Annotated in this window: 109 protein-coding genes, 5 tRNA genes and 1 riboswitch (1 of these 115 running past the window's edge); of the genes, 77 read left to right on the top strand and 37 right to left on the bottom strand. The window is 44.2% G+C overall.

From position 1 onward, the window contains the following. The first annotated feature begins 134 nt into the window (after positions 1 to 134). The 10 genes from murB to GSF04_RS06190 all read left to right on the top strand — a co-directional run bounded on the left by murB (position 135) and on the right by GSF04_RS06190 (position 8,466). A complete protein-coding gene (gene murB, locus GSF04_RS06145; RefSeq protein WP_211859046.1) occupies positions 135 to 1,154 on the top strand; it encodes a UDP-N-acetylmuramate dehydrogenase in 1,020 nt (339 codons plus the stop codon). Beyond that, positions 1,141 to 2,133: a bifunctional biotin--[acetyl-CoA-carboxylase] ligase/biotin operon repressor BirA gene (birA, locus tag GSF04_RS06150; protein WP_174170915.1), complete on the top strand. Its 993-nt coding sequence runs from the start codon at positions 1,141 to 1,143 to the stop codon at positions 2,131 to 2,133. The genes murB and birA overlap by 14 nt, the downstream gene beginning before the upstream one ends. Beyond that, entirely contained in the window at positions 2,130 to 2,822 is a 693-nt protein-coding gene (locus GSF04_RS06155) for a type III pantothenate kinase (protein WP_211859047.1), read from the top strand. The genes birA and GSF04_RS06155 overlap by 4 nt, the downstream gene beginning before the upstream one ends. A 124-nt stretch (positions 2,823 to 2,946) precedes the next feature. Next, positions 2,947 to 3,022: transfer RNA gene (locus tag GSF04_RS06160), tRNA-Thr, on the top strand. A gap of 48 nt (positions 3,023 to 3,070) precedes the next feature. Then, positions 3,071 to 3,155: transfer RNA gene (locus GSF04_RS06165), tRNA-Tyr, on the top strand. Between the two features lie 44 nt (positions 3,156 to 3,199). Continuing rightward, positions 3,200 to 3,274 (top strand) — tRNA-Gly (locus tag GSF04_RS06170). A gap of 13 nt (positions 3,275 to 3,287) precedes the next feature. Then, positions 3,288 to 3,363 (top strand) — tRNA-Thr (locus GSF04_RS06175). Positions 3,364 to 3,500: 137 nt separating this feature from the next. Then, on the top strand, positions 3,501 to 4,685 hold the full coding sequence (gene tuf / locus GSF04_RS06180; RefSeq protein WP_119230648.1) for an elongation factor Tu: 1,185 nt from the start codon (positions 3,501 to 3,503) through the stop codon (positions 4,683 to 4,685). A gap of 649 nt (positions 4,686 to 5,334) precedes the next feature. Then, positions 5,335 to 6,351, top strand: coding sequence for a TAXI family TRAP transporter solute-binding subunit (locus GSF04_RS06185; protein WP_211859048.1), 1,017 nt, complete (start codon positions 5,335 to 5,337; stop codon positions 6,349 to 6,351). A gap of 36 nt (positions 6,352 to 6,387) precedes the next feature. Next, positions 6,388 to 8,466, top strand: a complete 2,079-nt coding sequence (locus GSF04_RS06190) for a TRAP transporter fused permease subunit (RefSeq protein WP_211859049.1) — start codon at positions 6,388 to 6,390, stop codon at positions 8,464 to 8,466. 50 nt (positions 8,467 to 8,516) lie between these two features. On the opposite strand, the gene plsB is transcribed toward GSF04_RS06190, so the two are convergent. Continuing rightward, positions 8,517 to 10,943 (bottom strand): glycerol-3-phosphate 1-O-acyltransferase PlsB, encoded by a 2,427-nt coding sequence (gene plsB, locus GSF04_RS06195; protein WP_211859050.1) that lies wholly within the window; start codon positions 10,941 to 10,943, stop codon positions 8,517 to 8,519. Between the two features lie 471 nt (positions 10,944 to 11,414). Here plsB and rpsJ point away from each other — a divergent pair, with 471 nt between their 5' ends. The 16 genes from rpsJ (at position 11,415) to GSF04_RS06275 (ending at position 23,226) form a co-directional block, all read left to right on the top strand. After that, complete coding sequence (gene rpsJ, locus GSF04_RS06200) at positions 11,415 to 11,726, top strand: 30S ribosomal protein S10 (protein WP_010376390.1); 312 nt, start codon at positions 11,415 to 11,417, stop codon at positions 11,724 to 11,726. A 27-nt stretch (positions 11,727 to 11,753) separates the two neighbouring features. Beyond that, a complete protein-coding gene (gene rplC / locus GSF04_RS06205) occupies positions 11,754 to 12,389 on the top strand; it encodes a 50S ribosomal protein L3 (protein ID WP_010376387.1) in 636 nt (211 codons plus the stop codon). Positions 12,390 to 12,406: 17 nt separating this feature from the next. Further along, the gene (rplD, locus tag GSF04_RS06210; protein WP_010376385.1) at positions 12,407 to 13,009 is read left to right on the top strand and encodes a 50S ribosomal protein L4; all 603 of its coding nucleotides are present in this window, start codon (positions 12,407 to 12,409) and stop codon (positions 13,007 to 13,009) included. Continuing rightward, positions 13,006 to 13,308: a 50S ribosomal protein L23 gene (rplW, locus tag GSF04_RS06215; RefSeq protein ID WP_010376382.1), complete on the top strand. Its 303-nt coding sequence runs from the start codon at positions 13,006 to 13,008 to the stop codon at positions 13,306 to 13,308. The genes rplD and rplW overlap by 4 nt, the downstream gene beginning before the upstream one ends. A gap of 17 nt (positions 13,309 to 13,325) precedes the next feature. Then, positions 13,326 to 14,150 (top strand): 50S ribosomal protein L2, encoded by an 825-nt coding sequence (gene rplB / locus GSF04_RS06220; RefSeq protein WP_010607737.1) that lies wholly within the window; start codon positions 13,326 to 13,328, stop codon positions 14,148 to 14,150. Positions 14,151 to 14,166: 16 nt separating this feature from the next. Next, a complete protein-coding gene (gene rpsS / locus GSF04_RS06225; protein ID WP_010376377.1) occupies positions 14,167 to 14,445 on the top strand; it encodes a 30S ribosomal protein S19 in 279 nt (92 codons plus the stop codon). A 12-nt stretch (positions 14,446 to 14,457) separates the two neighbouring features. Further along, entirely contained in the window at positions 14,458 to 14,790 is a 333-nt protein-coding gene (gene rplV, locus GSF04_RS06230; protein ID WP_010376375.1) for a 50S ribosomal protein L22, read from the top strand. A 12-nt stretch (positions 14,791 to 14,802) separates the two neighbouring features. Continuing rightward, complete coding sequence (rpsC, locus tag GSF04_RS06235) at positions 14,803 to 15,504, top strand: 30S ribosomal protein S3 (RefSeq protein ID WP_010376374.1); 702 nt, start codon at positions 14,803 to 14,805, stop codon at positions 15,502 to 15,504. A 13-nt stretch (positions 15,505 to 15,517) separates the two neighbouring features. Further along, entirely contained in the window at positions 15,518 to 15,931 is a 414-nt protein-coding gene (gene rplP / locus GSF04_RS06240; RefSeq protein ID WP_010376373.1) for a 50S ribosomal protein L16, read from the top strand. Beyond that, the gene (rpmC, locus tag GSF04_RS06245) at positions 15,931 to 16,122 is read left to right on the top strand and encodes a 50S ribosomal protein L29 (protein ID WP_010376372.1); all 192 of its coding nucleotides are present in this window, start codon (positions 15,931 to 15,933) and stop codon (positions 16,120 to 16,122) included. The genes rplP and rpmC overlap by 1 nt, the downstream gene beginning before the upstream one ends. Beyond that, complete coding sequence (gene rpsQ, locus GSF04_RS06250; RefSeq protein WP_010607740.1) at positions 16,122 to 16,379, top strand: 30S ribosomal protein S17; 258 nt, start codon at positions 16,122 to 16,124, stop codon at positions 16,377 to 16,379. Before rpmC ends, rpsQ (GSF04_RS06250) begins: the two co-directional genes overlap by 1 nt. Positions 16,380 to 16,483: 104 nt before the next feature. Next, positions 16,484 to 16,708: a 30S ribosomal protein S17 gene (gene rpsQ, locus GSF04_RS06255; protein WP_211859051.1), complete on the top strand. Its 225-nt coding sequence runs from the start codon at positions 16,484 to 16,486 to the stop codon at positions 16,706 to 16,708. Positions 16,709 to 16,794: 86 nt separating this feature from the next. Next, positions 16,795 to 17,037, top strand: coding sequence for a 30S ribosomal protein S17 (locus tag GSF04_RS06260; RefSeq protein WP_260492385.1), 243 nt, complete (start codon positions 16,795 to 16,797; stop codon positions 17,035 to 17,037). Positions 17,038 to 17,141: 104 nt separating this feature from the next. Further along, positions 17,142 to 17,366: a 30S ribosomal protein S17 gene (gene rpsQ, locus GSF04_RS06265; RefSeq protein ID WP_211859053.1), complete on the top strand. Its 225-nt coding sequence runs from the start codon at positions 17,142 to 17,144 to the stop codon at positions 17,364 to 17,366. Positions 17,367 to 17,727: 361 nt separating this feature from the next. After that, a complete protein-coding gene (locus tag GSF04_RS06270; protein ID WP_249122439.1) occupies positions 17,728 to 19,680 on the top strand; it encodes a methyl-accepting chemotaxis protein in 1,953 nt (650 codons plus the stop codon). 87 nt (positions 19,681 to 19,767) lie between these two features. Next, positions 19,768 to 23,226, top strand: coding sequence for a PAS-domain containing protein (locus tag GSF04_RS06275; protein ID WP_211859055.1), 3,459 nt, complete (start codon positions 19,768 to 19,770; stop codon positions 23,224 to 23,226). Positions 23,227 to 23,430: 204 nt separating this feature from the next. On the opposite strand, the gene GSF04_RS06280 is transcribed toward GSF04_RS06275, so the two are convergent. Then, positions 23,431 to 24,096: a response regulator transcription factor gene (locus tag GSF04_RS06280; RefSeq protein ID WP_211859056.1), complete on the bottom strand. Its 666-nt coding sequence runs from the start codon at positions 24,094 to 24,096 to the stop codon at positions 23,431 to 23,433. Between the two features lie 97 nt (positions 24,097 to 24,193). After that, positions 24,194 to 26,476, bottom strand: coding sequence for a TonB-dependent receptor (locus tag GSF04_RS06285; RefSeq protein ID WP_211859057.1), 2,283 nt, complete (start codon positions 26,474 to 26,476; stop codon positions 24,194 to 24,196). Between the two features lie 248 nt (positions 26,477 to 26,724). Between GSF04_RS06285 and GSF04_RS06290 the strand changes: the two genes are divergently transcribed. From GSF04_RS06290 to GSF04_RS06310, 5 genes are read left to right on the top strand one after another with little or no spacing between them, the layout of a single operon-like run. Further along, positions 26,725 to 28,029, top strand: a complete 1,305-nt coding sequence (locus tag GSF04_RS06290) for an SLC13 family permease (protein WP_099031119.1) — start codon at positions 26,725 to 26,727, stop codon at positions 28,027 to 28,029. Between the two features lie 15 nt (positions 28,030 to 28,044). Continuing rightward, the gene (locus GSF04_RS06295; protein ID WP_211859058.1) at positions 28,045 to 29,223 is read left to right on the top strand and encodes a homoserine O-acetyltransferase; all 1,179 of its coding nucleotides are present in this window, start codon (positions 28,045 to 28,047) and stop codon (positions 29,221 to 29,223) included. 13 nt (positions 29,224 to 29,236) lie between these two features. Then, positions 29,237 to 29,992 carry a 3-hydroxybutyrate dehydrogenase gene (locus GSF04_RS06300; RefSeq protein ID WP_010607747.1) on the top strand — a complete coding sequence of 252 codons (756 nt, stop codon included), beginning with the start codon at positions 29,237 to 29,239 and terminating at the stop codon, positions 29,990 to 29,992. 8 nt (positions 29,993 to 30,000) lie between these two features. After that, complete coding sequence (locus GSF04_RS06305) at positions 30,001 to 30,705, top strand: CoA transferase subunit A (protein ID WP_010376359.1); 705 nt, start codon at positions 30,001 to 30,003, stop codon at positions 30,703 to 30,705. Beyond that, positions 30,705 to 31,364: a CoA transferase subunit B gene (locus tag GSF04_RS06310; RefSeq protein WP_211859059.1), complete on the top strand. Its 660-nt coding sequence runs from the start codon at positions 30,705 to 30,707 to the stop codon at positions 31,362 to 31,364. The genes GSF04_RS06305 and GSF04_RS06310 overlap by 1 nt, the downstream gene beginning before the upstream one ends. Positions 31,365 to 31,449: 85 nt before the next feature. Here GSF04_RS06310 and GSF04_RS06315 read toward each other — a convergent pair whose 3' ends face one another. Then, complete coding sequence (locus GSF04_RS06315) at positions 31,450 to 32,067, bottom strand: ricin-type beta-trefoil lectin domain protein (protein WP_211859060.1); 618 nt, start codon at positions 32,065 to 32,067, stop codon at positions 31,450 to 31,452. 83 nt (positions 32,068 to 32,150) lie between these two features. Here GSF04_RS06315 and GSF04_RS06320 point away from each other — a divergent pair, with 83 nt between their 5' ends. Continuing rightward, the gene (locus GSF04_RS06320) at positions 32,151 to 34,142 is read left to right on the top strand and encodes an alkaline phosphatase family protein (RefSeq protein WP_249122440.1); all 1,992 of its coding nucleotides are present in this window, start codon (positions 32,151 to 32,153) and stop codon (positions 34,140 to 34,142) included. Positions 34,143 to 34,310: 168 nt separating this feature from the next. Here the strand turns inward: GSF04_RS06320 and GSF04_RS06325 are convergent, their stop codons facing one another. After that, positions 34,311 to 34,958: a DUF2959 domain-containing protein gene (locus GSF04_RS06325; RefSeq protein ID WP_211859061.1), complete on the bottom strand. Its 648-nt coding sequence runs from the start codon at positions 34,956 to 34,958 to the stop codon at positions 34,311 to 34,313. Between the two features lie 157 nt (positions 34,959 to 35,115). Between GSF04_RS06325 and GSF04_RS06330 the strand changes: the two genes are divergently transcribed. From GSF04_RS06330 to dtd, 3 genes are read left to right on the top strand one after another with little or no spacing between them, the layout of a single operon-like run. After that, complete coding sequence (locus tag GSF04_RS06330; RefSeq protein WP_211859062.1) at positions 35,116 to 35,997, top strand: virulence factor BrkB family protein; 882 nt, start codon at positions 35,116 to 35,118, stop codon at positions 35,995 to 35,997. A 42-nt stretch (positions 35,998 to 36,039) separates the two neighbouring features. Beyond that, positions 36,040 to 36,984, top strand: coding sequence for an alpha/beta fold hydrolase (locus GSF04_RS06335; protein ID WP_211859063.1), 945 nt, complete (start codon positions 36,040 to 36,042; stop codon positions 36,982 to 36,984). A 19-nt stretch (positions 36,985 to 37,003) separates the two neighbouring features. Then, positions 37,004 to 37,444 carry a D-aminoacyl-tRNA deacylase gene (dtd, locus tag GSF04_RS06340; RefSeq protein WP_211859064.1) on the top strand — a complete coding sequence of 147 codons (441 nt, stop codon included), beginning with the start codon at positions 37,004 to 37,006 and terminating at the stop codon, positions 37,442 to 37,444. Between the two features lie 33 nt (positions 37,445 to 37,477). On the opposite strand, the gene GSF04_RS06345 is transcribed toward dtd, so the two are convergent. Next, complete coding sequence (locus GSF04_RS06345; protein WP_211859065.1) at positions 37,478 to 38,167, bottom strand: SAM-dependent methyltransferase; 690 nt, start codon at positions 38,165 to 38,167, stop codon at positions 37,478 to 37,480. 173 nt (positions 38,168 to 38,340) lie between these two features. Here GSF04_RS06345 and GSF04_RS06350 point away from each other — a divergent pair, with 173 nt between their 5' ends. Continuing rightward, complete coding sequence (locus GSF04_RS06350) at positions 38,341 to 39,240, top strand: bifunctional GNAT family N-acetyltransferase/hotdog fold thioesterase (RefSeq protein WP_069018843.1); 900 nt, start codon at positions 38,341 to 38,343, stop codon at positions 39,238 to 39,240. 72 nt (positions 39,241 to 39,312) lie between these two features. Here the strand turns inward: GSF04_RS06350 and GSF04_RS06355 are convergent, their stop codons facing one another. The 5 genes from GSF04_RS06355 to dapA form a co-directional block, all read right to left on the bottom strand. After that, entirely contained in the window at positions 39,313 to 40,335 is a 1,023-nt protein-coding gene (locus tag GSF04_RS06355) for a phospholipase A (RefSeq protein ID WP_211859066.1), read from the bottom strand. A 213-nt stretch (positions 40,336 to 40,548) separates the two neighbouring features. Further along, on the bottom strand, positions 40,549 to 41,661 hold the full coding sequence (locus GSF04_RS06360; protein ID WP_211859067.1) for a M14 family metallopeptidase: 1,113 nt from the start codon (positions 41,659 to 41,661) through the stop codon (positions 40,549 to 40,551). A gap of 2 nt (positions 41,662 to 41,663) precedes the next feature. After that, on the bottom strand, positions 41,664 to 42,869 hold the full coding sequence (locus GSF04_RS06365; protein ID WP_211859068.1) for a PLP-dependent decarboxylase: 1,206 nt from the start codon (positions 42,867 to 42,869) through the stop codon (positions 41,664 to 41,666). Beyond that, on the bottom strand, positions 42,869 to 43,609 hold the full coding sequence (locus GSF04_RS06370; RefSeq protein WP_211859069.1) for a 2,3,4,5-tetrahydropyridine-2,6-dicarboxylate N-succinyltransferase: 741 nt from the start codon (positions 43,607 to 43,609) through the stop codon (positions 42,869 to 42,871). The genes GSF04_RS06365 and GSF04_RS06370 overlap by 1 nt, the downstream gene beginning before the upstream one ends. A gap of 10 nt (positions 43,610 to 43,619) precedes the next feature. Continuing rightward, positions 43,620 to 44,504: a 4-hydroxy-tetrahydrodipicolinate synthase gene (gene dapA, locus GSF04_RS06375; protein ID WP_211859070.1), complete on the bottom strand. Its 885-nt coding sequence runs from the start codon at positions 44,502 to 44,504 to the stop codon at positions 43,620 to 43,622. Between the two features lie 115 nt (positions 44,505 to 44,619). Then, a riboswitch (Lysine riboswitch) is annotated at positions 44,620 to 44,798 on the bottom strand. A gap of 142 nt (positions 44,799 to 44,940) precedes the next feature. On the opposite strand from dapA, the gene GSF04_RS06380 reads away from it, so the two are divergent. Continuing rightward, complete coding sequence (locus tag GSF04_RS06380; RefSeq protein WP_211859071.1) at positions 44,941 to 46,665, top strand: response regulator; 1,725 nt, start codon at positions 44,941 to 44,943, stop codon at positions 46,663 to 46,665. Here GSF04_RS06380 and GSF04_RS06385 read toward each other — a convergent pair. Beyond that, positions 46,651 to 47,268: a hypothetical protein gene (locus GSF04_RS06385; RefSeq protein WP_211859072.1), complete on the bottom strand. Its 618-nt coding sequence runs from the start codon at positions 47,266 to 47,268 to the stop codon at positions 46,651 to 46,653. The two genes, GSF04_RS06380 and GSF04_RS06385, sit on opposite strands and share 15 nt — an antisense overlap. Before the next feature lie 166 nt (positions 47,269 to 47,434). Next, on the bottom strand, positions 47,435 to 48,310 hold the full coding sequence (locus GSF04_RS06390) for a TraB/GumN family protein (RefSeq protein ID WP_211859073.1): 876 nt from the start codon (positions 48,308 to 48,310) through the stop codon (positions 47,435 to 47,437). 528 nt (positions 48,311 to 48,838) lie between these two features. Here GSF04_RS06390 and ilvG point away from each other — a divergent pair. From ilvG to can, 9 genes are all read left to right on the top strand, one after another. Then, positions 48,839 to 50,500 carry an acetolactate synthase 2 catalytic subunit gene (gene ilvG / locus GSF04_RS06395; protein ID WP_211859074.1) on the top strand — a complete coding sequence of 554 codons (1,662 nt, stop codon included), beginning with the start codon at positions 48,839 to 48,841 and terminating at the stop codon, positions 50,498 to 50,500. Continuing rightward, positions 50,497 to 50,739, top strand: coding sequence for an acetolactate synthase 2 small subunit (gene ilvM / locus GSF04_RS06400; RefSeq protein WP_010376329.1), 243 nt, complete (start codon positions 50,497 to 50,499; stop codon positions 50,737 to 50,739). Before ilvG ends, ilvM begins: the two co-directional genes overlap by 4 nt. 20 nt (positions 50,740 to 50,759) lie before the next feature. Then, on the top strand, positions 50,760 to 51,683 hold the full coding sequence (locus tag GSF04_RS06405) for a branched-chain amino acid transaminase (protein ID WP_010607766.1): 924 nt from the start codon (positions 50,760 to 50,762) through the stop codon (positions 51,681 to 51,683). Positions 51,684 to 51,775: 92 nt separating this feature from the next. Then, complete coding sequence (gene ilvD / locus GSF04_RS06410) at positions 51,776 to 53,632, top strand: dihydroxy-acid dehydratase (protein WP_010607767.1); 1,857 nt, start codon at positions 51,776 to 51,778, stop codon at positions 53,630 to 53,632. Between the two features lie 2 nt (positions 53,633 to 53,634). Further along, positions 53,635 to 55,176 carry a threonine ammonia-lyase, biosynthetic gene (gene ilvA / locus GSF04_RS06415; protein WP_211859075.1) on the top strand — a complete coding sequence of 514 codons (1,542 nt, stop codon included), beginning with the start codon at positions 53,635 to 53,637 and terminating at the stop codon, positions 55,174 to 55,176. Positions 55,177 to 55,233: 57 nt separating this feature from the next. Continuing rightward, positions 55,234 to 55,668: a hypothetical protein gene (locus GSF04_RS06420; protein ID WP_211859076.1), complete on the top strand. Its 435-nt coding sequence runs from the start codon at positions 55,234 to 55,236 to the stop codon at positions 55,666 to 55,668. A gap of 122 nt (positions 55,669 to 55,790) precedes the next feature. Beyond that, the gene (locus GSF04_RS06425) at positions 55,791 to 56,843 is read left to right on the top strand and encodes an ABC transporter substrate-binding protein (RefSeq protein WP_211859884.1); all 1,053 of its coding nucleotides are present in this window, start codon (positions 55,791 to 55,793) and stop codon (positions 56,841 to 56,843) included. 27 nt (positions 56,844 to 56,870) lie between these two features. Then, positions 56,871 to 58,067: a methyltransferase gene (locus tag GSF04_RS06430; protein WP_211859077.1), complete on the top strand. Its 1,197-nt coding sequence runs from the start codon at positions 56,871 to 56,873 to the stop codon at positions 58,065 to 58,067. Then, complete coding sequence (gene can, locus GSF04_RS06435) at positions 58,067 to 58,735, top strand: carbonate dehydratase (protein ID WP_010607772.1); 669 nt, start codon at positions 58,067 to 58,069, stop codon at positions 58,733 to 58,735. The genes GSF04_RS06430 and can overlap by 1 nt, the downstream gene beginning before the upstream one ends. Before the next feature lie 66 nt (positions 58,736 to 58,801). On the opposite strand, the gene GSF04_RS06440 is transcribed toward can, so the two are convergent. After that, complete coding sequence (locus GSF04_RS06440; protein ID WP_010376312.1) at positions 58,802 to 59,071, bottom strand: accessory factor UbiK family protein; 270 nt, start codon at positions 59,069 to 59,071, stop codon at positions 58,802 to 58,804. A 194-nt stretch (positions 59,072 to 59,265) separates the two neighbouring features. Here GSF04_RS06440 and rep point away from each other — a divergent pair, with 194 nt between their 5' ends. Beyond that, entirely contained in the window at positions 59,266 to 61,281 is a 2,016-nt protein-coding gene (gene rep / locus GSF04_RS06445; protein WP_010607774.1) for a DNA helicase Rep, read from the top strand. Here rep and GSF04_RS06450 read toward each other — a convergent pair. From GSF04_RS06450 to elbB, 3 genes are all read right to left on the bottom strand, one after another. Further along, positions 61,267 to 63,837 (bottom strand): diguanylate cyclase, encoded by a 2,571-nt coding sequence (locus tag GSF04_RS06450; RefSeq protein ID WP_211859078.1) that lies wholly within the window; start codon positions 63,835 to 63,837, stop codon positions 61,267 to 61,269. The two genes, rep and GSF04_RS06450, sit on opposite strands and share 15 nt — an antisense overlap. A 221-nt stretch (positions 63,838 to 64,058) precedes the next feature. Continuing rightward, positions 64,059 to 64,451 carry a cytochrome c5 family protein gene (locus tag GSF04_RS06455; protein WP_010376308.1) on the bottom strand — a complete coding sequence of 131 codons (393 nt, stop codon included), beginning with the start codon at positions 64,449 to 64,451 and terminating at the stop codon, positions 64,059 to 64,061. Positions 64,452 to 64,696: 245 nt separating this feature from the next. Further along, positions 64,697 to 65,347, bottom strand: a complete 651-nt coding sequence (gene elbB / locus GSF04_RS06460) for an isoprenoid biosynthesis glyoxalase ElbB (protein ID WP_211859079.1) — start codon at positions 65,345 to 65,347, stop codon at positions 64,697 to 64,699. A gap of 432 nt (positions 65,348 to 65,779) precedes the next feature. On the opposite strand from elbB, the gene polA reads away from it, so the two are divergent. From polA to GSF04_RS06475, 3 genes are all read left to right on the top strand, one after another. Beyond that, positions 65,780 to 68,536, top strand: a complete 2,757-nt coding sequence (polA, locus tag GSF04_RS06465) for a DNA polymerase I (protein WP_211859080.1) — start codon at positions 65,780 to 65,782, stop codon at positions 68,534 to 68,536. A 615-nt stretch (positions 68,537 to 69,151) separates the two neighbouring features. Then, on the top strand, positions 69,152 to 69,721 hold the full coding sequence (locus GSF04_RS06470) for a YceI family protein (RefSeq protein ID WP_069018828.1): 570 nt from the start codon (positions 69,152 to 69,154) through the stop codon (positions 69,719 to 69,721). Beyond that, positions 69,708 to 70,238, top strand: a complete 531-nt coding sequence (locus tag GSF04_RS06475; RefSeq protein WP_211859081.1) for a DUF1285 domain-containing protein — start codon at positions 69,708 to 69,710, stop codon at positions 70,236 to 70,238. The genes GSF04_RS06470 and GSF04_RS06475 overlap by 14 nt, the downstream gene beginning before the upstream one ends. 26 nt (positions 70,239 to 70,264) lie before the next feature. On the opposite strand, the gene yihA is transcribed toward GSF04_RS06475, so the two are convergent. Next, the gene (yihA, locus tag GSF04_RS06480; protein WP_017219189.1) at positions 70,265 to 70,903 is read right to left on the bottom strand and encodes a ribosome biogenesis GTP-binding protein YihA/YsxC; all 639 of its coding nucleotides are present in this window, start codon (positions 70,901 to 70,903) and stop codon (positions 70,265 to 70,267) included. A gap of 453 nt (positions 70,904 to 71,356) precedes the next feature. Here yihA and GSF04_RS06485 point away from each other — a divergent pair, with 453 nt between their 5' ends. The 4 genes from GSF04_RS06485 (at position 71,357) to GSF04_RS06500 (ending at position 74,406) form a co-directional block, all read left to right on the top strand. Then, a complete protein-coding gene (locus GSF04_RS06485) occupies positions 71,357 to 71,989 on the top strand; it encodes a c-type cytochrome (protein WP_039494612.1) in 633 nt (210 codons plus the stop codon). Between the two features lie 636 nt (positions 71,990 to 72,625). Beyond that, positions 72,626 to 73,279: a class I SAM-dependent methyltransferase gene (locus GSF04_RS06490; RefSeq protein ID WP_211859082.1), complete on the top strand. Its 654-nt coding sequence runs from the start codon at positions 72,626 to 72,628 to the stop codon at positions 73,277 to 73,279. A gap of 24 nt (positions 73,280 to 73,303) precedes the next feature. After that, positions 73,304 to 73,891: a Der GTPase-activating protein YihI gene (gene yihI, locus GSF04_RS06495; RefSeq protein ID WP_010607784.1), complete on the top strand. Its 588-nt coding sequence runs from the start codon at positions 73,304 to 73,306 to the stop codon at positions 73,889 to 73,891. Then, positions 73,891 to 74,406, top strand: a complete 516-nt coding sequence (locus GSF04_RS06500) for a DUF2489 domain-containing protein (protein WP_010376294.1) — start codon at positions 73,891 to 73,893, stop codon at positions 74,404 to 74,406. The genes yihI and GSF04_RS06500 overlap by 1 nt, the downstream gene beginning before the upstream one ends. A gap of 157 nt (positions 74,407 to 74,563) precedes the next feature. Here the strand turns inward: GSF04_RS06500 and GSF04_RS06505 are convergent, their stop codons facing one another. Both GSF04_RS06505 and GSF04_RS06510 read right to left on the bottom strand, forming a co-directional pair. After that, the gene (locus tag GSF04_RS06505; RefSeq protein ID WP_211859083.1) at positions 74,564 to 75,250 is read right to left on the bottom strand and encodes a 4'-phosphopantetheinyl transferase superfamily protein; all 687 of its coding nucleotides are present in this window, start codon (positions 75,248 to 75,250) and stop codon (positions 74,564 to 74,566) included. Between the two features lie 121 nt (positions 75,251 to 75,371). Then, positions 75,372 to 75,938: an NAD(P)H-dependent oxidoreductase gene (locus tag GSF04_RS06510; RefSeq protein ID WP_010607787.1), complete on the bottom strand. Its 567-nt coding sequence runs from the start codon at positions 75,936 to 75,938 to the stop codon at positions 75,372 to 75,374. A 107-nt stretch (positions 75,939 to 76,045) separates the two neighbouring features. On the opposite strand from GSF04_RS06510, the gene GSF04_RS06515 reads away from it, so the two are divergent. Then, positions 76,046 to 76,933 (top strand): LysR family transcriptional regulator, encoded by an 888-nt coding sequence (locus GSF04_RS06515; protein WP_130125746.1) that lies wholly within the window; start codon positions 76,046 to 76,048, stop codon positions 76,931 to 76,933. A 23-nt stretch (positions 76,934 to 76,956) separates the two neighbouring features. Here the strand turns inward: GSF04_RS06515 and GSF04_RS06520 are convergent, their stop codons facing one another. The 4 genes from GSF04_RS06520 to GSF04_RS06535 form a co-directional block, all read right to left on the bottom strand. Beyond that, a complete protein-coding gene (locus GSF04_RS06520; protein WP_211859084.1) occupies positions 76,957 to 77,343 on the bottom strand; it encodes a hypothetical protein in 387 nt (128 codons plus the stop codon). Continuing rightward, positions 77,343 to 78,935 carry a S41 family peptidase gene (locus GSF04_RS06525; protein ID WP_211859085.1) on the bottom strand — a complete coding sequence of 531 codons (1,593 nt, stop codon included), beginning with the start codon at positions 78,933 to 78,935 and terminating at the stop codon, positions 77,343 to 77,345. Before GSF04_RS06525 ends, GSF04_RS06520 begins: the two co-directional genes overlap by 1 nt. A gap of 63 nt (positions 78,936 to 78,998) precedes the next feature. Further along, positions 78,999 to 79,619, bottom strand: a complete 621-nt coding sequence (locus GSF04_RS06530; RefSeq protein ID WP_211859086.1) for an endonuclease — start codon at positions 79,617 to 79,619, stop codon at positions 78,999 to 79,001. 85 nt (positions 79,620 to 79,704) lie between these two features. Then, positions 79,705 to 80,415, bottom strand: coding sequence for a hypothetical protein (locus tag GSF04_RS06535; RefSeq protein ID WP_211859886.1), 711 nt, complete (start codon positions 80,413 to 80,415; stop codon positions 79,705 to 79,707). Positions 80,416 to 80,570: 155 nt separating this feature from the next. Between GSF04_RS06535 and GSF04_RS06540 the strand changes: the two genes are divergently transcribed. Together GSF04_RS06540 and GSF04_RS06545 are read left to right on the top strand one after the other, a co-directional pair. Continuing rightward, entirely contained in the window at positions 80,571 to 80,951 is a 381-nt protein-coding gene (locus GSF04_RS06540) for a hypothetical protein (RefSeq protein WP_211859087.1), read from the top strand. Positions 80,952 to 81,069: 118 nt separating this feature from the next. Next, entirely contained in the window at positions 81,070 to 82,239 is a 1,170-nt protein-coding gene (locus GSF04_RS06545; protein WP_211859088.1) for a DUF3103 family protein, read from the top strand. Positions 82,240 to 82,297: 58 nt separating this feature from the next. Here GSF04_RS06545 and GSF04_RS06550 read toward each other — a convergent pair whose 3' ends face one another. Further along, positions 82,298 to 83,908, bottom strand: coding sequence for an endonuclease (locus tag GSF04_RS06550; RefSeq protein ID WP_045990439.1), 1,611 nt, complete (start codon positions 83,906 to 83,908; stop codon positions 82,298 to 82,300). Positions 83,909 to 84,208: 300 nt separating this feature from the next. Here GSF04_RS06550 and GSF04_RS06555 point away from each other — a divergent pair, with 300 nt between their 5' ends. From GSF04_RS06555 to GSF04_RS06575, 5 genes are all read left to right on the top strand, one after another. Then, positions 84,209 to 86,026, top strand: coding sequence for an assimilatory sulfite reductase (NADPH) flavoprotein subunit (locus GSF04_RS06555; RefSeq protein WP_211859888.1), 1,818 nt, complete (start codon positions 84,209 to 84,211; stop codon positions 86,024 to 86,026). A 44-nt stretch (positions 86,027 to 86,070) separates the two neighbouring features. Next, entirely contained in the window at positions 86,071 to 87,792 is a 1,722-nt protein-coding gene (cysI, locus tag GSF04_RS06560; protein WP_211859089.1) for an assimilatory sulfite reductase (NADPH) hemoprotein subunit, read from the top strand. Positions 87,793 to 87,830: 38 nt separating this feature from the next. After that, positions 87,831 to 88,571 (top strand): phosphoadenylyl-sulfate reductase, encoded by a 741-nt coding sequence (locus GSF04_RS06565; RefSeq protein WP_039494589.1) that lies wholly within the window; start codon positions 87,831 to 87,833, stop codon positions 88,569 to 88,571. 104 nt (positions 88,572 to 88,675) lie between these two features. Continuing rightward, on the top strand, positions 88,676 to 89,443 hold the full coding sequence (locus tag GSF04_RS06570) for an amino acid ABC transporter substrate-binding protein (RefSeq protein ID WP_249122441.1): 768 nt from the start codon (positions 88,676 to 88,678) through the stop codon (positions 89,441 to 89,443). A gap of 13 nt (positions 89,444 to 89,456) precedes the next feature. After that, the gene (locus GSF04_RS06575; RefSeq protein WP_039494586.1) at positions 89,457 to 89,996 is read left to right on the top strand and encodes a DUF4124 domain-containing protein; all 540 of its coding nucleotides are present in this window, start codon (positions 89,457 to 89,459) and stop codon (positions 89,994 to 89,996) included. On the opposite strand, the gene GSF04_RS06580 is transcribed toward GSF04_RS06575, so the two are convergent. The 3 genes from GSF04_RS06580 to GSF04_RS06585 form a co-directional block, all read right to left on the bottom strand. Then, the gene (locus tag GSF04_RS06580) at positions 89,993 to 91,078 is read right to left on the bottom strand and encodes an NAD(P)/FAD-dependent oxidoreductase (protein ID WP_211859090.1); all 1,086 of its coding nucleotides are present in this window, start codon (positions 91,076 to 91,078) and stop codon (positions 89,993 to 89,995) included. The two genes, GSF04_RS06575 and GSF04_RS06580, sit on opposite strands and share 4 nt — an antisense overlap. A gap of 71 nt (positions 91,079 to 91,149) precedes the next feature. Beyond that, entirely contained in the window at positions 91,150 to 91,368 is a 219-nt protein-coding gene (locus tag GSF04_RS23325; protein ID WP_249122442.1) for a hypothetical protein, read from the bottom strand. Between the two features lie 77 nt (positions 91,369 to 91,445). Beyond that, the gene (locus GSF04_RS06585; RefSeq protein ID WP_010376255.1) at positions 91,446 to 91,883 is read right to left on the bottom strand and encodes a hotdog fold thioesterase; all 438 of its coding nucleotides are present in this window, start codon (positions 91,881 to 91,883) and stop codon (positions 91,446 to 91,448) included. 95 nt (positions 91,884 to 91,978) lie between these two features. On the opposite strand from GSF04_RS06585, the gene GSF04_RS06590 reads away from it, so the two are divergent. Continuing rightward, positions 91,979 to 92,740: a hypothetical protein gene (locus tag GSF04_RS06590; protein ID WP_130125750.1), complete on the top strand. Its 762-nt coding sequence runs from the start codon at positions 91,979 to 91,981 to the stop codon at positions 92,738 to 92,740. A 49-nt stretch (positions 92,741 to 92,789) separates the two neighbouring features. On the opposite strand, the gene acnA is transcribed toward GSF04_RS06590, so the two are convergent. Continuing rightward, the gene (acnA, locus tag GSF04_RS06595; RefSeq protein WP_211859091.1) at positions 92,790 to 95,525 is read right to left on the bottom strand and encodes an aconitate hydratase AcnA; all 2,736 of its coding nucleotides are present in this window, start codon (positions 95,523 to 95,525) and stop codon (positions 92,790 to 92,792) included. Between the two features lie 268 nt (positions 95,526 to 95,793). Then, positions 95,794 to 96,162, bottom strand: a complete 369-nt coding sequence (locus GSF04_RS06600; RefSeq protein ID WP_211859092.1) for an RNA-binding S4 domain-containing protein — start codon at positions 96,160 to 96,162, stop codon at positions 95,794 to 95,796. A 198-nt stretch (positions 96,163 to 96,360) separates the two neighbouring features. On the opposite strand from GSF04_RS06600, the gene GSF04_RS06605 reads away from it, so the two are divergent. Beyond that, complete coding sequence (locus GSF04_RS06605) at positions 96,361 to 96,630, top strand: hypothetical protein (RefSeq protein ID WP_010376248.1); 270 nt, start codon at positions 96,361 to 96,363, stop codon at positions 96,628 to 96,630. An 84-nt stretch (positions 96,631 to 96,714) separates the two neighbouring features. Next, complete coding sequence (locus tag GSF04_RS06610) at positions 96,715 to 97,377, top strand: hypothetical protein (RefSeq protein WP_211859093.1); 663 nt, start codon at positions 96,715 to 96,717, stop codon at positions 97,375 to 97,377. On the opposite strand, the gene GSF04_RS06615 is transcribed toward GSF04_RS06610, so the two are convergent. Continuing rightward, the gene (locus GSF04_RS06615) at positions 97,354 to 98,334 is read right to left on the bottom strand and encodes an extracellular solute-binding protein (protein ID WP_249122443.1); all 981 of its coding nucleotides are present in this window, start codon (positions 98,332 to 98,334) and stop codon (positions 97,354 to 97,356) included. The two genes, GSF04_RS06610 and GSF04_RS06615, sit on opposite strands and share 24 nt — an antisense overlap. Before the next feature lie 156 nt (positions 98,335 to 98,490). On the opposite strand from GSF04_RS06615, the gene GSF04_RS06620 reads away from it, so the two are divergent. Both GSF04_RS06620 and GSF04_RS06625 read left to right on the top strand, forming a co-directional pair. Next, positions 98,491 to 101,148, top strand: coding sequence for an EAL domain-containing protein (locus GSF04_RS06620; protein ID WP_249122444.1), 2,658 nt, complete (start codon positions 98,491 to 98,493; stop codon positions 101,146 to 101,148). Positions 101,149 to 101,281: 133 nt separating this feature from the next. Then, entirely contained in the window at positions 101,282 to 102,112 is an 831-nt protein-coding gene (locus GSF04_RS06625; protein WP_211859095.1) for an arylamine N-acetyltransferase, read from the top strand. Positions 102,113 to 102,146: 34 nt separating this feature from the next. Here the strand turns inward: GSF04_RS06625 and cysQ are convergent, their stop codons facing one another. Genes cysQ through cysG form a run of 6 tightly spaced genes read right to left on the bottom strand, consistent with a single transcriptional unit; the run spans position 102,147 to position 109,065 of the window. Further along, positions 102,147 to 102,917, bottom strand: a complete 771-nt coding sequence (gene cysQ / locus GSF04_RS06630; RefSeq protein WP_039494571.1) for a 3'(2'),5'-bisphosphate nucleotidase CysQ — start codon at positions 102,915 to 102,917, stop codon at positions 102,147 to 102,149. A 3-nt stretch (positions 102,918 to 102,920) separates the two neighbouring features. Then, entirely contained in the window at positions 102,921 to 103,517 is a 597-nt protein-coding gene (cysC, locus tag GSF04_RS06635; protein ID WP_193522334.1) for an adenylyl-sulfate kinase, read from the bottom strand. Positions 103,518 to 103,528: 11 nt separating this feature from the next. Beyond that, entirely contained in the window at positions 103,529 to 105,253 is a 1,725-nt protein-coding gene (locus tag GSF04_RS06640) for an SLC13 family permease (RefSeq protein ID WP_193522348.1), read from the bottom strand. Between the two features lie 33 nt (positions 105,254 to 105,286). Then, on the bottom strand, positions 105,287 to 106,702 hold the full coding sequence (gene cysN / locus GSF04_RS06645) for a sulfate adenylyltransferase subunit CysN (RefSeq protein WP_211859096.1): 1,416 nt from the start codon (positions 106,700 to 106,702) through the stop codon (positions 105,287 to 105,289). After that, complete coding sequence (cysD, locus tag GSF04_RS06650; protein WP_010376235.1) at positions 106,702 to 107,601, bottom strand: sulfate adenylyltransferase subunit CysD; 900 nt, start codon at positions 107,599 to 107,601, stop codon at positions 106,702 to 106,704. Before cysD ends, cysN begins: the two co-directional genes overlap by 1 nt. Before the next feature lie 42 nt (positions 107,602 to 107,643). Next, positions 107,644 to 109,065, bottom strand: coding sequence for a siroheme synthase CysG (gene cysG, locus GSF04_RS06655; protein ID WP_193522332.1), 1,422 nt, complete (start codon positions 109,063 to 109,065; stop codon positions 107,644 to 107,646). Positions 109,066 to 109,466: 401 nt separating this feature from the next. Here cysG and deoC point away from each other — a divergent pair, with 401 nt between their 5' ends. From deoC to rpoB, 10 genes are all read left to right on the top strand, one after another. After that, a complete protein-coding gene (deoC, locus tag GSF04_RS06660; RefSeq protein ID WP_211859097.1) occupies positions 109,467 to 110,216 on the top strand; it encodes a deoxyribose-phosphate aldolase in 750 nt (249 codons plus the stop codon). Further along, a complete protein-coding gene (locus GSF04_RS06665) occupies positions 110,200 to 110,700 on the top strand; it encodes a hypothetical protein (protein WP_017219218.1) in 501 nt (166 codons plus the stop codon). Before deoC ends, GSF04_RS06665 begins: the two co-directional genes overlap by 17 nt. Positions 110,701 to 110,796: 96 nt before the next feature. Next, positions 110,797 to 110,873 (top strand) — tRNA-Trp (locus tag GSF04_RS06670). A gap of 133 nt (positions 110,874 to 111,006) precedes the next feature. Next, positions 111,007 to 111,384 (top strand): preprotein translocase subunit SecE, encoded by a 378-nt coding sequence (gene secE, locus GSF04_RS06675; RefSeq protein ID WP_211859098.1) that lies wholly within the window; start codon positions 111,007 to 111,009, stop codon positions 111,382 to 111,384. Between the two features lie 4 nt (positions 111,385 to 111,388). After that, the gene (gene nusG, locus GSF04_RS06680) at positions 111,389 to 111,946 is read left to right on the top strand and encodes a transcription termination/antitermination protein NusG (protein WP_010376230.1); all 558 of its coding nucleotides are present in this window, start codon (positions 111,389 to 111,391) and stop codon (positions 111,944 to 111,946) included. A 167-nt stretch (positions 111,947 to 112,113) separates the two neighbouring features. Further along, complete coding sequence (gene rplK, locus GSF04_RS06685) at positions 112,114 to 112,542, top strand: 50S ribosomal protein L11 (protein WP_010376229.1); 429 nt, start codon at positions 112,114 to 112,116, stop codon at positions 112,540 to 112,542. A 6-nt stretch (positions 112,543 to 112,548) separates the two neighbouring features. Further along, entirely contained in the window at positions 112,549 to 113,253 is a 705-nt protein-coding gene (gene rplA / locus GSF04_RS06690) for a 50S ribosomal protein L1 (protein WP_010376228.1), read from the top strand. 337 nt (positions 113,254 to 113,590) lie between these two features. After that, positions 113,591 to 114,085: a 50S ribosomal protein L10 gene (rplJ, locus tag GSF04_RS06695; protein ID WP_010376227.1), complete on the top strand. Its 495-nt coding sequence runs from the start codon at positions 113,591 to 113,593 to the stop codon at positions 114,083 to 114,085. Positions 114,086 to 114,156: 71 nt separating this feature from the next. Further along, positions 114,157 to 114,519 (top strand): 50S ribosomal protein L7/L12, encoded by a 363-nt coding sequence (gene rplL / locus GSF04_RS06700; protein ID WP_070982798.1) that lies wholly within the window; start codon positions 114,157 to 114,159, stop codon positions 114,517 to 114,519. Positions 114,520 to 114,869: 350 nt separating this feature from the next. Next, positions 114,870 to 115,343, top strand: partial view of a DNA-directed RNA polymerase subunit beta gene (gene rpoB / locus GSF04_RS06705; protein WP_010607819.1) — the 5' end (the start) only. Its footprint extends 3,552 nt past the window's final position; only the first 474 of its 4,026 coding nucleotides appear in the window; the start codon lies at positions 114,870 to 114,872; the stop codon falls past the right edge of the window.

Consider the following 115,343-nt stretch of genomic DNA (forward strand, 5'->3'; position numbering starts at 1 on the left):
TAACTAATTTCTAACCATTTAAACAGTATAAGCCGATGGGTTACATAAAATGATGGGTAAGATGACGTTAATGCGTAAGTCAGGGCAATGCGCTACACTAGCGCCAGTTTAGTTAATATTGGCAAGGTGCTGCAGTGACAAGTTTGCAGTCTTATCACACTTTTTCGCTGCCATCGGGTTGCGAGTCCCTTATCGTTATCACAGATCCACATGCGCTGGTTGAGCTCGATTTCAGTCGTCCTTTCTTTTTAATTGGGGAAGGGAGTAATACCATTTTTCTGGAAGACTATGCTGGAACCGTTATTAAGCTTGCGACCTTAGGTGTCGATATCGAGCAACAAGATGATGATTATATCGTTACAGTTGCAGCTGGAGAAAACTGGCACCAGCTCGTTACAAAGCTGCTTGATAACGGAATTGACGGGTTAGAAAATCTCGCGCTGATCCCTGGTACTGTTGGTGCGGCGCCGGTACAAAATATCGGCGCCTACGGCGTTGAAGTATCACAATTTATCACCGCCGTTAGAGGATTTGATATCGCTGAGCGGCGTTTCACGACATTAACCAATGCAGAGTGTGAATTTGGTTATCGAGATTCAGTCTTTAAACACCGCCTAAAAGATAAGTTCGTTATTACTGAAGTGACATTGACATTGCCTAAACGTTGGCAGCCAACGTTAAGTTATGGCCCTCTACAAAGCTTGAGTGATACAGCAACCGCGCAAGAGATTTGTGAAGCGGTGATAGTTACTCGAAACAGTAAATTGCCCAATCCTGCGATGCTTGCAAATGCCGGGAGCTTTTTTAAAAACCCAGTAGTTGATAGGGCGTTTGCAGCTCAGTTGCAAAGTAAATTTCCAGAGATGCCAGCGTTTGATGTGGACAATGACCATGTAAAACTTGCGGCTGGCTGGTTAATTGACAAAGCGGGTCTAAAAGGCTGCCACCGTGGAGCCATTCGTGTGTATGAGAAACAAGCACTGGTACTTGTTCATAGTGGTGGCAGTACCGGTGAAGATTTAACACAGTTAGTGAGTCATATTCAGCAAACCGTTTGGCAAAAATTTGCTGTGTTACTTGAGCATGAAGTGCGCCTTATAACAAAGCATGGTGAATGTCAGTTGCAAAGTGTGGAACGCCATGAAAACGCCTGATCATAAAAAGCAAACGATTTTAGCGGCCTTGAATAAAGGAGAATTTATCTCAGGGCAAGAACTTGGCGAGCAACTAGGTATTAGTCGCGCGGCTATTGCGAAGCATATAGCGGCGTTGCAAGAGATGGGCGTGGATATTTTTCGAGTCAATGGCCGCGGTTATAAACTCAATTATAGCTTACCGCTGATTCATCAAAGTAAGTTGAATACTCTATGGCAACAGCAATTTCAAAGTGAATGTCCAATCGAATATCACGCAATTATAGACTCCACGAATAGCGAGCTAATGCGTCGTTTGCAGGACAAACAGAATATAGGCTCAGGCCATGTCTTGGTGGCTGAAATGCAGCAAGCTGGCAGAGGGCGCAGAGGTCGGGTATGGCAATCGCCCTTTGGTGCTAACCTTTATTACAGTTATTACTGGCAGTTTGACGCTGGCATGCAAGCCGCGATGGGCTTATCTATTGCTGTAGGACTTGCAGTATATGATGCGTTAAAGGTTCTTTATGGTATTTCCGTTGAACTAAAATGGCCAAACGATATATATCTCAACCAGCAAAAACTGGCGGGGATCTTGGTTGAACTAGAGGGGCAGGTAGAAGGGCCTTGCCATCTTGTAATTGGGATTGGGCTAAATATATGCATGCCAGAATCAGCCTCTAAACACATCGACCAAGCTTGGACAGATCTGCAAACGCACTTAGGCCAAATTGATAAAAATCAGTTAGTGGTGCAGCTCACTCACTCTTTGTCTGAGCGTCTTGCCCAGTATAAAGAGTCTGGACTGAGCGAAATGGTGACCGAATGGAATAGTCTAAATGCCTTTAAAGGTGACGCGGTAACCTTGAGTACAGGACAAAGAGAATGGCGTGGGATCTGTGAAGGCATCGATATGCAAGGCGGCTTATTGCTTAGGCAAGATGGTGAGCTGAAAGCTTTTTATGGCGGTGAAATTTCGTTAAGAAAGGTGATATCGTGAAACTGCTAATTGACGTAGGTAATACTGCAGTTAAATATGCGCTTGAGCATGAAGGCCGTATTAGTCCTGTAAAAGAAAGTGATATTGAATGGCAAAAGCTAACTGCAATTGTCTGCTCTCAGGTTGGTAAGGGAGCAGGATTACAGTGGGTGGAAAGTCGCGCCTCTGAGTTTGGTCTTGTGTTAGAGCAAGCACACGTATCGCCAAGGCGAGCTGGGGTAACTTGCGCCTATCCTAATTTTAAAAATTTGGGAATTGATAGGTGGCTTGCGGTACTTGCCGCGCATGCTCTATATCCAACACAAGATATTATCGTAATTGATTCTGGCACTGCGACCACGGTTGATGTAGTGACTGCACAAGGGATACACATGGGAGGGTGGATTTTACCAGGCATCGATCTCATGATTTCCAGTATTACCGCGCGTGCAGAGCGGGTATTTTGTGATGACAACACGCCGTTTGCCGCAGAATTTGCTAAAAATACACCAGAAGCGGTGAAAAATGGTGCGTTAGCCGCAACACTTGGGCTCGTACATAGTGCAAAACAGCAACTTAATAATGAGTCTGCGTTGGTATTGTGCGCAGGTGGATATGGCGAGTTAATAAAAAACCATATTGTGTCAGCGGTTTTTGATGACCTTTTGGTATTCAAAGGGCTGTCAGTTTGGTGGAAAAACCCGCAATAACTGTAAAAATGTCATGGGATTGGCTTAAAACTGAGCGTTTGAACAATAAATTTAAGATTTTTTGCATATTCCTGTTGCATCGAGTCAATGGTTGCTCTAATATCTCGCCCCGTACTAAAGCAGTGCCGACTTAGCTCAGTTGGTAGAGCAACTGACTTGTAATCAGTAGGTCATCCGTTCGACTCGGATAGTCGGCACCATCTTTTTACCCTATCTTGTATAGGATGCTTTAGGAAAGAATTTTACGTGGAGGGGTTCCCGAGCGGCCAAAGGGATCAGACTGTAAATCTGACGGCTCAGCCTTCGCTGGTTCGAATCCAGCTCCCTCCACCACTTTATTCTTGACGGTTAGAGGTAGTTAAGAACAGGTTCCTAAAGCGGGCATCGTATAATGGCTATTACCTCAGCCTTCCAAGCTGATGATGCGGGTTCGATTCCCGCTGCCCGCTCCAGTTCGTCTGGCGTGCTGATATAGCTCAGTTGGTAGAGCGCACCCTTGGTAAGGGTGAGGTCGGCAGTTCAAATCTGCCTATCAGCACCAGTCTCCGAAGAATCTTCTCAAATACTTCCTTTGAATTGTCGAAAAAATATTTATAATAGACTGAATAATTCTAATCCACACTCGTCGTGGATTATTTTTATATGTAATCTAGATACACAAAACTTATAGGTTTCGTCATGGCAAAAGAAAAGTTTGAACGCGTAAAACCGCACGTAAACGTAGGTACAATCGGCCACGTTGACCACGGTAAAACAACTCTAACTGCAGCAATCACTAACGTACTTGCAAAAGTATACGGTGGTGAAGCAAAAGACTTCGCATCAATCGATAACGCTCCAGAAGAGCGTGAGCGTGGTATCACAATCTCAACTTCACACGTTGAGTATGACACACCAACTCGTCACTATGCACACGTAGACTGTCCAGGACACGCTGACTATGTTAAAAACATGATCACAGGTGCTGCACAGATGGACGGCGCGATCCTAGTAGTTGCTGCTACTGACGGTCCTATGCCTCAAACACGTGAGCACATCCTACTTTCTCGTCAGGTTGGTGTACCTTACATCATCGTATTCATGAACAAATGTGACATGGTTGACGACGAAGAGCTACTAGAGCTAGTAGAGATGGAAGTTCGTGAACTACTTTCTGAGTACGACTTCCCAGGTGATGACCTACCACTAATCCAAGGTTCAGCGCTTAAAGCACTAGAAGGCGAAGAGCAGTGGGAAGCGAAAATCGTTGAGCTTGCAGAAGCACTAGATTCTTACATCCCAGAGCCAGAGCGTGACATCGATAAGCCATTCATCATGCCTATCGAAGACGTATTCTCAATCCAGGGTCGTGGTACAGTAGTAACAGGCCGTGTAGAAGCTGGTATCATCAACGTGAACGACGAAGTAGAAATCGTAGGTATTAAAGAAACTACGAAGACAACTTGTACGGGTGTTGAGATGTTCCGTAAGCTTCTAGACGAAGGTCGTGCGGGTGAGAACATCGGTGCACTACTACGTGGTACTAAGCGTGATGAAGTTGAACGTGGTCAAGTACTATGTAAGCCTGGTTCAATCAAGCCACACACAAAATTCACTTCAGAAGTATACGTACTTTCGAAAGATGAAGGTGGTCGTCACACTCCTTTCTTCAAAGGTTACCGTCCACAGTTCTACTTCCGTACAACAGACGTAACTGGTGACATCCAGCTACCAGACGGCGTAGAAATGGTAATGCCTGGCGACAACATCAAGATGACTGTTGAGCTAATCGTACCAATCGCGATGGACGAAGGTCTACGTTTCGCTATCCGTGAAGGTGGCCGTACAGTAGGTGCTGGTGTTGTTGCAACAATCGAAGAGTAATCTTTAGATTGTCGTAACACACATAAAAAAGGTCGCTTTGGCGGCCTTTTTTAATGCCTTGTCGCTGTGATTTTATATCGCGACAAATGAAAAGGGTCGTTCTCTAATAGGAGTTCGACCTTTTTTAATACCTCGTAGCAGCGATTTTATATCGCGACCAGCGAAAAGGGTCGTTCTCCAATAAAGACGTACAGGCTTTTATAATACCTTGTAGCTGCGATTTTATATCGCGACCAGTGAAAAGGGTCATTCTCCGATAAGGAGTACAGACTTTTTATTATTACGCTCTAAAAGATGAACTCTTTGTCGAAGCAGTGACTTTACATCGCGATTTTAAAGATAGAATTTTTGTGGTGGGAGCGAGTTTACCTCGCGATAAACTCTTTGTCGTAGCAGCGATTTTATATCGCGACAAAGGAAAAGGGTTATTCTCCTATTAAAGCCTCATTTTTGTCATTGTGATGGTTATAACGAACAATCCGATAATGTTCTTATATTAGCTTTCGACAGCTTAAAATCCATATTTTCACCATTTAATCTCCCTATTCTATACGCAGATACCCTGCCACCAGTCACGTAAAAATTTGGTTAATTGCGTAAAGGTGTGCACAATAAGCCCATATAAAACCTAAAATTAGGGAGTGTAAAGATGTTAGGTCTTTCGGCTCGAACAATTTTTACTGTGCTCAGTATCACAATGTCACTATGTACTTTTGCAAGCTTTGCTAATGTAGATAAAGACAGATCTTATATTTTGGCGACAGCCTCATCTGGTGGCACTTTTTACCCAGTAGGCGTCGCGATTGCGACACTAACTAAGCTAAAAGTCACGCCGCAGCACGGTATGAGCGTGTCGGCAATTACCTCTGCTGGTTCTGGTGATAACCTCAAACTCATGCGTAATAAAGAAGCTGAACTGGCTATTCTACAGGGTCTTTACGGTGCGTGGGCGACGCAGGGGACGGGGGCAATGGCACCCGTTGGCAAACAAGGTTATTTGCGTTCTGTGACTATGCTGTGGCAAAACGTAGAGCACTTTGTCATTGCTAAGAAGTATGCCAAAACGGGCAACGTCTCAGATTTGAAAAACCTATATTCACAAGGGTTTGGCATTGGTAAGCGTAACTCTGGAACGGAAGGTTCTGGGAAGCACATCATGGCTGCACTGGGCGTTGATAGTGACAAATTCACTTTGGTGCATAAAGGTTACGCGGGCTCTTCTAGCGCCCTACAAAATGGTCAGATTGCGGGAATGAATATTCCAGCAGGAGTACCTGTCAGCGCTATTACAAGTGCTTATGCAGCCGATGCCAATGGTATCACTGTGCTGGATTTTACTGATGAGCAGCTAAATAAAGTCAACGCTGAGGTAGAGCTATGGTCACGCTTCGAGATCCCAGCTAACACTTACCCCGGTCAAACTAACGCAATTAAAACGATTGCGCAGCCAAACTTTCTTGCAGCACATAAAGACATGAGTGAGGAAGATGTATATCTACTCACCAAGGCAATTTATGAAAATTTAGTCTTTCTTCAAACCATCCATAAAGCGACTAAAGCCATGGCGATAGAAAAGGCACTCATGGGACTGCCTGCTAAGCTACATCCCGGTGCGCTGAAGTATTATAAAGAAATAGGTATTGCCGTACCTGCTCATCTGCAATAACGCCGTCAACTAAGTAAAATGGGATAGTATCTATCAATGAGTAATAGTAGCAATGAGCAAAGCGCAGTAGCAGCACCAACTCGTGATCGGATCGCTTTTTATTTAGCGATACTCACGAGTCTGTTGCACCTCTATTTTAACTTGGTCGCCACTTGGCCGGATAATTATATTTCAGCCATCCATTTCATGTTATTTGGTAGCATTATCTTACTCACCTTGCCACTTAGAATTGGCAAATTAGCAGTGCTTTCTAGCGTTATTGATATCGGGCTATTTATCGGTTTAATCGTGAGCTGCGGCTATCTTGTTCTGTACAGTGATGCGCTGGCTGCGCGTAATTATGAATTTGCTACGGCTGACTGGATAGCATCTTCCACCGCTGTACTCCTAGCGCTTGAGTTGGTCCGACGCTGTATGGGCTGGTTTATCCCGATGATGATCCTACTGGCGATGAGTTATGTACTGTTTTTGGGACAGTATATTGATGGCGTGTTTCATTTTGCTGGTTTAAGCGCAGAAACTATTTTGTTTCGCAATTACTTTGATGACGGCTTGTTTGGACCTATTGCTAAAATTTCTTGGACGTTTGTCTTTATGTTTATCCTGTTTGGTGCATTTCTAGTCCAAGCAGGAACAGGAGATTTTATCATTCGCTTTGCCAATGCGCTTGTTGGTCGAATGGTTGGCGGACAAGGCCTTGTTGCTGTCGTCAGCTCGGGCATGATGGGCTCCGTATCGGGCTCAGCTATCGCGAATACAGCGGCAACTGGGGTGATCACCATTCCATTAATGAAGAAAGCTGGCTTTCCTGCAAAGTTTGCGGCAGCAGTTGAAGCGGGAGCATCGACGGGAGGTCAGCTGATCCCGCCGATTATGGGGGCAGGTGTATTTGTGATGGCCTCCTATACTCAAATTCCTTATCTTACGATAATTGCGGCGGCCTTTGTTCCCGCACTGCTTTATTTTGCATCTATTGCCATCTTTGTACGTATTCAAGCTAAACGTTTGAATATCCAGCCAGCATTAGAGTCAGGGCAATTGAGTGCTTGGCAAGAGCTGAAGTCCGGTTGGCATCATTTATTACCTATCGTGTTGCTCGTAACATTGATGATTTATGGCTTTACGCCAACTTATGCAGTCAGCATTGCGACGCTCAGTGTGTGTCTGTTTTCTTTGTTTTCACCTGCGCCGATGAGGTGGTCAAAGATTTTGGCTGCGCTTGCAAATGCAACTGAAAACAGCGCCAAGACAGCAATATTATTGGTTGCCATTGGCATGCTGGTGAATTGTATTTCGATCAGCTCCTTAGGGGTTACTTTTTCTCTAATGATAAATGAATGGGCGGGAGCAAGCTTGATACTGTTGTTGGTATTGATTGCATTGGCCTCGCTAATTATCGGTATGGGGCTGCCTGTGACGGCATCATATATTGTGTTGGCAACGCTTTCTGCACCGGCTTTGTATGGCTTGATCAGCCAGTCAGCACTGGTAGAGGTCATAGTAAATGGTCAACTCAATGATACTGCGACGATGATGATGAGTATGATGGCGCCAGCACTAGGTGAGATATACAACCAGCCAAATATTACAGCGGCTCAAGTGTTTACTATTTTGGCAAGCTTGCCGCCAGAGGCTATTGATATTATTCGCAGTAGCCAATTTGATGCAACGCATTTAGCCATGATGCTACTTTCTGCCCATATGATTATTTTTTGGTTATCGCAAGATAGCAATGTAACACCGCCAGTATGTTTGGTCGCTTTTACCGCTGCGGGAATTGCCAAAACACCGCCGATGGCAACAGGTATAGAAGCATGGAAAACGGCCAAAGCGCTATACATCGTTCCCTTACTGTTTGCTTATACGCCGTTTATCGGGGGGAGTAATTTCGAGATCATGCAGGTTTTTTTCACCGCGCTTGTGGGGATGTACGCTTTGGCAGCAGCGATATATGGCTATGCGGAGGCGAAGCTCAATAAACCTATCAGGATGGTGTTAGCGCTTTTAGGTATCGCTTTAGTTTGGCCGCATCAAATGATCTCTGTAGATATAGCGGCAGCACTATGTGTTATTGCTGTTGTTATAAAGCAAGTAGTAGATAATCGTCTAACTTAAGCTTTGCTATGCACCATAAAGTAGGCCCCCTAAATTGGGGCCTTATGATATTAGACGATATGCTGAATAGACTGATGTATTCGAGCAGGTAGCAGGGCTTTTAAGTACTGCTCTAAGATATGTAGTGATTCTGTGCCACGAATGCCCGCGGCTTCATCTTGTTCTATAAAGCCTTGCTCTTTTAGGCTAGTGACAAACGCACTGAGCACTTTTTTGTCAAAAAACTCTGGGCTTTTGATACCGTGTAAAGTTCCTAGTCGGTCGGCAAGAAGTGCACTTTCTTTTTCAAGCTCGCTACGACTTAATCCTTGATGACGCTTAACCAGGTTAATCGTGATTGCGTAGCGCTCAAGCGTTAAGTGGATCACTTTACCTAACATTTCTAATTGTGCCAATGCGCTACCATCTTTGTTAACTGAGGCTAGGTGACCATCAAAGGTGATTAGACCCTTAGCCGCAAAGTATTCAAAAATAGACTCTATATATCCTGTCTTAAGGTCTGTTAAGAACCACTCTTTTGCAAACAAGGGATACAAAAGCGCTACCTCTTTACGGCACTCATCTACAGTCAAGCTGTAGCGATTGAAGAGCTGCTGAGCGATTAAGCTTGGTACGGCAAACAGGTGCAGAATATTGTTACGGTAATAATTAAGCAGAGCGCGTTCTTTTTCCTTAACACTAATGATGCTGCCAAAACTGTCTTCAATAATATCGAACTTATCAAGCTTAAGTGCATGATCGAGTAAGCCCTCAGAGCTCGAATCTGGCACCGTCGCATTGTCGTGATAAGGTGCATGTCTGTGTAGTCCAAGATACAAATCGAGCTGTTGTAGCAGTTGTGATTTAGGCAATGCAAATTGCTCGTTACTCAGCAAAATAGTCGCAAGCAAATTCACTGAGTTCAGTGCTGCAGAGTTATTTATCTCAGTCATGATAACATCAGCGAGATCGGCAACTTGCTTGTTTAGCCAAGCTGGCTTTTGAGTCTCGGTGGGGTGGATAGAATCACGCCAATCTGGTTGATGCTCATTTAAAAATTGGTTGACTGATATTGGATCGCCAAAATTTAAATACCCTCTACCATAGTTTTTAAGGTTCTTAATCGCCTTAAAAATACCAAAGATAGACTCATTTTTCTTACTGTTGCCAGCTAGCTCTTTGAGGTAGGTGTTGATCTCCATAACATGTTCGTAGCCGAGATACACGGGTACGAGGGAAATAGGTCTATCAATGCCGCGAAGCATAGATTGCAGTGTCATTGCCAGCATCCCCGTTTTTGGTGGAAGTAGACGACCGGTACGACTGCGGCCGCCTTCGGTATAAAACTTAACGGAATACCCTTTGATGAATAACTGACTTAAATATTCCTTGAATACCGCGGAATAGAGTTTGTTACCAGAGAAGGAGCGGCGAATAAAGAAGGCGCCACTACGACGGAAAATCGGGCCCGCAGGGAAAAAGTTGAGATTAACGCCAGCTGCGATATGCGGTGGTACTAAACCCTGATGGTAAATCACATAAGTGAGCAGTAAGTAATCCATATGGCTACGATGACATGGTACGTAAATAATCTCGTGTCCTTTGTCCGCAAGTGCTTGTACTTTGTCTGAGTTATTAACTTCAATACCATTATAAAGCTTGTTCCACAGCCAAGTGAGGGCCCTGTCAGCTACACGTACCATGGCGTCTGAATAGTTTGCGGCTATTTCGTCTAATAACCTCAGTGCTTGTAATCTCGCTTCTTCCTGACTTAGACCTTTTGCCTTTGCTTCGTCTGCAATGGCTTTTTTAATACTTTGCGACGCTAAGATAGAATTAAATAGCTGCTCACGTGATGGCAGTTTGGGGCCGGTAGCGGCCAATTTTTGACGACGGAAATGCACACGTGCAACGCGCAGTAGCTTATGTGGTAGCTCCTCAACGTCTGCTTTATCGTTTAACAATTGGTTGAGTTCAATCGGGCGGGAAAATCGAACAAAGTTATCCCGGCCAGAAAACAAGATCACAAAGCATTTGCGCAGCCAGCTCGGTGTTAATGAGTTGGATAATAAGGTTCCCACACCTGGCTTTTCTTTACCTGGATTACGACCCCACAATATGGTGACCGGAATAACCTGCGCATCGGTATTGTTATCATCTTTTAGCGCTTCAAAAATCGCTTTGCTATGTTCAAGCGCATCACTTGGTTTATGACTATTACCAAAGACACTTGGCGGAGTCTGGATCCCAACAAAGCGATTGAGCTCTTTGTTGCCTATTCGCGCTTTTTGAGACGGTCTTGGTAAACCAAGCTTTTTACACATAACGTCTAGCGCGACCATGTCTGATACCGAGTCGAGTCTCGCTACATAAAATGTGGGAATGCTGGGATCTAGCTCGTAATCCTCGATGGGATGCTCTGGCAATACTTTACTTTTAACAAAAAGCCAGTTGCTACAGCGAGCGATGGTTGTAAGCAAATAAGAAAAAATCTGCATGGGAATACCGAACAATTATCATTAGCCATAGAATACCAAGATTTAACTGGACTGACCATTTACAAAGGCGTCATCCATGTTTTCTTGTCGCAATATTTCACTATGGAAGACTAACAGAAGCGAACGCTTGAGTAGAGTGAATTTTGTTCTATGTGCTTTGTGTGGGAGAAAGATGGTGTATGTTCAAAGCGCTGTATCTGCGCGACAGCGCCTACGGATCCTAGCTATAAAATTACTTTGTATTAGTTGTTGCATTTATCACCAATATCACTATAATATGCAGACTTTCTTGACCATAGTGTCTAGGAAAGTAAATGAAAGGTCTGGATTTCAGGCCCTATGAACAGGAACTCCAATTGTGAGTTCAACGGTAGAAATAAATTAACAACCGACTTCTCAGGAATTATTGAGTTAGTCTCGGTCGTTTTTTTATGCTCTTTTTAAATGCTCTTTTTATTTTGAGGTTTAAGAATGTCAAATCAACGCATTCGTATTCGCCTAAAAGCTTTTGACCACCGTTTGATTGACCAATCAACGGCGGAAATCGTGGAAACAGCGAAGCGCACTGGTGCACAGGTTCGTGGTCCAATCCCACTACCTACGCGCAAAGAACGTTTCACAGTATTGATCTCTCCGCACGTAAACAAAGACGCGCGTGATCAGTATGAAATCCGCACCCACAAACGTCTGATCGACATCGTAGAACCAACTGACAAGACTGTAGACGCTCTAATGCGCCTAGACCTTGCTGCTGGTGTTGATGTTCAAATCAGCCTGGGTTAATCGGAAGATTAGAGAGGTTTTAGGAAAATGGCATTAGGTCTAGTCGGTCGTAAAGTGGGTATGACACGTATCTTCACTGAAGATGGTGTATCTATCCCTGTGACAGTTATCGAAGCGACTCCTAACCGTGTTACGCAGATCAAATCTGACGCAACTGACGGTTATAACGCGCTTCAAGTTACTGCAGGCGAGAAAAAAGCAAGCCGTGTAAACAAACCAGCAGCGGGTCACTTCGCTAAAGCTGGCGTTGAAGCGGGTCGCGGCCTGTGGGAATTCCGTCTTAACGGCGGTGAAGGTGAATTTGAAGTAGGTTCAGAGCTAACTGTTGAACTTTTCACTGAAGTGAAAAAAGTAGACGTTACTGGTACTTCAAAAGGTAAAGGTTTCCAAGGTGGTGTTAAGCGCTGGAACTTCAGCATGCAAGACGCAACTCACGGTAACTCTCTATCTCACCGTGCTCCTGGTTCAATCGGTCAAAACCAGTCTCCTGGTAAAGTTTTCAAAGGTAAGAAAATGGCCGGTCAAATGGGTAATGTTCGTTCAACGACACAGAACCTTGAACTAGTACGTGTTGACGCAGAGCGTAACTTGCTTTTAGTTAAAGGTGCAGTACCTGGCGCTATCGGCGGTGACGTTATCGTTAAACCAGCTGTTAAAGCATAAGTCCTGGAGATTTAGTGATGGAATTAGCAATTAAAGGCGCTGGCGCGCTTGAAGTTTCCGAAGCTACTTTTGGACGTGAGTTTAACGAAGCATTGGTACACCAAGTAGTTGTTGCTTATGCAGCAGGTGCTCGCCAAGGTACTCGTGCTCAATTGACACGTTCTGAAGTACGCGGTGGTGGTAAGAAACCATTCCGCCAAAAAGGTACTGGCCGTGCACGTGCTGGTACAATCCGCAGCCCAATCTGGCGCAGCGGTGGTGTGAGCTTTGCAGCTAAGCCGCAAGATCACAGCCAAAAAGTTAACCGTAAAATGTATCGCGGTGCGATCAAGAGCATTCTTTCTGAGCTTGTTCGTCAAGATCGTCTAGTAGTTGTTGAAAACTTTGGTCTAGAAGCACCAAAGACTAAAGAACTAGTAGCTAAGCTTAAAGAACTTGAGCTTAAAGACGTACTAATCGTGACTGAAGAAGTAGATGAGAATCTATTCCTTTCTGCACGTAACCTGTACAAGGTTGACACGCGTGACGTAGCTGGCATCGACCCAGTAAGCCTAATCGCTTTCGATAAGGTTCTGATTACTGCTGCTGCTGTTAAGCAACTTGAGGAGGCGCTAGCATGATCCGTGAAGAACGTCTTTTAAAAGTAATCCTTGCTCCACACATCTCTGAGAAGAGCACTGTATCTGCTGAAGAAAACAACACTATCGTTTTCAAAGTAGCTAAAGATGCAACTAAAGCTGAAGTTAAAGCAGCTGTAGAAAAGCTTTTCGAAGTAGAAGTAACTGGTGTTCGCACTCTAAATGTTAAGGGTAAGACAAAGCGTACTGGTATGCGTTTTGGCCGTCGTAGCGATTGGAAAAAAGCATACGTTACTCTTAAAGAAGGTAGCGAGCTAGACTTTGTCGGCGGCGCCGAGTAATAAGGGGAGTTAGAATTATGGCACTTCAAAAGTGTAAACCAACTTCTGCGGGTCGTCGTCACGTCGTTAAAGTGGTTAACCCTGATCTACACAAGGGTAAGCCTTACGCTCCGCTATTAGAGAAAAACTCTAAATCAGGTGGTCGTAACAACAACGGTCGTATCACGGTTCGTCACATCGGTGGTGGTCATAAGCAACACTACCGTGTAATCGACTTTACACGCACAAAAGATGGCATTCCAGCTAAAGTTGAGCGTCTAGAGTACGATCCAAACCGTAGCGCAAACATCGCTCTTGTATTATATGCAGACGGTGAGCGTCGTTACATTATTGCACCTAAGGGTCTTAAAGCAGGTGATGCAATCCAATCTGGTGTTGATGCACCAATCAAGGTTGGTAACACACTACCTATGCGTAATATCCCTGTAGGTTCTACTGTACACAACGTTGAACTTAAACCTGGCAAAGGTGCACAAATTGCACGTTCTGCTGGTGCTTACGTACAGATCCTTGCTCGTGAAGGTCAATACGTAACACTACGTCTTCGCTCTGGCGAAGTTCGTAAGGTTGAGTCTGATTGTCGTGCGACTCTTGGCGAAGTAGGTAACGCAGAACACATGCTACGTTCACTAGGTAAAGCTGGTGCAAATCGTTGGCGTGGTATCCGTCCTACAGTTCGTGGTGTTGCCATGAACCCGATTGACCACCCACACGGTGGTGGTGAAGGTCGTACTTCTGGTGGTCGTCACCCTGTATCTCCATGGGGCGTACCTACTAAAGGTTACAAGACTCGTAAGAACAAGCGTACTGATAAGTTTATCGTACGTCGTCGTACTAAATAATAGTTGAGGAATTGCCATGCCACGTTCTCTCAAGAAAGGTCCATTTATTGACCTACACTTGCTGAAGAAGGTAGAGAAAGCGTTGGAAAGCGGTGACAAGAAGCCAATTAAAACTTGGAGCCGTCGTTCAATGATCATACCTAACATGATCGGATTGACCATCGCTGTCCATAATGGTCGTCAGCACGTTCCTGTGTTCATCACAGACGAAATGATCGGTCACAAACTGGGTGAATTTGCACCTACACGTACTTACCGCGGTCACGCTGCGGATAAGAAAGCTAAGAAGCGTTAATCGGAGGGTATGATGGAAGCATTAGCTAAACACAAATTCGCCTCTGGTTCGGCGCAGAAAGCACGTCTAGTGGCAGATCAAATCCGTGGACTTCCGGTTGATCGCGCGCTAGAAATCCTGGCGTACAGCCCAAAGAAAGCGGCTGTATTAGTTAAGAAAGTACTTGAGTCTGCTATCGCGAACGCGGAGCACAACGAAGGTGCTGACATTGATGAGCTTAAAGTGGCTAAAGTATTTGTAGACGAAGGTCCTACAATGAAACGTATTATGCCACGTGCTAAAGGACGCGCAGACCGTATCCTTAAGCGTACAAGCCACATCACTGTTGTGGTATCGGATAGCTAGGAGATATAAGTAATGGGACAAAAAGTTCATCCTACTGGTATTCGCCTAGGTATCTCAAAGCCTTGGGTATCTACTTGGTACGCGAATACAAAAGATTTCTCTGAACAGCTTTTTGGCGATCACAAAGTACGTCAATACCTTACTAAGGAATTGAAAAGTGCTTCTGTAGCTAAGATCGTTATCGAGCGTCCAGCTAAATCAATCCGTGTAACAATTCACACAGCTCGTCCTGGTGTTGTTATCGGTAAAAAAGGTGAAGATGTTGAAAAGCTTCGCCAAGCTGTAACTAAGCTTGCTGGTGTACCTGCGCAAATCAACATCGCAGAAGTACGTAAGCCAGAGCTAGATGCACAGTTAGTTGCTGACGGTATCTCTTCTCAGCTAGAGCGTCGTGTTATGTTCCGTCGTGCTATGAAGCGCGCAGTACAAAACGCAATGCGCCTAGGTGCTAAGGGTATCAAAGTTGAAGTAAGCGGCCGTCTAGGCGGTGCTGAAATCGCACGTTCTGAGTGGTACCGTGAAGGTCGTGTACCTCTACACACTCTACGTGCTGATATCGACTACGCAACTTCAGAAGCTTTGACCACTTACGGTATCATCGGTGTTAAGGTTTGGATCTTCAAAGGCGAAGTAATTGGTGGTCTTCCACTAGTTCAAGAGCAAGAGAAGCCAGCTAAACGTGCGCCGAAGAAAGCTAAAAAAAGTGCTAAGTAAGAGGTAGCGACTAATGTTACAGCCAAAACGTACAAAATTCCGTAAGGTACACAAAGGCCGCAACCGTGGTCTGGCTACCAGCGGTAACAAAGTTAGCTTCGGTTCTTTCGGCTTGAAAGCGACTGGCCGTGGCCGTATGACTGCTCGTCAAATCGAAGCAGCTCGTCGTGCTATGACACGTCACGTCAAGCGTCAAGGTAAAATCTGGATCCGTGTATTCCCAGATAAGCCAATTACAGAGAAACCGCTTGAAGTTCGTATGGGTAAAGGTAAAGGTTCTGTTGAATACTGGGTTGCTGAAATTCAGCCTGGTAAAGTACTTTACGAGATGGAAGGTGTTTCAGAAGAGCTTGCTCGTGAAGCATTCGACCTAGCTGCTCGTAAATTACCTTTCAAAACAACATTTGTAACTCGGACGGTAATGTAATGAAAGCTAGCGAACTTAAAGACAAAAGCGTAGAAGAGCTAAATGCTGAACTTCTAGAGCTTCTTCGTGAGCAGTTCAACCTGCGCATGCAAGCGAGCACTGGTCAGCTAGCTCAAACTCACGAGCTTAAGAAAGTACGTCGCAATATTGCGCGTGTGAAAACGGTTATTAACCAGAAGGCAGGTGCATAATGAGCGATAAGATCCGTACTGTACAAGGTCGTGTAATTAGCGACAAAATGGACAAGTCAATCGTTGTTGCTATCGAGCGTCAGGTTAAACACCCGATCTACGGTAAGTTCATCAAGCGTACAACTAAGTTGCACGCGCACGATGAAAACAACACAGCACTAGCAGGTGACGTCGTAACTATTCGCGAATGTGCACCAATCTCTAAGAAAAAATCTTGGACGCTAGTTGACGTGATTGAACGTCCTAAGAAAGCTTAATTTTAGTTTTTAACTAAATTAGACTTTTATAAAGCCCCGGCATTAGCTGGGGCTTTTGCGTTTCTGGATAGCTTTTATAAGCCGCTATCGTAGTTAGCGACAAAATGGACAAGTCAATCGTTGTTTCTATCGAGCGTCAGGTTAAACACCCGATCTACGGTACTCTTTATAGAAAGAAAGCATCAAGCGTACAATTAAGTTGCACGCACACGATGAAAACAACACAGCTACTCACAGGTGACGTCGTAACTATTCGCGAATGTGCACCAATCTCTAAGAAAAAATCTTGGACGCTAGTTGACGTGATTGAACGTCCTAAGAAAGCTTAATTTTAGTTTTTAACTAAATTAGACTTTTATAAAGCCCCGGCATTAGCTGGGGCTTTTGCATTTCTGGATAGCTTTTATAAGCCGCTATCGTAGTTAGCGACAAAATGGACAAGTCAATCGTTGTTTCTATCGAGCGTCAGGTTAACCACCCGATCTACGGTACTCTTTATAGAAAGAAAGCATCAAGCGTACAACTAAGTTGCACGCACACGATGAAAACAACACAGCTACTCACAGGTGACGTCGTAACTATTCGCGAATGTGCACCAATCTCTAAGAAAAAATCTTGGACGCTAGTTGACGTGATTGAACGTCCTAAGAAAGCTTAATTTTAGTTTTTAACTAAATTAGACTTTTATAAAGCCCCGGCATTAGCTGGGGCTTTTGCGTTTCTGGATAGCTTTTATAAGCCGCTATCGTAGTTAGCGACAAAATGGACAAGTCAATCGTTGTTTCTATCGAGCGTCAGGTTAACCACCCGATCTACGGTACTCTTTATAGAAAGAAAGCATCAAGCGTACAACTAAGTTGCACGCACACGATGAAAACAACACAGCTACTCACAGGTTACGTCGTGACTATTCGCGAATGTGCGCCAATTTCTAAGAAAAAGTCTTGGACGCTAGTTGACGTGATTGAACGTCCTAAGAAAGCTTAATTTTAGTTTTTAACTAAATTAGACTTTTATAAAGCCTCGGCATTAGCTGGGGCTTTTTCGTTTCTGGATGTATGTTTGAGCACAACGAAGATGGTTGGTTATTACCTCTATATACTTATTTGTTCCAGAGTAGATAGCTTTATCGCAGTGCTGGACGTAATACGCCGCTCCTTATTCAACAAGCCAATCATAAATATGGAGCATTAAAGGTCGTTACTTTACTTTGTTCGATTTTTAATCGGTACATTTCTTTACTAAATCAAAAAACACGACAATGATTATTGTATTAAATACAAGCTAATAGTTTTGGCATCTATGAATGCTGATAGGCTTATCTATAAATACAATGTCAGGTGCTTTTATGCTTTCTAAGTTAAGGTTAAGCCAACAATTATCTACTTCATTTGGAGTAATGATTGTACTTATGGTTGTACTCTCTAGCGTCGCTTATGTTGGATTGAATGGCGGTTATAGTAATTTTGTTGAGTATCGCTCTTTGGCAAGGGCTAGCAATCTAGCAAGTACATTAGAAGCGAATTTGCTCTCACTTAGGATCAATGTGCTGAATTATTTGAAGCAGCAATCAAAAGACGATATTGAACAATTTGAACAGAAGGTAAAGCTTTTACATGATGAATTAGCGGAAGCCAAGGAGGCCCTTAGTCAAAAAGAAAGCAAGCAGCTCATTGAAAAAAGTGAAACAGCTTTGGTTATATATGAAACTGCTTTTAGGGAGATTATGGCACTTTATGGTCGTAGAAATACTGTGGTTCATGACGGGCTGGATAAAATAGGCCCTCAAATGCGCAAGAATATTTCGCAATTAATAGAATCTAGCATTGATATGAGTGACTTTGAAGGACTTGCGGCTGCTACACATATGCAGGAAAAGCTGCTGCTAGGAAGACTTTTCGTAACGAAATTCTTAGTGAGTAACCAGTTAAATGACTACAACAGAGCCATGGATGAACTAAAACAAGAGAAGATGTTTCTAACTCAGTCTAAGTCTAGGTTTATGAATGAAAATGCAAAAAATTTACTGCTTGATATAGAACAATCAGGAGAACGCTACTTAGATGGAGTGAGAGAAGTACAAGATATTATCACAGAGAGAAATCGACTGATTACCGAAGTACTAAATATTAATGGTCAAAATATCGCAGAGCATTTGGCACGTGTGAAAGAATCGATCAAGGAAAGGCAGGATGAATTAGGTCCCATAGCTCAAAGTGAGAGTAGGAAGACAGTAACAATTATTATTGCAGTATCTGTTGTGGTAATTTTGTTAGGCTGCTTTTTAAGTTGGTATATCACACGACTAATCAAAGCCCCTATTGGTGGGGAGCCAAAAGAAATCGCGGAAGTGGCATCAAGGATAGCCAGTGGCGACCTCACACTACAGTTTGACAGGGGGGAATCGGTTAGCGGTATTTATTTGGCAATGCGTGATATGGCTGACAAACTAAAAGCCATCATTGCAGAAATCCAAAGCTCCACGCATGCATTATCTTCCTCGTCGGAAACTCTTAGTGCTATCACCTCCCAGTCTAAACAAGGAGCAGACAACCAAATGGAGCAACTCAGTCATAGTGCTGTTTCGATGAATGAAATGGCTGCCACGATTGCTGAGATAACCCAAAGTGCTCAACTCGCAGCGGATGCCGCGACCGATGCCGATTCTCAATCTAATTCAGGTGTTCAAGTTGTTGTTGCAACACAGCAAGCAATGGAAGGTCTAGTTGGTAAAATAGAAAATGTTAGCAAAACCATTGAGAATCTTGAACAAGAAACAGAGTCGGTAGGTTCTATTTTGGATGTTATCAGGGGTATAGCGGAGCAAACTAATTTGTTGGCGCTCAACGCAGCAATTGAAGCCGCAAGAGCTGGCGAACAAGGGCGAGGCTTTGCTGTAGTGGCCGACGAGGTGAGAAGCCTTGCGAGTCGCACCCAAAAGAGCACGGACGAAATTCAAGAGATGATCTCTAAGTTGCAAAATGAAGCGAAGCGCTCCGTTGGTATGATGCGAGAGAACGTGAAAGATGCTAAAGATACAGCGGACAAGTCAGCGAAAACGGATGAAGTGTTACAAGCGATTTCCTCCTCTGTGAGTACGATTAAAGATATGAACCTGCAAATAGCCAGTGCTTCTGAGGAGCAAAATACGGTTACACAGCAACTTTCGCAAAGTGTGACAGAAATCAGCGAAACTGCGCAAGAGACAGCAACCGGAGCCGAGCGAGCGTCAGATGAAGCATTGTCGCTGCTGTCTTTATCCCGTGCACTGGATAAATCGGTCAGCAGTTTTAGGTTATAAGTGGTGATAAGCTGTAGCACTAAAGTGTGCTGTCTTTTTACTGTACAGCCGTTATGCTAGAGCAAATAATAAAAAATCATCACAGTTATGTTTTCTATCGGGCTGATCAGTCTTATTGCGCTGCTGTATTTAGCGCTTTTATTTACCATTGCATGGGGCGCAGATAGGGCGAGTACTAAATTTAGATCTTATCGTGCCAAGCAAGTTACCTACGCCTTGTCACTTGGGGTGTATTGCACCTCTTGGGCGTTTTTTGGTACTACCGCGCAAGCGGCAAATAATGGCTGGTGGCTTGCCCCAACTTATGTTGGCACGATTTTACTGTTTATATTTGGTTGGCAAGTCTACACACGAATTGCTGAAATATGCCGCCAGCAGCAGCTCACCTCTATGGCGGACTTTATTGCCACGCGTTACGGTAATTCCTCTAGTTTGTCTGGACTCATTTCTCTGATCTCTGTTATTGCGGTCGTGCCCTATATTGCCCTTCAGCTTAATGCTACCAGCGCCAGTATCGGTATGCTAACAAGTGACACCCAGCGGGTGAGTGTCGCGTTTTGGCGAGATAGTACTTTTTATATCACCTTGCTGTTAGCCCTGTTTGCTATTTTGTTTGGCACTCGTAGGCTGAGACCGAGTGAGCATAACCCGGGATTGATGACTGCCATCGCCTTTGAGTCATTAGTTAAGTTACTAGCGTTTATTGCTGTCGGTGTTTATGTCTGTTTTGTGCTCTTTGAATCACCTACTCATTTATTTAACCAGGCGGAGCAGCAGGGAATTACCAAGCAAATAGAGGCATCGGCTAGCCCAACCTATGTTTATTTAGTTCATGTTCTTTTAGGGGTATTGGCAACGTTGTGTTTGCCGAGGCAGTTTCATACCTCTTTTATTGAATATGATGAACAAAACCAATTTAAGACCGCACGCTGGTTGTTTCCCGTTTATTTGTTGCTGATTAATTTATTTATTTTGCCGATCGCCTATGCCGGGCTGGTGTATTTTAATGGTCAAGATGTTGGCTACGATACGTTTGTGCTTGCCTTACCACTGGGATCTGATGCACCTTTAGTCGCTTTGATAGCCTTTTTAGGAGGGTTCTCTGCGGCGACGAGCATGGTGATAGTCTCAGCCATCGTGCTATCTATTATGATCACCAATGACTTTATCAATCAATTTTTGTTGCGCCGCTCGCAGTTAAATTCGAGCCATCGGGGTTTATCTAAGTTTAATCTGCTCAATGCTCGACGGGTGGTTATTGTTGGCATTTTATTATTGAGTTACGCCAGTCATCGCGTGCTGGCTGAGGGCAACACGTTGGCGAATATGGGGCTCATGTCATTTGCCTTGGTTGCGCAGTTTGCGCCCGCTATGGTGGTTGGTTTATGGTGGCGTGGGGCTTCATGCTTAGGCGCGCAATTGGGGATTGTGACGGGGTTTGCTATTTGGTTTTACACGCTGTTGTTACCGAGCCTCATTAGTGGCTTTAACTTCGAAAGTCACTGGCTGAGCGCGGGGCCTATGAATATAAGATGGTTAGCACCTTTAGACTTTTTGGGTCTGGGGTTAGACAGTACGAGCCAGTCCGTCTTGATCTCTTTAAGTGCAAATTTGTTGGTTTATTTGCTGGTGCCGTTTATTTCATCCGCACGTCTTGCTGAGCGGCTACAAAGCAATAAGTTTGTCATGCCGTCCAAGTCTGCACAGTCCGCTAACACGGTATTGAGTTACCAGGATTTGGCAACATTACTGCAGCGCTTTAGCGAGCAAGCGCGTGCACAGCAGCTTGTAGAGCTTCATTTTCCTAAAGAGCCTGCTAACTGGAAACTGCCAGCGCCATTGCAAGTGGAAAATATGATCGAGCGGGAGATGTCGACGCTCGTTGGAGGGGCATCTGCGAAACTGATTTTAGATGTTGCCAAAGATGAAAAACGCCAACCTTTAGAGCAAGTTGCAGAATTTGTCGATGAAGCGTCACAGGTGCTACGTTTTAATCGCGACTTACTACAGTCAACGATAGAAAACGTCAGTCAAGGGATAAGTGTAGTAGATAGCCAGCTGCAATTGGTCGCTTGGAACCAGCGCTACGCAGAAATGTTTAATTATCCAGACAATGCGTTGTTTATCGGGCGTCCTGTGGCTGAGCTTATTCGTTACAATGCGCAGCGTGGACTATTTGGTGATGCTGATGTAGAGCAGCAAGTAGAGAAACGTCTATCACATTTACGACGAGGCAATGCGTATCGCTACCGCCGCGAGCATCACGATGGTCGAGTGTTTGAAATGCAAGGCAACCCATTGCCTGGAGGTGGATTTGTAACGACCTATACGGATATCACCGAGTTTGTAAAACAACAATCCTTACTAGAGCAAGTAAATGTAAATCTAGAAGAAACGGTCGCGGCAAGGACCAAAGAGTTGATAGACGCCAACCGTGCTTTATCTTCTGCGAAACGCCAAGCGGAACATGCAACGGAGAGTAAGACCCGCTTTTTCGCCGCAGCAAGTCATGATCTGTTACAGCCATTTAACGCAGCTAGCCTGTTTTGCTCATTGATGAGTGAAAAGGCCCAAGGGACCGACTTAGCTGAGCTTTCGCAAAGCATTAAAAGTTCATTGGCAAGTGCTGAAGAACTGTTGTCGAGCATTCTTGAACTCACAAAGTTAGAGGCTGGGGCGTTTAAGGTTAATCGCTCGCGCTTTGCATTGTCGTCACTGCTGGAACCATTGGAAAATGAATATGGGGCGGTTGCGAAAGACAAAGGATTAGCGTTTGCGGTGCGGGTTTGTGATGTCATGCTCTACACCGATAAAGCACTGCTAAAAAGGGTATTGGGAAACTTACTGAGTAACGCTATCCGTTACACTGAGTCTGGTACGGTAAGACTTATCGCTGAATGTCAGGGGGAGAGTGTTTCTATCATTGTTGAAGACACAGGAGTGGGTATTGCAAAGCAAGATCAGGACGCCATATTTCAAGAGTTCAAACAGCTTCACAGTAAAGAGTTAGCACAGGGGTTAGGACTTGGACTTGCGATCAGCAAACGAATTTGCGAAGTGTTGGAAATTCCCATTACCCTTGGCTCACAACTTAATAAAGGCACACAATTTACCTTAACATTGCCAAGTTTTGGAATGCAGACAGATCAAAAGACCGAAGTAACCGCTGACAAGCCCAGCGGTGATTCGCAATTATCGGGTCTATCTATTTGGTTGCTAGATAATGATGCCAACGCACTTAATGCATTATCTCAAGTATTACTAAGTTGGGGGTGCCAAGTAGCTGTGGCACGAGATGAAGCAGAGCTTAGCGCGCTGCAAGCAACGAGTCGGGCAGATATGCTGATCGCGGATTATCAGCTTGATCATGGTGTCACGGGACTTGAGGTAATAGCAGCGCTTGCGCTTGATGATATGCCAATCATTATTAACACGGCTAACCATGACGAGGCTATACGCGAGCGAGTGAGTGATGCAGGGATCCCATTACTCTATAAACCACTTAAAACGCCGGCCCTAAAGCGCATGATTAAGCGACTAATCTAGTTATTTAACCTGAGGTTTGGATAAGGAATGTTCCAACTCATTGTTTCTAAAGCACAACTTAGTTTTTTCCTTGTCTAGCCAGAGAGTTTTAGGGAAAGCAAGGCGAATTTACGCACCAATAGCTGGCTATTGGAAGTGAATTCAACGCAGTTAGCGCTAAAACTGGCTGCTAGAAAGGCATTAATTATCCGCAGCTCAGGTTATTTAAGCACTCGCTTCATCGTCGAGATGTACATCCGTAGCCAGCTGATTAAATAGGATCCCAGCTTGGGTGCGGTTATACACATTGAGCTTTTTTAAAATAGCTGAAACATGCTGTTTGATGGTGGTCTCTTGAATCGACATCGCATACGCAATCTGCTTATTCAAAAGGCCGTCGGCAATCATGGTTAATACTCGATATTGCTGGGGAGTTAGCTTTTCTAAATTACGTGCAAATTGTGCTTGTTCGCTGTCATTTTCAGGCGCGATATCCACGATTTCGGGTAACCAAGTTTCTCCTTCAATAACCAGCTTGATGGCATCACTGATCACCTCTAGTGAGGAAGACTTGGGAATATAAGCGCTTGCCCCGAGGGCAATGCATTGGCTAATAACGGCTGCCGATTCGTTGGCTGAAACCATGACCACTAATATGTCTGGATACTGATTTCTTAACCGGGCAAGACCTTCGAGACCTTTCGCGCCAGGAATAGATAAGTCTAAAAATACTAGCTCTGTTTCAGGATGCGCGAGCAACATCTCGAATAAGCTGTCTAAGGTACTGGCTTCTTTGATAGGGTCATGACCAATCGCTTGTGCAGCGGCTTGTTTGAGTGCGCTGCGAAATAATGGGTGGTCATCAGCGATGATTGCTTGCACCTGAGACATCCTTAACTAACTCCTAGTATCCGTTGTTATAGGGTATTTCCAAAACTACATCAAGTGATTGAGATAGCGAGGCTCCCTAGCAGCCTCGCTTTCGGTGCTAAAAACGATAACCCACGGTAAGCGAAACGGTTCTTGGGTCGCCAAAGTAGCCTATCAAGGTATTATCACCACCAAGCCCCGGCGTGTACTTACTCACATTACTCGGATCGCTTGGGTCTGGTGTCACGAACTGATAGCCTCCTATCATATATTCTTCATCCGTCAGGTTTTTCCCATGAAGACCAACACGCCAATTGCCATCTGTGCTATACCAATTAATACTCAGATTGACTAAACCATAGCTATCCTGCGTCAGTAGGCTATCTTCCTCAAATAAAACATAATCACCACGATGGTAGTAGCTGGCATTGAACACCCAATCGCCAATATCACTGTAGAGCTTGTATGTCGCCCCAAAGTTAAAAGTTAAATCAGGGGTGTTAGAAATACTAAAGCGGTCTGATTTGTCAAATGTCGCACCGGTGTCTGGATTAGTGTCGAGTACCTCTTCGAAGTCACTGTCTATATATCCTATCGCGGCATCAAAACTCAGCGCCTCTGTAGCGACATAGCTAAGCTCGGCTTCAATACCATTTGCTGTAGACTTACCAATGTTGCCAAGTCGTTGGTTTAGATCGGCTGAGGTTGCACCGGGCAACACGGAAATATATTGGCGGTCTTTGTGATCTAATGTGAATAGCGTGATATTGGCTCTTAGATTATCGTGCCACTCGCTTTTCATACCGATTTCGAATGAATCTACGATTTCAGGGTCTGCAGCAGGCTCTGCGGTGCTAGCTCTGGGGTTGAAGGTGCCGGATTTAAATCCTTGAGCATAGCTGGCAAAGAACATGATATCGCGGTTGTATTGATATTCCACTCCCACTCTTGGTGTAAACCGTGACCAATCTTCTTCATCATCAAGCACTGACGGTACGAGCTCACCTGCAGGGCGTGTATAACCTGGGATCCAATTTGATTCGGGATACACGACATCAAAGACCAAACCATTGCTGACTTGTGCTTCTTTGCTGTCTTTAGTGTAACGAGCGCCCAATGTGAGCGACCACTGCTCTGCTAAATCAATGGTGCCTTGAATATACGCGGCTTTACTATTTGAGTTGTTACAACCACTGACTTCTCGCGTAAGACCGGGAGCGCCCAAGCTTTGTCCTAACACTTCCAAAATTGCTTGGAATTGGCCGCATGACTCGCCATCGTAATAATATAGACCAGAGACAAATTTATAGCCGTTACCTGCATGGCTTAGCTGTATCTCATGCGTGGTTTGCTCGTCATCATAAATGGCGGGTACATCAAAGATCCGTAATGGCGTATTATCAAAGTCGATATTGGTCGGGGAGTAACTATCTCGGCTAGCACCGATGTATTTTATTGTGGTGGCGTCAGAAAGATCCCAGCGAGCGGTCAAACTATATCCCTCAAGCTCGACTTTATTCCAAGTTGGCATACTAGTGTAAGAATCAAATACGCTGTCAGGCACGGGGGCGTCAGTCAGTAAGCTCGGCAACAACCGATAACCCCCTTTAGAGTTGGAGTCATCGTCGGTTTTATCCCATGCTAAACGGAAGAACAAATCATCGCTTGGACGATATTCTAAGGTTAACCGCGCAGCTTGAATTTCTTTATTGTAGTTTTCCTTGTCTTGGCCGGGTAGCGTTGAAACCTTGAACTCACCAAAGCCATCTCGATTCAAAGTGGCAAAGCCATAACCTAGATAGAGCGTGTCTTCCACGAGCGGCAGTTGACCTGTGATCTTAAGATCGCGTTGATTATAACTACCAACAGTCCCTTCCACGTTAAAAGTCGCATCGCCAGACATTTCCTTAGTGACATATTTTATTGCGCCACCAATGGTGTTTTTGCCGTATAGCGTTCCTTGCGGTCCTCGTAGTACTTCAATCTGTTGTACATCAAGGAGGTCAAGTACGGCCCCTTGTGGCCTTGCTAAATAAATGTCATCGATGTAAATGCCTACACCAGGTTCATAACCCCATAATGGGTCTTGTTGCCCCACACCACGAATAAAGGCAGTGAGGGTAGAGTTAGTACCTCGGCTAGCTTGAAGCGTGGTATTGGGTGAAAACTGCTGGACTTCAGAAAGTACTGAAATGCCATTTTCGAGTAGATCGGTTTCACCGATAGAAGTCACTGCAACTGGAACGGTTTGAAGGTTTTCTACCGTCTTACGCGCCGTGACTTCGATGCGTTCTAGCTTGCCTTCTGATTGTGTTGCTTGTTCTGCTGCCGCTGGGCTGACTTGAGTTGCGAGTGTAATAGCCAACGCGATAGCTGAATATCTAGGTTGGTAAATGTTCATCCTGTGATCCCTATTATTGTCATTTTGGGTGCTTGTTGTCACACCAAAGCATAGGGGAGTTGTAAAGTTTTTCTATTAGTACCTTAGTACTAATGCCTTGATACGCTAGGATTAACACGGGGTGTAGGGCTTCTATAACCTTAGTACTATGGTTTTTATTGCGCCTGCACGCCACACTGATATTCATCAACAGCATGCCCAACACATCAACTTATAACGGGCATTAATAACAATAAAAGGAAGCCCTTATGCTCAGTATGCTTGGACTGGCAGGAGGACTTGGCCTGCTTATTTGGCTAACTCTCCGTGGCGTAAACTTGTTTATCGCAGCTCCTCTGTGCGCTTTATTAGTCGCATTGACGAGTGGTGTTGCGCTATTTCCCACAGAAGCTGTAGAAAGCAGCTTTCTTACACTCTATATGGATGGCTTTGCTGGCTTTTTGAGTGCTTGGTTTTTCATGTTCTTGCTTGGCTCTTTGTTCGGTAAGTTCATGGAAGACAGTGGTGCTGCCGACAGCGTGGCACGCTATATTGTCGACAAGTTAGGTATGAAACATGCGGTATTAGCGGTGGTGATTGCCTGTGCGGTACTAACGTATGGCGGCGTCAGTGTTTTTATTGTGGCTTTTTCTGTCTACCCTATGGCGCTTAGCTTATTTAAAGATGCCAATTTACCAAGGCGCTTTATTCCCGCAACTCTGGCTTTCGGCTCAGTCACCTTTACCATGACTTCGGCAGGCTCCCCGGAAATCCAAAACTGGATCCCAATAAAATATTTAGGCACTTCGCCTTATGCGGCTTGGGAAGTCAGTCTAGTGGTTGCCACATTTATGGCTATTACTGGCTATTGGTGGTTGAAAAAGATGATAGCTAAAGCGGTGGCAAATGGTGAGCACTTTGAGGCGAAAGAAGACGACCCTGAAATCCATGAACGTAACTACCCTCATCCAATCACTGGCGTACTGCCTCTAATCGTGGTGTTGATTTTATCTTTTACACTTCATGATGTGTTGCAGCAAAGTGCACTCATTGTAGCTCTACTTGGCGGTGTACTCAGTATTGTCGCGATTAACTTTAAGCATTTTCACAACATGGGGGCCGCAATTAACTTAGGTACAACAGGTGCGCTAGTTGCTATCGGTAATACCAGTGCGGTAGTGGGTTTTGGTGCGGTAGCAAAAAACACCGAGGCATTTCAATTAGCGGTCGAAATGATGACACAGATGCCGGGTAATGAGCTACTTGGCGCCGCTGTGGCGGTAAGTGTAATAGCCGGTTTAACTGGTTCGGCATCCGGTGGGCAAGCCATTGCGTTACCTTTAGTGGCACCGCACTACATCGATGCGGGTGTCAATCCAGAACAATTACATCGTGTTGTCGCTATTAGCTCAGGCGCTTTGGATACCTTACCGCACAACGGTTATGTGGTCACAACCATTCGCGCCATCTGTAAAGAAACACATCAACGAGCATACTGGTCCATGGCTGCGTTGACTGCGGTCGTGCCGCTGGTGGGCGTTGCCCTCGCATTAACCCTATTCATCTTATTTTAACGGAGAGATACAGCAATGAAGCGGATTTTCCTGTTACTCTTGTTCGTTGCCAGCAATATTGTCTATGGCAGTGAGACAAACAAACCTATGCTGGTTGAAAAGCGGGCATTTACACTCGCGCATTTTACTACAGAGTCTGGAGTCAGCATTCCTGACGTTAAGGTAGGCTGGGAAAGCTATGGCAAATTAAATGCCGACAAAAGCAATGCAGTTTTGATCACGCATTTCTTTTCTGGCACATCTCACGCTGCGGGTAAGTATCGGGAGTCTGACGTATTGGCAGGTTACTGGGATGCCATTATCGGCCCGGGCAAAGCGGTAGATACTAACAAGTACTTTGTGATAAGCGCAGATACTTTGGTCAATGCAAACTGGCATAGTAAAGATGTGATCACGACGGGCCCAGCTTCCATTAATCCAAAGACGGGCAAGCCATACGGCTTGGATTTTCCCGTGGTGACCATCGGTGATTTTGTTGAAGTGCAAAAGCAACTACTGGATAGCTTAGGTATCGACAAACTACATGCGGTGATGGGCGCGTCTATGGGGTCTTTCCAAGCGTTAGAATGGTCGGTGCGCTATCCCGAAAAAGTGTCACGTTTAATTCATGTGATTGGCGCGGCAAAGATGGATGCTTGGACCGTTGCTGCGTTAGAGAAATGGGCTTTACCTATCCGACTTGATCCAAATTGGCGGGGCGGGGACTACTACGACGGGGAAAGGCCGCTTGCTGGACTCACGGCCACGATGCTTAATATTACTCAAGACGCGATGCACCCCGCTATTTATAACGCCAGTTTTCCAGACTTTATTGTGCTTGATCCCAAAGCAAAACAAGATATTCGTCAGCTTCCTAAACTCAGCCAAACGCTAGCCACGCGCGCACGAGCGAGGGCTGAAACGCAAGATGCGAATTCAATCTTGTATTTAGTCCGCGCCTCGCAACTATATACCGCAGGCATGCAAGGTAATTTTGATAGCGCTATCGATAAAATCACAGCAAAGGTTTTGTTGATGCCTGCAAGCAATGACTTGTTATTAAAGCCTGAGCCCATTCGTAAGTTAGCAGAAACCCTTAAAGCCAAGAATAAAGACGTGCAGATCACAGAGATAGAAGGCGTTTGGGGGCATTTAGACGGTATTTTTTCAATTCAATCACAGGCTGACACCATTGCTCAGTTCTTAGCAAAATAATCAAGGAGTGACGATGAAGACGGCGTTGATCACAGGGGCTGCAAGTGGCATTGGTCGCTATATCGCGATGGCCCTGAGCAAACAAGGTTACAGCCTATTACTGGTAGATTTGAACTTAGCGCAAGCACAGACGGTGGCCGAGTCTATCGTCAGTGACGGAGGAAATGCTCAAGCGTTTGCGCTCAATATAGCTAATAAGCAAGACATCGCTGACTTTATCCGTCAGCACGATAACATTGATGTGCTTATCAATAACGCAGGTGTGCAACATGTTGAAGCACTAGAGCATTATCCAGAAGATAAGTGGCAATTGCTGCAAGACGTGATGCTAACAGGCCCCGCCATGTTATGTAAGGCGGTATTGCCGCATATGCGCAGAGGAGGCTTTGGCCGCATCGTCAATATTGGTTCTATCCACGCTCTAGTCGCTTCTAAATATAAGTCTGCTTATGTCGCTGCAAAACATGGGTTAATGGGATTTGGCAAAGTATTGGCGCTGGAAACCGCGGACTGCGATATCACCGTGAACACTATTTGCCCCGCTTATGTAAAAACCCCATTGGTAGAACAGCAAATTACCGCGCAAGCGAAACAGCATGGGATCAGCGAAGATGAAGTGATAAACAATATTATGTTGGCGCCAATGCCGAAAAAGGCCTTTATAGGGTTGGATGAGATTGCTCATGCTGTCAATTTTTTACTCGCAAATGAGTCACGCAACATTACTGGCCAAGCCATTGTGCTGGACGGCGGCTGGACAGTGCAATAGGAGGAATGATGGCTGGATTTGATAAGGTAGTCGTAAGCTACGAAGAAGCAATGGCAGGACTTTGCGATGGCATGACCGTGATTGCAGGGGGCTTTGGTTTGTGTGGGATCCCTGAAGGTTTGATAAGCCAAATACGCCACATGGGTACAAAGGACTTAACCGTGGTTTCTAATAACTGCGGAGTAGACGGGTTTGGTTTAGGGATTTTGCTTGAGGATAAGCAGATCCGCAAAATGGTGGCTTCTTATGTGGGAGAAAACGCCTTGTTTGAGCAGCAGTTATTGAGCGGTGTATTGGAAGTTGAATTAACTCCACAAGGGACACTTGCAGAAAAGATGCGCGCAGGTGGAGCTGGGATCCCCGCTTTTTATACCGCAACAGGCGTTGGTACACCCGTCGCTGAGGGCAAAGAGGTAAAAACGTTTGGTGATAGAGAATATATTTTAGAGCCGAGTATTACGGGAGACTTTGCCATTGTAAAAGCGTGGAAAGCAGACCGTTTTGGCAATTGTGTTTATCGCCACACCGCCATGAACTTTAATCCAATGGCTGCAACGGCTGGAAAAATTACCGTCGTTGAAGTGGAAGAAATTGTAGAGCCCGGCGAAATTGAACCGAGCCAAATTCATACCCCTGGAATTTATATCGACAGAGTGATTCTAGGACAGTTCGAAAAACGCATCGAAAAACGTACTGTGAAGGAGCAAGCATAATGGCATTAACCAGAGAGCAAATGGCCATGCGAGTGGCGCAGGAATTAAGAGATGGGTTTTATGTCAACCTTGGCATTGGGATCCCCACGCTGGTGGCTAATTATGTGCCACAGGGCATGGATGTGATGCTGCAATCGGAAAATGGCTTATTAGGCATGGGCGCTTATCCGACCGAGCAGGAAGTGGATGCGGATATGATCAATGCGGGTAAGGAAACCGTTACGGCCCGTACGGGAGCTGCCATTTTTAGTTCGGCAGAAAGCTTTGCAATGATCCGTGGTGGTCATGTGGACCTGACAGTGCTTGGCGCTTTTGAAGTAGATCAGCAAGGTAATCTTGCCAGCTGGATGATCCCAGGTAAGCTTATCAAGGGCATGGGTGGCGCGATGGATCTTGTCGCTGGGGCTAAAAATATAATTTGCACTATGACGCATGCGAATAAGCAAGGCGAGTCAAAACTTCTACAACACTGCAGTTTACCGCTCACCGGCGTAAACTGTATCAATAAGATAGTAACCGATCTAGCGTTGCTTGAAGTCAAAGAGGGGGCGTTTTATTTACTTGAGCGAGCTCCAGGTGTTAGCGCCTCGGAAATTCAAGCCAAAACCGCAGGCATATTGATTTGCCCTGATGACGTACCGGAGATGGTATTTAGCTAGCTTAAAATCAAAGGTTACGTTTTTAGTTGAAGAAAGAGCTGAGGTGACTCATGCTCTTTCATTGAAAGTGGTGTCTAACCGACTCCTATCTATTCCATGGAGTATAGTACCACTCTTGGTCTAGTCCGCCGTCACAATCGTAAAGCATTATATTATTGCGTCTTCCTCCACTGTGACCTGCCACATCGAGGCATTTACCTTGTTTCTTATTTATAATCCGACCTGCACCATCGAACTTCCATAATTGGTCAGCCATTCCTTCACAGTTCCAGAATTGAACATTTCGCTTTGGAGCACCGTCATAACGACTTACATCTAAACATAGGTTCTCATCGTATACAGGCCTAATTTCAAACCATGGATCTCCGTAATATTTACTTTCAATATAATTAGCTAATTTGCCCATATATTGAAGCTTCATTTTTCCATGGGTGGCAAATGGAGAGCTGAATACAGAGTTATCTATAGCAATTTTTACATTATTTTTATAAAATGAGAAATATTGATCTCTACCAAAATCACAATCATAAGTTTGTACAGTTTGTCCTTTGTAGGCTTTATCAATTTCATGTTTACCATCCATACAGATGAAATCAGTTTCTTCAGCGTACTTTTGTTTATTGATAAACATTATACCTGAAGCTGCTTGAGCCATCGTTGAAACTGCTAGAGCTGCTCCTGCTAGCACTAATGTGTATTTCATAGTTATTTCCTTATTTTGTTTGTGTTACTATTAGGGACGGTAACATTAATTTAAATCATTATCAATTTTTATATTATCTTTGTTTGTGGGTTGTTATTTTTTATAGTGAAGGATTATCTGCTTTGTTGCTCAACAATAGTTTATCTTCAAACCGCTGGATAAAATTCATAAGGGAAAGTTGGGTTATTTTCTTGTTATGGGTCAGCGGTGTATTCTTACTTATGTCATTTAGAGTTTTCTATCTCTTTAACTTTAAAGAAAAAGTATCGTATGATCTTACGGTTGGCCAACTGCTTGATGCCTTAGCCACCGGTTTTAAATTTGACTCCTCTGCTGCTGGAGTTTGTCTCGCTATTCCTTTTTTGCTGAATTGTTTCCTACAGCCTTTGCGATTAGATAATTGGGTTAGACGAGCACGCAATATGATAGGGCTAATTTATCTGAGTGTTTTCGTATTATTAGGAATCTGCGGGATAACTTATATCAGTGAGTATGGAACTCAATATAATTATCTCATGCTGGAAGGGTTATATGATGATCAGCAGGCCATACTGAGCACCGTGATTCAGCAGTATAAACCTTGGGGGAGTTTGTTGAGCATAGGTATACTACTATCTTGCGTGGTCGTATGGACTCGTTTTGTGGATAAGAGAAGTTATCGCTTACTAATAAATATTTGTCCGAAGAGCAGAATCAAACAAGCGGTTATTTCGATATTGGTGTTCGTTATGTTCGTTTGCGCTGCTAGAGGTTCATTTGACTCCCGTCCTGCATCGAGAAAGTGGTCAGCCGTCACCACGGATCCATTTGTAAACAACTTAGTTATTAACCCATTTCGCAGTTTCTTCTACGCGATACAAGACTACGGTGAATTAAATCAGCTCACTACATCAAGTACTAACCCTTATTTAGCCGATAAGCATGAGGTTGATGATGCGCTGCTAAATAATGAGACTCGTAGTATGGGGCCCTTAATTCAAAAACCTTCTCGCATTTTTTACATTGTGATGGAAAGCTTTGATTCTTGGCCTCTGCAGGATAAATATAGGGATTTGGCGCTAACAGAAAATTTTCATCGACTAAAAGCAAAGGGTATTTATGTTGAACAAGCATTGCCTGCTGCTTCAAGCACAATGAACTCATTATCCAGTCTAGTTACAGGGATTCCATTTAGTGGTATTAACATGAGCCGCCTCACGAGTAAGGCTCATACTTACTCGCTAATCCATTTGATGGAGGGACAAGGTTATACATCACAATTTTTTTATGGTGGCTTATTGTCTTGGCAAACAGTAGGTGATTTTATGAGTAGACATGGCGTCGATCATATTTATTCGGCGGCAAATGCAGGAGGTAAGGGCAGTGCCGGTGTATGGGGGGTTGATGATGGGCAGCTATTTGATCTCGTTAGCCAGTCAGTGCCAGAAAATAGCTTTAACTTGATTATGACTACTAGCTATCACGGTCCATTTAATTTGGATTTATCAGCTAGTGATTATCCTTGGAAAAATGGAGACTACCCAGCCCAGTTTCAGCTAATGGGTGATGAGGTGCTATCTGCCAACACTCTTGGGCACTTGTGGTATTCAGATCAAATGATGGGACAGTTTGTTGATAATATGCAACGCAAATATCCTGATGCGCTATTTATCATTACTGGAGATCACTACAGCCGCCGCTATTTTCATGCTAAGCCTAACTTGTACGAACTTACCCATGTCCCAATTCTTTTACTGGGGCAAGGGGTTTCACCTAAATTGAGTAACCGAACAATTGCTTCACATATGGATATCACAGCTACAATTATGGACTTGATAGCGAGGCCCAACACATCATTTTCTAGTTTTGGCCATTCACTTGTTGGTTCTGAAGCACCAGAAAATGTTTTTGGATATAAAACAATTCGAGATACGGAGCGAGTTTGGAAACAAGGTGATGGTGAGCAGTTTTATAGCTATCAGGTTAACCTAAAACTGGGTGCTCAAAATGTTGAGCAGCAAGTACCAATCCTTGAATATCAAACTTATATGGCTGCTGCATGGCAATTACTTATGGGGAGTCCTACTCCTCATTAAATTACGACACGGGTCAATATTGCCTGTTTAATTCGAAGGCCATACTAGTCTCCTGATTAGTATGGCCTTTAATCGTATTCGCATAAGTGCAAGTCAATATAGCGGTGAGACATGCCCTTTTGGATTACGCTATTTAGTCTTATTTTTAACCCGTAATGACTAAGATACTCAAGCTCTACGTGCATTCATCTCAGCAATAAACTTGTTCGAATCTTCAATAGAGCGGTTCATATCTGCGATTAGGGCGCTAATATCACGCTTTAACCCCGTAAACTCACTTTTAATAGCGCTTACCGCCTGTGCATTTAGGTTGTGCTTAAGGTACAGCACATTATCTTGTAGTGAGTCGAGCACGGGCTGCATTTTGGCTTCACTGCTGCGCATTGAGCGAAGTAAGCGTTCAAATTGGCGCTGTGTTTGACTTAATTGCTTAGCACTCTCACGTTTTAGGTTTGCACTCGAATATTGCTCAAGTTCATCTTGCCACTCGTCAAATAGTGCGTTTGCCACGTCTTCCACTTTGTCTATATTGCTACTTACTTCAGCTGCAGCGGCAAGGGATGATTGGTAGTCATCGTTAAGCAGGTTATAGGCTTCTTGTAATTCACCACCATTAAAATTAATTAAGGTGGTGAGTCTTTCCAATGCCGATTGAAACTCTTTTTGTGATTCCTCTTGGGACTCCTTTGTTTCTTCGACACGATCCACCAATATCTCGCGTTTATGCACACCAAACTTTTCCATGGTGGCGTAATAGGCACTTTGGCAGCCAGTAACAAGTAAAAGTAACACTGCGCTTAAGGTGAGTTTTTTCATTTGCACTCCCGGGCTCTAGAAGGTCAATAATCAGTAAGTGGCCATGTGACCGTCGTTATATATTACTATTTAACGCTATAAATTATGGCGGGGATTGTTATGATGTGTAAAGTCATCCATGAATATTAACTTGATTATGATGCAAAGAATAACCGAAATGAAGGTCGTAGCACTGCGATTCTTACATTCTCAGCCTAGCTGGTGGCGTCGCTATAGTAAGCGTTGTATTGAGGACCAGATCACGGTCAACGCGGGCTATTTAGCGTATGTCACACTGTTATCGTTGGTCCCCTTAGTTGCGGTGGGTGTAGCAATTTTTTCGGCGTTCCCTGGATTTGAAGATACGCGTTTTGCAATTGAAAACTTTGTGTTCAATAACTTTGTGCCAACATCGACGGACACCATTAAAGAGCACATCAGTGCGTTTACTGGCAATGCGAATAAGATGACAGCTGTGGGGGTGAGTTTTTTGGCCGTCGTGGCTTTGTTACTTATTCGCAATGTTGACACCACACTCAACCGTATTTGGCGAGTTAAGCAAAAACGTCCGTTGATGATTTCGTTTGCGATTTATTGGATGGTACTCACGCTTGGCCCTGTGCTATTGGGCGCGAGTATTGGTATGACATCTTATATCGTTTCTTTAGTGACATTTGCCGATCAAGGGATCCCTGGGTTTAGTGGTGCACTGATTAAGATGTTGCCCTATTTAATTTCTATGGTTGGCTTCATCATGCTCTATACTTTAGTACCAAATACCAGTGTGTCATTTCGAGCCGCGGTTCCAGGTGCTTTGTTTGCAGCTTTGTTATTCGAGCTAACGAAAAAAGGCTTTGCACTATACATTAGCCATTTTCCCTCATACGAAGTTATCTATGGGGCGCTTGCGACAGTACCTATTCTTTTTGTTTGGGTATATTTATCTTGGATAGTGGTGTTGTTAGGTGCGGAGTTTACAGTGTGCTTAACCCAAGATATGGAATCCGCAGGATTAGATACAAGCTCGGAGTTTGACCCACCAGACGCGCAGGGACTTTAGCTTTTACCGATAACGGTTAGCTTAAGCCCCCAAGGGGGAGTTATGAGCTTATTGTATCAACATGGCGATGCATTGCGTCGCTTTCATCTCGCGGTAGGTGAAGGGCATCAATTGGGCATAGAGGAATATGGCTACAGTGATGGCACACCACTTATCATGCTGCATGGTGGTCCAGGTCAGGGCCATTCTCGTAATGTACTTGGCTACTTCAATCCGCAAAAATACCGCATTATCCTGTTTAGTCAGCGAGGCTGTGGCAACTCAACGCCTACTGACTTTGGTGATATAAATACCGCAAACCTGCTGAAAGATATTCACACCATTCGTGCGCATTTAGGGCTGCAAAAGGTTGTACTCGCCGGGGAATCTTTCGGTGCCATGCTGGCACTTCTTTATGCTGAGCAACATCGTGAAGATGTCTTGGGGATAGTGTTGTGGTCGAGTTTTTTGGGTAATGAGGCTGATCTTCATTGGCTTTATGGTAGCCAAGGTGCCCCCGCGCAAATTTATCCAGAGCAGTATCTTGCCTTTGCACAGGGAGCGCAAACCATAGAATCCTTGCTAGACCATTACCATTCGGCACTTTTTGGCGAGGATGAGTTACTCAAAAGAAAAGCAGCACAGCGCTGGTGTGAGTGGGATAACCTGATCACAACAGATAGCGATACGCAAGGTATTAGGCTCTGCAAAGCAGACAAACAGCTCAGTAAAGCACAGCATATGGTGCATTTTTTTAGTCACCAGTGCTTTATCAAAAAACAACAAATTACAGCAGATGCAGATCAGCTCAATCACTTACCTATCTGGTTTATTCACAGTCGGCATGATTTAATGTGTCGATACGCACCGGTTCATCAGTTAGCACAAAGCATTAAGGCGCAGTTGTTGATTTTGAATGGAGTTGGGCATTGTAGTGCTAACCCCGTTTATGCAGAAGCGATAAGGCGAGCGGCTGATCTATTACTGTGCAAAATTCAGCATCATTAGCAGTCACAAGAGGTAGGTAGTGCAAGGACTAATTCAAAGGGTCAGCGAAGCAAAGGTAGAAGTAGAGGGTAAGATTGTAGGTCAAATCGATAAGGGAATATTGTTACTATTAGGCGTTGAAAAGTCGGATACAGAGCAAACGGCGGATAAGTTACTGCACAAGGTTAGTAACTACCGTATTTTTACTGACGACAAGGGAAAAATGAATTTAAGTTTAAAAGACATTGAAGGCGAACTATTAGTTGTATCGCAATTCACCTTGGCGGCAGACACCAAAAAAGGCATGAGGCCAAGTTTTTCGAGCGCAGGAACACCTGAGCAAGCGAATACACTCTACGAATACTTTGTGGCTCAAGCCAAGGCCGCAGGGTTGAAAGTCGCGACAGGACAATTTGCTGCGGATATGAAGGTGAGTTTACTGAATGACGGCCCTGTGACTTTTAACTTTAGTATTGAATAGTGATTTGACGTAAAAATCTAAGATCAACAAATGCTAGCGTTTAACTTCGATAATCATATTGGCGTAGTCCGGCACTTTTTCGATAAAGGGCTTTTTACCAAAGTTGGTAATTAATAAGTGTTGAAGTTGCTTGAGCTGCGACTCATGCTCAGTTAAAAAGTTGATATACAGTCGGCCTCCATCATTAATAGCAGCTCTGAGTAGACGATAAAACTGGTGCTGAAACAAGAAAATGGGAGGCTCAAGTTCGCTAAATAAATCGAGCACAATCCAATCGTAGCGTTTGCCTTGTTGCAACGCTTTAAATACATCGACACAATTAACATCGCACAAAGGGTCGCCACCAAAGTAGCGTTTGTAACAATGGATCACATCTGGGTTGTTATCTATGGTGGTAATGTGACAATCTGGATAAGTGGCATTGAGGTAATCACGGATTGCACCTGCGCCAAGACCCAGCTCTAGTACGCTGGTTGGCGGGGTGACTTGCTGCCAGCGACTCGCGAATGTTTTTAAATGAGGAAATAACAAGTGCTCCGGGTGGTTTAACTCCACAACGGATTGTAATGTGTTGTTTATCAGAAGCCATCTTAACGATTTCTCTTGCCGCACTTGGATGCTATTTCTGCCTTGTTTATGCCAATATAGCAAGTGTCCTAGCTGGTGGCTCCGGTCCACAAAATCGTTGCTGATAGTGCCTGAATGCGTAATAAATTCTCCCATGATAACATCATCATAGACGAGGATTTTGTGAATGCCAGCTTGTCCACCAGTTTTTACACTAAAGGATAAGTGTTTTGGCGCATTTTATTCCCTACACTGGGCTTATCTTGTAGGGTGTATCCGTACTAGATTCAAAGTCGTTTAACAGGCTAATAACAAAACAGGAGTCAGTGATGTTTGAGGTAACTTCACCACAAAGCAGCGAAGATTGGCAAGCCTATTACCAGTTACGCTGGCAGGTGTTAAGAGCGCCATGGGATCAACCTCGTGGCAGCGAACAGGATGATTTAGAACAAGAAGCTGAACATCGCTACATTAAAAATAATGATGGTGAAGTGCTAGGCGTAGCTAGGCTCCATTTTAACAATCATAAGCAAGCACAAGTACGCTATATGGCCGTTGCAGAAGGGCATCGAGGTCATCACTTAGGTAGTCGTTTGCTACACGAGCTTGAGGTTATTGCTTGGACGCAAAAAGCAGAAGAGCTAGTTTTGTATGCTCGTGAGCGCGCGTTATCATTTTATGAGCGTCATGGCTATGAAGTGGTTGAAAAGGCACATTTAGCCTATGACGATGTGCAGCACTGGAAGATGGTAAAACAACGTCCTACGGAGCCAGGCTGGTTTAGACAACCAAATTGGACCCATGTATTACAAAATACTTGGCGCGAGTCTATTCCAATCAGTGATGCGATGGGAATTAAAGTCGAAAGCTATACAGACTGGCAGTTTTCCACTAAGGCTGACTTAAAAGCGAACCTCAACTTACACAACTCGATGTTTGCAGGCTCTATATATAGCATGGCGACGCTAACGGGCTGGGGAGCGACTTATTTGGCACTTAAGGAACTTGGGTTGGAGGGAGATATTGTGTTAGCTGATGCCAATATTAAATATCTAAAACCTTTAACCACAGCACCAGCGGCAACGGTTACCATTGCGGACTGTGAAGGTGAATTACAAGCGCTAGAGACGGCTGGCAAAGCAAAATATGTGGTGCCAGTGAATGTCTATGATGGCGACATGCTAGTTGCTAAATTTGAGGGGCAATTTGTGGTGATAAAACCGCAATAAGTAGAGAATTATTCTCAGCTTTCCAAACGAAAAAGCTCTGAGTGTTCAGAGCTTTTTTGTATTCGAATGCGCTTAAAGAATATCAGTGAGCAACACGCCAATACCAAGCCTTTGGGTATGTGTGTTGTAGTCTATTAAGCTTTCGCCGTAACCATTAAAGTATTGTGCGTAGCCGCGCAGTCTTCCCCAAATCGGGAATGACCAGTCTAGCTGAATTGCACCGCGATTATCACTGTTTAAGTTATTGCGCCACATAAAGCCAAACTCATGCTCCTCGTGACGATACACCCCGCTAAACTCGAAATGACCTAAGTACTCGTCGATGTTTGGATTGTCGTCTCCGCGTGGATCCAAGGCATCTTCTTTGTCGTCTTCAGGTAAGCGATACCAAGGTTTAAAGCTGAATACAAAGCCTCGGTTTTCCCAGATAAAATTCGCATAGATACGATTCCAGGAGCGGGAATTTGGTTGACTGCGACCGTTAGATTGGTGGGAAATCCCAAGTACAAAGGCCATCTCATCGCCCCACAGCACGTTTTCATCATCTAAAAAGTTAATCCAAAAGATTTCTGGTTCATAGTTGGTTTCACGAAATGGCGAAGACACATCTTTGTTATACAGCTGCCAATACGATTGCAGCGTAAAAGCAAAATAGATTGCCTGATCTTTATCCGAAAAGTTTTTATAAATAGGCGCTTTTAACGAGATTTGGTATTTGGCTTCAAAGTTGTCGATTGGCTCGCCGTCTTCATCGTCAATGGCTTTTAGACCGTCGAATGGTCTACTGTTGACGTTGGTCATATAAGAAACTGGCAAAATATAGTTACGCTTATGTGGTGTTAATACATTACGGTTCTTTTCAGTTACACGTTCGCGCGCCATGCGTTTATCTAATTGGCTTAAGGTTTTATCTGCATCAGCCTCGGCACATTCGGTACGGACCTGTTCTATGGTTTTATCTTTTTCTCCAGTTAATACCGCGTTTAGCACGCACTGTTTGACTAAATCTATTTCATCTTCCTGTTGGGCTTCTTGAGCGTAAAGTGGCAAGGTAAGCAAGGCTAAAGCCGGTATTGATAAGTATGTAAGTTTCATCCTGTGTGCGCCGAGAGTAAGTACAATTGATTACATTATTAATCAATGATAATGAAAGGGAAATGAATCTCGAAGGTCAAAAATGTCAGAAAGCGAAATACGGTCGAATAAGAAAAAGGTGGCGGCTATCGCCGCCATACCTTAGTAAGCGTTAAGCTAAACAAGCAGAGCTTATTTGCTTTGACTTACTCTCACGCAATAAAAGTACTCGAGTTAAAGTGTTTCAACTTGAGTAAAGAAATTATAAAGCTCAGTGCCTTGATTCACACTAGCAGAGGCAAAGTGCAAAATGGCGATGGCATCTTCGTCCAACTTGATCTCATTTAAGGACGTTTCTGATAAATAGCGCTCCATTCTGAGAATTTTGGCGATGGTTTGACCTGCCTTGATATGCTCTCCAAGCTTTGCCGTATATTCCACCATGCCACTCATTGGTGCATAAAAGGTGCGATAATTCTCTAGTCGACAGACGTAACGGGTGATGTTTTGTGGCATAAAGTGCGCATCTTGAAAGGCCTGTTTATGGTTCAGGTAGCTCAAAATGCTATTAGCGTCATCCAATGCTTCCGCTAGATCAATTTTTTCTTGAGAGCCAAGTTCAACCGTAAACGCTTCTGTTAATACTGGGATCTCTCGGCCTATAGCTTGATAGGCTTGCTGCAAGTTCCACCATGGACAAAAACTTGCTTCATCCATTGCTCCACCAAAGTCACTTGGAATAAGTAACACATGCGGAATATCAAAATATCGAGCGCTGTCTTTTGCATACTCAGGACAATACAGGTGTTTTGCTGAAATTGGCCCCGTGTGAAGGTCTAAAACAATGTCAGCTTCATGAGCTAGACGTTGTAAATTCAAGGCGATGCGCTTACCCGTTGTCAACCTATCTAAGGGCCCATCAAGTAGCGCTTGGGTGTGCTCAACTAATTGTTGGCGAAATTGCTGAGTGATTTCTGTAATTGAAAGCGTCGGATTTTGCTCCACAAACTCGGCAACCAGCCCGGAATGGTTTATGTACATCCGATTCCAATTCGTGCCTGTAATTGGATCAAAACGTCCTAAGGTAAACTCACCAGATTTCTGATTACAACCAATCGGGTTTGCGTAAGGCACTAAGGTGATGTCCGCTTTTAATGACAATTGCTTCAACTGTTCCAGCAGTTGATAAATCACTGCATTACCTTGCACTTCGGCGCCATGCATATTTGCTTGGATATACACCTTTGGCCCACTGCCATCGCCTTTGATGCGATAGACTGGAATAGTCAAAGGCAAGCCGTTGGCAATTTCACCAACCTGAATATGTTGTTGTGTAATGGTATTCATGTTTACCTCAAATAACTTGAAGCGGGCTCTGCTTCACGGACACAGCTGATTTCTCCAGCTGAGATGATGTACTCAGCTGGGAGCTCATGACATAGAAAGAACGGCATACTTTCGGTGTAGCCGTAAGCGCCACACTGACTGAAAACAAGCCAATCGCCATCGGCACTGTCGCTTGGTAAGGCTAGGGTGCCTAATTTATCCAATGCTGTGCAAAGTGGGCCATGAATATGAAAGTCTGTGGTCTCAGCTTGAGACTGGCGTAACAATTCAGCGGGGAAAGCTTGTCCGGTAACCGCTGGACGCAGCAGGTGATTGACACCGCCTGCGACGATCAGTTGTTGTTCACCATAGTTTTGCTTTTGTTCCACCACAGGGTTGAGATAAAAACCACATTCGCCAACCGCATAGCGGCCTAATTCCATCCATAACTCTTGCACTTGCGTGGCGGATTTTATCAAGGCGAGCGTGTCTAATAATTTCTGCCAATCGAGAGAAGGGCTTCGCCTATCATAGGGAATGCCAAGGCCGCCACCTAAGTCGAGTACCTTTAGAGTAATATCTAAATCAGCAGCGAGCTGAACTAAAGGCGCAACCATAGCCTGCCAAAGTTCAGCGAGTGTATCGCTGCAGAGCATATTGCCCCACTGGAAAATATGCAGTCCGACAAAGTCTAGGTGGGTGTAGTCACTTAAAGTTAGGGCTTGCCACTGCTCTGCACCAAGACCAAAAGGAGTAAGCGTATTGCCACCAAGTGGATTGTGCTCTGCTTTATCAAAGCGTAATTGCACCCGCAGTAAAACTTCAAATTGAAGCTCAAACTCTTCGGCCACTTGATTTAACCAGCGTACTTGATTGTGGCTTTCAGCCACGAAAATACGTACGCCTTGTGTTGCAAAATGGCGGATCTGCTTTAGCGATTTGGCAGGGCCGGTGTTGAGCACGCGTTCAGGAGCGATCCCTTGAGATAACACTTGATCAAGCTCGCCGCTAGATGCCACATCAAAGTTAAACCCAGCGTTATCTAGGGTTTCAATGATATGTGATAACGGATTCGCTTTTACGGCATACCAAAGCTTAACGATTTGCTGATCAACTAAGGGCTTAACATGCGCACTTAGCTTATCTAAATCGTAGCAAAAGAAAGGCGTATCTTGTTGCTGGATCAATGCCTCAGCTGCAGTTCGCTGTGACGTGCTCAACCAAGTCATTAGCGTAGAACCTCTTCCAGCGCCAGTGATGCATCACTTTGTTCATCACGGTATTTTACGATAAGTGCGCATGACATACTTAATCCTTGCGCGCGAGCCCACTCACTTGAAGCTGGACGAGAGCCTGGGATCACTATCGCGTTTTCAGGGATGGCTTCACCTTTGTCAAGCAAGCGCTCGTTCACGCAATCATAGACAGGAATACTTGCTGAAAGGCGCACGCCCGGTGCTAATACGGCACCGCGTTTAACAACAACCCCTTCAACCAATACACAGCCTGCACCAATAAAGGCATCGTCTTCAACAACAACAGGACTTGCTCCAACTGGTTCTAATACACCACCCACTTGCACAGCTGCGCTAAGGTGCACATTTTTACCAATTTGCGCGCAAGAACCAACCAACGCATGACTATCTACCATAGTACCTGAATCAATATAGGCACCAATGTTGACATAAGCCGGTGGCATAATGATTGTGCCGGCTGCAACGTAAGCGCCACGTCTTACACTGCTTCCGCCAGGAACCATACGAACGCCATCTTGGGTAGCAAATCCGCGTGGTGCTAAGTTGTCTTTATCAACAAATCCACCTGGGAACTCCGTATTTACGCCATTTCTAAATGCTTCAAGGATCCCTTGTTTTACTTCTACGTTAGCATGCCAATGGCCTTGCTCATCCTGTGTTGCCGCACGTACTGTGCCATTTTCTAAATCGTTTAGTAGGGTTAACCAGCTCATGTTTACTGCCTTAGTTCCAAGATAAAATCGTTTTGTTCGCGCGAGTGATCGCATCGGTATGGGTGAGTTCCAAATGTGTCAGTGGCGGGCGCAAGTTTGGACTTGTGAGCTTCCCTTGCAAGTGCATTAACACTTTGACTGGAATGGGATTTGCCACTGCAAATAAGCTATTTGCAGCTTCTGACCAGGTGGTAAATAAATTAGGAGAGGTGCCGCTTAACGAGCGCCTTACAAATTCTGCGGTTTGCTGTGGCCATGCGTTTGCCGCAACAGACACCAGACCCGTTGCACCTGCTTGTGCAAAGTAGGGCATTAAGCCATCGTCGCCGCTATAGATGGCGACATCAGGCGCTGCCTGACGAAATGCTTCAAAGGTGGCAATATCACCACTGGCTTCTTTTAGTGCCCACAGATTAGGGTGGCAAGCTAGCTCGCCGAGTAGTTCAGGGGCGATAGCAACGGCACTGCGACCGGGTACATTGTAGAGCATGCAAGGGTTGTGGCTCTCATTAAGTAGTGTACTAAACCAATGTGCCAGACCAACTTTGCCGGGCTTTGCGTAGATTGGTGAGCCAAGTAAGAGCGCATGAATGGGCTGCGTATTACAAAAGCGCACCCATTGTGTTTGCTGCTCAAGATTACTGCCGCCAACGGCAACCATAAGTGGTACGCTTGGGGCTAGCTGGCAAACAAACTCAACGATTTGTTGCTGCTCTTGTTGGGTAAGCGCAAGGCCTTCGCCGGTACTGCCTAGTAAAAGAATACCGTTACGAGCTTGCTCTTGATCGCGTACAAGCGTCGTTAATGCGCTAAAATCAACCTGATTTTCAGCATCAAAAGGCGTTACTAAAGCCGTCCACAACGGATAGTCAGATAAGTTGAATTGTGATTTCATCTCTACCGAACTTAAATCATGTTCGGAGTTAGGAGAGTGTCCAAACTTCGAACCGTTAAAATTCGAAGAGCAATGGACTTAAAAAGGATAAGGCAGCCAATGGCCTTATTTTTCTAAGACCAGAAGCTCTCCACCAAGTATGTTGGTGACAGTCGCTGGGATTCAGCCCAGTCGCCCGAAATGAGTATTAGCAAACAATAACTCAATTTCTCGGCGTATATTCCCCTCACTAAGCTGCAACGGAGTTTGCTCTCCTTCACTTAGTTACCTGAATAACGCACCTCTTCCAGCCCTTAGTTTGACGCCGTGGCATCAAACTATCTAAATAGGGTGAACACGCATTGAAACATTTTGGCCGTCTAGGTGTCAAGCATCGGACTGTAAATAATACGATTGTTAACTACACTTAACATTGCAGCTGAGACAATGCTATGAGATGAAAAACAAAAATATGTCGTTAATAAATAAAGTTAAAAATCGTTATATCGGGGCATTACTTGCTATGGCTATATTGCTGTCGATGGCGATGGGGATTATGCAGTACTTGCTGTATCAGCAGAGCCAAGACGCGCACGTAATTAATATTGCCGGTATGCAGCGGATGTTGTCCCAGCGTATTGCGCTTTATAGTGCACAAGAGGATAAAAAAGACAGTGAGGAGCTACGTCAAACCATTGATAAATTTGAGAGTAATCATGAGTTTTTAACTAAAACAGAGGGGGGGGAGGCTATTTATCTGAATGAGGCGCTTGCCGCGCTTTACTACCAAGAGCCAGTGCAATTGGATTTACAAAGTAATACTTTTGTCACTTTATCAAGGTCTCAGTTACAGCAATCCACTCCTCAATTAGTGGAACAACTCTTTACTGCATCTCAGCATTTACTCCCCAATCTTAATGAGGCCGTTTCACTATTTGAGCAGCATGCACGAAGTAAAACAGAAATGGTGAGGAAAATAGAGTTGTTAATTTGGCTGCTTGGACTGTTGCTGCTGTTTATAGAAGCGAAATTTGTATTTCGCCCAATGGCGCGAGAAATTGCTGAAGCACTAAATAAATTAGAGGTCGCAAGAAAGCTTGCCGACGATGCACTACACTCAAAATCACGATTTTTAGCACGTGTTAGTCACGAGCTAAGAACGCCGTTGCAGGCCATTCAGGGGTATTTAGATGAATATCTGAGAAACAAAGAAATCCAACATTTACAACATGTGAAAAGCGCAGTAAATCAATTGGATGTATTACTTTATTCGGTTCAAGACTTTAATAACCTTTCCGAGCAAGAAGTGGTCATTGAGCGTCATCAAGTCGCGTTGCGAGAAGTAATAAAGTCAGCCTGTATTGCCTTTCAACTAACCGCACACAAGAAATCTCTCGCTTTTAATTTGGCATTGAGTAATGAGTTAGATGTGACTTGTTATTGTGATTGTAAGCGTGTTGGTTGGTTGATCGGTGAATTGGTTAATAATGCAATTAAATTTACTGAGCGTGGCAGCATTCAAGTATTTGCGGATTTGGTTGTAGATGAAGATACGCCATATTTAGAGTTTGTTGTTGAAGATACTGGGCCTGGGTTCGACTATCAGCAGTTGCGAGAAGCTGTGCATAGCGAGCATTTTCAAGGCACGCAGTTAGGGCTGAAGCGTTGCCAATTACTCACCTCAGCGCTTGGAGGACGATTAGGTTTTATTGCGAGGGAGCCAACAGGTACAAGAGCAACCTTGAGAGTCCCGATTGAAATTGACAACCAACAGACGCTGGCTCGTAAAATGGAGCCAGTGTCAGCTCGTATTTTACTGGTGGAAGATAATTTACTAAATGCGCGCGTGATTGAAAAAATGCTTCAGCCCATAGCCAAGTTGGTAACGCATGCCGAACATGGTGAAGGTGCCCTTGAAGTCTATGAGGTGGGTAAGTTTGATATCGTGCTTATGGATTTAAATATGCCAGTGATGGATGGCTTTGAAGCCACTGAGCGTTTGAGAGCACTAGATCCAACCGTGCCTATTTTGGTCGTGACCGCAAATACTAATGCGGAGGATCTGGATAAGGTCTATGCACTTGGCGCAACGGCTCATTTGTATAAGCCGTTGCAACCGGATGTGCTGCATAGCAAAGTGGCGCTATTACTGAATGAGTGTGGAGACTTAGTCTCGTCTTAAACGAATATTTCCAACCCCGACTTCTGCATCGATGGAATATTGACCTTGACCACGATAGTCTGTTGTAGAGCCAACCATACTCTTTTTGGCAGTCTCTACGTTGCCAAACCCTGATATTGCCGTTTTACCAACACCTGAATCTAAAGACACCTTTTTGAAATCGGTGGCGGTAGTCTCAATTTTAATTTTTCCTACGCCTACCTCTAAATCAGCAGAGTTATTAAGATCTTGAATATCAATTTTGCCAACACCAACCTCAACATCTAAGGCCAAATTAACAGGCACCTTAACTTGCCAAGATAGTTCATAATCATCTGAATTGATCTCGAGTGATAATCTATCCCCTGATGTGTTGCTGTTTAGGGTAGCTTCACTTACATCTGGTTTACCAAACCAACTGTCTGACTCTTTCGGTTCAACCAAAATTTCGACCTCTATGGTGTTGCCGTTGTAAGTTTGTAGATCGATTTTACCTACGGCAATATCCACTTCTAACTCGGCTAGACTATTGCTTGGGAATGATGCTGTAATGGTTTTTGAATCTTTTGCTTGTGCAGTCATTGCCGCTGCACTTAATGCTAAAACTAACGCTAACTTTTTCATTATTTTTTACCTTCAACGAGAGTGTTTGAAAGGTAAGTCGCAAATAAAAATGAAAAGGTTTAAAAAGATTTTTATTTTTTTAGGGCGTGTTGATGGAAGTACCTGTTTAACACGCCCACAAAGTAAAAAGTAAACTACTTACCTTTTAGCAAGATAACGCTGAGCGTTATAGCCGGGTGACTGAATAACCATTGTTTTTAAGTTGCTCAACAAGGCCATATTTTTCAACAAGATGTAATGCACCAACGGCAATAAACGTTGATTCATTAGGGAGCTGTTTTTTAAGCATTTGCACCCAGTTATTATTGCGTTCAATGATCATCAGTTGCTCGGCTAATTTGCCGTATTTATCATCCGAAAAACTTACCTGGTAGTAATGCGATAACTTCTCCAAATCGCCGCTTCGCCACGCGGAAACTAAATCCAAGAAATAGGTATTCAAATCAGACATCTGTGCAAATGTTTCCTTGAGCATAGCGTCACTATGAATACTCAGCTGACTGAACATTTCAAGCTGATATTCTAAGGTTTCAAATTCACCAATTGGGATCTTCTTTTCGTTTGCGTAGGCAATTACTTGTTTATCGATGCCATTGGTATCGGTAAATCCAAGCTTTTGATATTCCAGTTGTAGCATAGTTATCATCACGGCCCATGGTGCGTAGCGTTCAAATAAGGCGATATCTATCTGCTTTTTGGAAAAGTAGTCTTGTAGCTTCTGATAGACTTCTGCAGAGAGCTGATCTTTTAGTGTTTGGTTGTTTTTTAACAACATAAATGGCATGGAGCGCTGTTGGATCGCAAACGGAGAAAGCGCCTCTAAGTTCACTTCAACCATGACTTTATCACTGCTCGCAATGGCGCTTTTTACCTTGGCTGGTAAACCTTGCATTTGTTTGTCACCGACGTGGACGGTACCAAATAAGTACGACATTTTGTTGCCCTTTTCTATTTTCCACAGGCCAACTTCTGCGTTGGCGAGATTACTGAAAAGGCTTAAGCAAAGATAAATAAATAACAATGGTGAAAATACTTTAACCATAGTAATGATCCCTGTTGGTTTTAAAGGGTCAGTCTGCGATATCGAAATGTGAATGTCACTAAAAAATGAAGTGCGCTTAGGCGGTAGAAAAAATTTCATATAGGCAAATCGAGAAAGTAAATTTTTCGTTATATCGAAATTGAACCAATAGAAAATTCGCATTTTAAAATGTGTGGTTGTTTTAATTCTTTAGTTTGTGATTTTTTGGTTTTTTTATGCGTTAAAGTCAGTTTTTTAATTTTAAATAGCATAGTTTTTTGTGTTGACTTCAGTGTGCAAGGCGCGGTATTAATAGAAAAAGAGGCAGCACAGTGCTTACACTGAATGATTGCCAAGTTTAAATTTACGGAATTCAAGCAATGTTACTAACAGCAACTCTACTAGTCGTGATTATCAACGTGGTGATTATTATTACCGCGGGGGCTAGTTAGTGCTGTAAGAAAAGTATCAGCATAAACGCCCCCCGCACCAAAAGGTTCGGGGGGCGTTTTCGTTTTAGGGCATAAAAAAGGCAACTGAGAGCAGATCATGAGCAATTCAACAACCGGCGCACAACTTGTTATCAAGGTGCTAGAAGAGCAAGGCGTTAAACACGTATTTGGTTATCCAGGTGGTGCCATCATGCCCATTTATGACGCTTTGTATGGCGCGCCAGTTAAGCACTACTTGACTCGCCATGAGCAAGGTGCTGGTTTTGCTGCTGTTGGGTATGCTCGCAGTACAGGTAAGCTTGGGGTTTGTTTCGCCACTTCTGGACCCGGCGCGACGAACCTTATCACCGCACTTGCTGATGCCATGATGGATTCAGTTCCGCTACTGGCTATCACTGGGCAAGTGCCGACCGCTGCTATCGGTTCGGATGCCTTTCAAGAGGTGGATGTGCTGGGCATGTCTCTGTCATGTACCAAGCACAGCTACATGGTTGAGCGAGCGGAAGACCTGGCTGAGATATTACAAGAAGCCATGTACCTAGCGCAGTCTGGCCGGCCCGGTCCGGTGTTGGTTGATATTCCCAAAGATATCCAGTTAGCTAAAGTACCTTTTCATCCTTTTGCTGCGCCACAAGACGAACAGCCGAGGGTTTCGCAAACTGAAGTAGCAAAAGCCAATCAATTATTATGTGACGCTAAACGACCTGTTGCCTACATTGGCGGCGGTGTACAAAGCGCCGATGCGCAGTCACAGCTGATGCAATTTTTAGAAAAGACCCATATGCCAGCCGTATCGACGCTAAAAGCTTTGGGCAGCGTAACCCCAGATTATGATTATGACTTAGGAATGCTAGGTATGCACGGTACTCAAGCGGCGAATCTGGCGGTTCAGCAATGTGACTTGCTGGTATGTATCGGGGCGCGATTTGATGACCGTGTAACGGGGAATTTGGCAAAGTTTGCTGCAGGGGCAAAGGTGATCCATTTAGATATCGACCCTGCAGAAGTGGGTAAACGAAAACCCGCAGCCGCTTCGCTTATTGCAGATTTAAAACAGTCATTGCCGCAACTTGAATGCGTGGTTACGAACACCGAATGGTTAGAGACCATCGAAGCACTGCAACGTCAACATGCGTGGCGTTATGACTATCCTGGCGAAAAAGTATTTGCACCGTATTTGTTAAATCAACTGAGCCAAAAGCTACCTAATACAGCGGTAGTGTGCTGCGATGTAGGCCAACATCAAATGTGGGTGGCGCAGCACATGAAATTCAGTCATCCAAGCAATCACTTAAGTAGTGGCGGCGCAGGCACGATGGGATTTGGCTTACCAGCTGCAATTGGTGCACAGATAGCACGTCCAGATAACACAGTGATCACGGTATCTGGCGATGGCTCCATCATGATGAATATTCAAGAGTTGGCAACCATCCGCCGTAATAACCTGCCAGTTAAAATATTAATATTAGACAACCAAAGGCTGGGTATGGTGAGACAGTGGCAGCAACTCTTTTTTGACGGTCGTTACAGTGAAACCGACCTGTCAGACAATCCAGATTTTGTCTCATTGGCTGCCGTATTCGGTATTCCTGGGCAGACAATTACTCATGCAAACCAAGTAGATGATGCCGTTGACGCCATAGTGAATGCGCAAGGGCCCTATATTTTACATGCTTGTATCGACGATAAAGAAAACGTATGGCCGCTTGTTCCACCTGGTGCTGCCAATGATGAAATGATGACGGAGAGCCTTTCATGAAACACCATTTAACCGTTGCAGTAAAACAACAGAGCATCGCAGTGGAGCGCTTTTTACGCGTAGCCAGACATCGCGGATTTCGCTTAACGAATTTGGAATTACAAGGTCAAGATGACTTATTCCACGTCAAAATGACCGTAGATAGTGACAAACCTATCTATTTATTAACCTCACAACTGAGTAAGCTAGTAGAAGTGCAAGCGGTTGACTTGCATACACTACAGAAACAGGCAATTTAGAAGAATTAAGGTAGTTAACAATGACACAAACATCAGAAGTAATTTGGCATAACGGTGAAATGGTTCCTTATTTTCAAGCGACCACCCATGTGCTTAGTCATGCTTTACATTATGGCAGCTCAGTTTTTGAAGGGATCCGTGCTTACGATACGCCAAATGGCCCAGCTGTTTTCCGCTTAACCGATCATATTCAGCGTCTCTTTGATTCCGCGAAGATCTACCGTATGGAAATTCCTTTTACCAAAGAGGAAGTAATCGCAGCGTGTAAAGAGACAATCCGCGCAAATGACTTTACCAATGCTTACCTTCGTCCATTTGCATTTTTGGGTCATGTAGGTCTTGGTTTAAACCCGAAATCTCACCGTGCAGACATGACAGTCGCTGCGATGGAATGGGGTGCATACCTTGGTGAAGAAGGCTTAGCGCAAGGTGTTGATGTGTGTGTTTCTTCTTGGAGCCGCCTTGCACCAAATACCATGCCTACCGCGGCTAAAGCGGGTGGGAACTATTTATCTTCACAGCTTATTTCAGGTGAGGCGAAGCGTAATGGTTATGTTGAAGGGATCGCACTTGATGTTAATGGTTACCTAAGCGAAGGTGCTGGTGAGAACTTATTTGTTGTGAAAAAAGGCGTGCTTTATACCCCGCCAACCACAGCTTGTATTCTACCTGGTCTTACGCGCGACACTATCATCCATTTGGCAAAAAAACGCGGTTATGAAGTACGTGAAGAGCCAATCGCTCGTGAAGCGCTTTATCTTGCTGATGAGTTCTTTATGGTTGGTACCGCAGCGGAAGTAGTACCTGTTCGCAGCGTAGACAAGATTACCGTGGGTAATGGTGGTAGAGGTCCAATTACGGAAGAGTTACAGCAGGCATATTTCGCTTTGGTTAAAGGTCAAGCTGATGACGAAAATGGCTGGTTAGAATACGTAAACGAATAATTTTATTGGAATCGGGGCCAAGCGTCCCGAACAAAAGCGCATTGTAAATTGTGGGAATGAGGAACTCGGCAAAGCCGAGGAAAAGGTGAAGCATGGCTAAATTACGGAGCAAGACAACTACTGAGGGCAGACAACGCGCGGGTGCTCGTGCATTGTGGCGAGCAACGGGAATGACGGACAGTGATTTCCATAAACCGATCGTTGCGGTCGTGAATTCATATACCCAATTTGTTCCGGGTCATGTTCACCTCAATCAACTTAGCGCATTGATGGCTGATGCGATAACAGAAGCAGGCGGCGTACCTCGCGAATTTAATACCATTGCTATTGATGATGGTATCGCCATGGGCCACGGCGGCATGCTTTACTCGCTTCCGTCTCGAGACTTAATTGCAGATTCGGTAGAGTACATGGTTAATGCTCATTGTGCTGATGCCATGGTCTGCATTTCTAACTGCGACAAAATCACCCCAGGCATGCTACTTGCTGCATTGCGGTTGAATATTCCGGTGATCTTTGTTTCTGGCGGCCCGATGGAAGCGGGAAAAACTCGTTTAGCGGATATCGATCTAAAATTGGATCTTGTCGACGCTATGGTGAAAGGCGCAGATCCAACCGTGAGTGATGAAGATTCTGAGCAAGTTGAGCGCTCTGCTTGTCCTACTTGTGGTTCGTGTTCAGGCATGTTTACTGCCAACTCCATGAACTGTCTATTAGAAGCGCTGGGCTTAGCGTTGCCTGGTAATGGTACGACACTAGCTACACACAAAGACCGCCAACAGCTTTATTTGGGCGCAGCAAAGCGCATCATGGCTTTATGTGATGAGTACTATGGTAAAGACAATGAGCAAGTGCTGCCACGCAACATTGCTAACCAAGCCGCATTTATGAACGCCATGACATTAGATATCGCGATGGGCGGTTCATCTAATACCGTGCTGCATTTATTGGCGGCAGCGCAAGAAGGCTTTGTCGATTTTGATATGAATGACATAGACCGCTTATCTCGTAGCACACCGTTTTTGTGTAAAGTTGCTCCGGCAACACAGCAATATCACATTGAAGATGTTCACCGTGCTGGCGGCATTATGGCCATTCTCAACGAGCTGGCCAGAGGCGATAAGTTGGACTTGTCGGTGGGACATGTTGCTGGCGGAAATCTAGGTGAAGTTATTGCGCGTTGGAATGCCGCAGACCGTGATAATGAGCGGGCACAAACTTTCTATCGCGCGGGACCAGCTGGGATCCGCACTACCCAAGCTATGAGCCAAGAGTATCGCTGGGATGAGCTTGATTTAGACCGTGAAGGCGGCTGTATTCGCTCCATCGAGCATGCCTTTAGGCAAGATGGCGGCCTTGCTGTATTGAAAGGTAACTTAGCGCCTGATGGTTGTATCGTGAAAAGTGCCGGGGTGGCCGATGAAATGCTGCGCTTTACGGGGCCGGCTGTAGTATTTGAATCTCAAGACGATGCCGTCGAGGGGATACTGGGTGGCCAAGTTAAGAAAGGTGATGTAGTGATCATTCGCTACGAAGGGCCTAAAGGTGGTCCGGGTATGCAAGAAATGCTGTACCCAACTAGCTATCTTAAATCGATGGGGCTAGATAAAGACTGCGCTTTACTTACCGATGGTCGTTTTTCTGGCGGTACTTCTGGACTTTCTATTGGCCATGCGTCTCCAGAGGCTGCCAGTGGTGGCAATCTGGCGCTGGTTGAAAACGGCGATGTTGTCGCTATCGACATCTATAACCGCAGTATTGACGTTAAACTGGACGACACCGAGTTGGCGTTGCGCCATGAAAAGCAACTCGCTCGTGGTAAAGAAGCGTACAAACCAGTTAACAGAGAACGTTATGTGAGTCCCGCGCTAAAAGCCTATGCACTGTTAGCAACGAGTGCAGACAAAGGCGCGGTACGTGACTTACAAAAACTAGAGGAGTTAGGCTAGCGATGGTTTCCCAAGAGCTTGATTACTTTAGAGCCATTATTCAGGCGAATGTGGCACCGCTCGTTGAGGTAACGCAAGTGAATCAACTAGAGCAAATGTCAGCCCAGCTTGGTAACCAAATTTGGCTGAAAAGAGAGGACCAACAGCCGGTCTATTCTTTCAAATTGCGTGGTGCGTATAACAAGCTACGTCAGTTGCCGAAAGGATCGCGGGTGTATACCGCTTCTGCGGGTAATCATGCTCAAGGGGTTGCACTAAGTGCAACGCATCTAGGTCAGCACGCCACGATTGTTATGCCTGTGACTACGCCAGAGATCAAGGTCAACGCGGTTCGTAAGCTCGGTGGTGAAGTGATCTTACACGGCCATCACTTCGATGCGGCAAAGCAGTACGCGCTAGATCTTTGTGCAGCGCAAAATGGTGTTTTTGTCCCGCCATTTGATGATAAAGATGTGATCATCGGCCAAGGTACGGTGGCGCGAGAGTTAATTCAGCAACTTGATGAACTAGACGTCGTATTTATTCCCGTAGGAGGTGGGGGGTTGCTTGCGGGAATGGCAGTGTATTTGAAGTCACTTCGCCCTGATATCCGTATTATTGGGGTAGAAGCTGAGGACAGTGCATGCCTTAAAGCTGCACTTGAAGCGGGAGAACCTGTGGAGCTTGAGCGAGTCGGTGGCTTCGCGGACGGCGTGGCGGTAAAGCTTATTGGTACAGAAACTTTTCGATTAGCACAAAAGTTTTGTGATGAAGTCGTGACGGTTAATGCCGATGAAATTTGTGCGGCGGTTCAAGATATTTTTGTGGAGACGAGAGCAACTGCAGAGCCTTCTGGCGCGTTATCAACCGCGGGTTTGAAGAAGTGGCTCACGCAAACGGGTGAAAAGGGGCTGAGTGTTGCGGCTATCTTGTCAGGCGCTAATTTAAACTTCGATCGGTTGAGATATATCGCCGAAAGAACGGCGCTAGGTGCTAAACATGAAGCATTGCTCGGGGTGACTATTCCAGAGGAAAAAGGCAGCTTTAAGCGTTTTTGTCACTCTCTTGGTGGCCGAGCGATCACCGAGTTTAATTATCGCTATGCTGGCTGTGGCGAAGCGCAAATTTTTGTTGGTGTTGGGCTTAGAAATGGCCAACAAGAGCTAACCGAGTTAACTGCCTCGTTGCATCAAAATGGCTATCTGTTTGATGACTTATCAGATAACGAACTGGCAAAGTTACATGTGCGATATATGGTAGGCGGCAAACCGCCGAGCGTCATGAATGAACGTTTATTGCGGTTTGAATTTCCTGAATATCCAGGCGCATTAGCGCGCTTTTTAGAGATGCTCGGCTGTAATTGGAATATTACTTTATTTCATTATCGCAATCACGGTGCGGCACAGGGGAATGTATTAGCCGCTTTTGAAGTAGAGCCCAGTGATTATGAGCGCTTTGATGAACATCTTGCAAAGTTAGCGTATCAGTTTCAAGAAGAAACAGATAACCCGTGTTTTACACGCTTTTTGCATGGCGAGCAGTTAGCAAAGCAAAAGGCTGGATAATAAGTACTAAATTAGGTACGCTGGTCATGAAAGTATCTAATTTTATCAGTGGATTACATGATTAGAAAAAGAAAAAACAAGGACATCTTCATAACGTTAGTTACAAGGCTTGTATTACTTGCGGGCTTATATTTTGGTGCGAGCGCGCTTTGGCCAGATCTGATCGAGCACACACTTTTCTTGCCAATTGTGTTTGCAATTACAGTGATATCGGTCGTATTCCAAGGTGGTACAGGTACCAACAGACGCCCAGAGCAAATGTTATTAAAAGAGGGCGAGAAGTTAATGCTCATCTACGGGGCAAATAAAATTATGATGCCAATAGCGCAAGTTGAGTCTGTCGCTATTGATGATAATTACCTTGGGATCATCGAGAAGAATAATGGTAATGGCTATGACATTATGTGCAAAGGCAGCCAGGAGCAGATCTATCATCACCTTAAGAACATACTAGGTACACATATAGAGAATTGCAACGTACAGCTGCTTTGAACCCTAGTCAGTTAAAGTAGTACTTAACTCACTTTCATATTCAATACTTACCCAATCTTAATGGCAGCCTGAGCACCTTAAACTATAGTTAGCTATTATCAGTTGAAAAACGCAAGGATATGATGTTTAGGTACTATGTTGCGTTATTACTTTTATTTTTGAGCACTCAAATTGCAGCCCTTGAAAAAGTCACATTACAGTTAAAGTGGACGCATCAATTTCAGTTTGCTGGTTACTATATGGCAAAGGAAAAAGGGTTTTATCATAGGGAAGGGTTAGACGTTCATATTCTTCCTGCCGATCCCAATAATCCTAACGTTGATTTTCGCGTGCTATACGGGCAAGCACAGTTTGGTGTGTTTCACTCTGGTCTTTTAAAACAAAGGCTCAACGGTAAACCTTTTGTGGCGCTTGCTGCGATCCTACAGTCTTCTCCTTATTGTTGGATGGTAAGAGCCAACAGTGATATTTATGTTCCCCGTGATTTTCAGGGGAAACGCCTCAGTCATTTAGGACACACAGAAAACGGTGAGTTACTCATGATGTTGCAACGTGCAGGCGTCAATACACAAAATATGCGCTTGTATTCAGGCAGTGAGCCACTGAAAGACTTTATCGCGGGTAAATTTGATGCGATGCAAGTATATAGCACCAATGAGCCCTATGCAGTACAGCAAAGCGGTCTATCAACCCGTGAAATTTGCCCTAAGCAGTTTGGTTTAAACGTTTATGCTGACGTGCTCTTTACTACGGAAAGCGTACTAGAAAACCGCCCTGAGCTTGTTAAACGCTTTCGTCGCGCGAGCCTTAAAGGTTGGCGATACGCTATGTTACATCTAGAAGAGACTTTAGCGATAACTAAGCAGCAATACGCTACCCAAAAACCCCTAGAACAGCTCGCATTTGAGGCAGAGAAGTTAAGGGAATTCATAAAGGTGGCTAATATTCCAATTGGAACAATGTCAACGGCAAAATGGCAATGGATAGCACAGCTATATCACTTAGATGTGAGTCAGTTTCATGAACACAAAGCGCGCTTTATTTATTCAGAAGTGAAGAATGAACAACCTAAGCTATCTTGGGTGTTGATTATTGCAGCGATTTTGACATTGGTTTGTATCCCAATGTATATCCACTTAATTTTTTCTCGTAAATATCATCAACAATTACGCTAGAATAAGGGTATTGTTTCTCTGACAACCGTGGCCATTGTGGAACCGAGCAAACGCTTTCAACTTCTAGATAAATTATTATTCGATACCCGACAATATTGGCAAGTCATTGCTTTTGAGCATCTCACTATTCCTTGGCCACAACTGCAATCTGAATTACTGCGGTTAAGCGATGATGCAGTATCAACATTAGACAGTGACACTGATGCCCTTTTTGCTTTTTTTAGTCGCTATATTCCCGAACTTGAACAACTTGCGGTCTTAAGTGCTTTACCGCAAAAAGTGGGCCGTAGAGATGAGTTACCGTTTTGGCTGAGCAATGGCATAAAGGGACGTAAATTAGAGCAACTTCAAGACTTTGTTGCCGCAGTAAACGAAACCAAAGCATCGGTACTAGAGTGGTGCGCAGGTAAAGGTCATTTAGGCCGATTGCTTTCTTATCATGGCGCGCCTGAAGTGAACAGTATTGAGCTTCAAGCAGATCTGTGTCGACAAGGAGAGGAAAGTGCGAAGCGGCAAAATCTAAACTTGCATTTTCATTGTGCCGACGTGCTGAAAGATGACATACATCACCACTTCGTTGAAAACCGCCATGGTATTGCCCTGCATGCATGTGGTGAATTACATCGTGTATTTATGCACCAAGCAGTGGCGAATGGCATGAAAAAGCTATCGCTCTCTCCATGCTGCTATCACTTATTTACACCACCTGATTATCAAGCCATGAGTGTTGAAGCACAGCAGAGTCAGCTCAACTTATCTCATCACGATATGAAGTTAGCGCTGCAAGAGACAGTTACAGCACCCGGGAGAGTGGCACAAGTACGTAAAAAAGAGGTGAGTTGGCGCTTAGGGTTTGATGCGCTGCGCAGAGAACTTACCGCAGATAAACATTACGTGAGTGTGCCTTCGGTCAATAAGGCTATTTTTTCGGGGTCGTTTAGTGAATTCTGTTATTGGGCAGCTGAGCAGAAGCAGCTCGTCCTACCTGATGGAATTGATTTTGACCAATATGAACGTATTGGGCGTGAACGAAAGCAAGTAACGGACAGAATTGAGCTAGTACGACACGTGTTTCGTCGTGCGATTGAGATCTGGTTGGTCCTGGATAGGGTTTTATATCTGCAAGCAGCTGGGTATGATGTCACCCTTAGTACTTTTTGCGAAAAGTCGCTCACCCCAAGGAATATTTTGATACAGGCTGAACGTCAGTCGGAGAACCATTAATGTGTAATACGAGCCCAAGTCCACTGAGTCACTTACTCGATAATAATAAACAGTGGGCAGATCGCACCAATGCCAGTGATCCTGAGTTTTTCAAAAAACTGTCGCAACAACAGAATCCAGATTATCTATGGATCGGCTGCTCTGACTCTCGTGTGCCTGCCAACGAGATTGTTGATTTAATGCCTGGAGAATTGTTTGTTCACCGCAATGTTGCCAATGTCGTGGTGCATACTGATCACAACTGTTTGTCGGTCATGCAGTATGCGGTTGAGGTGCTCAAAGTGGATCACATCATGGTGGTCGGTCACTACGGTTGTGGTGGAGTGCAAGCGGTGCTCGATAATGCTAAGTTTGGCCTTATCGATAACTGGCTGCGTCATGTCGCTGATGTGAAAGAGAAACACCAAGCGATTATTGAACAAGTGAGCAAAGAAAAGCAGTGTGCGGCGCTTTGCGAGTTAAATGTGATAGAACAGGTGCGTAACGTGTGTCAGAGCAATATCGTTCAAGATGCTTGGCAGCGAGGTCAAGCTTTGACGGTACACGGGTGGGTTTATGGCCTTGCTGATGGCCTCTTAAATGAGGTGGTGAACGCCGTAGAAAATATGGAGCAACTGTCGCTTTGCTATGAAAAGTCTCTGCTTGGTGTGAACCAGCGCTATTGCTAGGGTCAACAGAGTTTAGAGATTGCGTGCGCCACAAGCGCACGCTTTACTATCCGAAGCTGTGGTTGCTTATTCCTGCGAGTCGGATGCTTGGCTGGCAAGTTGTGCTTCTAACTGCGCCACTTTTTCTTCAAGTTCAACCAATTTTTCACGCGTGCGGATCAGCACTTTGCTTTGAATATCAAACTCTTCTCTGCTAACAAAATCCATTTCTGATAATTTGCTCTGGATCGCCTGTTTCGTTCTTGCTTCAAATGTTTCAGCAAGATTTTTTACGCCCTGTGGCATGTTACTGGAAATTTGCTTAGCAATTTCTTCAATTTTGGCTGGATTAATCATCTTCTTACCTTAGCTTGCGAGTCAGTATACAAAGTCCATCTTACCTTATGCGCCGCAGACGGAAAAGGTTCGCTTCATAGTTTTACATGGATACGGTAAACTAGCATGCTTAGTTTATAAGAATTCCTCAACCCCTCAGCACTGACAGTTGTTGCCAACATTGTGCCAAGCGAGAAGATAACCGGATTAGTTGCATGAAGCTCAACCCAAAACAAGACGAAGCGGTAAAATATATCAGTGGTCCATGCCTTGTATTGGCGGGCGCGGGCTCAGGTAAAACCCGGGTTATTACCAATAAAATTGCCTACCTAGTGCAGCAGTGTGAATACAAAGCCAAGAATATCGCTGCGGTCACCTTTACCAACAAAGCGGCGAAAGAAATGCGTGAACGGGTGGCACAAACTTTGGGCAAGCAAGAAGCTAAGGGTTTGTGGGTGTCGACATTCCATACATTAGGGCTGGAAATCATTAAAAAAGAGGTCAAGACCTTGGGTTATAAACCCGGCTTTTCCTTGTTTGATGATCAAGACACCAATCAGTTGTTAAGTGAACTCACTGAAAAAGAGCTTGAGCGTGATAAAGACTTACTCAACTTGCTGAAAATGCAGATTGGTAATTGGAAGAATGAGCTTATTTTGCCAGAGCGCGCTATTCGAGAAGCGCGAGAGCCACAAAAAGCGCTATTCGCTCAGCTTTATGCGCGTTATCAAACACAGCTGCGTGCTTACAATGCGTTAGACTTTGATGATCTTATTATGATCCCAACTTTGCTTTTAAATCAGTCGGTTGATGTAAGAGAGCGCTGGCAGCAGCGATTCCGCTATTTGCTGGTGGATGAGTATCAAGATACCAATACCAGCCAGTATCAGTTAGTGAAACTGCTCGTTGGTGAGCGCGCACGTTTTACTGTGGTTGGTGACGATGATCAGTCTATCTATTCATGGCGTGGCGCTAAACCGCAAAACTTGGTGCTGTTGAGCAAAGATTTTCCGGGCCTAAGACTTATCAAGTTGGAGCAAAACTACCGTAGTGCTGGGCGGATCCTAAAGGCCGCGAATATTCTTATCGCCAACAATCCCCATGAATTTGATAAACAACTGTTTAGTGAACTGGGGTACGGCGACCCGATCCGTGTGATAGCGACTCGTGACGAAGAACATGAAGCGGAGCGTGTGGTCGCGGAGATCATTTCACACAAATTTATGAAACGTACCAGCTATCGCGACTATGCATTGCTCTATCGCGGTAATCACCAAGCTCGAGTGTTTGAAAAGGCACTCATGACCAACCGTATTCCATACAAAATTAGTGGCGGTATGTCGTTCTTTGCACGCAGTGAAATCAAAGACATCATGGCTTATTTACGGTTCTTAGTGAATCAAGATGATGACAACGCATTTTTACGTATCGTCAATACCCCACGACGCGAGATTGGTCCGGTGACATTAGAAAAGCTAGGTAGCTTTGCCAACGAGCGCCATATTAGTCTATTTGCTGCGTGTTTTGAGTCAGAGCTCGCGGATCGCTTGGCGGGTCGTGGCTTAAATGCATTGATGGGATTTGCGCGCTGGGTGGTTGAGCTTTCCGACCGAGCAACTCGCGGAGATACCTTGGAAGCGGTAAAAGATATGATCCGTGAAATTAATTACGAAGCGTATCTTTACGAGTCATCTCCCAGCGCTAAAGCGGCGGAAATGCGGATGAAAAACGTATCAGAATTATACCGTTGGATAAGTGATATGCTCACGGGGGATGCTGATAACCCCGCCATGACACTGCCAGAAGTGGTAAGCAAATTGACGTTAAGAGATATGCTTGAGCGCAATGAAGAGGAAGATGACTCAGATGCGGTGCAGTTATTAACGCTGCATGCGTCCAAAGGTTTGGAATATCCACACGTATTTATGGTGGGGATGGAAGAAGGCTTACTACCTCACCAAACGAGTATTGATGAAGATAATGTCGAAGAGGAAAGGCGTTTGGCCTACGTAGGTATAACTCGAGCTCAGCAAACCTTAACATTGACTTATACCAAGAGTCGTCGTCAATTTGGCGAGCAGATCACCCCTGAGCTGAGTCGCTTTGTACAAGAATTGCCGCAAGATGATTTACAAATTGAAGGGAAAAAGCCTGTGGCGACACAGGCAGAACGAATGGAAAAAGGTAAGTCTAACGTTGCAAATTTACGGGCAATGCTAAGACGGGACTGATTCGTTATCAAAACTCTGGATAAAGGCTACACGTTCGTTGCCCTTATCCAGCATTTGCTGTTTGCCAAAAAACAGCTGCAAGCCATGCTTTTCCAGCAAGCTTCTAAAGTTTAAAATCGCAGGACCTCGGGCGATAACCTTAATATTCTTCACCTTAGTAACGGCTAAAATACCTTGTAATTGAACCTCATAACTCGTTTGCTGTAAGACGCGTTTACTAAACGTTGAGCTTAATAAGACATAGGTAAAGTCAACTTGGCTAATTAGGGTTAGATCGCAGCGATCTTTACCAAAATTATTCAGCCCAATTGGGATCCCCATATCGGCCAAGGCTCTGAGATTTAATACCTGCTGACTAGAAGCAAAGCGAATTTCGCTTTCTTCGAAGAGCAAACAAAGTGTTTTGTCTTGCCGCTTAAGCTGCTGCTTTAGCGCGTCAAAATGTGCGCTTTCTAGTAACATTGCAGAGCAACCAAATAGCATATCTTCATCGCGGCTAAGGGCAATTTCTTGCGCTTTGTTAAGTAGGTGCAATTCAATTTCAAGCAGTTGAGATTTTTCTGCGGCAAACTTTTTCAGAATATCAAAACTGGTGCTGCCTAACACTGGATGCTCGCCAAAGGCTTCCAAAAAGCCAATTGGTTGGGCGTTATCAGACCAGTTCACGATTTCAGTACAGCGGAAGTGGGTAGGGAGCTTATCTAAGTGATGCTGCTCTTGCTGCTTTTGAGCATTTGAGCTTGCGGTTAGCAATGGATGATAAAATTCATAGCGACCACGGCCAGCATTTTTGGCATAGTACATTGCCGCATCGGCATCTCTGATGATTTCATCGGTGTTACGGTATAGCTTATTACTGTAGGTGATCCCTATGCTGGCACCGCTTTGCATGCATACCCCCTTCAAACAGAAAGGTTGCTGCATGACTTTGATAATACGTTTGGCGACATCTTCCGCTTGCTGACGATCGGTTAGGTGATCAAGTAAGATCACGAATTCATCACCAGCAAGTCGAGCTAATAAATCGTGTTCACGAATACACTCTAAGAATGACTGCGCCACCCACACCAAAAATTGATCACCTGCCTGATGACCTAATTCATCATTAATGTCTTTAAATTTATCTAAATCAATAAAAAGAACAGCAAAGTTATCTTCGGGATAACGATGATGTTTCTTCAGCGTCTTTTCAAGCTGAGTTAAAAACAAACTACGGTTTGGAAGACCCGTGAGTGAATCATGATGAGCATCATGATAAAGCTGTTGCTCAATCTTTTTGCGCTCTTCCATCTGCATTTGCAGGTGTAAATTGGCCTGCTGTAGCTCTTTGGTTTTTTCCGCAACTCGATGTTCTAACTGCTGGTGACTGATCTTAAGCGCTTGGTTCGCTAGATGTGTTTGTAAGACAGAGGCAATCTGATTAGATACAAAAGAGATCAGCTCAACATCATCATAATTAAATTCGTGTTTGTGCTCATAGGCCTGACATGCGATCAGGCCGATGACGCCAGTAGCGGTTTTTAATGGTGCACCAAGCCAACTCGTTGCAGCAAGCTTGTGATTATAGCCTGCGGGGCGCTCTACTGTGCCTTCGAGTGCTAAGGCTTTGGCACGGGTATTGTCTATTAACTGGCTTTGCTCAGTACGAATGACCAGCTCACTATACCCTTTTGCAAATGGGCGAGGGTTATAACTGGTTTTTTCATCAACGCTATACGGGAAGGTAAGCCAATTCGTCTCTTTATCGTAAAGCGCTATGTAGAGGTTGTCGGCAAAAGTAATAGAACGAATAATGTCGTGAACTTGTTGGTAAACATCGTCAATATCGGAGAATTGGGTTGCTAATTCAGAAATCTTGAATAAGATTTGCTGTCTTTCTAGCGCACGCTTGCGGTTTTCTATCTCTTTATTAAGTGCTTCATTACTTTGCATTAGTGCCCGCGTGCGAATTTTCACTTCAGACTCTAGTAACTCACGCTTTTTAACGCGTTCAATCGCTGTGGCCAGATACAGTGACATTACTTCAAGCAATTCAACTTGATGATCGCTGTAGGATTGCTCGGCTTCGTAGCTTTGCGATACCATAACGCCAATAATTGCGCCGTCGCGGTAGATAGGTACGCCCACCCAATGCTCCGCTTGACTGCCCATTATCTTAAACTCGCCAGCATTGGCTCGCGATAGCATGTCATCTTTGGTGAGGTAAACGGTTTCGCCAGTTTTAAATACAAAACCAGTCACACCATCTTTAAAGTGATGTGCTTCATGAAGAGGGACTGAAATACCGTCTTTCTCATCAACAAAATACGATAGCTCAAGCGCTTGAGTAAAGCGATTTTGCAGGACAACGTAAAAGCTTTTGCTAGGTAAATATTGAGATAGGATATTGTGGATTGCGGGATACAACAGGGTAAGCTCAGCAACAGTACTAGCCTGTTCTGATAACTGAATTAATGTGTATTGAAGTTGAGACTTTCTTTTATACTTTTTGAGTAAAGACTCTAATCTGGCGGTTCGCCGAGATAGTCTCCTAACCTGTTGCTGTGGCTCTTCCAATGACGAAACCAGTTCTTATTGTTGTTTAATTATTGAGCTTAATAGTTTCACTTTTAGCCGAGGCGGTCAAGTGTAAATTTCTCATTCCTGCTCGCTTTATAAAGTGATATCAAACCAGCGTTAATCACGGCTTTTATGGCACTATATTGAGACGAAAATGCAGCGATAAACGCTGCACTGTCCAATAAGTCTTTCTACCCTAAATAGAGAAGTTGAAATACTTATTTGCTTGTCATGAAATCGATTGCTGCTGCAATCTCATCATCCGAGCAGTTCATACAAGTACCACGAGGAGGCATTGCATTGAAGCCATTGATCGCATGGTCTAGTAATACGTCTTTACCTTTCGCTAGGCGCGGTGCCCAATCGTCAGCTGTTTTTGGTGCGCCTAATGCGCCAGTGCCGTGACAAGCAAAACATGCTGCTTGATAAACCTGCTCACCTGAACGAGGTCCTGATGGCTCGGCTTCTGCAGCACTTTCAGCACCAGCTAAATATACTGAGCCGATAGGCTGAAGACGTTTCTTAATCGCTTCTTCAGTTAAAGAATTGTCGTATGGTTGCGCAACTGCGGCTGTTGATAGCAATAAAAGTGCTGCTGAAAGTTTTTTCATTTACCTTGCTCACTTCGTTTGAACGTGTTCAATCACGATAATGGATGACGGAATTATTGGGATTATAACGTCACCTGTTCATTTATAAAACGTAAACTTGAGTATAAATGGTTAAAACCATTAATTTATTGCGTTAGGGCAAGCTTTTCTGCCTAAATTTGCAATCGCTCAAGGCCGAAAAGCGAGTTGTTCGGCCTTGGCGTTTTCCTTTACTAATACGAATGGGTGGGGGGAAGCGATCGCCTCTATGCCATTTCGATTAGTCTAGTCACTGCCTTTTCGATGCCTGTCGCGGCTTCAAGGATGGATGACGCCAGCATATATGCCGGTGTACTAATCACTTTTTCATTGTCATCAACGACGATCTCGGTCACTTCACAATCCACGTGCTTTGCACCAAGCGTATTAACTGCCGCTGCGGTATCAACATCATTACCTATGGTCGCGAGTGTACCCGGTGTATGGATATGGGCGATGAGTGCTGGCGCAATGCACAAATAAGCGATAGGCTTTTGCTGGTGATTGAACTCACGACATACGCGCTTTACGCTTTCAAGAATCGTAGAGTCTGCGCCTTTAAAAGCAAAATCAGAAAGATTCTTTGCTACACCAAAACCACCTGGTAATACCAAAGCATCGAATTCGTCAGCACTTAATGTTTCCAGATCTGCAATTTCTCCGCGTGCAATGCGGGCGGCTTCAACAAGAACATTACGATGTTCATCTTGTTCTTCACCGGTGATGTGATTGATCACATGGAATTGATCAATATTAGGTGCAAAGCACTGATAATTTGCCCCTGCTTTTTCAAGATTGAGTAGTGTTAATACTGACTCGTGGATCTCGGCACCGTCGAATACTCCACAGCCACTTAAAATTACCGCTACTTTTTTCATTCATTTCTCCCTTCAATGTCACATCATGCGCGCTATATGCATAAAAAGAATTATGCACGAATTAAAAAATTATAAAGGATCTTCTATGATCTTTGATCAATTGTGTTAGTATACTCCTCCGCTTGAGAAAATCAGGCTATTTTTTACTCACCTAGATTGTTAAGCGTGACTAAAAAAATTCTTTATCCACAAAGCGGTAAAGATAATAACAATAAAAAAGGCACAAAAAACGCAAGTAAATCAAAGTTTTAATTTACACTCTGACTTTTAAAACAAAGTTCCGGAGCGATTTTTCGTGTTTGTCTACAAAGTTATCCACAGGTGCAGCACGATTTATCTAAATGATGAGATAACGCGAAACTCGTTTTATCTTGTGCCTTGTGGCATCCTTACATTCTACTCCACAAAAGACTAATTTAGGATCCAATATTTATGTCTCAGATCCCTCAAAATCCGTTGATCTTGGTTGATGGTTCTTCCTATTTATTTCGTGCTTATCATGCGCCACCACATTTAACAAATTCAAAAGGTGAAGCAACTGGTGCGATCTACGGTGTGATCAATATGCTTAAGAGTTTGCTTAAGCAATATCAACCAAGTCATATGGTAGTAGTCTTTGATGCTAAAGGGCCAACTTTCCGCAACGAAATGTATAGCGAGTATAAAGCGCATCGCCCGCCTATGCCGGATGATCTGAGAACGCAAATTGAGCCGATCCACGAAATAATTAAAGCAATGGGCCTGCCACTGGTAAGTATTAGTGGTGTCGAGGCCGATGACGTGATCGGTACATTCTCTAAAATAGCGTCAGAGCAAAGTCGCCATGTGCTAATCAGCACTGGTGATAAGGATATGGCGCAATTGGTCAATGAACATGTCACGTTGATCAACACAATGACAAATACGATCTTAGACCCTGAAGGGGTAGTGGATAAGTTTGGTATTGGTCCTGACTTGATCATCGACTATCTCGCGTTAATGGGAGATAAGGTCGATAATATTCCGGGCGTACCAGGCGTTGGTGAAAAAACGGCATTGGCGATGCTTCAGGGGTTAGGCTCTATCGATTCGCTCTACGAAAACTTAGACAAAATTGCTGATTTAGGTTTTCGTGGCTCAAAAACCATGGCGAAAAAACTAGAGGAACACCAAGCGCAGCTAAAATTGTCGTATGAATTAGCCACTATTAAGCTGGATTGTGAAGTAGAGCAAGACTTAGAGCAATTTAAGATAGCTGAGATGGATAAAGATCGCTTAATCGAGCTATATGGTCAGTGTGAATTTAAGCGTTGGTTAGCTGAATTGCTGGATGGTCAGTCACAAGCTGATATCGTTGATGTGGAGGCTGAAGGGTCGGCGCCTGCAGCGGCGCAGGTCGACACCCAATACGAGACTATTTTGACAAAAGCACAGCTTGATGACTGGGTAACTAAGTTAAAAGCAGCCCAGCTCATCGCTTTTGATACTGAAACCACCAGTGTTAACTATATGCAGGCGGATCTAGTTGGAATGAGCTTTGCGGTTGCACCGGGCGAAGCTGCTTATTTACCAATCAATCACGATTATGTGGGAGCGCCCGAGCAGCTTTCTCAAGACATAGTGTTCGAGATCATGGCACCACTACTTGCAGATCCTCAGATCAAAAAAGTGGGTCAAAATTTAAAATATGATCAAAGTGTGCTTGCTCGTGCAGGGCTTGAACTGCAGGGGATCGCTTTTGATACCATGTTGGAGTCTTACGTATTTAACAGCGTAGGAACTCGCCATGATATGGACTCCTTGGCGCTAAAATATTTGGGCCATAAAACCATTAGCTTTGAAGACATCGCAGGCAAAGGTAAAAACCAACTGACCTTTAACCAAATTGAGCTAGAAAAGGCGGCACCTTATGCAGCGGAAGACGCTGATATTACGCTGAGATTGCATCAACACCTCTGGCCGCTCATTGAAAAAGAAAATCGCCTTAAGCAGGTATTTACAGAGATTGAATTACCGCTACTGAGCGTACTTTCTCGCATTGAACGTACTGGTGTGCACATCGATGGCGATATGCTAGCGAAGCAAAGTATCGAGATTGAAAAACGCTTAGGTGAGCTTGAACAACAAGCTTTTGAAATTGCAGGTGAGGAGTTCAACCTGAGTTCAACAAAGCAACTACAAGCGATATTGTTCGACAAACTTGCGCTACCAGTGATTAAGAAAACGCCAAAAGGCGCGCCTTCAACGGCCGAAGAAGTACTACAAGAGTTGGCGCATGATTATCCACTGCCAAAACTTATTATTGAGCACCGTGGCTTGGCTAAGCTGAAATCAACCTATACCGACAAATTACCAAAATTGGTTAATGCGGATACCGGTCGCGTGCACACTTCTTATCATCAAGCCGTTACTGCAACGGGCCGTCTAAGCTCAAGCGATCCTAACTTGCAAAATATTCCGATCCGTAATGAAGCGGGACGTCGTATTCGTCAGGCATTTGTTGCCGACAATAATAAACAAATCGTCGCGGCGGATTACAGCCAAATCGAGCTTAGGATCATGGCACATTTGTCACAAGACAAAGGGTTGTTGAGTGCCTTTGCTGAAGGTAAAGATGTACACAGTGCAACAGCGTCTGAAGTGTTTTCCGTGCCGCTTGAGGAAGTGACTTCTGATATGCGCCGAAAAGCCAAAGCAGTTAACTTTGGTCTGATCTATGGCATGAGTGCGTTTGGTCTGTCACGTCAGTTAGATATTCCAAGAAATGAAGCGCAACATTATATGGATATGTACTTTGAACGCTTCCCTGGTGTATTAGAGTATATGGAGCGCACGCGTGAAGAGGCTGCTGATAAAGGGTATGTAGAAACCTTATTCGGTCGCCGCTTGTATCTACCGGATATCAATGCGCGTAATGGCGCTCGCAGAAAAGCAGCAGAACGTGCAGCCATCAACGCACCGATGCAGGGCACTGCGGCGGACATCATCAAAAAAGCGATGATTAAAGTGGATGAATGGCTACAAAGCTGTGATAGCAATGATATCCAGTTGCTCATGCAAGTGCACGATGAATTAGTGTTTGAAGTACACAGTGATAAAGTTGCTGAATACAGTGAAAAGATCTGTGAGTTGATGAGCGCTGCGGCAGCACTTGATGTACCGTTACTAGTTGAAGCCGACAGTGGTGACAACTGGGAACAAGCACACTAGTTGATATTAAAATCTATCCGAGTTGCACTATTCGATTAGACTAGTGCAACTTCATTCATCTTTGTTTGCAAGTATACACTAGCAGCATAGCGTCTTAATTTTGTAGCTTCTGTTAATCCCTAGTAACAAAAAACAAATTAACGTTGAAAGTTTATCAAATTGGCTCAAGTTTTGCTTTTTGGTGTTTATTTCTGGACGTCTATTTGTTAGAGTTCGCGCCGTCCTCATCCTGTAGGACATCCTGTTGATGATGTATCTCTCGAAAGAGGATACAGTGTATTGATAGCTTCTCCCCAGATTGCTATAGCGGCTCGTAACTTTTACGGGCCGTCTTTTTCTTCTCTTTTCAAAGATGATACCAATTGATGTAACTCCCCAATCAATGTGCAGGTGAAACCCCTATTAACTTAGTTAAAAATTTATCGTTTAGGGCAGCTAAATCACAACATTTTTGCTTGGCTACTAAAGCTATTTTCTCGCTATAAAGTGAATACGATGGGCGTAAAAGTATTCCAACATAACGACGAGTTTATGATTAAAGGTTTATTTAATTTGCACTGCGTTTTACACTGAGCGCTCAAATGCAATTCACTCTCATTTCATAAGGAAGTCGTCATGCTAAAGTACCTTCTTTTAGGTAGTGCACTTATTTCTTCTCAGGCGTTCGCAGCTTGGCAATTTAATCAACAACAAAGCGATGTTAGTTTTGTGTCTGTGAAACAGACTAGCGTTGCAGAAGTACATCATTTTAAAACGATAGATGGTACATTATCTGCTAAAGGCGAGCTTGAGGTTAATATTGACCTGGCAAGCGTTGAAACGATGATCCCGATCCGTAATGAACGCATGCAAAAGATGCTGTTCAATGTAGCGCAACACCCAAAGGCGAAAGTTAACGCTGATGTTTCTGAAGTGCTTGCTAAACTTAAAGCTGGTACACAAAAAATCAATGATGTAACAGCAACATTGACACTGCATGGTCAGATCCAAAAGATCAGCCTAGACTTATTGATAACGAAAAGTGCAAATGGCTTGGTGGTTACACCGGTAAATGCATTTATTCTCGATTCTAAGCAGTTTGGGTTAGATAAAGGAATTGAAGCGCTACGAGAAATCGCGGGTCTGAAGACTATCGCGACTAGCGTGCCTGTTAGCTTCAACTTGGTTTTTGATGAACAAAATTGATGCGTTAATCAAACAGTATGTTACGACTCATGCGCCGACCGAAAATTGGTCGGCGCCGTCGTGCGGTTTTTCTGACATCAAAATTGCAGCGGATGGTCGTTGGTTTCATCAAGAGCGTGAAATTAAACGGCAATCGCTAGTTGCCTTGTTTGCTAGTGTTTTAACCTTTGATGGTCAGCAGTATTGGTTAAAAACACCTGCAGAAAGTTGTGAGATAGAGGTGCTTGCTCATCCTTTTATCATCGAGCAATGGTGTTATTGTGATGAAGCATCAGCTTTGGAGTTATCACCGTGTATTATCGCGATAGATAATTTAGGCCGAGAATGGCCCATTTGTGATGTGTTTCCATTAGCGCTTGAGCATGTTAATGGGGGAGATATTCCATTTCTCACACTCAATTATGGTTTAACCGCTAGAATTTCACGAAATGTCTATTATCAGTGGGCTGAATTGCTCGAGGAAGATGAAAAAGGCTTTTATCTGATGTCGGCAAAGACGCGCTTTTATCTTAGCTAAGCGCGCCCTACGTTAGCGAATTGGTATTACTCGCTTGCTTCCTCTTGAGCTTCTTTGACAAACGGACCTAAGTACCAATCATCCAGTTTCCACGCCAATTCGTTCAATCCGATACCTTTCAAAGAAGAAAACGCGTGAACAGTGATATCACCGTCTATTTCAGATAGCGCACGACGTACTTGTAGTACTTCTGCTTTGCGCTTACCTTGTTTTAGCTTATCGGCTTTAGTCAACAACGCCAATACCGGTATATTGCTGCCTGTCGCCCAGTTGATGAGATCCATATCGAGATCTTTAAGAGGGTGACGAATATCCATTAACACCACAATCCCTTTAAGACATTTGCGGCGTTGTAAATATTCACCTAATGCTTTTTGCCATTTCTTTTTCATCTCTAATGGGACTTTTGCAAAGCCATAGCCAGGTAAATCAATCAAACGCTGATCTTCACCTAGAGAAAAAGTATTAATAAGCTGAGTCCGGCCAGGTGTTTTACTGGTGCGTGCCAGCTTTTGGTCTGTAAGCGTATTGAGTGCGCTCGACTTACCAGCGTTAGAGCGACCCGCAAAAGCAACTTCAATTCCAGTGTCTGGTGGCAGTTTACTGATATCTGGGGCACTTGTGATAAATTGTGCCTGATTGTATTTAACGCGAGATTTTAGCACGCTGACTCCTAACTGATTAAACTTTCGCGGATGGAATTGCGTATTTTATAACAGTATGACGGAAACCAAAAGCATTGTGAGGTTTGTTCTAAATGCCGCTTTTGTTGCTAATTGGCCGAAGCGTCGTCCCAATATTAATTAATCTAGGTCAAGTCCCTATAAATTATAAGCTTAATATGGGCAGAAAACGTGCCAGAGAAAGTAATATCGTGTAGAATGTAGAAATTGCAATGTCAATCTAAAGTGTATACCTATCAGTAGTCACTACTGAGCAAGGCGTATTTAGATGGATCGGTGCTGTTTGGCGTTATATTTGCTAAGTTTGCATGTATGATTCATCTGATTAACATAACAACCTAATTAGTACTGATTGGTATTATTTGCCCGAGCAATAAAGAGAGCGACTTTGTTCGCGAGGGTACGAATTACAGGGTCGGAAACAGAGAATTTACCATGAAAAAAATAGCATTAACTTTAACAATGTTGCTTGGTACGTTGTCAGCAAGCAACGCATCGGCATTCGATGGTGACGCGGAAGCAGGTAAAGCAAAGTCTGCAACGTGTGCAGCATGTCACGGTCCAGATGGCAATGCCCCTGTGACTATGTATCCTAAAATCGCAGGTCAGCATGCAGATTATATCTATAAGCAACTACAAGAGTTCAAGCTAGGTATGACGTCTGGTGGTAAAGAAGGGCGTATGGATCCTGTGATGAGTGGTATGGCTATGCCGCTGTCAGATCAAGATATGAAAGATTTAGCCGCCTATTTCTCTTCTTTATCTATGTCTGCGGGTTCAACGCCGGAAGATGTTGTTGCTGTAGGTCAGAAGCTATATAAAGCCGGTGATGCTGAGCGTGGTATTCCAGCTTGCGCTGCGTGTCACGGTCCTCGTGGTAACGGTACTTCTTTAGCTAAGTTCCCTAAAGTGTCATTCCAGCACCCTGAGTACATCAAATCACAGCTTGAGAAGTTCCGTGATGGCACTCGTAACAACGACATGAATGGTATGATGCGTGATATCGCACAGAAGCTTACAGACAAAGACATCGAAGTATTATCTAAGTACTTAGGTGGTCTACACTAAAGTCGTATAGTGAGTTTACCTCTCTCAGTGTAAACTCTTACTATTGAAAAAAGGGCAGCATAGGCTGCCTTTTTTTGTTGTTGAGGTTGTGAGATATATCTCACTTTTAATGTAGGACATTTGCTTGTGCAGCATGTGAGTTTTAGCTTATTTTTAAGCTATTGTTCAGTGTAAGTTTATGTAATTCATATTTTTTCTGTTTAATTAAAAAAATTAAGGTAAGAAATTTGTTATTAAACAGTTGTAACTCAAGCTCAGGAGCGTAGATTATTCGTTGTCGCCAAGCAATACAAAAAAAGGGACAATTCGATACGGAAGCGTAGGTGGCAAAGTTATGTATCTAGTTGGGTACGAAGGACTATCAAGAAAGCGTCAGGAAGACCGAGAATAAGAAAATCACGGAAGTCTCATAATAAAAACAATATGGAAAGTGTCACGGAAGTCTAAAATAAAAACAATACGGACGACAATAAAATAAAAAGAATAATAATAAGACTTAAAAGTCGAAGGGAGAAGTGTCCAGTTGTGACGCTCAGATTAGTAGGCGGTAGAGAGTGATCTCTGCCGCCTTTTTATTTGGTTGCCTCTATTATACCTGATACAATAGCCGCCTTATTAAGCAATCACTGTTGACCATTGCAAGATTCAACTCTATTCAGTTGTGGCCTGTGCCAAGGTAATCAGCTTGAAGCCTACCATCAAGACAAGTATCGACAGTACTGGCAATGTCAAACCTGCCAGTTGGTGATGGTTGATCCCAAGTCGAGATTAACACCAGCTCAAGAAAAGGCCATTTATGATAGCCATGAAAACGATCTGGCCGATGAAGGCTATCGTCGCTTTCTAGCACGAGTGGCGGATCCACTGTTGGCACGTTTGGCGACACCAAGCCAAGGCTTAGATTTTGGCTGTGGGCCTGGCCCACTGCTTGCGAAAATGCTTGAGGAAGCAGGGCATCAGGTGGCTTTGTTTGACCTGTACTATGCTAATGATGCCAGTGTACTGACTCGTCAGTACGACTTTATCGTCAGTACAGAAGTGGTGGAACATTTAGCAGAACCTGCAAAAGTATTAACGCAATTGTTAGCATGCTTAAAAGTGGGAAAGCCGCTGGCATTGATGACCAAGCTCGTCATTGATAAAGCACGCTTTGCGAATTGGCACTATAAAAATGACCTAACCCATATTTCATTTTTTAGCCGGGAAAGCTTTGCGTATTTTGCCGCGCAGCAGGATTGTGAATTAGAATTTATTGGGAATGATGTCATCATTCTCACCAAGCGTAGTTAACGCGAGAATTTTGGATAACCAATTATGACCAGAAAGAAAAAGACACGTAAAGTTGCAGCTAATGGAACACCAAGGCTGAGTAAAGAAAAGCTCCAAGCATTACGTGCACTCAAAGAGCAGCGTAGCAAAAAAACCAAGGGTAAAAAGCCGGGTTCTAGAAATGCACCAGAGATCCTAGTGAAAGAGCAATCAAACACGACGACCAATAAAGATCCGCGTGTTGGTAGCAAAAAGCCCATTTCTTTGGTTGCTGAGCCACAACCGACTAAATCGAATACACAGCCAGAGATGAAGCGCCATCTACAGCCGCAAGTTAAGTTAACTACAGCGGTAGAGACGTTAACTCCAGAGCAAGAGCTAGAGCAGTTAGAAAATGACGAACGCTTGATGGCGCTACTTGAACGCCATGAACGCGGTGAACTGCTAACAGGTAAAGATGCGAAATACTTCAATCGCGGCATTGCACGTCATCAGGAGCTATGTGAGATCTTAGGAATTGATGATGAGTTTGAAGAAGGCGATATGCTAGAAGATGATCCAATGGATCAGTTTATGAGTAATGATCTAGCAAATGAATGGTTAGACGACGACTTTGAGGAAGATGATAAGTAATGAATACTGCATGGATCATCGCAATCATTATTGGTGCCCTGATTATTGCTGGACTGGCGTTTTACGCGGGTAAATTACTATGGCAACTGAAGGTGCAAAAAGAGCAGATTGCCAAACATCGCGAGCAAAAGGCTGCTGAGCTTGAAAAGTCACGGCAGCAGCGCAATGGAAAAATTGCGGATAGCGTTAACTTGATCGCGCGTGCGATGAAGGAAAAACAATGTGAATATTCTGAAGGGTGTTTACGAGTTTGGGTACTCATCTCGCAATATAGCTTTGACGAGGAAGTTGACTTACAACAGAGTTATCCAGGTGTTTATCAGATGTATGATGAAGTCAAAGAAATGCCAACTCATGATGCGCGTAAGAAGTATTCTAAAAAAGAGATTTTCAAAATGGATAGCCAGCGTTGGCGTGCTGAAGAGCGCCTAGAAGCGGAGATCTTACAGGACTGTGAAAAGCTGATAGCGCGCTTTAAAGCGGCTGCTGGCAGTGAAAATGTTGTGTTTCAGTAAGTTGACTTTTGAAAATGGCTAAATGAATTTTTATCCAAACTTCAGATTAAACGCCCCAAGTGGGCGTTTTTTAGTTCTAAATGAGAAGTTTTTAACACAGCTAGTATGGTATTTCACCCTTCAAGTTGAGTAAGTATTAGGTCAAACAGGTATGGTTTTACTGTGCGATGTATTCACACTCGGTCAGCACTAAGGCGTCTTTACATTGGTAATATACTTCCACTTGTTGTCCTTTGCCTAAATCCTTGTGTAGCGTTTCCATCAAAGTGAAAATAAGTTTCTTGTCGTCAAACTGAGTCAGCTTGACGGCATCAAAACCAAAGAACTTTTGCACCGTACTATAAAGTGCCTTAAATATGCTTTCTTTGGCCGAGAAAATAACAGTCAATGGGCAGTGCACTTGCTCACCAAAAAGCGCAAAAATTTCAGCTTCTTCAGGATGTAAGATTTGCCGTTGTAGTTCGACTTCCTGCTTCGGTTTCATATCTCTTTCGATATCAATGCCTAAGCCTTTCACGGCGATATCATCTGTAGCAATCGCAGCCGCGATCCCTCGAGTATGGGTGATACTGGCAACAATATTAGCAGGCCAGATAGGCGCCCGATCGGAGCCGTTAAGTAGCGTAAAGTCACCTTGTCCAAATTGCGCAAGGCAGGTCTTGGCACATATCCGTCCCGCTAAAAACTCGGCTCGCCTTTTCGCCACTGCTTTATCTAGTGAAGCGGGCAGGAGTATATTTTGCTGTTCAAAGGAAAGCGCGTCAAAGCTGTCAGGATCAAACTGAATGCAATGAAAATGGTGTGAGAGGTAGGGGGTAAATAGGTGACTCTGAGTGCTTTGCAAAGCTGACTCCCGTTATTCGTATCCATTATTACAAGGCTGATATAGCGCCTCTAATTCGCTTTGGACGCTTAGTGTGCATGAGCTAAGCGTCCATAGCAAGATATGAACGAGAGATTGAAAGTTATTTTAGCTTACTTGCAACTGACACCAGTTGCAGAGCGAGGCTTGATACTTTTTCAGCAAGTTCTGGGTCTTTAATTTTACCTTGATCATCAAATACATTAAATGCGCTAGGTACAGCCAATTGGTCTGCGAGGACTAAACTGCCAATGCCAGACAACACATCACGAACATGGTTTAGGCCACGTAATCCACCTAAGCCGCCTGGTGAGGCTGCATAGAGTGCCACTACTTTGTTTCTAAATGCTGGCACTGCACCTTGTTCTGTTCTAGAGGCCCAGTCTATTGCGTTCTTGAGCACTGCAGTGAAGGAGCCGTTGTATTCTGGGCTTGCTAATAGAATACCATCGGCATCGCGCAGCTTGTCTTTTAAAAGTTGAGCTCCTTTTGGAGTGCCTTGCGCTTCAAGATCTTCATCGAACATTGGAATATCTAAATCTTGTAACTTGATCACTTCTACTTCTGCGCCACTTTCTAGTGCAAAGTTTGCCGCGGCTTGGATGAGTAATTGGTTGTAGCTGTCTTTTCTTAAACTGCCTGCTAGTGCGATAATTTTTGCTGTAGTCATCTTGCTGATACCTTATTTTGTTTCGTTAAAGTGATAGTAGCAAAATTTTACTTGCACAAAACCGAAATAAACGCAAAGCTTGTGTGCATATATGCACAGAGGTGGTTATGGATAAATTCACAGATTGGCAGGATCTTAAGGTCGCTTATACGGTTGCCAAGCTTGGCACCTTATCAGCGGCGGCTGAGCATTTAGAGATCCACCACAGTACGGTACTGAGGCGAATAAATAGCTTAGAAGAAGCCTTGGGAACGCGGTTATTTCACCGTCATGCCCGAGGTTATCAGGTAACACAGGCTGGAGAAAAGCTACTTGCGACGGCGAGTCAAATAGACGAGCGCTTGATGGAGTTGAGTACTTCTATTGTTGCCTCGGACAGCCAGCTTAGAGGTAAGCTTTTGGTGACAACGGTCAGTGGCTTTATGGATATGCTGTCGGAGCCTTGTTTGACTTTTCAGCAATTACATCCACAGGTACAACTTGAAGTTATTCTCGACCAAAAGCGTTTACGCTTAGATCACGGACAGGCGCATGTTGCGGTGAGGGCAGGACCAAAGCCCGATGAGCCCGACTACATAGTGCAGCATCTAAATACTTTAGAAGCAGGCTTGTATGCGTCTTCAAGCTATATCAAGCGTATGGGGATCCCTAAAACACTTGAAGCGTTACAGGCGCATTACTTTGTCTCTGGTGTGGCCGGATTTAATGCAAGAGTGCCATATTTCGCTTGGGTAGATGAACATATCCCTGAGACACAAGTGACGCTTAGGGTATCTGAAACGTCAGATGCGTCGCGTGCCATTGTTAATGGTTTAGGTATTGGTGGGCTACAGCACGATGTAGCAAAGCGTTACCCAGATTTACAGCCAGTGTTGCGTGATGAGTTAAAATGGTTAAGCCAAGTTTGGCTAGTTACCCATGTACTGGTTCACCGAACGGCCAAAGTACAGGCATTATGTGACGTGTTAAAGCGCCATTTTGCTAGCCTGAACTGAGGTTAAGAGAATTACGGCTGGCGTTATTTTTCTAGCTTTTTGCAGCTAACTTTACTGAGCACGACATAAGTATCTTTTTTCGGATAGTAGAGCACACACTGGGTGTCGCGAAGCTGCAAGATGAAACTTTCATAAGCGAGATTATGGGCGCCTAAAATTGGACTGCCATTACCATCAAGGCTTTGCCCATGCTCAAGCAGTAGTGTTGGACTACGTAGAAAAACGGTACTTGCGAGCGTCGGTGGTACACCGCCTTTGAGTTTTACTATAGCTTGCTTGAGTTGTGATAACACTTCGGGCGAAGAAGCCGAGAGTACAGCTTCATTAACCGAAGTTGCTGCAGGCGCGCTATTGCACGCTTGCAGCAATAAAGCCAAAGCGGTGATTTTCACCGCTTTTAGCAGCGCCATTATTGCGGCTCCTTAGGCTTCATTAAAATTGCATTTTCCCGTAGTGGATAGACTGGGAGCGTAACCGCATGCTCCTTATTTTGATACTGTGGCTGAGCGGTAGGCGCAAATTGCGCTACATTTGGGCAACGACCGGTATCTATATGTGTCAGTGCTGCGGCGAAAAGATCTTCCTCCTGACTGCCAAGCGGTGCTGAGAAGTCATCAGCGACAATACAACCTGGCACTTGTGCACTTAGGCCAATTTCACCGCTGCTTGACGCTCCTGAAGGGGTAAAGCCATCGGCATATGCATCAAAGCCCTTCGCATTTTCTGAACCAAATTGGATGGTATAGTAAACCGTGCCGCAGTTTTGCGCGGGCACGAAGCCGTAGGGCTTGCCTCGAGTGGTACCACCGATCAAAAAGACTTCAACATCAATGCCGCGCAGGCCATTAATTACATTTTCACTGGCAGAGGCCGTGCCTCGTGTTGAGAGGATATAAACTCTAGGTAAAGTTACCGTAGGTAAAGAGGTGGTTGTAAACTTGTTTTCAGCCCAGTTAATCGCTCTAGACTCAAACTCTGTTCGTTCTTCTTCAGCAGTACGCTTGTCATTTAAGGTGCTATAAGTGAAGGTTTTATTTAGGCTGCTGTTGCCCGCAACCATATAGCCTAGTTGCGCTGCCATAATGACGCGACCACCACCGTTGTAACGCATGTCGAGTACCAAGTCGTCTATTTGTTGTGTTTTAAATAGATTAAAGGCTTCAATTAATCCTTCTTGCGCTGTTGGAATAAATTGATTGAACTGCACATACCCAACCTGCTTGCCGCCATAGCTAATGACTTTAGCGTTTTGTACCGGTGAGGTTTCAATATCGACTGAAGTCAGGGTGACTGATTTGTCGTTACCCGCTTTATCTTCAAATACAAAGTTATGAGGCTCGCTTTGCTCTGGTGATAGGCCAGCATTCAGTGCAGCGGTATTATCACTTGAAATAAAGTCGACGCCATCTATCGAGAGGATCTTATCTCCACGTACGATCCCTGCATTCGCGGCTGGTGAATTAGGCTCTACTGCGGCGACAGTAAAATTACGTGGTGGTGATGTGGATATGGCCGCCCAACGAATGCCATAACCGGTTGCAACACCCGATTGCGCTTCTTTTTGGAAGCTTTCATAAGATTCGTAGAAATGAAATTGATCTTTGGCATTACCCGACGCTGTCGTTTGGTTTGTTTTTAATTGCTCGAAGTAATCAATAACGGTATCGAATTGTGTTGGGTCGTTATCTAGTACTTCGTCGTACCAAAGGTAGGTTTCGTTGGTAAAAGAGCGGAGCCACATTTTTTCATGCATCGCCGTACCAACCTTATCGGGATAAGGTTGGTTGTTGTTATATTTGTCAGTACCCGTTCTTGGCGAGGCGCAATAGTTAATAAACTGACTTGACGCAGGAAATTGATTAAACGTCCAAGTTGGCGGCTCGGTTTGTCCCGTGTTATTACCAGGGTTGTCGGTGCCTAATGAATCGCTGCCACCGCCACCACAAGCGGTTAATAACAAGCTCATTGCTGTTGATGCGAAAACTAGAGTAATACGTTGCATCGTATTCACGTTCCTGTTTTAGTTGTATGACTAAAAACTAGCACTGCTTGGGTTATCTCGCAATCACTGTTTCTGCCAAGCCGTGAATAATTTCCGCTGCTGTGAGGAGATATTTAGCCCGTAGGTTTTTTCCATATAAAAATACGCCTCAGCGATGCGTTTTCTTGCATATTCTGGAGGTTCAATTCGGCGTAATTTAAAGTCTATCTTGACTGGACATGCACCATAATTTGCTTCAGTACTAGGTAACATGCCAAAACGGAAATTAGACCGATCCCCATTGATTTCACCAATCGCTGGAGCAAGATTGTGAATATCTGCTTCCATTCTCCTAAATTGTTCACTGACTTTACGGCAGTGCTTTCTGCCCCCATCTTGCCAGCACTGCAACTGATGTCCAAATTCCCACGCGGGCACGATATGCTCCCACTCAATGCGCTGAGCACGGGCGTTTTCTTTGCCGTTGCGAGTGTAAGGTAACCTCGGGGTATAACCACAACTTGCGGGATCGGGCACCAGCTTTTTGCCTTGCTTTTTTATATTACAATTACAATAAAGCGTGCGGGTATTGTCGGTAACTTGTTGTGATAAATGTTTCTTTGCTTTTGAGAAAGACGTGAATTCTTGAGCGTTAGCCGTTAATACAAATAAGCCAAGCGCTAAGATATAGCAATATCGTGACATAACCTCTCACCAAATGGTGGAATACAGGGAATGTCACTATATCAAAAAAATCATCAATACCAACAAGCGTATACGGTAAACCCCTTTATTTATTCAGTGCAGGGCGACGTTTTCTCCAAGGTGGAGATTGCAATAATAACAATATCCCTGTTAGACAAAAGAGCACACTCGTAGCGGCGAAGGAAATGAGCAAGGGGTTATTAAAATCCTCACGTTCGTCGTAATCCATAATGTGTAACATCCAAAAAAAATCAAAGATGCGCCACAGCGTGCTACGAACCGTCACAACTTCACCGCTGGTTGCGCTAAGATACAGGGTAGTGGAGAAGATATCGTTATACTCGACTCGCCAAACATCTTCCTTGTAACCTGCTTCTCTGGGGGCTTTGGCAAGTCGTTCAATTTCGCTCACATCCGCTGCAATTAATAGGTGTTGGTTAGCCTGTTGTATTATTTGCTGTTGATTTGGAGTGGTAAAAGGTGCGCCTGTTATCCCGTTGAAAATAAGCTGCTCATCTTGGTTAAGTTTGATGATGGGAGTATCGAGAAAATGGCCGAACTGGATTTGGCGCACTTGCACCGTGCTTTGTACTAACTGATTGAGATCAGCTTGGTACGCGGCAGTGGGAAAGGGGTTGTCTAAGCTTCTATGCGCTAAGTGTTTACCATGGATCTTTTCCAATGGGATCGCGCTCATGACTAACCCGCCTAATAGCCAAGCAAAGATCTGTAAAAACAGCAAATAGCCAAGGTACTTGTGGAGTTTACGTGCGGGTTTTAGCAGTTTTTTAATCATCACAATATGTTATTCTAGTTGTTCGTGAGTATGATAACTATAACGCACGGTGCTTAGAATGTGACAAATTGTCGCATTGTCCAATAAGTAATGTCCTTATCACACTGATAAATAAGTCATTACTCGATTTAGCTTTACAAGGTAGCTTTTAATACATGTCTGAAATTCAATTTTTAAATGTCGATTTGGAACTGGAGTCAAAGCAGGATATTAGTGCGCTAGTTTCGGATTTAAAGAAAAATGCTATCGTGCTGCATTACGATCAAGATGACTATCGTCAATTGGCTCGCATCGAAGCAAATACCAATGAATTAACCTCTGACAAAGCGATTAACCAACTGTGTGAGTTAATTGAGTCTTGCTCTAAAGCGGCACTTAAGCAATGGCTAGGTTGTACTAAGCGAACTTTTGATATTGGCTTTAACTCAGGCAAGTCACCCAAGTGCTTTTCGCAAGCACTACAGGCCGATACGTTGCTTAGGATCTCTGCAATAGGTGCCGGTATAGAAATTACTATCTACCCAGTAGAAGAATAAAAACTCTAAAAGCTAGATTAAATTGTTTTATATGTTAACTATGTTAATGTATTGATAATTTGTTTTTGTTGTTTTATCTTGTTTATTCCATAACACGGATTATTTCTAGGAACGCAAGATGAAACAACATGTAACCCTCTCTACCCTAATGATAGCCATGCTCGGCGGAATGTCTTTCGCAAGTTCTGCGGCAGGCAAGGTTAATCTTAATACCTACAGTTCACTTAAGCAGCTTGATAAATTTAACGCTGCACCAGTTCAAGTTACTGATATAAAGAAGCAAATTGCGAAAAAATTAGCGCTATCACTTAATCACGTAGGCCCCCAAGTTCAAAGTCAACTTAGCCAGTATCAGGATGCAGTTTCACTGGAGCAGCTACAAGTTCAGGGGTCAACTAAGCAGCTCATGACAGAAGCGAGCCAGTACACTCGCTCGTTAAAAGGCCTGACTGACTATAGCTCTAATCTATATCAGCTGCGTATTGCTTCTAGCGAAATGCTAACAAAGTGGCAACAAGGTGAAGCGCCATTAATTGCTTTTGCGCCTAAAGGTGATGATAAGCACTGGCAATATGTCGAGGCCTTTGATGAGCAAGGTCAATTGCATTTACTTGACGCACATACAATGCCAGAGCGACCCGTGCTAATCGTTGAACTTGATAGCAATAAGGTAAAACAAGAAGGCATTCAGGTAATGAAGCAAGTATTTGCCAAGCAAGGCTTAGCAATGCCATCAACCGCTGTGCAGAGCAACGATGATGCTGAGCCGATTTCAACCAGTGTATTGAAGAAAATCAGACTAAATGACGATGAAGAGCCTTGGGTATCTGGGGCTGCGGAAGTTTACGGCATTGTAACAGGCGTCAACCCATCCCGAGATGAGCCCGTTTTAGATATTGTGGACATGCCATATTTGGACCACGATGGTACGGACTATACGCCTAATCAAATTATCATTCACTGGGAGCGATATCGTTGGCAAGCGGCAGATTTATTGCTGATGGAGCAAGACGACAATACTAACTATCAAGAATTAGCAACAACACTTTTGGATATTGTGACGCAAGTGATGCGCGCTATTCCTGATCCCAATGTTCAAGGCTATGCGATTATCCCGCAACTGACGAATCAATTGATCAAAGCGATGCCAAGCCATTGGTTTACTAACGATGATGACTACGTTGATGTGTTTTACACTTTGTTTGAAGGACAAACTTACAACGGGCATATGGGCGCAAGTGGTAATGCTAAAGTGACGATTGAGCCACTTACAATTAACCCTCGCTAAATATTAGCCAAAATGATGTTATTGAAAAAGGCCAGTTATTGGCCTTTTTTATTTATAGTTACCAAATTGCTTCGACAAACTCTGGATGGTCTACAAATGGATTTCGGTTACCCTGAAATTCATAAGCCGCTTGGTTGCGCGCTTGCTCTAGGGCATCGACAGGATCTTCGTTATGCCATCTTTTTAGCATGTTGACGACCCAAGTTTCGAAGACTTGCTGTTGTGTGCCATTGAGTACCGCATTGCTGTAGCTGGTATTATTTTGCCAATTTGCAATCACATCTTGATAACGCGTTGCCATATAGAAGTAGGCACGAGCAAAATCTCCTTTGAAACTATCAATAGGCTCAAATACGGTACCGCTGTAGTTAATACCAGATGCTGAACCTAAGCGACTACCATTACTTGAGGTATAAGAAGCGCTTCCTACTTCACCAAATGGATAGTTACTACGCTTAGAATTTACATAACCATCGGAAGCAAAAATATGATGGATATCTGAATTCATCGGTTCTACTTGGCCACCAAACCAAGATTTAGGGAATGAGTGTTCACGATTATAGCAATCGCCCTCGCCGCTGTAACTGCCGCATTGTGATCCGGTAGAGACATAAGTAACACTATCATTTGCCGTTGGCTTTTCAGAGTAGCGATCTAATATACTGTTATCTTTTTCAAAATAGCGGTCGCGCTCGTTCTGATCGATAAAGCTCCAAATAGCAGAATATCCTTGTGATTGGTGGTTACGAATAATCTGGTGTAACTCTGTTTTCAGTGCATAACCGCTCAGTCCAGCAGCAGAGGCATAGTAACCATCGCCTGAAGGGGGAGGTGTAGTTGTGCCAAGCGTAAAGGTATGATCTTGACGATTGCTGAACTGGCCGCCGGAAGCAAGCGTTGTACCAGCGTGCGTTAAGGTATACTGGCCATTACCATTGGTGCAACAAATTCCGTCGCCATAGCTGTCTAAAATCGTAAAGGTATAGCTACCGTCGTTAAGGCATAAGTTTTCATTTACCGATTGATTATTGCTATAGCCACTACCACTAGCAACGGTTGTGTTTGCTGTATTAGTGATTTGCCAGCTTGTTTCACTACCATAATTATCGGTCATCAAAGCGAGAGTGACACTATTATTTTGACAGCTCTGAGGTGGCTCTGGTGTGGTAGAAGTTGGGCCAAAGCCGTCAACGTAGACAGTTTCATTACCGTCAAAACCACTGCCATCGTAAAAACGTAAGCCAACATTAATCGCAGTGGTTGCAGTTGCGGTATAGGTATAGCTAAGTTGTTGCCACTGCCCGACATTGAACTGATCTGAATAACCATGATAGCCGTCCACCACTAATCGTGCTTTGACGCCACCTTCCGTGTGATAGACCCAAGTGCTAAATTGATAGCTTTTACCTGCTTCAACGTTTACTTGCTGTTGTAAGTCTGTGCTACTTTGTGTTGCAGTAGTTACCTGCACCGCAGCGGCAAGATTACCGTCTTTTATTGGTGTCGTAACCGAGCTAAGTGTGATGCCCGAGTCTATCGTCGTCCATCCACTAGGGACTTGACCGCTCCAGCTCTCGAAACTGCCATTTGTAACTTCTGCAGCAGCGCTTAAGCTGAGTATTGAGCAATAAGAACTGAGTATTAGGTTTATATATTTCCCGTGTTTCATTTTTAGTCTCATTATTATGATTATCTGTATTATTGATTTGTCTGTGTATGACAGTTTGATTTTGCATCAAAACTGTTACGGCAATGTTAAACTTTTTAACGGTTAAATATCGAACTTCTTTTAATCTGTTTTCTTTGGACTTTTCAATCTTCAATAACTAAAAGGAATATAAAAGCAGATTCTATTCTTTTTGATCTCTCAATTTGCCACGTATGCTTCACGCTAATAAAAGTAGGCTACGCTGCGTGCGAGCCAGTTATGCAATGAGCAAGCAAAACCTTTTGGGTACGGGGATCCATGATGTTGTTAAGTCAACTTAATGCTGCAGCAAGTCCGCTGACACATGAACAACTGCAAAAACTACAAGGCTTAGTTGGAGAGTTAAATCCAATCCAACAGGCATGGGTAAGTGGCTATTTAGCCGCAACCGCAAATTCAGCTGCATTATCAGGTATTGCTGGACAAGCAACAGCGGGCGCTGACGAGTCTGCACCTCTGACTATTTTATTTGGTTCACAAACTGGTAACGCAAAAGGGGTTGCAAACCAAATTAAAGCTCAGGCGGAAGCGCGTGGCTTGACGACTAAGTTGGTCAATATGGCTGACTACAAACCTGCCAACCTGAAGAAAGAGAAGTTCTTAGTGATTGCTGTCTCTACTTACGGTGAGGGTGAGCCACCAGAAGATGCAGAAGCATTGCATGAATTCTTAGCTGGTAAGAAGGCGCCTAAACTGGAAGGTGTAAAGCAAGCTGTGATTGGCCTTGGTGATTCAAGTTATGAATTCTTCTGCCAAACAGCAAAGGATTTTGAAGCGCGGTTGGCTGCCCTTGGCGCTGAAATTGTTGTGCCACGTGCTGACTTAGATGTGGATTACGAGGCTGAAGCGGAGGCGTGGATCGCACAGGCGCTAGATGCGTTGGAGCCTGCGCTTAAAGCTCAGCAGCAAGCAGGTGGTGGTAATGTTATCAGCATGCCGTTTGGTGCTCCTCAGGCCGCAGCTAGTCAATATACAAAGCAAAACCCATTCGCGGCCGAGCTGAGTGTGGTACAAAAGATCACTGGCAGAAACTCAAGTAAAGATGTGCGTCACATTGAAATTTCCCTTGAAGGCTCTGATATCACCTATCAGCCGGGTGATTCACTTGGCGTGTATTTCTTAAATGACCCACAAGAAGTGGCGGCGGTGATCGATGTCTTAAAACTCGACAAAGCACAAACCGTTAAAATAGGTGAACTCACCGTTTCATTAGAAACGGCGTTGATTGAACATCTTGAGCTAACACAGTCCTATCCTGGCTTTGTTGAGAAGTATGCGATTGCGACTGGGAATGAGGAACTAAGCGCACTTGCAAACGATAAAGCGGCATTGCGTGCTTATATCGAAGAACGTCAAATCTTTGATGTGATTAAGCAAAATCCTGCCAACATTGAGGCGCAAGCGCTAGTTGATTGTTGTCGCAAATTACAAGCGCGCCTGTACTCTATCGCGTCAAGCCAAGCTGAGGTGGAAGAAGAGGTGCATTTAACCGTAGGTTTAGTTGAATTTGATACCTTTGGTGAAAAGCATTTTGGCGGCTGCTCAGGTTATTTAGCGAATCGTGCTGAAGAAGGCACGAAAGTGAAAGTATTCAGTGAGCACAACGATAACTTTAGATTACCTGTCGACAATGCCACACCTGTGATCATGGTTGGTCCAGGTACAGGTATCGCACCGTTCAGAGCCTTCTTGCAAGAACGTGAGGCGCGTGACGCTGAGGGTGAAAACTGGCTGTTCTTTGGTAATCCACACTTTACGGAAGATTTCCTTTATCAAGTAGAAATTCAAAAGTATGTAAAGTCGGGTTTATTAACACATGTAGATTTGGCATTTAGCCGTGATCAGGCAGAAAAGATTTACGTGCAAGATAGACTGCGCGAGAAGGGCGAAGCTGTATTTGCATGGCTTGAAAAGGGCGCTCATTTTTATGTCTGTGGTGACGCTAGCAGAATGGCCAAAGATGTACACCAAGCACTTATCGACATCATTAAAACCCATGGAGGGAAAGATGATGAACAAGCTGAGCAATATCTTAAAGCATTGCGTAGCGCAAACCGTTATCAGAAAGACGTTTACTAACGCGTCTTGTTATACCGTCAGCCAATTTTAATGTAGGAAAGACAATGAGCAACTCTGAAATCAAACCGAATAGTAAGCTCGATGCAAACGCAAAGTTTTCTGATAATGAGCGTTTGAAGTCACAAAGTGCCCACTTACGTGGCACAATTTCAACGGATCTGACCGATCAACTAACCGGTGGCTTTACTGCGGATAACTTCCAATTGATCCGTTTCCACGGTATGTATCAGCAAGATGACCGCGATATCCGCCCAGAGCGTACTAAGCAACGCCTTGAGCCACTGCATAACGTGATGCTTCGAGCTCGTATGCCTGGCGGTATCATAAAACCACATCAGTGGTTGGCGATTGATGAGTTTGCAGCGGATAAAACCATGTATGGCAGCATTCGTCTGACAACGCGTCAAACTTTCCAGTTCCACGGTGTATTGAAGCCAAACATCAAAGGGATGCACCAGCTGCTGAATAGCGTAGGTATCGATTCTATTGCGACGGCGGGTGATGTAAACCGCAACGTGTTGTGTACAACTAACCCGGTTGAATCCGAGTTACACCAAGAAGCATACGAGTGGGCGGCTAAAATTTCAGAGCACTTGCTACCCAAAACCAAAGCTTACGCTGAAATCTGGTTGAACGGTGAAAAAACCGAGACAACGGCAGAGCCGATTTTGGGCGATACGTATTTACCACGTAAGTTCAAAACCACCGTTACTATTCCGCCAAACAATGAAGTCGATGTGCATGCCAATGACCTTAACTTTGTTGCTATCGCAGATGAAGGCAAGCTAGTTGGCTTTAACGTGCTTGTGGGTGGTGGTTTGGCGATGACCCATGGTGACGTTAATACCTATCCACGTAAAGCAGATGACCTTGGCTTTATTCCGCTTGAGCATACACTTGCCGTTGCTGAGCATGTGGTTTCTGTGCAACGTGACTGGGGTAACCGAGTAAACCGTAAAAATGCAAAAACTAAATATACGCTAGATACATTTGGCACTGAGGCGTTTAAAGCGGAAGTTGAAAACCGTGCCGGTATGACGTTTGAGCCAAGCCGTCCTTATGAATTCACTCACCGTGGCGACCGCTTTGGTTGGGTTGAAGGTATTGATGGTAAGCATCACTTAACGGTGTTTATCGAAAATGGCCGTATTTTAGATTTCCCAGATAAACCACTTAAAACAGGTTGTCGCAAAATTGCAGAGATCCACAAAGGGGATTTCCGCATGACTGCAAACCAAAACTTAATTATTGCTGGAGTTGCAGCTGAGGATAAAGCGCAAATCGAACAAATTGCCCGCGAGCATGGTTTGATAGATAGCAAACATTCAGAACAGCGCAAAAACTCGATGGCGTGTGTATCGCTACCGACGTGTCCACTTGCGATGGCTGAGGCGGAGCGCTATTTACCTGAGCTTGTGACAAAGGTAGAAGAGCTGCTCGCCAAGCATGAGGTTGCTGAAGAGAATATTATCCTTCGTGTAGTTGGCTGCCCTAACGGCTGTGGCCGAGCGATGCTAGCTGAGGTTGGATTCGTGGGTAAAGGACCAGGTAAATACAATATGTATTTAGGTGGTAACCGTGCTGGTACTCGCATTCCTAAGCTGTACTTGGAGAATGTTGGCGAAGACGTCTTCCTGCCAGCGCTAGATGAGTTGATTGGTCAGTGGGTCGGTGAGCGCAACGAAGGTGAATGTTTTGGTGACTATGTCATCCGCAAAGAAATCGTTGCGGAAGTAAAAGTGTCAAAAACTGATTTCCACGCTTGATTTAGAACGGGCAGCTACGCTGCCCATTGGATGAGAAAATGAGTGATTTTAAGCAAATATTGACTCTGGACAGTGCAACTCAGCAGATGCTACTCGCGGATGCTAATGCCCTACTGAGTGATAAAACTGCCGAGCAGAGAGTGGCTTGGGCACTGGAAAACTTACCGGATACTCACTTTTTGTCTTCTAGTTTCGGTATTCAAGCTGCGGTTATGTTACATCTTTTGACTCAGCAGCAGCCTGATATTCCCGTGGTACTTACTGATACGGGCTATTTGTTTCCTGAGACGTATCAATTTATAGAATCACTGTCAGAGCGTTTGGCACTCAATCTTAAGATATATCGTGCTAAGCAGAGTCCTGCTTGGCAAGAGGCGGTGTATGGTAAGTTATGGGAGCAAGGCGAAGAAGGGATTAAAAAATACAATACGCTAAACAAAGTTGAGCCGATGACTCAAGCGTTACGTGAACTTAGCGCAGGCACTTGGTTCAGTGGCTTACGTCGCCAACAGTCTTCAACGCGTGCGGATAAGCCAATCGTTGAGCTCAGTCGCGGCACGGTCAAGTTTTACCCTATTATTGACTGGCATAATCGTGATGTTTATCAATATCTTACAAAGTTTGATTTGCCTTATCACCCGCTCTGGGAGCAAGGCTATGTTTCTATGGGGGATGTTCACACTACTCGTAAGCTTGAACCTGGCATGACAGAGGAAGAAACACGTTTCTTCGGTCTAAATCGTGAGTGTGGGTTGCATATTGATGGTGATGGTATTTAGATCCGCAATGTATATTTAGTAGATTTGAGTGTGGCTGGTTTTTTGACTTGGAAATTCCCAGCGATCGGTCATACTTAGTCTATTATTTGTTCAAGGTCTTGGAGGTGGCTTTGATCTACTTTCCAAAGACGATGTTATTATTGCTACTTTGTTGTACCTTGTCTTTTGCTGGCTACGCTAAAACCGCGGAAGAAAGCAAAACGTTTATCAACTTTGCAGTGCAGTATTATCCTCCCTTTATTATCGAACATGCCCAAGAGCAGGGTGTGCTTATCGATATTTTCGAGCTGTTTGCAGCACAATATCATTACCAACCAAATTACCCTGTGTATCCAGAAAAGCGTTCGTCTGTAGAAATCGAGCGAGGAAATGTTGATGTGCGGATGGAGTCTGAACATTGGTATCGTGGCACAATGCAAATGTGTTGGAGCGCGCCAATTTACACAATTGAAGATGTCTTTGTTACACACAAGCAGGCTGAACAATTTGATGTCAACGGCTTAAATGAGCATCTATTTTTAGGTCGATTTGGTTACACCTATCCTCAGTTAGAGCCGTATTTTGACAGTAATTTGCTGCAGCGCAAAGACTACTACTCAGAGTTTGATATCTTATCCGTGCTTGCAGGCGGAAGTGACAAAAGTCTCGCTTTTTCTATTGTTGGCGAACCAACACTGCGTTGGTTACAGCTGAAATATCCAGTATTAAAAAGTACTATCAGCGTGCGCGGCGTTTCGGATGTGGCGCCTTTACAATTGCAGTTTGGTCGCACTCAAAGAGCGAAAAAATTGTGTGATGACTTCAATCACTTTTATGCTGACTTTAAAAAAACGGAGCAATTTAAGCAGATACTGTTAAAGTATGGGCTCTAAGGAAAGTCAGAGTATGAAGATGAAAGCCGCAAGTTACTTGATGATTATGATAATGCTGGTGGCGTTAGCCAGTTTGTTTGTATTGAAGCGTCCTGATGGCAAGCCATGGTTAAATGTAAATTCGTTGACCAACAAGGTTGAGCAGCAGGTAACAGAATTAACGGTTCAAGGTGTGACAGCGCTTGATAAAGTGAAAACCCACACGAAGGAGCTTGTGAGTGACGACACTCAGCAATCTACATCTGGGGTGCAAGTGTATCGTTGGCAGGACGCCAAAGGACAATGGCATTACTCTGATAAACCCAATCCAAACGGCGAGTCGCAGCACTATCAATTAGACGAGCGCAAAATTACCGTGATAGCAGCCGAAGACACAAGCATTCTGAATAAACAGCCAGAGCAAGCCGTAAGTAAAGAAGCTGCTTCGGCATTACCAACGGCATTAAATCCAAAAGCGGTAAAACAGGTGATGGAAGATGCGAAAAACATTCAGCAGCTGATGGATGATAGAACGAAACAGCTTGAAAAGGCACTGGAGGAAAACCAGCGCTAAAGTCGTTGTTCAATATATTCTGCAATGGCGAGACTTGCGGTCAATCCCGGTGACTCAATCGCCATTAAGTTAACAAAGCCTGATATTCCATGGGTTGCCTCGAACTGAATTACAAAGTCACTTTGCTTTTCTTTGCTTAATTTAGGTCTTATCCCAGTGTAATCCGCTGTCAGTCTATTCTCATCCAGAGCCGGCCAGTATCGCTTTATTGCGGTGACAAAGCGCGCTTTTTGGGAGTCATCAAACTGATAATCAATGTTTTCAATATAGTCGGTATCAGGGCCAAACTTGAGTTGCCCTGCTAAATCTAATGTCGCGTGTACGCCCAATCCATGCGTGTTAGGTAGAGGATAGATGAGCTGTTGAAAAGGGTGCTTACCTTGATAGCGATAGTAACGGCCGCGACAATAATAGGCGATGGCTTTGTCGCTATCACCGGTAATTTTATTGAGTACATCGGGGGCGTTCAGCCCAGCGCTGTTTATCAGCTGGCTACAGCCCATTTCGAACTGCTCGCCATCGCAGCGCAACGCAACAATAAAATCACTGCCTAATTGCTGTGCGTGCATAAACTTACTTTGCGTCGCAACAATCCCCCCATTACTTTCTATCTCAGCGATGAGTGACAGCATAAATTGGTGGCTGTCTACAATGCCGGTGGAGGGAGAGAATAGTGCGCTATGTATTTTCAAATAGCTGAGCTGTTGCTTGATAGTCTTGGATGAAGCAAAGTCAAGATCCGTGACTGAGTTAGCATGGGCACGCGTCTTAATTTGTTCTAGGCTTTGCGCTTCCTCTTCGGTTGTCGCAACAATGAATTTACCGAGTCGCTGAAAGGGGATGTTTAGCTGTTCACAGTGTGTGTAAAGGAGTGCTTTTCCTCGCACGCAGAGCTGGTGCTTTAAGCTACCATAAGGGTAGTAAATGCCGGCATGGATCACTTCACTATTACGGCTACTCGTATGCTCACCTACACGAGATTCTTTATCGATAACAATAACGCTGCGGCTCTGGCTGAGTTTTGCTGCTATCGCTAAGCCTACAACGCCAGCGCCAATAATTAGGGTGTCGACCTTTTCCACAAACTGAGTACCTTTATAAACCTAGACGCTCAGGGTGCAGTAAAACCAACCCAATATCAAGCTGGTATACGCTAATCTCGGTGCTCTCGACGCATTAGTAAAATGGTCAGATATATTTTAGTCGGTAAAGAACAAATAAGACCGAGCGCGACACAGCTCGCACCAATTATAAAACCGCTCGGACCAAGATCATTCAGCCAGTCGCTCGTTAACATAGTGTGGCCTATGAAAATTAAAATCAATCCCGCCACAATGAGTATATGCAGAGGCCAAAGCTTTTGAGTTGACACAGTACCACCTCACTATTCTTTGTGTTGCAATAATAATGAGATGGGTTTGGTTTTTTATAGTTGTGATAGATCAAGTTTTAGCGTGATACTACGGCGGCGGTCATTCTGGAAATGCAGCATAGTTCATTGCGACTGTTAGTGATGCGGATCTCCCATACAGATGAACGTTTACCGAGATGTACAGGCTTAGCAATGGCTGTGAGTATGCCTGTTCTTGATGCTTTTAAGTGATTAGCATTGATCTCTTGCCCAACACAGTAGAATTGTTCGGTATCTACAACAAAGTTTGCTGCGTAACTAGCAACGGTTTCCGCTAAAGCAACGTTTGCGCCGCCATGGACCATACCCATGGGATTATGATGCTCTGGAATGGCAGGCATAGTCGCAACCAAGTAGTCGTCACCTACCTCGCTGATTTCTATTCCTAACGTTTTCATGAGCGTACCTTTACCCGTCATGCCATCTTCCAGCTTTTTGCATAACTCTACACTTACGGGTTTGAACCAGATTGCCATACTTGTCTCTCTTTTGAATACATATGCTTACATTTTTTTACTATGGCGATTTTTTTTCATAGTTACAATCGTTTCATTAACATAAAGGGGAAAGTATGAAAGCATTATCGCTGATAGGACTGTTATTTTATTCAGGCTTCAGTATAGCTAACTCTCACGAAGTAAGTGTTGGCTTCGGAGAGTTTTTAGAGATTGAGGATGGATTCTTAGGTGTTCAGTATCGACACTATCTTACTGAGTTAAAGAATGATGGCACACCCTATGGTTTACAGGGGTACCTGCAAAAGAGTAACAACTTCTCTGTAGGTGGTTTTAAAAATGATGATTGGCATCTTTACCAAGCTGATGCGGAATTCTTTATTGGACGAGACTGGCGAGTTGCTGTAGATGTAACTCAATTTAGAGATGACTCTGCACTTTTTACTGCGACGCGAGATACGATAGCGCTGGTACAAGTGGGACGTTTTGTTAGTGAGAACATGCAGCTTGGGGTTACGTTCATCGGTGAGCGTTCAGAATTTGATAACTACGGAGTGGATGAACGAGATACAGAAACGGCAATAGCGCCATTTTTTCGTTATACAGAGATTGATAATGGCGTTGGATGGGATGTAAAAATGCAAAAAGTTGCAGCAGATATCGACTTTTGGCAGATCCATGCCGGTTATTATTTGGCTAAGGACTGGCAAGTGTCTGTATCAGCTCGATTGCGTGAAGATGATTTTGACCAATCCGTAGTGGAATTACAGACCGATTATTGGTTTAGTTCACAATCGGCGCTGAAGTTTGGTATTGGCAGTGCGTTTGATGATGGTGGTATCAATACCATTACGCTGATTTACACTCGCAGGTTTTAAAAAAGACGGCCGGTGCCGTCTTTTCCATTAAAGTATTACCAAAAGAGACCTATAACATTTGCCTCAATACATACTGCAAAATACCGCCGTGTTGGTAGTACTCCCACTCTTTAGGGGTATCGATCCGGATATCCGCCGAAAACTTGATTTCTTTGCCATCTGCATTTGTTGCCGTGACTATCACTTCGGTTGATGTGTCGTATATCCCTTCAATTTCAAACTCTTCTTCGCCAGTTAATCCCAGCTCTTCGTGGCCATCATCCGGTTTAAATTGTAGCGGCAACACTCCCATACCAATGAGGTTCGAACGGTGAATACGTTCGTAGCTTTTAGCAAGTACGGCTTTAATCCCAAGTAGTAGAGACCCTTTAGCAGCCCAGTCTCGTGATGAACCCGTGCCGTACTCACTGCCCGCGAGTACAACGAGTGGCGTATTCCGCTGCTGATATTGCTCTGCCGCATCGAAAATACTCATAAGTTCGCCCTCCGGTAACAGGCGAGTAATACCACCCTCGGTACCTGGAGCCAATTGATTGCGTAAGCGTACGTTTGCAAACGTACCTCGCATCATGATTTCGTGGTTACCACGACGCGAACCATAAGAGTTAAAATCAGCTTGCTTCACTCCTTGCGCTTGTAAATACTCCCCAGCTGGTGCCGAAGCTTTAATATTACCTGCTGGAGAAATGTGGTCAGTCGTCACTGAGTCGCCCAGTTTAGCGAGACAGCGTGCGCCTTTGATACTGGGGATCCCTGGTGGCTCTTTACTCATATCATCAAAGAAAGGGGCTTTTCGAATATAAGTAGAGCTATCTTGCCAATCATAGCGCTCACTCTGATTTACCGCGATTTGTTGCCAATGTTGGTCGCCTTGGTAAACGTCTGCATAATTCTTCTCAAACATAGCTTGTGTGACTGTCTGAGACACAAGTTCACTAACTTCAGAGACCGATGGCCAAATGTTTTTTAAGAACACATCTTGGCCATCATCGGTTTGGCACAATGGCTCATTGTAGACATCGATATCAGTGCGACCTGCAAGTGCATACGCAACGACAAGTGGTGGCGAGGCGAGGAAGTTCATTTTTACATCTTGGTGGATCCGCCCCTCAAAGTTGCGGTTTCCTGATAAGATGGAACTGACAACCAGCTGATGTTTAACGATGGCTTCATTAATTTCTTTTGGTAAGGGACCTGAATTGCCGATACAAGTCGTACAGCCATAGCCCACTAAATCAAAACCTAGTTCAGCAAGTGGCTCCAATAGGTCAGCTTGTTTTAGGTAATCGGTAACTACTTTTGAGCCAGGAGCCAATGAGGTTTTCACCCAAGGCTTAGGCTTTAAGCCAAGTGCCTTTGCTTTTTGTGCAACAAGGCCTGCGGCAAGAATAACACTTGGATTAGAGGTGTTTGTGCAACTTGTGATAGCGGCAATAACACAGGCGCCATCGACCAATTCAAACTCTTGATCTTTAAATGCAACCTTACCGACGCCAAGCGTTGCGGGCTCATCTTGATCAACTCTAGAAGTCCCGCCTTCACCAACAGTGCGGGCTTCATCTTGATCTGACACGGCATTTTTTTCACTGCGCTCATGCTGGAATTCACCCAAATGGGCTTGAATTGTTTTGCCTGCGTCATTGAGAGGAATTCTATCTTGTGGGCGCTTCGGACCTGCAAGGCTCGGAACCACTGTCGCTAAGTCTAGTGTCAGTACGTCGGTGTAAAGTGGTTCATCTCCAGGTTCTCGCCACATGCCTTGATGCTTGGCATAACCTTCGATTAATGCAATTTTTTCTTCATCACGATTGGTTAGTCGTAGATATTCCAAGGTCTCGTTATCAATGGGGAAAATACCGCAGGTTGCCCCATATTCAGGTGCCATGTTGGCGATGGTGGCACGATCGGCAAGTGGTAAGTCTGCTAAACCATCGCCAAAGAACTCGACAAACTTACCCACTACGCCGTGTTCACGTAGCATTTGTGTCACGGTGAGTACCAGATCGGTTGCGGTTGTGCCTTCAGGCAACTGTCCTTCCAGTTTAAAACCAACGACCTGAGGAATGAGCAGTGAAATTGGCTGACCCAGCATGGCGGCTTCGGCCTCAATGCCGCCTACGCCCCAACCTAAAATGCCAAGGCCGTTGATCATTGTGGTATGAGAGTCGGTTCCCACTAACGTATCAGGGTAGGCGAATGGCATACCGTCGATTTCTTTTTCGAATACGACACGTGCTAAATACTCTAGGTTAACTTGGTGCACGATCCCAGTTGCGGGTGGCACCACTTTTAGATTGTCAAACGCGCCTTGCCCCCAGCGCAAAAATTCATAGCGCTCTTTGTTGCGTTGGTACTCTAACTTAGCATTAAGATCAAAGGCGCCATCGTGGCCATATTCGTCTACTTGTACAGAGTGGTCTATGACCATTTCAGCGGGTGATAAAGGGTTGATTTTATTTGGATCGCCACCGAGTTTTGCCATAGCGTCACGCATTGCAGCAAGATCCACGATGGCTGGTACGCCTGTAAAATCTTGCATCACGACGCGCGCGGGCGTAAATGCAACTTCTTTACTGGGTTTATCTTCCGGCTTCCAGTTGAGTAAGGCATCGATGTCTTGTGCAGTCACGTTCTTGCCATCTTCGTGACGCAGTAAATTTTCTAATAAAATTTTAAGCGAAAACGGTAATCTTCTTGCCCTATCGCTTAAAGCTGGAAGTGAGTGAATATGGACCTGACGCTCGCCGACGGTAAGCTGAGTCAGGGTGTTATATGAATTATTCATGCTTGACCCTTTCCTTATACCAACTGCACTTAAGATTTGCTCTATATAAGAGGGAAGTAGAGCATCCAATTAAATGAATTGGTTTTGTTCTAAAAATGCAAAACAAGGTGCATAGAATGTACCAGTTGCAGACTTGCCGTTTTTTTGTACTGCTATAGTCCTAGTGTTGATTGGGGACTTTTTCAAGGGGGAAGTGCACTTTCGCGAGGCATCGGTGCACTAAAAAGGTGAGCATTTTTGTAATTAAATACGTCAGCGTCTGGGGTTGCTAGCCAAAGGAAATGGGTTTTCGGCCTGTATTTTTGTCCACTTGTGTGTAAGATTTTCCTGACTTTTGTCGTTTTTTCTTACTCGGCATTGGTGCCGTTTCGGCGCGTGGAGTGGCAACTGCTCGCGGTTGCGGCGTTGCATCAGGTGCTAAGGTTAAATGAAATTCATCACCATCAAAATGCAGAATATCGCCTGAATAAATCTTTTTACGTTTTTGCGTACATATTTCATCGTTGACTGCTACATAACCTTCAGTGATCAATAACTTAGCATGTCCGCCAGTTTCTGCTAAGTCGAGCACTTTCAAAAGGTTACACAATTCTATCGGCTCTTCTTCGAGCTCAATTTCAATAAACCTATCTTGCATTTTTATAACCTCAACATGCCGTATTTACCTAACACAGCCAGTGTCTTATTGCCTTATACGACAGTATATAAAATTACTGCGGTGAATGACGAAACTTTTTCGTTAAATCCGGGGTCTTTAACATTATTGAAGCATTTGGTGTGTATCTTGCAGGCCGACCACGCGATTTGTTTTTATCAGTATTTTATGGAGGCAACGATGGGTATTCGCACAGCATTAAGAAAAGAGCTTATGAACGTAGATAAGACTGATCTAATGACCGCGGATGATGTACGTCACTATGTCAATGAGTCTCTCACGCAAGCCAAGGATAAGCTTTCTGTTATCTCTCGATTTAATGAGCATCATAGCCAGGTGCAAGCCGGGCTGCCAAGTCAGGAGCGGCATCTACGTCATCAACAGCATCGATTGTTTAAAGATATTCTTTACCCAAAAGCGTCTGTTGAAAATTGGTTGTCTAGGTGTTAATTTAAAGTATTAATAAGACTGAGGTTGAAGTGCACTTCCCAGATTAGGTGCATTTCAAACTGAGGCGTAACACCAAGGATGACAATGCAACGTATTTTCGCAATTGCTACTTTATTATTGAGTGGCTGCAGCACCCAAACCCTACATATCTTTGAATCCGGTCTTGATGAAGGTACTAGAGCTAACTTAGTTCAAGCGCTAGAAAGGCAAGATATTCATTATCGTTTTACCGAGCTTCCCGTACCGCTACAATATGAGAGCGCACAATTAAATATTCCACCGATGACTTCAGGCGACAAGTGGCTTAGGGATATCGAATATGTGGTGAAAAAGATTGGTTTTGATACGCTGACAATTTCAGAATTTAATATGGAAGGGCACCGTTATACTCCGAATAACGCGGGGTTGTATCTGGTGCAAAACAGAGCTGCTCAAGCATTGCCAGATCTATTGTTTGCCCACCAATGTAAAGATGATTCTATCCAATTGCAGCTGAAACCCAATGGTCATTGGCAGCAGGTTGGCACTGAGTATCGGGGGCGTTGGATCTATAAAAGTAATTCTCTTACGCTCACGTGGCATGAGAAATCCGAGCAGCACCCCTACCAGCAAGTGTATGCTGAGCGCGAACATACAGTGCAGACATTACAGGGGCCCAAGCCTGCAAAAACATTTACCCGCCAGCAGCTTTTCGATGGACCAGTGCCTGTATTTAACTGTGACTTACAAGTGATCTTTGCTGAGTGAGTTGATAACTCGCTGGGCTCGTGACACTTGCTGCAGGCCGAGTTTCACCTGTTTCGTGGCGGGGGCAAACGGAGCCGGAGCCGTTTGTGAGCTCTGAATCACAGGATATTCATGAAGCAAATTAGCATACATGGACTGAGTACTCGGTTTCAGCAAGAAATCAATAAATAGCTCGGCATTGTGTACATTGGGTGAGTGCTTTGCTATCGCAACCGTGGTGGTAGAAATAGGCGTTTTTCCTGAGTGCATTTTCAGAAAGTGGATCTCTAGCTGTTCGGCAAGTGCCTTATCGCGCTTATTTTCGGAGTGTTGCATCATGCTCCAGTAATAGTGATTCGCCAGCGCAAATTCACATTGACCTTGTGCAAGCGCTCGCAGTTGATCTCTATCTCCTCCCACTGGGCGTTTTGCTAATAGCGTATTAGCGTGGTTGAGCCATGAGGAGTCATTGCTATTTGAAGAAGCATAGAGGCTCGATGCTAACGTCAAGTTATAACTATGAGACCACTGGCGAATGCAAAACTTACCCTGATAAAGCGCTTTATCTAAATCCGAAAAGTGCTCGGGCAAGGGTGTAGAAACGCCTTTTTTACGGAATAATGCGCGTGTCCTTATCGAAACACTGATCCACCGCTTATCATCATCCTTGAGTTCATGATTTACTGCTTGCCAATTTGTGATCTTGTCGATAGGACGCAGTAGTGTTTTGTAATCATGCAACTGAATTAGATCGGAGGTGAGCAACACATCGGCCTTTGAGTCGGCGCCATCGCTTTTGAGACGCTCAAGCAGTTGTGCTGATTTACCATTTACTAGGTTTACGGTGATCCCAGTCTCTTTTTCAAATGCCTGGAGGACAGGTTGAATTAATTCATATTTTCTAAATGAATAGACGTTTACTTGCGAGGTGTGGGGCTGCTTTGCAACCGCTTGACCAAAATGTACCCAAAAGAGCAAAAAAAGGAAAAGTTTACTTTTATTCATTGCAAATAAGAATTATTATCGAATGGGTGTAGCATACAATGTTCGATGAAGATGTCCAGAATTAAACGACGCGTTTTTACAAATGCCATTCTCCAGAGTACTCAACAGGTTTTTAAGCGAAGGCTTCCTGTGCTGGGGTTCATCTTGCTGTTCGCCTGTTTGATATATGTTGGCTTGATAGCGAATGTTTACTACCAAAACCAATCAGAAAGCAAAAGTGCGCAGGAGTTGACACGATTAGAATACTTACTGGATAGTAAGTTGCAACACGTTGCTCACCTACTGTATTCGATAGACGCTTACCTCAACACCCATCAAGATGCAGACTTTTATGAGATAGCGCAATCACAGCTTACCACGGCGAATTTAGGGTTGAGTATGGAAACATACGCAGTGGTTTCACCTGATCAATTCTCCATATTAGAGAAAGTGCAGCGAGAAAGAGGGTATTTTGACTTTAAAATTAGAGGCAATCTAGATAAACAGGCTAACCAATGGTTGGTGGTTACCCGTGCTGCACCTGTGTCTGAAGTTGGTCAGACCGTCGGGCAGGCGGAGGTGCTTGAGAGAGATATTTTTGCAGAGCGGGATGAGAATGACTTAACGACCTATGTCTGGCCAAATAGGCAAAAACTCAGTGTATTGATTGAGCAACCGCGTTTTGGAGAGTTTAAAACGCTACTGGGATTAAGTTTTGAGTTACCTTTTTTATTGGATTCATTATTTGGCCAATTATATCAGCAGCGCAAGCAACACTTATTGGTCTCTTCAAAAAAAGAAATTATTTATAGCTCCGATTGGCAGAAGCGCTTCGACCTTCATAATTTAACGCCAAGTGCGGTGCACACCATTAATTTTTATGGTTTGCCCATTACCATGCAGTTGTATGATGAGGCGTGTTTACATCCAAGTTGGTTAAATAACCATAGCGTACTGATTGTACTCTTTTTAGGTATTCTGGCCGCCTGTATTTTATTGGTGTGGCTCCAGCTAAGACAACTGAAAAATCGCAATGACACCGTCAATAATTTAGTTGTTGAAAGAACTAAAAGCCTAGAGGTGTCTAAGTACAGGTTACAAGTCGAATCTAATAAACGGTTAGGGGCTTTGCAGCAACAGGTCGCTGCAGAGCGTAAATATAAAAGTTTATTCGTTAATAGCCATGAAGGCTTATTTGTACTAGACCGCCGGGGCTACATCATTGACTCCAACCCCGCTTTCAATGCGTTACTTTTTGGTGGGCGTATTCCTTCGCCAAACACAGACTTTAGTGCACTTATGCAAGACTCTGAGTGTCATGAGCAGTGGAACCAGATTGTTGCCACTAAGCAAGCTCACCAAGAAATGGAGTGGTTAGCAAAAGCAGAATCGGGAGAGCATATCTGGCTTAGACATTCTGGGCATTGGCTGCATCAACCGGATAGTTGCCTGTATGAGGGGAGAGTGACGGACATTACTCAGGCTAAACTGTTCCAAGAACAATTGCGATATAAAGCGCAACATGACAGCTTGACCGATCTGCTAAATCGTCAGAGCTTCGTGTCTTTGGTTGATAAGCTCCGTGAGCGAAAACGCGCCAAGTTTACTTTGCTATATATTGACTTAGACCGCTTTAAGCTAATAAACGATACCTTAGGCCATCAAGCCGGCGATAGGCTGCTTATCGAATTTGCAGCAAGAATGCGTATGTTGCTTAGTAGCTATGCAGATATTGCCCGGCTTGGCGGTGATGAATTCGCCGTCCTTATTTACGATGAGCATCTACATGAACCAATTGAGGGGGTGCTTGAAGATATTCTTGCGCGGATCCGAGCGCCATTTCTGTATCAGGGTAACAGCCACTGTGTTAGTGGTAGCGTTGGCGTACGCCACTTTACCGTTCCGTGTCTACATTGCGATGCTGAGAAGCTACTACATGATGCCGATATTGCAATGTATGAGGCAAAGAAGCGAGGCAAGAACACTTATCACATATTCACTAATGCTATCGCATGCGAAGCAGGTCGAAAGATCCAGATTGAGCAAGCGCTACAGGCAATAGTCATGTCTCGCGAACTAAGCCTGAATTTGCAGCCCGTTTATTGTCAAAAAGGGCAGAATTTAAAAGGGTTCGAAGCGCTACTACGCTGGAATAGCCCAACACTTGGAGAAGTAAGTCCTGCGGAATTTATTCCCATCGCAGAACAATGCGCGAAGATTTCAGAGCTTGGTCGCTGGGTATTTGATCAGGCGCTCAATTTTATCAATGCCGTAGGAGACAGCACCCTTTTTGTTGCTGTTAATGTTTCTCCGTTGCAACTCCAGTCGCAGGAATTTATCGATTGGTTAGTGTCTCGCTGTGAGGATGAAAATGTTGCGATGAAACAAATTAAGCTTGAGTTGACAGAATCCGCCATGATGGCAGAGGAAAACATGCTTATAGGGCCGCTGGAACAACTTCATCAAGCGGGATTTGGCATCTATATTGATGACTTTGGCACAGGTTATAGCAGCCTTGCCCGGCTCAATCATCTTCCCGTGGATGGCATTAAAATAGATAGGGCTTTTATGTCCGGCATTGAGCTGGGCGGTAAGGCGACGCAACTCATTGAAGCGATTTGTGCGATTGCGCACAGCTTTAACCTTGTCGTGACAGCCGAGGGTATTGAAACGGCAGCGCAGCTTGATACGTTATCAAGGCTTTATTGTCATCAAACGCAAGGCTATTTTATGTCGAAGCCACTGGTTGTGGCTGAAGCTAAATGCCTTGTTTCACCGAACAAAAAAGTGCATCAGTTATTTGCCTAGTTAACCTGAGGTTTGGATAACAAAGTGACATCTCATTAGGTGATAGAAATAATGGCTGAAAAAGTGAAAATACCTATTGACCTTAACATGGGTTGAGGTTTTAACCTGCCTCCATCAACTTTAGGAGTCAGTCATGGAATTAGAAGCGAATATCAATCAATATCTTAGCAGCTTATCGTTACAGCACTTTGTTGGGGTTGAGCTGGTCACCGAGTTACAACAAAAACACCTTTCTCGCTACGCCTTCTCAAGTATTAATGCCATGTATGGTGAGCGTCTGTTGCTTGACCCATTACCACTATTTAGCCGTTTAGTGACCAACAAACAAGGTGGCTACTGCTTTGAGCATAACAAGGTGGCATTTTTAGCGCTGCAACAGCTTGGGTTTACAGTAAGGCCGGTTCTTGCGAGAGTAATGCTAAATGGTAGCTCCTCCAATCCTCGTTCTCACCGGATGACATTGCTTAATTTGGATGGTGAGCAGTACTTGGTTGATGTAGGCTTTGGAGTGAAGTCGCCTCGTGTACCGATTAACATCAATCAGGCCTTAACTATCCAAGGTCGGCAGACTTATCAAGTACAAAAAACAGCAGACACAGTCAAAGTGACTCTGTTAGAGGAAGGAGAAGCACCGCTCACTTTATATCATGTCGATCTTGCTGAAGTGTTCGAATCCGATTGTGAAGTGGCACACTTTTATTCCCATCAACATCCTGAAGCGGCGTTTGTGAATAACTTAGTGGTCTCTCGAATTACAGATTGCCACCGTTATTTACTGCGTAATCAGAGTTATTTCGAATGGCATGAATGTGATGGCAGTGTTACTGAAACTAAAGTGGAGAGCTTTGCTCAGCTAGAGCAGTTAGTAAAAGAGACATTTTTGCTTGAAACGCCAAGAGCAGTTTTAAAAAGCGTATACGATAAAGTCCTAACTCGCGCCGCAAATAAACCAGTCGAACGTTAATTCGACTGGTTTTACGGTATTACCACCTTCTAGCTTAGTCTTCCAACCTAGAAACCACAAAATAGGGGTTAAGATACTCGGCTTTTTGATTGTAGCGCAGAGGCTCTCCATTCACTTGGCTGACCTTTGCCCCTGCGATACTTGCCACCGCGTGTCCTGCTCCGGTATCCCACTCTGAAGTTGGGCCAAGACGAGGGTAAACATCGGCTTTACTTTCGGCCACTAAGCATAACTTAAGTGAACTGCCTTTAGGCACCATGTCGACTTGCTCGAAGCGGGTAAGGTACTCGGCTAAATCTGGTGAAGGGTGTGAGCGCGAGCCAACTACTTTGATTAAACCCTGATTGGGCTTGGTGGTGACTTTGAGCTCTATGCGAGCTTCACCCGTTTGCTTGAACGCGCCAATACTTTTTTCTGCAAGGTAGCTTTCATTAAGTGCTGGAGCATGAACAACACCAAGAATGGGTTCACCGTTATTAATAAGTGCAATATTTACCGTAAATTCGCCATTTTTCTTGATGAATTCCTTGGTGCCATCAATGGGGTCAACCAGCCAATACTCTTGCCATTGTTGGCGCTCTTGCCAATCTATTCCTGCGCTTTCTTCGCTTAATATCGGCATTTCGGGAGTGAGGGTTTTAAGGCCTGCAACAATAATTTGATGTGCAGCGAGATCTGCCTCAGTGACGGGACTTTCATCTTCTTTATATTCAACATTAAAGTCCTTGGCATAAATCTCCATAATCGCTTCACCAGCGCGAATACTCAGATTTAATACTTCTTCCAGCAGATCCGTATGATTCATGACTTACCCTATTAAATTTTTTGACAGTAGATAGTGTATTAGCTGCTGGACAGATTCTTCCAGCGACTGCTCGGAAGTATTTAAACATATTTCTGGGCTAATTGGGGGCTCATACGCCGAATCTATGCCAGTAAAATGTTTTATTTCTCCTGCGCGCGCTTTTTTATACAAACCTTTAGGGTCTCGTTGCTCGCAAACCGCAAGCGGCGTATCTAGGTATACTTCAATAAACTCGCCGCTTGCGACTAAGTTACGCACCATGTCTCGTTCAGCTTGAAAAGGAGAGATAAAAGCGGTGAGTACCATTAGCCCCGCATCGACCATAAGTTTGCTGAGTTCACCCACTCGACGAATGTTTTCGACGCGGTCTTCATCACTGAACCCTAAGTCTTTACACAGTCCATGCCTGACATTATCCCCATCAAGGAGGTAGGTATGTATGCCTTTTTCTTGCAGTGCATGCTCAAGTGCATTGGCTACGGTGCTTTTACCTGAGCCTGAAAAGCCTGTAAACCACAGCACGCAAGGCTTATGACCTTTTAATTCGCTACGTTTTGTTTTATCTACGGCATAGTTATGCCAAACAATATTTTCGTCCATACTTTGCTCTATTAAAATGGAAAGACAAATGGAATAACAGTCAGTACCGTCGCTGAATAAATCAACGACAAGGGCAGTCCCATGGTGACGTAATCACGAATTCGATAGTTGCCTGCGCTATACACCATGAGGTTAGTTTGATAGCCAAAAGGTGAGATAAAGCTCGCGGATGCACCAAAGGCTACCGCCATTACAAATGGTAATGGACTTACATCAAAGCCACTCGCCAGCGCATAAGCTACTGGGAATGAAAGTGCTGCCGCGGCATTGTTAGTGATGAGCTCGGTAAATATCACAGTCATCACAAAAATGGCGATAAATGCGCCGTAAGGACCAAAATCCCCTAACAACCACAATAAGCTCGAGGAAATCTCTGCCGCTAGTCCGGTTTCAATCATTAACTTAGCCAGCCCTATCGCACTGCCAACAATAGCGACAAGCTCAATAGGAAAGCGACGTTTCATCTCAGGGACTTTGATTGTACCGAGCACCACAAGGGCGGCGAGTAACACAATTAACCCTTTGACCAACGGTACAACCCCAAAGATGCTAAGGCCAACCACTGTCGCAAAACTTGCAAGTACGGTGTTGGACTTATTACGAGATAGATGTGTTTGTAAATCTAGGCCCGAGATATACACAAATTCGCGTTTGAGATTGGGGAGTGCATAAAAATCGCTGCTTGGTGCTAGTATTAAAGAGTCGCCCGCTTGTAATTCGACCTGACCGATCCCACCTTGTAGGCGGTCATGACCACGACGGATCGCAATAATAGCGGCATGAAACTGCTCCCTAAAACGGATCTCTTTAATGGTTTTTCCAAGAAAACGGGAAGACTGACTGACGACCACTTCCACTAAGTGCTCAACGTCTTTCTCGTGCTTATCATGGACTATCTTTAATCCATCGAAACGCTGTAACAGTGGCACTGAGTTGATGTCGCCCACAAATAGCAGAACATCACCAGCAAGAATTTCTTGTTGTGGCGTTACGGCGCAGATCCGTCGTTCACCACGAATGATTTCAGCAAGGAATAAGTCTTTGAGGTCGCGCAGGCCGTTTTCTTCAACCGTGCGACCAACTAGTTTGGAGCTTGGCTCAACTTTCCCTTCTAAATAAAACGGCACGACCTCATCATTATTTTTGCCGTTGTCGGGCAAATATTTGAGCATAACCGTGATGGTCAATAAACCAACACTCAGGACGGCGAGACCAACTAAGGTAAAGTCAAAAAAGCCCAGCGGCGCCATCCCTGCTTCTACGGCAAAGCCATTAACAATAAGATTGGTAGAAGTACCTATCAGCGTTAACGTACCACCTAAAATAGCGGTATAAGAAAGCGGTAATAGCAGCTTAGAAGGCGCATGTGTTTTGCTCTCTTTAACGGTGGTGATCAGCGAAGCAACCACCGCCGTGTTATTGGTAAAAGAAGACAAAAAGGCAGTGGATAAACCCAGTTTAATTACCGCTTTTGCGAGACTACCTTGCGCCATTGAGTGGGCGAGTTTTTTGACTAAGGTTGTTTTTTCAATCGCAATAGAAACTAGAATAAGTAGCACAAGCGTGATTAAAGACGGGTTTGCATAATTCACCAACATCGATTCAAGATCGATAAGGCCAGTCAAATAACTGGTGGCGATTGCGCCTGTGAATAGCCATGCAGCGTTAATGCGTGTGGCAAAAAGACACACGACTAACGCTAGCATAATGCCTGTTAAAATGACTTGTTCCATAATGACGTCATACCTCGACTAACAGGCTAAATTGCATTATTTTAGCTTCGAAATATCAAGCGCTTGCCAATGAGGGAAGTGCTTGCGAACTAATGCATTAAACTCAATCTCAAATTCACTAAACTGACTTGAGGACGTTGCTGTTGCTGCTTCAACCGTTTCCACCATACCCGCACCTATGGTTAGGTTTGATAGGCGATCAATTAAGATAAACGAGCCAGTTTCACGATTATTTAAATACTCATCCGCAACGACATTTTCTGTCAGCTCGATGGTCACGATAGCAATTTCATTTAATGACAATGAATCGGCTTGACCGTGCTCAAGTGTATTCACATCGATAGTATGCTCGATATTTTTCACGATTGCCGCGGTTTTCTTGCTACCCAATTTAAGGTTATAACTTTTACCCAATTGTAGTGGTGTTTCGTGCATCCATACCAGCTTAGCAGTGATCTGATTCGTCACCTGAGCAGTCGACTCTGCAGGCACAATCACATCGCCACGACTCACATCGACTTCATCTGCTAGGGTGATAGTGAATGCTTGTCCGGTTTCCACTTGGGTTAGATTGCCATCAAAAGTCACGAGTTCTTTAATGGTTGAAGTCTTACCTGATGGCAATACTTTAACCGCTTGGCCAACGCTTAAGCTACCAGAGGTTAATGTGCCTTGGAAACCACGAAAATCTAGGTTAGGACGTACTACATATTGCACTGGGAAGCGCGCTTCAAAACCATGGTTAGGCTCTGCTGCTGGAGAATCTTCCAGCAGTTCAAGCAATGGTTTGTCTTGATAATAAGGCGTTTTTTCTGAGCGGTTTACAACATTGTCGCCTTTAAGTGCTGACATTGGCACAAAGCGAATATCTTGTACATTCAGTTGCTCAGCAAACTTCAAGTAGTCGGCCTTTATGCGCTCAAATACGGCCTCATCAAAGTCAACAATATCCATCTTGTTTATCGCGACAACGAACTGTTTGATACCCAGTGAATCACAGATAAAGCTATGGCGTTTAGTCTGAACTTGTACACCATAACGGGCATCGACAAGGATAATCGCCAAATCACTGGTCGAAGCACCTGTAACCATATTACGTGTGTATTGCTCGTGTCCCGGCGTATCGGCAATAATAAATTTACGCTTCGCAGTTGAGAAATAGCGGTAAGCCACATCAATGGTAATGCCTTGCTCACGCTCTGCCTGTAAGCCATCAACAAGTAACGCTAAATCTAGATCTTCACCCGCATTGCCGACTTTTTCATTGTCTTTGTGTAGTGCAGCTAATTGGTCTTCATAGATTTGATGGCTATCGTGCAGGAGACGGCCGATCAGCGTTGATTTACCGTCATCTACGCTGCCGCAGGTCATCATACGCAACAAGCTCTTGTCTTGCTGACGCGCTAAGTAGGTTTCAATGCCTAATTCTTTCACTTCATTTGCTGTTGACATTAGAAATACCCCTCGCGCTTTTTCTTCTCCATTGATCCTGATGAATCATGATCAATCACTCGTCCTTCACGTTCTGACGACGTAGATAACAACATTTCTTCGATAATTCCAGTGAGCGTATCGGCTTCTGATTCAACTGCACCCGTTAGTGGGTAACAGCCAAGCGTTCTGAAGCGTACTGATTTCATTTCTGGCACTTCACCTTCAGCAAGTGGCATGCGGTCGTCATCGACCATAATTAACGTCCCGTTACGTTCAACAACCGGTCTTGGCTTCGAGAGGTAAAGTGGCACTATCTCAATACCTTCTTGGTAGATATATTGCCAAATGTCGAGCTCTGTCCAGTTTGATAATGGGAAAACACGAATGCTTTCGCCAGGGTTCACTTGACCGTTATACGTATTCCATAACTCCGGACGTTGGTTTTTAGGATCCCAGCGGTGGTGCTTATCTCTAAATGAATAAACCCGTTCTTTTGCGCGAGATTTTTCTTCATCACGGCGGGCACCACCAAAGGCCGCATCAAAGCCATATTGATCTAGCGCTTGCTTCAGGCCTTGTGTTTTCATGATATCAGTATGCTTAGATGAACCATGAACAAATGGACTGATGTTCATCTCTAGTCCTTCTGGGTTTTTGTGCACAAGCAGTTCAAATCCGTACTCTTTTGCTAATCTATCGCGAAACTCGATCATTTCTCTAAATTTCCAATTGGTATCAACGTGGAGTAGAGGAAAAGGAATTTTCGCTGGGTAGAAAGCCTTACGAGCAAGGTGAAGCAGTACCGACGAGTCTTTACCTATCGAATACAGCATTACCGGGTTTTCAAATTCTGCGGCAACCTCTCGGATGATCTTTATGCTCTCAGCTTCGAGTTGCTGGAGATGGGTTAAAGCCATGATTAATGTCCTACTTATAAATTTAACTATCTTGTACTTTAATTACGCGACTTGCGTAATGGGTTGAGCAAAGCTACTGATTTGACTGTTCTTATTAAACCAAGCTAATTGCTCATGTAATGCTGCTACCTCACCAATAATCAATAGTGCTGGCGACTGAATATCATGCGCAGTAATAGTCTGTGCAAGTTGATCTAATTGTGTTCTTACGACACGCTGAGATTTGCGCGTTCCATTTTCAACAATTGCCACAGGTGTATTCGGCGAGCGACCATGAGCGAGTAATTGCGCCTGAATATGCGGCGATTTAATCACTCCCATGTATACGGCAAGCGTTTGATTCGTCTTAGCTAAGCCTTCCCAGTCGAGTTCCTGTCCATCCTGCTTACAATGTCCCGTAACGAATTGAATGGCTTGAGCATGATCTCTATGAGTTAGTGGAATACCAGCGTATGCGCTACATCCTGCAGCAGCAGTAATACCAGGAACAATTTGATATTTCACGTTATTTTCGGCCAATACTTGCACTTCTTCGCCACCGCGACCGTAAATAAATGGGTCGCCGCCTTTTATTCTACAAACCTTTTTACCTTGTTTGGCTAAATCAACCAAAATCTCGTTGGTTTGTTCTTGTTTAACACTATGATTACCGGCTTTTTTGCCCACGCAGATTAAATCAGCGTCACGACGTACAAGATCCATGATTTCGTCAGATACCAGATAATCATACACTACCACATCGGCTTGTTGCATTAGTTGTAATGCCTTAAGTGTCAGTAGCTCTGGGTCGCCAGGGCCGGCACCGACGACATAAACCTCGCCTTCAGGGGAGGGAGTGCTTTTTAGCATGGCTTCAAGTTGAATTTGTGCATTTTCATTGTTACCAGCTTGTACTTCACTTACCACATTTGAATCAAAGACAGATTCCCAAAACTGTCGGCGGTCAGCAAAGTGTTTAAAGCGCGCTTTCACTTTATGTCTGAATTGACCAACAAGCGTTGCCAGCGGACCAATATGCTGTGGAATAAGGGTTTCTAACTTCTCTCGTAATCGTCTTGCAAGGACGGGCGCAGTTCCAGCACTAGATATGGCAATCGTTATAGGGTTTCTATCCACGATTGAAGGAAAAATAAAATTACACTTTGGTTGGTCGTCGACTACGTTAACGAAAAGGTTGCGCGCTTCAGCAAGCTCTGCCACCTCTGCATTTACGGCTTCAATATCCGTTGCTGCAACGACTAACATGGCATTGTCTAGGTCTGATGCATCAAATGGCTTATGCCGAAGTGCAACGCTTGAATCTGCTGCTAGTGATAAAAGCTCAGTGCAAAACTCAGGTGAAACCAAAGTGACTGCTGCATTGGCTTTTAAAAAGGCGCGGCACTTTCTCAGCGCAACCTCACCACCACCTACAATCAATACAGGTTTATTTTCTAGTTTGGTAAAAATTGGCAAGTATTGCACGATAACCTCTGCTAAACATCACGACGGTTGATATCAATATTGATTGATATCGGTAATAGAGCGCAGCATATAGAGTTGCAAATGTGGGAAAAAATAATTTAAACCGACTCAATATAACCAAAAGTTATAAAGAAAGTGGGTAAATCTCATTTTCTATTTATTTCATGGGGTTAGCTTAAGTTTTTGCTGTGATTTGACGATTATAGTGTTTGGTTATGAGATATTCATTTAATGAACAATAGTAAAAACCGTATCCGACAGGTAATTGTATGCGGACATTTGTCCTATTGCTGGTGCTGCTGTATGCATTTAACTAGGGTCTGTTGACCTTTGCTGCAAAAACAAACTTGAAAGATGAACAGGCCCTCGGCTTATTACATAGAATGAAAAGGAACACGGTAATGACTTTACAATCTGATGCTCGGTTGTCGCTGAGTTTAATGGATTTGACCTCTTTGAAAGAGGACGATACGCCGGCAAGTATTCTCGCGTTATTGAATAGCATTAACCCTGATATTGGACTACCAGCGGCTATTTGTGTGTATCCGCAGTTTGTGACGTTAGTAAAAGAAGAGTTGGAAAAGCGTGAGTGGTCGCAGATAAAAGTAGCAACGGTGACCAACTTCCCATCTGGAGAGCAAAAGCTCCAGCAGGTCGTTGCACAAACTCATTCAGCAATCGCAGATGGTGCCGACGAAATTGATCTCGTGCTTCCTTATCAGCAGCTGATGGCGGGTGACCCAGATACACCTTGGCAATATGTGCATTCAAGCAAGCTTGCTTGCCAAGGTAAAGCAAAGCTCAAGGTAATCATCGAAAGTGGCGTATTGGCTAAGCCAAAGCTCATTGCGGAAGCCGCGCAGCTTGCCATTATGGCGGGCGCGGACTTTGTTAAAACAAGTACAGGAAAGGTTGCTGTCAATGCTACACCAGAAGCGGCTGAAGTTATCCTTAAGACAATCAAAAGCAGTGGTAAACCGGTTGGATTTAAAGCGGCCGGTGGAGTAAAGTCAGTAGTAGAAGCGCAGCGATATTTACGATTGGCCGAAGAAATTATGGGGGCCGAGTGGCTCAATGCCAAGAATTTTAGATTCGGTGCTTCAAGCCTATTGAGTGATGTAGCAGTGGTTGTGAATGGACAGAGCGAGTGAAGCAGAAAAGATAAAACTTGAGCATGACGCGGCTAAACTGTTTTTACGCAGTTATGAAAAGCAGTTTGCAGTGCATATGCGCCATATTTGGCACAATGAGCCCAATAAACCGGACGTCAGTTGTTATCAAGGAAAAACACAGCTCGATATAGAAATAGCCCATTTTTATGCCAGTGAGAAAGAAGCGATGGCTGTGCTTGGGCGTCCGCTGTCTCTCTCCACGCAAAGAGAGCTGGCAGCAATGAGTCAAGCCGCTGACTCCGATCAACTGAGTATCGGTTTACAGCGGTTGCTCAATCAAAAAGCCAAAAAACACTATGATTCACAACGCGTTTGGTTGTTAATTCGAAATGCTAGCCCCATTTATCATCTTGACGATTTTAAGCGCTTAAAAGCCACTTGGGAGATCCCTGATTGTCACCCATTTGAACAAGTTTGGGTGCTTTGTGATTTTTATCACGGAGATTTATTGCGTCTTTTCTGAAGACGTCGCAAAACTAAGTTTAGATTAAATGTTACTTTGCATATCTTTTACACTTGTTTTCGTTTGCTTCGTCAGTATAATGGGCATCCACTTTGCAGGGGCGTAGTTCCAATTGGTAGAACAGCGGTCTCCAAAACCGATGGTTGCGGGTTCGAGTCCTGCCGCCCCTGCCAATTCAGCAACAAGTCCACATTTAAAATAACGTGACCCAAAACCACTTAAGTCGCTTATTTGTAAATTTGGATTGAATGGATTTACCCTGTTCTATGCAGGGTTGTTGTGTCTGTATTTAAGGTAAAATTGATTATGAGCACTAATGTTGAAAACTCGTCGAGCTCGATGGACACGGTAAAGTGGCTAACTGCTATTGCACTTCTAACTGGTGCCGTAGTTGGTAATTATCTATATGCCGATTTATCTGTTTTAGTACGCGCTGTTGGCGTGGTTGCAGCTATCGCTGCGGCTTTGGGCATTTTGGTAACGACTGAAAAAGGCCGTACCTTTATCGCTTTTGCTAAAGAATCACGTATTGAAGTACGTAAAGTTATCTGGCCAACGCGTCAGGAAGCGGCTCACACTACTTTCATCGTGATCATTGCAACGGTGATTATGGCATTAATCCTATGGGGATTAGATGGTATACTTTTCCGTGCAGTAGGCTTTTTAACTGGATTGGAGATCTGATCCCATGTCGGATGAGAACAAAGAAAAGAAATTACGTTGGTACGTGATCCAAGCGTTTTCAGGTTTTGAAAAACGCGTAGCACAAACCATTATCGAGCATATTAAAATCGAAGGGTTAGAAGACCTATTCGGTGAGATCCTTGTGCCGACTGAAGAAGTGGTTGAAATGCGTGCAGGTCAGAAACGTAAATCTGAGCGTAAATTCTTCCCAGGCTATGTATTAGTTCAAATGGTAATGGACGATGCGTCTTGGCACTTGGTGAATAGTACTCCGCGTGTAATGGGCTTTGTTGGTGGTACGTCAGACCGTCCTGCACCAATCAGTCAAAAAGAAGCGGATCGTATTCTTAACCGTCTGCAAGAGAATGCTGAAGCACCGAAACCTGCTACTTTATTTGAGCCGGGTGAAGTGGTTCGTGTTACAGATGGTCCATTTGCTGACTTCAACGGTGTGGTTGAAGAAGTGGATTACGAAAAGAGTCGCCTGAAAGTTTCGGTACTTATTTTCGGTCGTTCAACGCCTGTAGACCTAGAATTTGGTCAGGTTGAGAAAGACAAATAAATTCTAACTTGAAAAAGTTGTCAAAGGCCGCTGATTAATCTATAATCAGCGGCCTTTTTGTTGTACGCAAAAATATGCGGCAAAAAGACTGAATTTTTTAACTGGGAAGCCGTTTGAGTACGCGTCCTCGCGCGCACGAGGCAAAGACCCACAATTGAGGTATTATCATGGCTAAGAAAGTTGAAGCTCTAATCAAGCTACAAGTTGCTGCTGGTATGGCTAACCCTAGTCCTCCAGTAGGTCCTGCACTAGGTCAACACGGTGTAAACATCATGGAATTCTGTAAAGCGTTCAACGCACGTACAGAGTCTATCGAAAAAGGCGCACCTGTTCCTGTTGTTATTTCTGTTTACAGTGACCGTTCTTTCACTTTTGAAATGAAGACTCCACCTGCGGCATATCTTCTTAAGAAGGCTGCTGGTATCAAGTCTGGTTCTGGTCGTCCTAACACTGAAAAAGTTGGTACAGTTACTCGTGCTCAACTTGAAGAGATCGTTGAGACGAAACGTCCAGATCTTACTGCTGCTGATATGGACGCAGCTGTACGCACGATTGCAGGTTCTGCACGTGCAATGGGCTTGAACGTAGAGGAGTAATTGAGAATGGCTAAATTAACTAAGCGTATGCGTACTATCCGCGAGAAAGTGGATGCGACTAAAGAGTACGAAATCAACGAAGCTGTTGCTCTTCTAAAAGAACTTGCTACTGCTAAGTTCGTTGAAAGTGTTGACGTTGCTGTAAACCTAGGTATCGATGCTCGTAAATCTGACCAAAACGTACGTGGTGCAACTGTACTACCTCACGGTACTGGTCGTGATGTACGCGTAGCGGTATTCACTCAAGGTGCAAATGCTGAAGCTGCTAAAGAAGCAGGTGCTGATTTAGTAGGTATGGAAGACCTTGCAGAGCAAGTTAAGAAAGGCGAAATGAACTTTGACGTTGTTGTTGCTTCTCCAGATGCAATGCGCGTTGTTGGTCAACTAGGTCAAATCCTAGGTCCACGTGGTCTTATGCCTAACCCTAAGACAGGTACTGTAACGCCTAACGTTGCAGAAGCTGTTAAGAACGCTAAAGCTGGTCAGGTTCGTTACCGTAACGATAAGAACGGTATCATCCACACTACTATCGGTAAAGTAGACTTTGACGCTAACCAACTTCAAGAAAACCTTGAAGCGCTAATCATCGCGCTTAAGAAGGCTAAGCCTTCTACTGCAAAAGGTACTTTCGTGAAGAAAGTTAGCATCTCTACTACGATGGGTGCTGGTGTTGCTTTAGACCAAGCTACTCTAAATACTCAAGTAGTATAATTTAGAGTTTAGCATTTACATGGCGTAAAAATTAGACTATAATTTTGCGCCATTTTGTAGAGAAGTGTACTTCTTTACAAAGCAAAGAATTCGGGTTGAAGCGCATAATTTCGAAAATTGTTTCCATCATGGTCTACAATGATTCGATAAATTGCGCTTCCGTCCAAGACCGTAGGTGGCCTCGGCCTTAATCGTCCTACGTAGACGGTGTGAATCCCAGCTAGATTTTCCTAATCTTCTGGCTCTCGCCGTAAAAAGCATCTCTGCTAAAGTTTTTAGCAGGGTAGAGTAGAACTGAAAAACATGTTTGTTTTTCTATAAACCAGGAGTAACACCCATGGCTTTAAATCTTCAAGACAAAAAAGCAATTGTTGCTGAAGTCAACGAAGCTGCCAAAGGTGCTCTTTCAGCAGTTGTTGCTGATTCTCGTGGTGTAACAGTAGGTGCAATCACTGCTCTTCGTAAAGAAGCTCGTGAAGCTGGTGTATGGATGAAAGTTGTTCGTAACACCCTAGCTAGACGTGCGGTTGAAGGCACTGATTACGAATGCCTTAATGAATCACTAGTTGGTCCAAGCCTAATCGCTTTCTCTTCAGAGCACCCTGGTGCTGCTGCGCGTATCTTTGCAGATTTCGCGAAAAAGAACGAAGCATTTGAGCTTAAAACTGCTGCATTCGAAGGCAAAATCGTTGACGTAGATATGCTTGCTAAGCTACCTACTTACGACGAAGCTGTTGCACGCTTAATGAGCGCTATGAAAGAAGCGTCTGCTGGCAAATTGTGTAAAACAATTGAAGCGGTACGTGTACAGAAAGCTGAGCAAGCTGCTTAATTTAAGCAACGCTCCTTTCTTTAATAAATTTTTTGAACCGCATGGGTTCGTAAATAATTAGGAAATTTGAAATGTCTGTAACTAAAGACCAAATCCTTGACGCTATTGCTGAAATGTCAGTAATGGAAGTTGTTGAACTAGTTGAAGCTATGGAAGAGAAGTTCGGTGTAACTGCAGCTGCTGCTGTTGTTGCTGCTGGTCCTGCTGAAGCTGCTGAAGAAAAGACTGAGTTCGACGTAATCCTAGCTGCTGCTGGCGGTAACAAAGTTGCTGCAATCAAAGCGGTACGTGGCGCAACAGGTCTAGGCCTTAAAGAAGCTAAAGCGCTAGTTGAGTCTGCTCCTGCACCTATCAAAGAAGGTGTATCTAAGGAAGAAGCTGAAGCGCTTAAGAAAGATCTTGAAGAAGCTGGTGCTGAAGTTGAGATCAAGTAATCTAGCTCCCGCTAGGTTCGCTGCCTGAGAAATCAGGCAAGGGCTGGTGATTATTTAATCACCGGCCCTTTTGCGCTATAGAGATATGCATTTCTATCGTGCATAAATCTTCGAATTTCACTGTAATTTTCAATAACTTAGAAGTTTTTGTTGAAAATCGCAATGGCATTTGAAGTAACACTAATTTGATGACATTAACGATTTGAATATAGCCTGAATTGTGCTCATTTAAGCCGTTAGTTAAGCAAGTTAGTGTGACAATTTAGATGTTGTTATCATGGCTTAGATGCCAGTGAAGTCTGTTCAATTTTGGACAGGTTGGGTCAAAGATCAGCAAGCTGAGGAACCCCATGGCTTACTCTTATTCTGAAAAGAAACGTATCCGTAAGGATTTTGGTAAACGTCCACAGGTTTTGGACATACCTTTCCTACTGCAAATGCAGTTGGAATCGTTCGATAAGTTCATTGCGCCTGATGCCGATGGCGATACTGGATTGGAAGCTGCTTTCCGTTCTGTATTCCCTATCAAGAGCTACTCGGGCAACTCTGAACTTCAATACGTCAGTTATCGTATTGGCGAGCCAGTATTTGACGTTAAAGAATGTCAAATTCGCGGTGTGACATATTCTGCTCCACTTCGCGTTAAACTACGTCTTGTGCTAATGGACAAAGATGCACCTGGCACAGTCAAAGACATAAAAGAGCAAGAAGTTTACATGGGCGAAATCCCGCTCATGACAGACACCGGTACTTTTGTAATCAATGGTACTGAGCGTGTTATCGTTTCTCAGCTACACCGTTCACCTGGTGTATTCTTTGATAAC

The sequence above is a fragment of the Pseudoalteromonas sp. A22 genome, assembly GCF_018141345.1.
Classification (GTDB): domain Bacteria; phylum Pseudomonadota; class Gammaproteobacteria; order Enterobacterales; family Alteromonadaceae; genus Pseudoalteromonas; species Pseudoalteromonas maricaloris.

Bases quoted from the DNA above. Each gene is read 5' to 3' on its own strand.
- GSF04_RS06190 (WP_211859049.1), top strand. From the start codon at position 6,388: ATGAGTAATAGTAGCAATGAGCAAAGCGCAGTAGCAGCACCAACTCGT.
- GSF04_RS06355 (WP_211859066.1), bottom strand. From the start codon at position 40,335: ATGAAACTTACATACTTATCAATACCGGCTTTAGCCTTGCTTACCTTG.
- GSF04_RS06370 (WP_211859069.1), bottom strand. From the start codon at position 43,609: ATGAGCTGGTTAACCCTACTAAACGATTTAGAAAATGGCACAGTACGT.
- rpsJ (WP_010376390.1), top strand. From the start codon at position 11,415: ATGTCAAATCAACGCATTCGTATTCGCCTAAAAGCTTTTGACCACCGT.
- GSF04_RS06330 (WP_211859062.1), top strand. From the start codon at position 35,116: ATGAAGGTCGTAGCACTGCGATTCTTACATTCTCAGCCTAGCTGGTGG.
- cysQ (WP_039494571.1), bottom strand. From the start codon at position 102,917: ATGAATCATACGGATCTGCTGGAAGAAGTATTAAATCTGAGTATTCGC.
- rpsQ (WP_010607740.1), top strand. From the start codon at position 16,122: ATGAGCGATAAGATCCGTACTGTACAAGGTCGTGTAATTAGCGACAAA.
- dapA (WP_211859070.1), bottom strand. From the start codon at position 44,504: ATGAAATCACAATTCAACTTATCTGACTATCCGTTGTGGACGGCTTTA.
- rplA (WP_010376228.1), top strand. From the start codon at position 112,549: ATGGCTAAATTAACTAAGCGTATGCGTACTATCCGCGAGAAAGTGGAT.
- rpmC (WP_010376372.1), top strand. From the start codon at position 15,931: ATGAAAGCTAGCGAACTTAAAGACAAAAGCGTAGAAGAGCTAAATGCT.
- GSF04_RS06280 (WP_211859056.1), bottom strand. From the start codon at position 24,096: ATGTCTCAGGTGCAAGCAATCATCGCTGATGACCACCCATTATTTCGC.
- deoC (WP_211859097.1), top strand. From the start codon at position 109,467: ATGACTTTACAATCTGATGCTCGGTTGTCGCTGAGTTTAATGGATTTG.
- GSF04_RS06185 (WP_211859048.1), top strand. From the start codon at position 5,335: ATGTTAGGTCTTTCGGCTCGAACAATTTTTACTGTGCTCAGTATCACA.
- GSF04_RS06625 (WP_211859095.1), top strand. From the start codon at position 101,282: ATGGAATTAGAAGCGAATATCAATCAATATCTTAGCAGCTTATCGTTA.
- polA (WP_211859080.1), top strand. From the start codon at position 65,780: ATGTCTCAGATCCCTCAAAATCCGTTGATCTTGGTTGATGGTTCTTCC.
- GSF04_RS06500 (WP_010376294.1), top strand. From the start codon at position 73,891: ATGAATACTGCATGGATCATCGCAATCATTATTGGTGCCCTGATTATT.
- rplP (WP_010376373.1), top strand. From the start codon at position 15,518: ATGTTACAGCCAAAACGTACAAAATTCCGTAAGGTACACAAAGGCCGC.
- cysN (WP_211859096.1), bottom strand. From the start codon at position 106,702: ATGTCAACAGCAAATGAAGTGAAAGAATTAGGCATTGAAACCTACTTA.
- GSF04_RS06555 (WP_211859888.1), top strand. From the start codon at position 84,209: ATGTTGTTAAGTCAACTTAATGCTGCAGCAAGTCCGCTGACACATGAA.
- acnA (WP_211859091.1), bottom strand. From the start codon at position 95,525: ATGAATAATTCATATAACACCCTGACTCAGCTTACCGTCGGCGAGCGT.
- GSF04_RS06545 (WP_211859088.1), top strand. From the start codon at position 81,070: ATGAAACAACATGTAACCCTCTCTACCCTAATGATAGCCATGCTCGGC.
- GSF04_RS06360 (WP_211859067.1), bottom strand. From the start codon at position 41,661: ATGAATACCATTACACAACAACATATTCAGGTTGGTGAAATTGCCAAC.
- GSF04_RS06610 (WP_211859093.1), top strand. From the start codon at position 96,715: ATGCAACGTATTTTCGCAATTGCTACTTTATTATTGAGTGGCTGCAGC.
- GSF04_RS06420 (WP_211859076.1), top strand. From the start codon at position 55,234: ATGATTAGAAAAAGAAAAAACAAGGACATCTTCATAACGTTAGTTACA.
- cysI (WP_211859089.1), top strand. From the start codon at position 86,071: ATGAGCAACTCTGAAATCAAACCGAATAGTAAGCTCGATGCAAACGCA.
- rpsQ (WP_211859051.1), top strand. From the start codon at position 16,484: ATGGACAAGTCAATCGTTGTTTCTATCGAGCGTCAGGTTAAACACCCG.
- GSF04_RS06300 (WP_010607747.1), top strand. From the start codon at position 29,237: ATGAAGACGGCGTTGATCACAGGGGCTGCAAGTGGCATTGGTCGCTAT.
- GSF04_RS06455 (WP_010376308.1), bottom strand. From the start codon at position 64,451: ATGAAAAAACTTTCAGCAGCACTTTTATTGCTATCAACAGCCGCAGTT.
- ilvM (WP_010376329.1), top strand. From the start codon at position 50,497: ATGAAACACCATTTAACCGTTGCAGTAAAACAACAGAGCATCGCAGTG.
- GSF04_RS06525 (WP_211859085.1), bottom strand. From the start codon at position 78,935: ATGCAACGTATTACTCTAGTTTTCGCATCAACAGCAATGAGCTTGTTA.
- rplJ (WP_010376227.1), top strand. From the start codon at position 113,591: ATGGCTTTAAATCTTCAAGACAAAAAAGCAATTGTTGCTGAAGTCAAC.
- elbB (WP_211859079.1), bottom strand. From the start codon at position 65,347: ATGAAAAAAGTAGCGGTAATTTTAAGTGGCTGTGGAGTATTCGACGGT.
- GSF04_RS06565 (WP_039494589.1), top strand. From the start codon at position 87,831: ATGAGTGATTTTAAGCAAATATTGACTCTGGACAGTGCAACTCAGCAG.
- secE (WP_211859098.1), top strand. From the start codon at position 111,007: ATGAGCACTAATGTTGAAAACTCGTCGAGCTCGATGGACACGGTAAAG.
- GSF04_RS06290 (WP_099031119.1), top strand. From the start codon at position 26,725: ATGCTCAGTATGCTTGGACTGGCAGGAGGACTTGGCCTGCTTATTTGG.
- rplC (WP_010376387.1), top strand. From the start codon at position 11,754: ATGGCATTAGGTCTAGTCGGTCGTAAAGTGGGTATGACACGTATCTTC.
- rep (WP_010607774.1), top strand. From the start codon at position 59,266: ATGAAGCTCAACCCAAAACAAGACGAAGCGGTAAAATATATCAGTGGT.
- GSF04_RS06590 (WP_130125750.1), top strand. From the start codon at position 91,979: ATGAAAGCATTATCGCTGATAGGACTGTTATTTTATTCAGGCTTCAGT.
- GSF04_RS06535 (WP_211859886.1), bottom strand. From the start codon at position 80,415: ATGATTAAAAAACTGCTAAAACCCGCACGTAAACTCCACAAGTACCTT.
- GSF04_RS06515 (WP_130125746.1), top strand. From the start codon at position 76,046: ATGGATAAATTCACAGATTGGCAGGATCTTAAGGTCGCTTATACGGTT.
- GSF04_RS06365 (WP_211859068.1), bottom strand. From the start codon at position 42,869: ATGACTTGGTTGAGCACGTCACAGCGAACTGCAGCTGAGGCATTGATC.
- GSF04_RS06585 (WP_010376255.1), bottom strand. From the start codon at position 91,883: ATGGCAATCTGGTTCAAACCCGTAAGTGTAGAGTTATGCAAAAAGCTG.
- GSF04_RS06325 (WP_211859061.1), bottom strand. From the start codon at position 34,958: ATGAAAAAACTCACCTTAAGCGCAGTGTTACTTTTACTTGTTACTGGC.
- cysC (WP_193522334.1), bottom strand. From the start codon at position 103,517: ATGGACGAAAATATTGTTTGGCATAACTATGCCGTAGATAAAACAAAA.
- rpsQ (WP_211859053.1), top strand. From the start codon at position 17,142: ATGGACAAGTCAATCGTTGTTTCTATCGAGCGTCAGGTTAACCACCCG.
- ilvG (WP_211859074.1), top strand. From the start codon at position 48,839: ATGAGCAATTCAACAACCGGCGCACAACTTGTTATCAAGGTGCTAGAA.
- GSF04_RS06270 (WP_249122439.1), top strand. From the start codon at position 17,728: ATGCTTTCTAAGTTAAGGTTAAGCCAACAATTATCTACTTCATTTGGA.
- GSF04_RS06315 (WP_211859060.1), bottom strand. From the start codon at position 32,067: ATGAAATACACATTAGTGCTAGCAGGAGCAGCTCTAGCAGTTTCAACG.
- GSF04_RS06605 (WP_010376248.1), top strand. From the start codon at position 96,361: ATGGGTATTCGCACAGCATTAAGAAAAGAGCTTATGAACGTAGATAAG.
- rplK (WP_010376229.1), top strand. From the start codon at position 112,114: ATGGCTAAGAAAGTTGAAGCTCTAATCAAGCTACAAGTTGCTGCTGGT.
- GSF04_RS06485 (WP_039494612.1), top strand. From the start codon at position 71,357: ATGAAAAAAATAGCATTAACTTTAACAATGTTGCTTGGTACGTTGTCA.
- GSF04_RS06350 (WP_069018843.1), top strand. From the start codon at position 38,341: ATGTTTGAGGTAACTTCACCACAAAGCAGCGAAGATTGGCAAGCCTAT.
- nusG (WP_010376230.1), top strand. From the start codon at position 111,389: ATGTCGGATGAGAACAAAGAAAAGAAATTACGTTGGTACGTGATCCAA.
- rplW (WP_010376382.1), top strand. From the start codon at position 13,006: ATGATCCGTGAAGAACGTCTTTTAAAAGTAATCCTTGCTCCACACATC.
- rplL (WP_070982798.1), top strand. From the start codon at position 114,157: ATGTCTGTAACTAAAGACCAAATCCTTGACGCTATTGCTGAAATGTCA.
- GSF04_RS06295 (WP_211859058.1), top strand. From the start codon at position 28,045: ATGAAGCGGATTTTCCTGTTACTCTTGTTCGTTGCCAGCAATATTGTC.
- GSF04_RS06540 (WP_211859087.1), top strand. From the start codon at position 80,571: ATGTCTGAAATTCAATTTTTAAATGTCGATTTGGAACTGGAGTCAAAG.
- GSF04_RS06405 (WP_010607766.1), top strand. From the start codon at position 50,760: ATGACACAAACATCAGAAGTAATTTGGCATAACGGTGAAATGGTTCCT.
- GSF04_RS06470 (WP_069018828.1), top strand. From the start codon at position 69,152: ATGCTAAAGTACCTTCTTTTAGGTAGTGCACTTATTTCTTCTCAGGCG.
- ilvD (WP_010607767.1), top strand. From the start codon at position 51,776: ATGGCTAAATTACGGAGCAAGACAACTACTGAGGGCAGACAACGCGCG.
- GSF04_RS06510 (WP_010607787.1), bottom strand. From the start codon at position 75,938: ATGACTACAGCAAAAATTATCGCACTAGCAGGCAGTTTAAGAAAAGAC.
- GSF04_RS06425 (WP_211859884.1), top strand. From the start codon at position 55,791: ATGTTTAGGTACTATGTTGCGTTATTACTTTTATTTTTGAGCACTCAA.
- rplV (WP_010376375.1), top strand. From the start codon at position 14,458: ATGGAAGCATTAGCTAAACACAAATTCGCCTCTGGTTCGGCGCAGAAA.
- GSF04_RS06305 (WP_010376359.1), top strand. From the start codon at position 30,001: ATGGCTGGATTTGATAAGGTAGTCGTAAGCTACGAAGAAGCAATGGCA.
- plsB (WP_211859050.1), bottom strand. From the start codon at position 10,943: ATGCAGATTTTTTCTTATTTGCTTACAACCATCGCTCGCTGTAGCAAC.
- birA (WP_174170915.1), top strand. From the start codon at position 1,141: ATGAAAACGCCTGATCATAAAAAGCAAACGATTTTAGCGGCCTTGAAT.
- GSF04_RS06475 (WP_211859081.1), top strand. From the start codon at position 69,708: ATGAACAAAATTGATGCGTTAATCAAACAGTATGTTACGACTCATGCG.
- GSF04_RS06665 (WP_017219218.1), top strand. From the start codon at position 110,200: ATGGACAGAGCGAGTGAAGCAGAAAAGATAAAACTTGAGCATGACGCG.
- GSF04_RS06285 (WP_211859057.1), bottom strand. From the start codon at position 26,476: ATGAACATTTACCAACCTAGATATTCAGCTATCGCGTTGGCTATTACA.
- rplD (WP_010376385.1), top strand. From the start codon at position 12,407: ATGGAATTAGCAATTAAAGGCGCTGGCGCGCTTGAAGTTTCCGAAGCT.
- yihI (WP_010607784.1), top strand. From the start codon at position 73,304: ATGACCAGAAAGAAAAAGACACGTAAAGTTGCAGCTAATGGAACACCA.
- ilvA (WP_211859075.1), top strand. From the start codon at position 53,635: ATGGTTTCCCAAGAGCTTGATTACTTTAGAGCCATTATTCAGGCGAAT.
- GSF04_RS06345 (WP_211859065.1), bottom strand. From the start codon at position 38,167: ATGGGAGAATTTATTACGCATTCAGGCACTATCAGCAACGATTTTGTG.
- GSF04_RS06335 (WP_211859063.1), top strand. From the start codon at position 36,040: ATGAGCTTATTGTATCAACATGGCGATGCATTGCGTCGCTTTCATCTC.
- rpsC (WP_010376374.1), top strand. From the start codon at position 14,803: ATGGGACAAAAAGTTCATCCTACTGGTATTCGCCTAGGTATCTCAAAG.
- GSF04_RS06575 (WP_039494586.1), top strand. From the start codon at position 89,457: ATGAAGATGAAAGCCGCAAGTTACTTGATGATTATGATAATGCTGGTG.
- rpsS (WP_010376377.1), top strand. From the start codon at position 14,167: ATGCCACGTTCTCTCAAGAAAGGTCCATTTATTGACCTACACTTGCTG.
- GSF04_RS06390 (WP_211859073.1), bottom strand. From the start codon at position 48,310: ATGGTTAAAGTATTTTCACCATTGTTATTTATTTATCTTTGCTTAAGC.
- GSF04_RS06530 (WP_211859086.1), bottom strand. From the start codon at position 79,619: ATGTCACGATATTGCTATATCTTAGCGCTTGGCTTATTTGTATTAACG.
- can (WP_010607772.1), top strand. From the start codon at position 58,067: ATGTGTAATACGAGCCCAAGTCCACTGAGTCACTTACTCGATAATAAT.
- GSF04_RS06310 (WP_211859059.1), top strand. From the start codon at position 30,705: ATGGCATTAACCAGAGAGCAAATGGCCATGCGAGTGGCGCAGGAATTA.
- GSF04_RS06275 (WP_211859055.1), top strand. From the start codon at position 19,768: ATGTTTTCTATCGGGCTGATCAGTCTTATTGCGCTGCTGTATTTAGCG.
- GSF04_RS06385 (WP_211859072.1), bottom strand. From the start codon at position 47,268: ATGAAAAAGTTAGCGTTAGTTTTAGCATTAAGTGCAGCGGCAATGACT.
- GSF04_RS06440 (WP_010376312.1), bottom strand. From the start codon at position 59,071: ATGATTAATCCAGCCAAAATTGAAGAAATTGCTAAGCAAATTTCCAGT.
- GSF04_RS06380 (WP_211859071.1), top strand. From the start codon at position 44,941: ATGAAAAACAAAAATATGTCGTTAATAAATAAAGTTAAAAATCGTTAT.
- GSF04_RS06520 (WP_211859084.1), bottom strand. From the start codon at position 77,343: ATGGCGCTGCTAAAAGCGGTGAAAATCACCGCTTTGGCTTTATTGCTG.
- cysD (WP_010376235.1), bottom strand. From the start codon at position 107,601: ATGGCTTTAACCCATCTCCAGCAACTCGAAGCTGAGAGCATAAAGATC.
- rplB (WP_010607737.1), top strand. From the start codon at position 13,326: ATGGCACTTCAAAAGTGTAAACCAACTTCTGCGGGTCGTCGTCACGTC.
- GSF04_RS06550 (WP_045990439.1), bottom strand. From the start codon at position 83,908: ATGAAACACGGGAAATATATAAACCTAATACTCAGTTCTTATTGCTCA.
- GSF04_RS06600 (WP_211859092.1), bottom strand. From the start codon at position 96,162: ATGCAAGATAGGTTTATTGAAATTGAGCTCGAAGAAGAGCCGATAGAA.
- tuf (WP_119230648.1), top strand. From the start codon at position 3,501: ATGGCAAAAGAAAAGTTTGAACGCGTAAAACCGCACGTAAACGTAGGT.